The organism is Desulfuromonas carbonis, assembly GCF_054658035.1.
Genome location: NZ_BAAHXR010000002.1, coordinates 338,648 through 449,924 on the forward strand (window position 1 = coordinate 338,648; position 111,277 = coordinate 449,924).

Here is a 111,277-nt window from a genome sequence, read left to right on the forward strand (position 1 = left end):
GCCAAGTGTATGATACAAGGCGATTTTTAGGACCTCGTAACTGCGAAAACCGTACGCTTTTCTACAGGTCACTTTCGCTTTGTTGTTAAGACCCTCGACAGCTCCCAGGGCGATCTGCTCCCGGGCGCGAAACCAGTTGAGCAGCAATTCCCGATGAGACCGCAGCATCTTCGCCACCTGCTTCATCGGTTGAATGCGGGAACGCATGGTGCGCCGGCACCACTCGTCGAGGAATCGGGCGGCCCAAGCGGCCCGCTGGTACTGCCAGAACCGTTGGAAGTCCTCCTTGAGCAGGTAGGCCCGGATCGTCTTGAGGTTGCAGGCCAGCAGTTCCTTCAGCTTGACGCCCTGCTTGTCGGTCAAGTTCTCCGGGCGTTTGAGGATGCACCAGCGGCTGCGAGTGAGTACCGGCTGCTCTCCCTTGGCCCTCAGCTCCCGGGTCTCCTGGGCGCGAACTTTATCGAGAGCCTTGTTCATCTGGCTCATGATGTGAAAACGGTCCAGGATGTGAAGCGCTTTTCCGGCCGCCGCCGCCACGATTTGCAAATACGGCTTCCACATGTCGCTGCAGACGAACCGGAGCCGGGCGGTACGCTCAGCGCCGAATTCCTTGAAGAACTGCCGCAGGGTCCTCTGGGTCCGCTCTTTGCCGATCCACAGCAAGCGACGGCAGCCGGCGTCGATCTGGTAGACCACGGTCAGGTAGCTGTTGTGCCCCTTCTTGTAGGCGATCTCGTCGATGCCGATGGCGGTGACGTTCTCCAGGTCGCGGTGGGCCAAGCCCCAGGCGACGGCCATCTTGACCGAGCGAAAGACGTTGTCCCAGGAGGTTTGGAAGACGTCGCCGACCTCCTTCCAGGACAACCGTCGCGCCCAACGGGCCAGGAACCAGGCATAGGTGGTGGTGAGGTGATTCTTCCCTTCGGCCCAAGGGACCTTTTCCACCTTGACGCCACAGCGCGGGCAGTCAACCCGGCGCATGGAATAGACGAAGAAGACGGCGATGCCCCACAGCGGGACGAACTCAAAGCGCCGAACCGGCAACGTGTCGTAGCCTGGGGCGCTGCGCCCGCAGCCCGAGCAGATCGGACGGCTACCGTCTCGGGGACGGATATCGATATCAAGGACCGTGGCTTTTCCCTGTTCCCGCCAGCGAGAGGAGCCGTAGACAAAACCACTATGCTTCTGGACCCGATTCAGGATAGACTTGACCAGCATCCCGGTTTCCTCCGCCTGGTTATGGGGTAGTCTTGGTCGACGTCCATAATGCCAGACTTGGAATCGGGATGCGCTTTTTTCAGCAACCGGTAGGCTGCTCAGCCCCCATCCCGGGGTTGCTGTTTACCCACAAATTCTGCGGAAGAACCATAAATGTTTGCCGCCATAGATGTCGGGTCCAATACGGTGCGGATGCTGCTTGCATCGGTGACTGGCGATGGTTCCCTGCTTCCCCTGCATTATTTCCGGAAAGTGACCCGTCTCGGTGGCGGGATCACCAGCAATGAGGGTCTGGCTTCTGAAGCAATGGAGCGGACCCTACTTGCGTTACAACAGTGTGCCGCGGAACTTGCCACCGCCAGGGTTGACGGGGTGGCCGCCGTTGGAACTGCGGCTCTGCGTCGCGCTAAAAACGGCAAGGCGTTCGTCGCAAGAATCCAACGTGAGACCGGTCTGGTTGTTGACGTTGTCGACGGCGAAAAAGAAGCCTACCTGGCCGCGACCGGCGTTCTCGCTGCGCTGGATCCGAAACCTTCCCATGCGTTGATATTCGATATCGGCGGCGGCAGTACCGAATTCATCCTGGTCGCGGAGGGGAGACGCCTGTTTCATCGCAGCTATCCGCTTGGGGTCGTCTCGCTTTGTGAAGAAGGGGGCGACCCGTCAATGCAATATCGGCAAATCGAAACCTGCCTGGACACTTTGCAGCGGGACCTGCGAAGGGCTAATCTCCTGGACCTGATCCAGGACAAGCGCACGCTTTTGGTTGGCACGGCAGGAACCGTCACGACCCTCGCCGCCCTGCAGCTCGGCATGGAAAAATACGATTGGCGGCGGGTAAACAATCTGCTCCTGACGCAGCATGATCTCCAGAACTGGGCCAGGCGTCTTGGCGAACTCGACGTGGCTGAGAGGGAGCGCCTGCCGGGACTGGAAAAGGGGAGGGGTGACCTGATTCTTCCCGGGGTGATGATAGTTCTGCAGCTGCTTCGCCTTTTTTCCAGAGAGAGCCTGACAGTCAGTGATTTTGGCCTCCTTGAAGGGCTCCTGCTTGAACACGCCAGAATTACGCAGAGGCTTGATTAAATTGACTTCTTTTTGACACTAAACTATATTCACTATCTTTAGCCATTGCTCCGGTCGCGGACCATCCGGCAAGGCAATCCATCGAAGGACACTTAATTGTATGGAAAAAGCAATACTCTCAGGCAATGAAGCGATCGCTCGCGGAGCTTTCGAAGGCGGGGTGCGGGTCGCTTCGGCCTATCCCGGGACGCCAAGCACCGAAATCCTGGAGAATGTTGTCAATTACCCGACGATTGACGCCTCCTGGGCCCCGAATGAAAAGGTTGCCCTCGAAGTCGGCATTGGTGCCAGCTTCGGCGGCGCCCGCGCCCTGGTCACCATGAAGCATGTCGGGGTCAATGTGGCGGCTGACCCGCTCTTTACCTTCTCCTATACGGGGGTCCGCGGCGGCTTGGTGCTGGTCACAGCCGACGACCCGGAGATGCATTCCTCCCAGAACGAGCAGGACAATCGCAATTACGCCAAGTTCGCCAAGGTCCCGATGCTGGAACCGTCCGATTCCCAGGAATGCAAGGATTTCACGCGCCTCGGTCTGGAGCTTTCCGAACAGTACGATACCCCGGTCATGTTGCGGACCACCACCCGGATTTCCCACAGCAAATCGCTGGTGCTGCTCGATGAGCCGGTTTCCGGTCTGCCCGAACCGCGGCTTGAGCGCAACGCCGCCAAGCTGGTCATGCTGCCGGGCAATGCCCGCCGCCGCCACCCGTTTGTCGAAGAGCGGCTGGTCAAGCTGGCTGCGGCAAATCTCGCCTGTAACCGCATGGAAATGCGGGATACCCGTATTGGCGTCATCACCTCCGGGGTCTGTTACAACTACGTTCGCGAAGTCCTGCCGCAGGCCTCGACCCTCAAGCTGGGCCTGGTCCACCCGCTGGCAAAGGATGTGGTTCGCGAATTCGCGGCCAAAGTCGACCAGTTGCTGATCGTCGAAGAGCTCGATCCCTTCCTCGAGGAACAGATCAGGGCGATGGGGATTGCCTGCCGCGGCAAGGACCTGCTCCCCCTCTGTGGTGAGCTGACTCCGGGGATTCTGCGCGCTGCCTTGGCTCCCCTCGGGCTGATCCCGGCTCCTGTCGCTGCCGGGGCGACGGCGTTGCCCGAACTGCCGCCGCGGCCGCCCAACATGTGTCCGGGCTGCCCCCATCGCGGGGTCTTCTATGCTCTCAACCAGCTAAAGGCCTATGTCACCGGCGATATCGGCTGCTATACCCTTGGTTTCATGCCACCTCTTTCGGCGATGGACACCTGCGTCTGCATGGGCGCCAGCGTCGGTAATGCCACCGGGGTCGTCAAGGTGGTGCCGGACGCCGAGAAGCGACAGGTCGTCGCCGTTATCGGCGATTCGACCTTCCTCCACACCGGGATCAACGGCTTGATGGACATGGTCTATAACCAGGCGCCGACAACCCTGATTATCCTCGATAACCGCATCACGGCCATGACCGGTCGCCAGGACAACCCCGCATCCGGCTACACCCTGATGAACCAGGATGCTCCCCCGGTTGATCTTGCTGAACTTTGCCGCGTTCTGGGGGTGCGGCATATCCGCACTGTCAATCCCCTTGACCTTGCTGAAACCAAGGCGGCCATCGCCGAGGAGATGGCCCGCCCCGAACCGTCGGTGGTCATTACCAACAAGCCCTGTGTCCTGGTCAAGCGACCCGGCGTTTACGAAACCGGCCCACTGCTCGAGGTAGATGCTGCGCAATGCACCGGCTGCCGTGCCTGCCTGAGAATCGGGTGCCCCGCCATCATCTGGCAACCCGGAGAGGGAAAGAAGGGGGTTGCCCATATCGACCCGCTCCTCTGCAACGGCTGCGGTGTCTGCCGCCAACTCTGTCGTTTCGATGCCATCGGGAGGGCCAAATGACACGTGACATCACCAATGTCCTGCTGGTCGGTGTCGGTGGCCAGGGAATCTTGCTGGCCTCTGAAATCCTGGCGGAAACCTGCATGCTTGCCGGCTACGATGTCAAGAAGAGCGAAATCCACGGCATGTCCCAGCGTGGCGGCAGCGTCGTTTCTCATGTCCGTTTCGGTAGCGAGGTCTTCTCCCCGATCGTGCCGGAAGGGGAGGGGGACGTGCTGTTCGGTTTCGAACTGATGGAGACGTGCCGGGCCCTGCCGTTGTTGCATTCGGGGGCAAAGGTCATTGCCAACGACCTGCAGATCCCGCCGCCGGCAGTCCTCTCCGGGCAGCAAGCCTATCCCCAGGACCTGCCGCACATCATTCGTCAGCGCTTCCCCGATTTTCTGCTGGTCGACGGGCAGCACCTGGCGGAGCGGGCCGGGAATCCCCGCGCTGCCAATACCGTGCTGCTCGGCGCCGTCTCCCGGCAACTCGAAATCAAGGAGGAGTACTGGCAGCGGGCCTTGGAAAAAATGGTTCCCGCCCGGTTCCTGGCGGAGAACGTAAAAGCCTTCGAGCTCGGACGGACCTGTTAACGAAGAAAGGGGCGAGCGATGTTCTGGAATGACGAGTTCGAAACCCTCCCGCGGGAGGCGCTCGAACATCTGCAGGTCAAGAGGTTGCGACAGACCGTCGAGCGGGTCAGTGCCACGGTCCCTTTCTACCAGGAGAGCTTTCGCAGGGCCGGCGTCCGTCCCGACCAGATCCGCAGTCTTGACGATCTGCGGCGGCTCCCCTTTACGCTAAAACAGGACATGCGTGACAACTACCCGTATGGCCTGTTCGCCGTTCCTCTGGAACAGATTGTTCGCATCCATGCTTCGAGCGGTACCACCGGCAAACCGACCGTGGTCGGCTACACCCGGCGCGATATCGAGACCTGGGCCGAGCTGATGGCCCGTTCCTTCGTAGCGGCCGGTGCCCACCGCGGGGATGTGATCCATAACGCCTACGGTTACGGACTCTTTACCGGTGGCCTGGGGGCCCATTACGGCGCCGAGACCCTCGGTGCTTCGGTCATCCCCATGTCCGGGGGGAACACCAAAAAGCAAATCATGATCATGCAGGACTTCGGTTCCACGGTCCTGACCTGCACCCCTTCCTACAGCCTTTACCTGGCAGAAGCGGCGGCGGAAGAGGGGATCGATATCCGCAAACTCAAGCTGCGGGTCGGCATCTTCGGGGCCGAACCCTGGAGTGAGTCGATCCGCCAGGAGATCGAGAACAAGCTGAACATCAAGGCGATCGATATCTATGGTCTTTCCGAAATCCTCGGACCCGGGGTCGCGATTGAATGTATCGAGGCACAAAAAGGCCTGCATATCTGGGAAGATCATTTCATCCCCGAGATTATCGATCCTGACAGCGGCGAAGTTCTGCCGGTCGGAGATCGGGGGGAGCTGGTGATCACGACCATCACCAAGGAGGGGATCCCGATGCTCCGCTACCGGACCCGGGATATTACCCGCCTGATTCCCGAACCCTGCATCTGCGGTCGTACCCACCTGCGTCTGGAGCGCATGAGTGGCCGTAGCGACGACATGCTGATCATCCGCGGGGTCAATGTGTTTCCGTCCCAGATCGAGAGCGTGCTGATGACGATCGAAGGGATCGAGCCCCATTACCAGTTGATCGTCGATCGCGACGATAAGCTCGACACCCTCGAAGTCCAGGTCGAGGTCAATGAACAGACCTTTTCCGACGAGATCAAGGTGTTGCAGGATTTGAGTAGCAAAATTCGCAAGGAAATCAAAGACCTGCTTGGAGTTACCTGCAAGGTGCGGTTGGTTGAACCGAAGACCATCGCACGCAGCGAGGGGAAGGCCAGGCGCGTCGTCGACAACCGTCCCCCGCAGAGCTGAGTCGTTCCCTGTCCGGAAGGAGGCGCTTTATGAAGGTCGAGCAGATTTCCATATTTATTGAAAACAAGTCGGGTCGCCTGGCAGAAGTTACCCGGATTTTAGGAGCATCCGGTGTCAACATCCGGGCCCTCTCTCTTGCGGACACTTCGGATTTCGGGATCTTACGGTTGATCGTCGACCGTGTCGATCTCGCCAAGTCGGTCCTCAAGGCCGAAGGATTTACGGTCAGTAAGACCGAAGTGGTGGCGGTCGAAGTTCCCGATCGACCCAGCGGCCTGTTCAGCATTCTCGAAATCCTCGACCGGGGCGAAGTAAACGTCGAATACATGTATGCCTTTGTCGAGCGCTGTGGCGAGAACGCCGTCATCATTTTCCGGTTCGACAATCCGGAGGAGGCGATCCGGGTGCTGGTTGAGAATGGGGTCAATGTCCTGGAAGGTGAGCGGGTCTGCTTGATGTAGAGCCCGAATTTCTATGGCCGAATCAAAAGTTATCGATCCGGAGTTGGCGGGAGCTTTGCGCATCTGGGATCCCGTCCATGAGTGCATGAGCCGCGAGGAGCTCGAACTTCTCCAGTTCACCCGCCTGCGTGCCACCCTCGAACGGGTCTACCAGAACGTTCCCTGTTATCGGCAGAAGTTTGACGCCCTCGGTATCGTTCCTACCGATCTGTCTACTCTTTCCGACCTTGTCAAGTTCCCCTTCACCGACAAGGAAGACCTGCGGCAGAACTATCCCTACGGCATGTTTGCCGTGCCGCTGCGGGAAGTGGTTCGCATTCATTCTTCCTCGGGAACGACCGGTAAGCCGACGGTCGTCGGTTATACCCGCTCCGACTTGAACACCTGGACCGAACTGGCGGCGCGTTTCATGACCGCTGCCGGTGTTACCGAGGACGATATCGTCCATGTCGCCTTCGGTTACGGGCTTTTCACCGGGGCCTTTGGTCTTCATTACGGAGCCGAGCGCATCGGCGCCTCGGTCATCCCGATGTCGAGCGGCAACACCGACAAGCAGATCATGATCATGCAGGACTATCGATCTTCTGCGCTGGTCTGCACTCCTTCTTATGCGATGACCATCGCCGACCGCATGGAGAAGCTCGGTATCGATCCAGGAACCCTGAACCTGCGGGTGGGGCTGTTCGGGGCGGAACCCTGGAGCCAGGAAATGCGCCGAGAGTTGGAGGCGCGTCTCGGCATCATTGCCACTGACAACTATGGTCTCAGTGAAGTGATGGGGCCGGGGGTGGCCGGTGAATGTTTTTATCGATGTGGCATGCATATTTTCGAGGATCATTTCATTCCTGAAATCATTGATCCGGATAGCGGTGAACGCAAGGGGCCGGGGGAGGTGGGGGAACTGGTGCTGACCAGCATCACCAAGGAAGCCTTCCCGATGATCCGTTACCGGACCCGAGACATCACCCGCCTTGATTACGTTCCCTGTGAATGTGGCCGAACCCATGTCCGCATGGCCAAGACCATGGGACGTTCCGACGATATGCTGATCATTAAGGGGGTGAATGTCTTCCCGACCCAGATCGAAGAAGTCCTGTTCCAGGTTGAAGGGTGTGAGCCCCATTATCAGCTCGTCGTCGACAAGGTGGGTGCCATGGATGTCCTGGAGGTCCATGTCGAGGTCAACGAGGGGATTTTCTTCGATGAAATGAAACGCCAACGGGCGTTTGTCGACCTTGTCGAAAAGCGGCTGGCATCGACCCTGGGGGTTGGCGCCAAGGTTAAGCTGGTGGAACCTTCATCGATCACACGCCATGAAGGCAAGGCGCAAAGAGTGATCGACAAGCGTCCACGGTAATCTGTATCTTATTGAAAACTCTTGGAAAGTTTCCTTCGATTTTCATTTTGAACGGGTTAGTTTCTCCTTGACAAGCGCAAGCAAATTGTTGATAATCGCGACTCGTTGATTGACGGGGCGTAGCGCAGCCTGGTAGCGCACCTGCATGGGGTGCAGGGGGTCGGAAGTTCAAATCTTCTCGCCCCGACCAACGAACGAAAAAGGGATCGGCTTATGCCGGTCCCTTTTTCGTTGGATAAATTGCCGACTGCCAGATATGCCCTCAGGCGAGCGTTCTCCTGTCGGTTGAGGGTTGAGTATAGGTTCAGATGCCGGGGGTTTCGGAAAAATGCAGATTGCCGGTAATCATTTCCTTGCCGGGGAGAAACGGCCACCGCGGTCACACTCGACCAGGGTGATCCGCACCAGGTCAGCCGAGCGCCAGGGGTGCTGATCGGCGCGCAGCTCGGCGGCGATGCTCTGAATCGCTTCTTTGCGGATAAGTCCCTGGGAGGTGTAGCGGTCGAAGGCATCGACTACGCGGGAGCGGTAGGCGGCAAGGGTTTGCTGCGCCTGCTGATTCAGCGCATAGGACTTGGCGCGTTGTTCGGCCTGAGCGATGGTGGTCTTGTTCTGAACGGTGGTGAAGAAGCCGACGAGAGTTTGGAGGAAGCGGCAGTAGTCGCGGACCAGATCGGCGGGAAGGTGAATGGTGACGGCCACCAGACCGTCATCGAGAGGGGTTACTGAGAGGTGATCGAGCAGCTGGGGGCGAAGGAGGCTCACAGGGGGCCTCCTGCCGGGCTACCTAAAAACCCTAGGTAACATAATATATCTTATGCGACGTAAAATAATGACACTGCTGATCAGGAGAAGTGGCCGAGGGGCACCAGGACGGCACCCCTCCGTTGAGGTCAAAGGGCTTAAGCCACCGCTGTTGAGTGTCCGGAGAGACAATGGCCAACCTTGACCGCACCGATAGCGCATGGGGACAACCGGGGAGGCCGGTGGATGTGGAGTTTCGTCCGATCTGCTTCTGTCATGCGATCCGGTTGCCTATCACTAGGAAACCATTGGCGCTCCTGGCTAAGGTTCACCAAAAGCTAAAGTAAAATATTAAATAACTTAAAAACAAAGGAAAAACTTTTACATGAGAATGGTTTCCAGAAATGACTTGAAGTATTTTTTGGCGATCTAGCCAATGTTCGCCAGCTCGAGACGGCTTCCCCAACGTTTTACGAGTTCCTGCCGGAGCATGTCATAGGCAGGATTGGTGAGAAACCCCTTCTCACTGACAAGATCAAAGGCGTCTTCTCTTGCTTCTTCCAGCACTCGTCCATCTCGAAGCAGGTTAGCCACTCTGAAATCTGGAAGTCCTGCCTGTCTGGTACCGAGGAACTCTCCTGGGCCACGAATTTCGAGGTCTGCTTCAGCAATCCGAAACCCGTCACTCGACTCCTCCAACACCTGAAGGCGCAGCCGCCCCTCTTCACTGCAGCGGTTGGACCGAAGGAGGATACAGGAACTTCTTGCGGACCCCCGCCCTACCCGGCCCCGCAATTGATGTAACTGCGCCAGGCCAAAACGTTCAGCATGTTCGATCACCATCATCGTCGCATTGGGGACGTCAATACCCACCTCGATCACCGTTGTGGCGACCAGAACCTGAATCTCTCCCGCCTTGAACGCTTTCATTACGGCCTCCTTCTCTTCGGGTTTCATCCTGCCATGAAGGAGGCCGAGGGACTGTTCGGGAAAGACATCGCGATCGAGCATTGCTGCGGCTTCGGTGGCGGCCAACAGGTCGCTCTTTTCACTCTCTTCGACGAGTGGATAGACGATATACGCCTGATGCCCTGCGGATATTTCTTCTTTTAGGCGCTGATAGACCCTGGGCCGAGCCGCTTCACTGAGCACCTGGGTCCTGATCGGGGTGCGGCCTGGTGGCAGTTCGTCAATCACCGACAAGGCCAGATCGCCATACAGGGTTAAGGACAGAGTGCGGGGAATCGGTGTAGCAGTCATTACCAGAATGTGCGGATTTTCACCCTTCTTCCGCAGAATTCCCCGCTGGCGTACCCCGAAGCGGTGCTGTTCATCGACAATTCCGAGGCCGAGGCGTTTGAACTCGACTCCTTCCTGGAGGATGGCATGGGTTCCTACCAGCATGTGCAATGATCCGTCCGCAATATTCTGCAGAGTTTTACGTCGATCCCTGGCTGGCTTGGAGCCGGTAAGCAGGGCGACTCTCAGGCCGAGAGCTTCGAGCCAGGGATGGAATTGCAAAAAATGCTGCTCAGCAAGAATTTCGGTCGGAGCCACCACCGCCACCTGGGTGTCGTTTTCGAAAGCAAGCAGGGCCGCCATCAGGGCAACAATGGTCTTGCCGCTGCCGACATCCCCCTGGACCAGCCGGTTCATGGGGTGAGGCGCCATCAGGTCGTTCTTGATTTCGCCAAGCACCCGGCGCTGGGCATTGGTTAACCGGTAAGGCAAGGCCTGGGCAAGCTGTCGGGTGTAGCGGTGGGTGACCTTGAAGGGAATGCCCGGTTCAAGAACCACCCCCTGGCGTTTCAGGGCGAGGCCGAGTTCGAGGAAAAAAAATTCGTCGTAAACCAGAGTACGGCGAGCCCGGCCCCTCCCCTCTTCCAGTTCTTCAATGCGGGATTCAGTGTCTGGCCAATGGGCCAGTTGCACTGCTTCGGCCAGGGGAAGCAGCCGGCGTTTCTGGCATAAGCGGGTGGGGAGTCGCGATTCGACCCGCGGGGCATAGCGGTCGACGATCTCTTTCCAGAGCTTGCGTGCGACTTTCTGGGAAAGCCCCTCGGTCAGGGGATAGACCGGCAGGATGCGACCAAAATTGAGGGGATCGGCGGCCAGCAATCCCTCCACAGTCTGTCCCGGCGGAAAAAATTCGATCTCGGGGTGATGGATTTCGCGGGTCATTCCAAAGCGCTTGACCTCGCCGATGATCAATAGCCGGGTGCCGGGGGTGAATCGCTGCTTCATCCAGTCGCGGCGGTAATGAAACCATTTCAGAACCAGTTGCCCGGTGCCGTCGCCAACCACGACTTCATACAGCCGCTTGCGACTTCTGGCGGTCTGGGTCTCGGCGGCGGCGAGAATTTCAGCGGCGAACACCTGCTGAAACCCTGGTATTAACTGGGCGATTTTTTTTAATTCCCGGCGATCTTCGTAGCGGTGCGGAAGGGTGTAAAGCGCATCCTCAACTGTCTGGAGGCCTATTTTGGCAAGTTTTTTCTGCAGATTGAGACCGACTCCCCTGACTTCGGTCAGGGGAGTGGCAAGGGGATCAATACTATGGGGGGACGGAGGGTTCGGGGGCATCTCCCCTCCCCGTTCAGGCAAAGATGGCGTTCAGGTCGCGCAGGATATCCTGGACATCCAGGCCGTGGGCCATGGCGCCCTGCTCAAGGGTTTCGTTCATGGCCCCCATGCAGCCGACGCAGCCGAGATGATATTTGCCAAGAACCTTGGCAACCTCGGGGCTCATCTTCAGCACCTGGTGAAAGGTCATGTCCTTGGTGATCTGGTCTGCCATGGCAGTCACTCCTGTCGTTGGAAATCGGGAACAACCTCGATTCTCGGTCGCTCCCGGCGCTATTCGTACTTGATGTCGATCAATTCGTAAATCTTGATCCCCGAGGGGACCTTGATCCGGACCTCATCGTCGAGACGATGGCCGATCAGGGCCTTGCCAACCGGCGAGGTGACCGAGATCTTGCCACCCTTGATGTCGGCTTCGTCCTCACCGACGATCTGATAGGTTACCTCGTTGCCGGAATCGGCGTCACAGAGGGTGACGGTGGCCCCGAATACGACCTTGTCTGATTCGAGTTCGGCGGGATCGATAACCTGGGCCCGGGCAATCTTGTCGTTGAGTTCCTTGATGCGTCCCTCGATGAACCCTTGACGATCCTTGGCGGCATCGTACTCGGCGTTCTCGGACAGGTCACCGTGGCCACGGGCCTCGGCGATGGCCTGGACGACCGCCGGACGGTCGACGCGGATCAGGCGTTTCAGTTCTTCCTGAAGGCGCTGATAGCCTTCACGGGTCATGGGAATCGATTGCGACATGTCGTTTATTCTACCTTTAGACCGGAAAATCTACGGGCGGGTTACCCCGCCCGTTTGGCTCGTAGCAGCATGTATTTGTTCAACATAATCAAGCTTAACGGCTCGGATAATACTCTTGAAGCGGTTTTACGTCAAGCATTTCTCGACTCATGGCCAGAATTCCATCCACCGCTGCTTTCATGCCTGCTACGGTGGTGAAGTAGGCGACACTGTACATCAGCGCCGAACGGCGGATCGAATAGGAATCGGCGACCGACTGGGCACCAAAGGTCGTATTGAATACCATTGAAATTTCATGACTTTTAATGGCATCGACACAGTGAGGCCGCCCTTCCTTGACCTTGTTGATGGGCGTACTCGCAAGCCCCTTCTCGGCGAGGAAAGACGCGGTCCCATGGGTGGCGACGATTTCAAAACCCGCCCCGATCAGCTGGGCGCAGGGCTCGAGAATATATTTTTTGTCACTGTCTTTGACGCTGACGAAGACCTTGCCGGAGAGGGGCAGTTTCACCCCGGCGCCGAGCTGGGCCTTGGCGAAGGCCTTGCCGAACTCCATGTCGATCCCCATCACCTCCCCCGTCGACTTCATCTCCGGACCGAGCAGGGTATCGACCCCGGGGAACTTGGCGAAGGGGAAGACCGACTCCTTGACGGAAACGTGTTTCGGTACGATATCGCCATGAATCCCAAGCTCCTTCAGAGATTTACCTGACATCAGGCGGGCGGCGATCTTGGCCAGGGGCCGGCCGGTCGCCTTGGAGACAAAGGGGGCGGTACGGCTGGCGCGGGGGTTGACTTCGAGCAGGTAGATCGTGTCTCCCTTGACGGCGAACTGGATATTCATCAACCCGATGACCTGGAGTTCCAGGGCCAGGGCCACGGTCTGACGCCGGATCTCCGCGATCAGTTCCGGTTTCAGGGAGAAGGGTGGCAGGGCACAGGCCGAATCGCCGGAGTGGATGCCGGCCTCTTCGATATGCTGCATGATGCCGCCAATGACAACTTCCTCACCATCGGCGAGGGCATCGACGTCAACCTCGATCGCCTCTTCAAGGAACTTGTCGACCAGGATCGGGTGCTCCGGAGAAGCATCGACCGCATGTTTCATGTAGGAACGCAGCTGGTTGACATCATAGACGATCTCCATCGCCCGGCCACCAAGGACGTATGAAGGGCGTACCACCACCGGGTAACTGATACGATCGGCGACCTTTTCTGCCTCCTCGAAGGAACGGGCCAGGCCATTCTCCGGCTGGCGCAGGTCGAGCTTGTGCAGCAGGGCCTGGAACCGTTCCCGATCTTCGGCACGGTCGATGGCATCGGGACTGGTACCGATGATCGGGACGCCTGCTTTTTCGAGGGCAACGGCCAGCTTCAACGGCGTCTGGCCGCCAAACTGGACGATGACACCGAAGGGTTTTTCGATGGCGACGATTTCGAGGACATCTTCCAGCGTCAAGGGCTCGAAGTAGAGGCGGTCCGAGGTGTCGTAGTCGGTAGAAACAGTTTCGGGGTTGCAGTTGACCATGATGGTCTCAAAGCCGTCCTCAGCGAGGGCAAAGGCGCCATGGACGCAGCAGTAATCGAACTCGATCCCCTGCCCGATCCGGTTTGGCCCGCCGCCGAGGATCATGATTTTTTTGCGGTCGGTCGGCTGCGCCTCACACTCAGTCTCGTAGGTCGAGTAGAGGTACGGCGTAAAGGCCTCGAATTCGGCTCCGCAGGTATCGACGCGCTTGAAGACCGGGCGGACGCCAAGGTGGTGGCGCAGGCTGCGGACATCCTCCTCGGTAACGCCCCACAGCACCGCCAGGCGCCGATCGGAGAAGCCCAGCTGCTTGGCCTCCCGCAACAGCTCCGTGAAGTCGGCATCGGCCCTGGCCACCTCCCCTGCCCTTTCCACCAGGACCAGTTCGAAGTCGATAATCTGGCGGATATTGTGCAGGAACCAGGGATCGATCCAGGTCAGTTGATGGATTTCGGCATTGGAAAAGCCCGCCCGCATGGCGTCTGCCAGATACCAGAGCCGGTCCGCGTTAGGAATGCGCAGCTTGCTGCGCAGCAGGTCGAGTTCTTCTGCCGAGAGGGCGCGGCGGTAATCGTCCGGCGTGGCAAAAATCCGGCTCTCGAAGCCATGGGAACCGATCTCCAGGGAGCGCAGCGCTTTTTGCAGGCTCTCCTTGAAGGTGCGGCCGATCGCCATGACCTCGCCGACCGATTTCATCTGCGTCGTCAGGGTCGCGTCGGCCTGCGGAAATTTCTCAAAGGTAAAGCGCGGAATCTTGGTGACGACATAGTCGATGGTCGGCTCAAATGAGGCAAAGGTTTCCCGGGTGATGTCGTTGGGAATCTCGTCAAGGGTGTAGCCGACCGAAAGCTTGGCGGCGATCTTGGCGATGGGAAAGCCGGTCGCCTTGGAGGCGAGCGCCGAAGAGCGGGAGACGCGCGGGTTCATTTCGATGACCACCAGGCGGCCGTCCTGAGGGTTGATCCCGAACTGGATATTGGAACCGCCGGTTTCAACGCCGATTTCGCGGATGATCTTGATCGAGGCGTCACGCAGGATCTGGTATTCCTTGTCGGTGAGGGTCTGCGCCGGGGCGACGGTGATCGAGTCGCCTGTGTGGACCCCCATCGGGTCGAAGTTCTCGATGGAGCAGATGATGACGACGTTGTCGGCGAGGTCGCGCATCACCTCGAGTTCGAATTCCTTCCAGCCGATGACCGACTCCTCCACCAGGATTTCATTGGTCGGCGAAGCGTCGATGCCGGCAACAGCCATGGTTTCGTATTCTTCCCGGTTGTAGGCGATGCCGCCGCCGGTGCCGCCGAGGGTGAAGGAGGGGCGGATAATGGCCGGAAAGCCGACATGCTCGATGATGTCGATCGCTTCCTGGTAGTTGTGAGCGAGGCCGCTGCGCGGCACGGCGATGCCGATGCGCTCCATCGCCTGCTTGAAGAGGGTGCGGTCTTCCGCCATCTCGATGGCCGGCAGCTTGGCGCCAATCAGCTCGACCCCGTACTTTTCGAGGGTGCCGTTTTTGGCGACGGCTACCGCGGTATTGAGGGCGGTCTGGCCACCGAGGGTGGGGAGCAGGGCGTCGGGCCGTTCTTTTTCGATGATGCGGGCCAGGACCTCCGGGGTCACCGGCTCGATATAGGTCCGGTCGGCGAAGTCCGGGTCGGTCATGATCGTCGCCGGATTGGAGTTGAGGAGAATGACGAAGTAACCTTCTTCTTTCAGCGCCTTGCAGGCCTGGGTTCCGGAATAGTCGAATTCGCAGGCCTGGCCGATGACGATCGGCCCGGCACCGATGATCAAAATCTTTTTAATGTCTGTACGTTTAGGCATCGGATTACTTTCACAATTATAGGTGAGGGGTCGAAGGTGGCGATCCCGGGAGTTCCCTCCCCGGCTACTTTTCCCCTTTTGTCTGCTGCGCTTTTTCCATCATCGTGATAAAGCGGTCGAAGAGATAGTGGGCGTCGTGGGGACCGGGTGACGCTTCCGGATGGTACTGCACCGAGAAGGCCGGCAGGCTCTTGTGGCACAACCCTTCGACGGTGTTGTCATTGAGGTTGATGTGGGTGGTCACGGCGGCACTGTCGATAGAGGCGGCGTCGACGGCAAAGCCATGGTTCTGGGCAGTAATCTCCACATCGTGGCCGTCGCCGCGGCGCACCGGCTGGTTGCCGCCGCGGTGGCCGAATTTCAGCTTGTAGGTACTCCCCCCCAGGGCGATGGAGAGGAGCTGATGGCCGAGGCAGATGCCGAAAAGCGGGACCTGCCCGAGGAGCTTGCGGATATTCTCCTGGGCATAGACGATCGGCTCCGGGTCGCCCGGACCGTTGCTGAGAAAAACGCCGTCGGGCTTCATCGCCAGGACCTCCTCCGCCGGCGTGTCGGCGGGGACCACGGTCACCGCGCACCCTGCCGCGGCCAGGTTGCGCAGGATGTTGCGCTTGATCCCGAAGTCGTAGGCGACAACCTTGAAGCGCGGCTTCCCGGTCACCGCCCGGTAGCCGTCAACCAGATCCCAGGTCCCTTCCTCCCACTGATACGGTTTGGCGCAGGTAACCTCCCGGACCAGGTCGCGGCCGACAATGGAAGGGGCCTGCCGGGCCTTGGCGACCAGGCTCTGCGGGTCGAGGTCGGTGGTGGAGATGATCCCGGTCTGGGCTCCTTCGTCGCGGATGTGGCGCACCAGCGCCCGGGTATCGAGGCCCTGAATGCCGACAATGCCATTCTCCTTGAGATAGGCATCGAGGCTCATCTTGGAGCGCCAGTTGCTGGGGAAGTCGCTCGCTTCCTTGACGACAAAACCGGAAAGGTGTGGCCGCGCCGATTCGACATCCTCGAGATTGATGCCGTAGTTGCCGATCAGCGGATAGGTCATGGTGACAATTTCACCGGCATAGGAAGGATCGGTAAGGATCTCCTGGTAACCGGACATGCTGGTGTTGAAGACGACTTCGCCGGTCACTTCACCGGGGGCGCCGAGGGCCTTGCCGACGAAATATTTGCCATCGGCCAAGGCAAGGATTGCTTTCATGCTTCCGGATCTCCTTAAGGTAATATCTGGGGAATGTTCTTTAAGTATCTTGAAAGGCTAGCTATTCTGGTACGCAATCTTGCCATCGACAAGGGTAAATTTGGCACCACCGCGCATCGTCTCCCCCAAAAATGGGGAGTTTTTCGATTTGCTGGCCAGGTCCGCGGCTGTCACCTGCCACTGCCGCTGCGGGTCGATGATGGTGATATCGGCCCGTGCCCCGGGGGCCAGGGTCCCCCGGTCGATGCCAAGGATGCGGGCCGGGTTGACGGCCATGCGCGCCACCAGCTCCGGCAGGGTCAAGACCCCCTCTTCGACCAGACGCAGGCTGAGGGGGAGAGAGGTCTCAAGCCCGATGATTCCGTTCAGGGCGACATTGAATTCGAGGTCCTTCTCGTCGATGTGGTGGGGCGCGTGGTCGGTGGCAATGCAATCGATGGTGCCGTCCCTCAAGCCTTCCTTGATCGCGGCGACATCCTCCGCCTCCCGCAAGGGCGGGTTCATCTTGGCGTTGGTGTTGTAGCCGCGCACCGCATCGTCGGTGAGGGTGAAGTAGTGCGGCGCGGTTTCGCAGGTGACCCGGACGCCGCGCGCCTTGGCCTCGCGGATGAGGCGTACCGAGCCGCGGGTCGAGACATGGGCAATGTGCAGCGGTGAGCTGGTGTATTCCGCCAGCATCACGTCCCGGGCGGTGGCGATGTCCTCGGCGACCCGGGGAATCCCTTTCAGGCCGAGTTCGGTGGAGGTAAAGCCTTCGTTCATGACCCCCTCCCCCACCAGGCTCAACTCCTCGGCGTGGCTGATCACGAGAATGCCGATGCCGCGGGAGTATTCGAGGGCGCGACGCATCAGTTCGGCATCGACTACCGGGCGACCGTCATCGGAGACGGCGACACAGCCCGACTCCTTGAGTTCCCCCATCTCGGCGAGGCGCTCCCCCTTACCGCCGGTCGTGATCGAACCGACCGGGAAGACGTTGACAACCCCGACCTCCCGGGCCTTGTTGACGATGTAGCTGACAACGGCCTGGTTGTCGATCACCGGCTTGGTGTTGGGCATGCAGGCGATGGAGGTAAAGCCGCCGGCCGCCGCCGCGCGACAGCCGCTGGCAATGTCTTCCTTGTACTCCAGCCCCGGATCGCGCAGATGCACGTGCATGTCGACCAGCCCCGGGGTGACGTAGCAGCCGCTGGCGTCGATAACCTGGCAATCGGCCGGGGCCTTGAGCCCCTGGCCGATCTCTTTGACCTTGCCGTTCTGGACCCACAGGCCGAGGTTGGCGTCAAGATCCTGGGAAGGATCAATGATGCGGCCGTTCTTGATCAGAAGATTCATCTCGGGTACCTCGCAAGATGGTAAGAAATAAGAAGAGTCTATTCGCCGAGTTCGCCGCCGCAGACATGGTAAAGCATGGACATGCGCACTGCGACACCGTTTTCAACCTGACGCAGAATATGGGCCTGCGGACCATCGACGACATAGGAAGACATCTCGACGCCACGATTGATCGGTCCGGGGTGCATCACCATCGCATCGGGCTTGGCGAGCTTGAGGTTCTCATTGTTGAGACCGAAGTAGCGGGCGTATTCCCGGGCGTTGGGCATCAACGTCTTCCCCTGGCGCTCCTGCTGGATGCGCAGCATCATCACCACGTCGGCATCTTCGATCGCTTCCTTCATGCTGTTGCAGACGGTGACATTGCCGAGGCGTTCCGCCCCCGGTGGCATCATCGTCGGCGGACCGGCGAGAAAGACCTTGGAGCCGAGTTTGGTCAGTCCCTGGATATTGGAGCGGGCGACCCGGCTGTGGGTGATATCACCGACGATGGCCACCTTGAGGCCATCGAGACGACCAAAACGGTCCTTCATCGTCAGCATGTCGAGCAGACCCTGCGAGGGGTGCTCATGGGCGCCGTCGCCGGCGTTCACAATGGAGCAGGAGACTTTGCTCGCGAGATAATAATGGGACCCCGAGACCGCGTGGCGCATGACGATGATATCAGGTTTCATCGCCAGCAGGTTAAGGGCGGTATCGGCCAGGGTTTCCCCCTTGGTCGCCGAGCTGGTCGATGGCGAGATGTTGACGGTGTCGGCCGAAAGCCGCTTGGCGGCAATTTCGAAGGAGGTCCGGGTCCGGGTCGACGCTTCGTAAAAGAGGTTGATGATCGTCTTGCCGCGCAGGGTCGGAACCTTCTTGATATCGCGGTTGTTGATCTCCCGCATGTTCTCGGCGGTCGAGAGCAGCAACTCGATCTCCTCCTTGGTCAGGTCCCGGAGCGCAATGATATGTTTGTGGCGAAATTGCATGGGAAATCCTCCAACCGTTAGGGCTTGACCAGCCGCACCTCGACCGGGAGATGGGCGGCATCGAACTGCACGTGAATTTCCTCTTCCAGGGCGGTCGGCACATTGCGGCCGATAAAATCGGGTCGGATTGGCAATTCGCGGTGACCGCGGTCGATAAGGACCGCAAGCTGGATATTGCGTGGCCGGCCAAGGTCAATCAGGGCGTCCATGGCGGCGCGGATGGTGCGTCCGGTAAAGAGGACATCATCGACCAGAACCAGGCGCTTGTCGTCCAGGTTGAAGGGAATTTCGGTCTTGCCGAGAGGCAGGTTGCCCCGGGAACCGAGATCGTCCCGGTACATGGTGATATCGACGACGCCGAGGGGCAGTTCCTCTCCCTCAATCTCGGCGATACGCTGCTGCAGGTTCGCCGCGAGGTGATCGCCACCGCTGCGGATACCGACCAAGACCAGGTCGGCGGTCCCCTTGTTGCGTTCGAGGATTTCGTGGGCAATCCGGGTCAGCGCCCGGTTGATGCCATTACTGTCGAGGATCACGGTCTCGTTTTTGCTCATGCCGGAGCTCCCTGGGCAGGTTGGCGGGGACAAAAAAATACCTCTCCGCAGCAGGGCGGAAAGGTATTGTTGACGAAGATAAGAGTCTTGCTGCGCATTTTGCGGTCACCTTTGCCGGCCTCTCGGGACCGACTTAAAAGGGAGCTTGTTGCGAATTTCGGCGAATATAGCCTGCCGCGCCGGGGGAGTCAAGTGCAAAACCGACCTCCCGGATCCGGCCTAATGAATCGGTCGGCCAATGCGGTCCCAGCGCGGCCAGTTGCGCTGGCTGTCCCAGGACCAGTACTTGATGAAGGCGAGTCCCTTGATACTTGATTCGGGGACGAACCCCCAGAAGCGGCTGTCGTAGGAACGGTCCCGGTTGTCCCCCATGACGAAGAACATCCCCGCCGGGACCTTGATCGGTGGCATGAAATCGCGGCAATACTGGGGGCGCGGAAAGGTCGTGGTCTGCGCGCAGAGTTCAGCGTCGCCGATGACCTGGCCCGGCTCTTTGTGGACCTCCTGGGGGAGATCGTAGCGCTGGCCGTTGACGAAGAGATGCTTGTCACGAATTTCGACCGTATCCCCCGGGGTGCCGACCACCCGCTTGATGAAATCGCGGCGCGACCAGAAGTTGAGCGCCGGGTTCCTGGTATCTTCAGGGAATTCAAAGACGATAATGTCTCCCTGATGCGGGTGCCGCAGGGTGAAAAAACGCTGGTCGCTGAAGGGAAACTGGATGCCGTAAATGAATTTGTTGACCAGCAGGTGGTCGCCGATCAGCAGGGTGTCTTCCATCGAACCGGACGGAATTTTGAACGCCTGGACCACAAAGGTGCGGATGACCAGGGCGAGCAGCAGAGCGACGACCAGAGCTTCGAACGTTTCGCGGAATTTTGATTTTCCGGGCTTGGTCAGGAGCTTTTCCGTTCCTGGAGGAGCTTGTGAGGGCTTGGCCATTATTTCTGCTCTTTCACCTTGAGGATGGCTAGAAAGGCTTCCTGGGGGAGTTCGACACTTCCCACCTGCTTCATGCGCTTTTTGCCTTCCTTCTGTTTTTCCAGCAACTTGCGCTTGCGGGTAATGTCCCCGCCGTAGCACTTGGCGGTAACGTCCTTGCGCAGGGCCTTGACGCTCTCCCGGGCAATGACCTTGTTGCCGATTGCCGCCTGAATCGCCACTTCGTACTGCTGGCGAGGAATGAATTCCTTCATCTTGGAGACCAGCTCGCGGCCACGGTATTGTGCCTTGTCCCGGTGCACAATCAGCGACAGGGCATCGACCACCTCGCCATTGATCAGGACGTTAAGCCGGACCAGTTCGCTCCTGCGGTAATCGATCGGCTCGTAGTCGAGGGAGGCGTAGCCACGGGTGATCGATTTCAACCGGTCGAAGAAGTCGAGGACGATTTCATTGAAGGGGAGCTCGTAAATGACCATCACCCGGGTCGCGGTCAAATACTTGATCTCCCGCTGAATCCCGCGTTTTTCCTCACAGAGTGCCAGGACCGCGCCGACGAATTCGTTGGGGACATGAACCGAAGCCAGAATGAAGGGCTCCTCCATGTGGTCGATGTACTGCAGGTCGGGGAGCTTGTTGGCACTCTCCACCTGGATCTGTTCACCGCTGGTGGTGGTGACCTTGTAGACCACCGTTGGTGCGGTGGTGATCAGCTCGACGCCGAATTCCCGCTCCAGCCGCTCCTGGATGATCTCCATGTGCAGCAGGCCGAGAAAACCGCAACGGAAGCCGAACCCGAGGGCCATTGAATTCTCGGGCTCGAAGGAGAAGGAGGAGTCGTTGAGGCGCAGCTTCTCCAGCGCATCCCGGAGATCGTCATAGTCTGCGGTATCGATCGGGTAGAGGCCGGAAAAGACCATCGGCTTGACCTCCTTGTACCCGGGCAGGGCTTTGGGGGCCGGTCGATGGAGATGGGTGATGGTATCGCCGACCTTGGCATCGGCGACCACCTTGATTCCGGCGATGACAAAACCGACTTCGCCGGCGGCAAGCTGGGCGACCTCGACCGGGTGCGGCGAGAAGACCCCGAGCTTGAGGACCTCGAAGCTCTTGCGGTTCGACATCAGCTGGATCTTGTCCCCTTTTTTCAGGGTACCGTCGAAGATGCGGGCGAGAATGATAACGCCCTGGTAGGAGTCGTACCAGGAGTCGAAGAGGAGCGCGGTCAGTGGCCCGTCCGGGTCACCCTTCGGCGGCGGGACCTTGCGAACGATCGTTTCAAGGATCTCATGGATGCCGCGCCCCTCCTTGGCGCTCGCCTCGATGGCATCGCTGGTATCGAGACCGATGATCTCCTCGATCTCTTCCTTGACACGGGCCGGTTCGGCGCTCGGCAGGTCAATCTTGTTCAGAACCGGAAAGATCTCGAGGTCCTGGTCGAGAGCAAGGTAGACGTTGGCCAGAGTCTGGGCCTCGACCCCCTGGGAGGCATCGACGACCAGCAGGGCGCCCTCGCAGGCGGTCAGCGAGCGGCTGACTTCATAGGTGAAGTCGACATGGCCGGGGGTGTCGATGAGGTTGAGAATGTAATCCTGTCCGTCGTCGCCGTGGTATTTCAGGCGCACAGCCTGGGCCTTGATTGTAATCCCCCGTTCCCGTTCCAGATCCATCTTGTCGAGGAACTGGTCGCTCTTCTCCCGCTGCGAGAGGGTCCCTGTCTCTTCCAGAAGACGGTCGGCGAGGGTCGATTTGCCGTGGTCGATATGGGCAATGATGGAAAAATTACGAATATTGGAGTGTTTCATCGGTTGTCGTCGTCGCAAGGCAAGGCTGGGGTTGATAACCAAACAGGAAAGATACTGGCTTGGCGGGAATTTGTAAAGGCTTAATAACTTCCGGGCAGGACGGCGCCAGGCTCCAACCTAGGGCGCAACCTGGTGGGAGCGCAGGAAGGCGACCAGCTGGCTGATTTCGGCTTGCAGGGTGCGAAAAACCGGGTCCGCCGCCTCCAGCTCTCCGGATGACGCGAGCTGTTCAAGCTGGCGGCTGAGCTGATATGCGCTCTGCGCCTGAAACAGGCCGACCACCGCTTTCAGCCCATGGGCCTTTCGCTCCAGCAGTTGCGCATCACCGTTGTTGAGAGCCGTTTCCAGGGCTTCCATCTCGGTGTTGATGTCGCTGAGAAAGTCGCGGGCCAGTTCGCTGACCAGGGATTCGGGATCGGCGAGGCCCGATATCAGTGCCTGCTCGCCGCCCATCTCCGGTGCCTGGCTGCTTTGCAGCAGGCTTTCGATGGTCTGGTAGAAGGTCTTGGGGTCGACCGGCTTCGAAAGGTAGCCGTCCATGCCGGCCGCCAGGCAGTTCTCCCGGTCCTCCTCGCGGGCATGCGCCGTCAGGCCGAGGATCGGTATGTGTCCGCCGCTGGCCCCCTCCCGCTGACGGATACGACGGGTCGTTTCCAGCCCGTCGAGCTCTGGCATCTGCACATCCATCAGGACCAGGTCAAAAATCTCGCATTCGAGAAGGTCGAGGGCTTCCTGACCATTGACCACGGCGCTGATGCGCCAGCCACGGCGGCGGCCGAGGGCCTCAACAACCTTCCGGTTCATCCGGTTGTCTTCGGCAACCAGCACCCGCAACCCCGTCTTCCCGGAATTCGACAGCAGCTGGGCTGATAAACCGATAGCCGGGGATGATGGACTGGCACTCCCCGGGGCGGGCGCATCGATCCCCGGCCATACCCGGGCCAGAACCTGGCCCAGCTCGTTGCGGCGCACCGGTTTGGCGAGATACCCGGCCAGGTCGAGCTTGTTGCAACGGGCCGCGTCCTCATTGAGCAGATCGGCAGTAAGCAGCATGACCGTCGGCGGCAAAAGGGCACGACTATGCTGCAGACGCTTCACCAGGTCGAAGCCGCTGCCGGGGTCGATCCGGTTGTCGAGAAGGAGAAGCTGAAACGGTTGATCAGAGGAATCCTCGGCGCTGCCGAGCAGTCGCAGCAGCACCTCACCGCTTCGGACCGTCTCGGTGGCAAGGCCGAAGCTTTCGACGAGATCACAGAGGGCCTGGCTCGCGACCGGGTTGGAGCCTGCCACGAGGACCGTCCCCCGGGACGGGTCGCCAACCGCTGGCACCGGGGCCGGCACGAGGACCGGGAACGGAAGTTCGAAGGAAAAGCGGCTCCCCTGGTTCTCCCGACTGGTGAGGGTGATCTCGCCGCCCATCAGCTCGCAAAGTTGTTTGCAGATTGCCAGACCGAGCCCGGTTCCACCATAGTGGCGGGTGGTGGAAGAATCGACCTGGCTGAAACTCTGAAACAGTTGACTGATTTTATCGGCGGGGATGCCTATCCCCGAATCTTCGACACTGAAGGCAATGAGGAGGCCCCCCTCAAGGCTGGCGTGACCAGCAGGGGCTACGGTGATGACAATCTGTCCCCGGGGGGTGAACTTGATGGCGTTGCCGATCAGGTTGACCAGGATCTGCCGCAGTCGCATGGGGTCCCCCTCCACCCGCAACGGGACATCCTGTGCAATGCGGCAGATGATCTCCAGCCCTTTCTGGTGGGCACGTATGGCCAGCGCCTGGACCGTCTGCTCAATGGTCTCGCGAAGGTCGAAGGGAAGTCTTTCAAGGTCGAGTTTGCCTGCCTCGATCTTGGAAAAATCGAGAATGTCGTTGATGACGCGCAGCAAAGATCCGGCGGAGGTCTGCACCATCGACAGATACTCCCGCTGGTCCTTGGTGAGCCGGGTTTCCAGGGTCAGCTCGGTCATGCCGATAATAGCATTCATCGGCGTGCGGATTTCATGACTCATGTTGGCCAGAAATTCACTCTTGGCCCGGCTTGCGCTCTCGGCGCTCTCCTTGGCGACCTGGAGCTCCTTTTCGGTAGCTCGCCGGGCCTGATCGGAGCGCTGGTAATTGCGAAAGGCGTAATAAATCCCCATCATTCCCAGGGCCCAGATCAGGGCATAGGTAATGGCGTGAGTAAAGATTTCGTGCCCGGCCTGCCGATAGAGCGGCAGCAGGGGAACCTGAACGCTGAGCGCGCCGAGAATCGGGCCATCGGACGCCGGTCCGGAATGACAAAGACGGCAACCGGTTTCGTTGGCCAGGGGCACCATGTAGCGCAGGAAAGGGCGTTTGCCGATATCGACCACGCTGTGGATTTCCTGCTCGCCGCCGGTGATTTGGTGCAGAGCCTCTTTCTCCCAGGGGTCAGGGGTGTTCTGGGCGTTGATCGGATTGAAGTCGGTCACCCGGGTGATGACCTTGGTCGCCTTGTCCTGGAGCCCGTAAACCATCCGGCTCATGTATTCCGGGTTGACCAGGGTCAGCTGCACCCCTTCCCTGGTGGTCAGGTCCCGCAGGGGGTGATCGGCCAGAAACGGATTGGGAGCAACCCCCTTGTCGGTCAGGACATAGACACCGCCCAGCGAGGCGCTCCAGCGACGGTGCAGGATGTCCTTCTCGGCAATCGCCCGGGCCTGGATAACCGCCGCCTCGTTGACGTTGTTCCAGCTCAGGTGCATGTCCCAGGCATAGAACGCGACCAGCAGTAGGGTCCAGACGCCGAGAACGAGATAAAAAAATTTACTGAGGGGGCCACCCGGGAGTCTCTGGATAGCCTTTCGGAGTGCCTGGGACATGAACTTCGACCTGCCGTGCTGGGATTAGAGGCGGAGAAAAACGAGCCATTCCGGAGCTTAGCATGGATTCATTGGAGTTTGCTCTATTTATTTGCAAAAAAAGAGCCCGGCCTCCAAAAAGGCCGGGCTGCAAAAATGGCTGGTCGGCATTCAGCTACCGATCACCTCGATGAGATATCCATCGGGGTCACGCAGGAAGTAGAAATGGGCCTTGCCATCCTTCCCCAGCCCCTTCAGAGGACCAGGTTCGAGGCCAAGCTCCTGATGCTGGCGATGGGAACCTTCGAGGTCGTCGCAACGCACCGCGAAATGACTATAGCCGTCACCGATCTGGTAGGGTTCGCTGCGGCCATAATTGAAGGTCAGTTCAAGTTCGAAGGGATGTCCGGGAGCCCGCAGATAGAGAAGTTTGAAATCCCCGGGGAAATCCTTTTCCCGGGAAACCTCAAATCCAAAGGCCTTCTGGTAAAACGCGCGCGCCGCGTCCAGGTCGAAGACCCGGAAACAGATGTGGATCATCGGATAGTTCATGGTCTCTTCCTTTCCGGTTCGATATTGATGTTTTGGCTGAAGTTGCCATCCCCTCCGGCAGGAGGGAGTTCAGCCCGCTTCCAGGGGGTGGCTGTCAAAGCGGGCGACGAAATCGGCGATGATCGCGGCGGTGGTCGCAGGGATATTTTTGAATTCGACGCCAAACCCCTGGGGCTGCGCCAGGTTGGGGCGCGGGAAACCCTGGTTCACCCAGGCCACCCGGGCGGTAAGTTCAATTTTTCCCGGGCTGACCGCCGGCAGGAAAAAGGTGACGCGCACACGGTCGTCGTAGTGGACTTCATTGCGGAACCCGATGTACAGGCCGTGGGCACTGATATCGAGACCCATGCCCTGGTGGCTGACACCAGCGAGAGTGAAATCGACCGTCATCTGGCAGGGTATCCGTTTTTCCCGCCGGTCGATGGCAAACAGAAACCTGCGCCCGAGATCGAGAAATCGATTCCTGTCGACCGGTTTGTTTATCACCTCGTCGCAACCGGCGGCCCGGCAGGTCGATTCATCGACTTCCGGACTGGGGGCAAAGACCATCACCACCGGAATTTCACGCAAATGCGGGTCGCACTTGAGGAGCCTGCAGCAGGTCAGGCCATCCATCACCGGCATGTTGACATCCATGAAGATCAGGTCCGGCCGATGCTGCTGGGCGAGTTCGAGGGCGGCGCGGCCATTGCCGGCCAGGAATATTGTCGCCGGGGTCTGGCGCAGGTAGTCCTGCTCGATTTCGAGGAAAAAATCGACGTCATCGACCAGGAGAATTTTGGGTGGGGTCTTCGACACGGGACGCTCCTGTTTGGGATATCCATCAAAAATCAAATTGAAATCCGACATTGGCAAACATGACCTGGCCGGGAAAGAGCTGAACCAGTTCACCGCTGCGGACGAGGCCGGTACAGTGGGCAAGGCCAATCCTTTCAACCCCGCACTGGCGCAATTCAGCGACGGTTGCGGCAAATTGCTCATCTCCGGCCGGCGCAAGGTGGGTGCCCCCGACCACGGCAACAATGCGTTTGCTGGTCTGCGTGCGAAAATGGCGCAGAATGTTGACCAGTCCGGCATGAGCACAACCTACCAGCACCAGCAGACCGCGTGGGGTGTCGATGGCGAGGGAGAGATCGTCATCGAAGGGGTCGGGTTGCAACGCGCCCCCCTCCCCTGTTGTCACCAGGTTCGGGTCGCCGACTTCGAAGCTGTTCTGCCGCGGCACCTCGCCCGACAGGTAGAGGCCGGGGACAAGTTTCCTGAATTGACTGACCGCGGCCATCCGGCCACCGGCCTTTTCCACCTCGTCCCGGTTCCAGGGGCAGCCGTTGGCCCGCTGTTCGAAGCGGCCGCTCCAGTAGCGTTCCTTGAAAAGGTCCGGGTGGGCGTAGACAGGAACCTCCTGGCACCCCTCAAGGACCTGGAGCAGCCCCCCGCAGTGATCCGCGTGACCGTGGCTGAGGATGATGCCGTCGAGGGGCGAAAGCTCCTTGCCGAGGAGGCGGGCATTGCCGAGGATTCCGAGCCCCTGACCGGTGTCGAAAAGAAACCTTCCCTGGTCCGTCTCGAGCAGAGCGGCAAACCCATGTTCACCAATCAGCCCGCCGGGGCGGGTCACGGTATTTTCGCAGAGAATGGTCAGCTGGCCGCGCATCTTCGCCTCGCTTGAATGCATCCCGGCCGGGCCCTTCTGGCTGCTGGCTTTCCAGGCAGGACTCTGCTAGCATGTCGCCAAAATTTACTGCACCCGCCGATCTCTTGAAATCAACCTGGAAGGAATCTCACCATGCAGACGTTAACCGGTAAGCAGGTCCGTTTCCTGCGCGGCCTGGGCCACCACCTGCAACCCGTGGTCATGATCGGTCGCGAAGAACTGAACGAGCGCCTGCTCGCCTCGGTCGAAGTAGCCCTGGAAGACCACGAACTGATCAAGGTCAAGCTGCAGGAGGGGTGCAGCACCGACCGGCGGGAAATTGCCAGCCAGCTCGCGGAAAAGACCCGCTCCCAGGTGGCCCAGGTGCTCGGTCGCACCATTCTTCTTTACCGCCCGGCAACCGATCCGCAGATCAAGCTCCCCTGACCCCTCAGACCCGTTCGTAAGGCTCGAATAGTCGTTTGTATTCGTCCATCGCATAACGGTCGGTCATGCCTGCCAGGTAATCGCAGATCACCCGCTCCCGGCCATACTGCTCGAAACGACCCTGGTAGGCGCTTGGCAACAGGGTCGGATTGGCGAGGTAGCTTTCAAACAGCAGGGTCAGGAAGCGCTCGGCCTTGACCCGCATCCGTTCCACCTTGTAATGGCGGTAGAGACGCCGGTAGAGGAAGGCCTTCAGTGCCCGGTTCCGTTCCCGGGTTGCGGCGCTGAAACTGACCAGGCGACCGCCATGGCCGCGCACCGCGTCGAGGCTGTCGATGTTGCAGGATGCAAGCTGCCCGCTGGTGGTCGCGACGAGGTCGCCGATCAGGCTGCCGATCAGGTGACTGATGGTCTGGTGTACCCGGCGCTCCTGGTCCAAAAGCGGAAATTTTTCCGCCACCAGCGCCGAGGTCTCCCGCCACAGTTCCAGCTCTGCGAGCTCGTCCAGGGTGATATAGCCCGCTTTCAGGCCGTCGTCGATATCATGATTGTTGTAGGCGATTTCGTCGGCGAGGTCGATGATCTGGGCTTCCAGGGTCGGTGGCACGGTCGGTTCGAAATCGACGGCCGGCTCGCTGCCGGGGTGATCATAATCCGAAGAATGCTTGATGATCCCTTCCCGGGTTTCCCAGCTCAGGTTGAGACCGTTGAAGCCGGGATAACGTTCTTCCAGAAGGTCGACGATGCGCAGCGACTGGCGGTTGTGCTCAAATCCGCCGGCATCGCGCATCAGGCGGTTCAGGACATGCTCCCCGGTGTGGCCAAAGGGGGTGTGGCCGAGGTCGTGGGCGAGCGCCAGGGCCTCAACCAGGTCTTCGTTGAGGTGCAGGCGCCGAGCGATGCCCCGGGCGATCTGCGCGACTTCCAGGGAATGGGTCAGGCGGGTGCGGTAGTAGTCCCCTTCGTGGTTGACGAAGACCTGGGTCTTGTATTCGAGCCGGCGGAATGCGGCACAGTGGATGATCCGGTCCCGGTCCCGCTCAAAGGCCGGGCGGTCATCCTTGAAGGGTTCGGAAAACCGGCGGCCGCGGCTTTCGGCGCTGCGGGCGGCGTAAGGAGCTAGGTCGGGTCGTTCCATGGGCGGAAACCTTGTTGAAGGTGGCGGTGGTTGTGGCTGGTCGATTCTACCGGCATCCACCGGCGACTGCAACCGCCAAGGCGCACCTGCCCTTTCTTGACGGCGTCAAGGCCGGTGTGCTAGCTTTCTCAGCGGGTGGCCTGTCCAAAGGTCCCTGTTTATCAGCAGATGGCCCGTCCGGCAGGTTGCGGGTGAAAATTCCGGGGAGCGAGGGAAGGTCGTGCGAATCATTGCCGGAAGCGCCAGGGGCCGTCAACTGGAGGCCTTCACGGGAAGGGAAATTCGCCCCACGCCGGACCGGGTGCGCGAAGCCCTCTTCAGTTCCCTCTTCAGTCGTCTCGGTGGCTTTGGCGGTCTGCGGGTCCTTGACCTGTTCGCCGGAAGCGGCGCCCTCGCCCTGGAAGCACTCAGCCGCGGCGCCGGCTATGCCTTGCTGGTCGATCGCGGCGAGCAGGCGGCCCGGCTGCAACGGGGCAACATCGAGCGTTGCGGTTTTGCCGATCGGGCCGAACAACTCAGCGGCGAGGTCCTCTCCCTGCTCCCCCGGCTGGTTCCCCGCGGCCCATTCGACCTGGTCTTTCTCGACCCCCCCTACGGTCAGGGGTTGGTGCCCCGGGTGTTGGAGCACCTCGCCACTCCCGGTATGCTGGCAAACGGGGCCCTGGTCTGCGCCGAAACCGCCCGTAAGGACCCCCTCGCCGATGTCGTCGGTCCACTGGAGAAAATCGGCAGCCGCAATTACGGCATCACCGCACTCCACACCTTTGCCTACATCGACAAACAGGGGAACCAGCCATGAATCGCCATATTGCCGTTTACCCGGGTTCCTTCGACCCGATCACTTTCGGCCACCTCGATATCATTCAGCGCGGGCTCGAAGTCTTTGACGAGCTGATCATCGCGGTCGCCCGCAACTCCGAAAAGAAGGCGCTCTTCAGCACCGCCGAACGACTGGAGATGATTCGCGCCGTGGTCGGTGACAATCCGCGTCTGCGGGTCGATTCCTTTGAGGGGTTGCTGGTCGATTACGTGATGGCAAAGCAGGCGCGCGTCATCCTGCGCGGTTTGCGTGCGGTATCCGATTTCGAGTACGAGTTCCAGATCGCGCAGATGAACCACAGCGTGCAGCAGGAGGTGGAAACCCTCTTCATGATGACCTCGGTCCCCTACGGCTATCTGAGCTCCTCCATCGTCAAGGAGGTCGCCTCCCTGCAGGGGCCCGTCGATACCTTTGTCCCCGCCGCCGTCAAGGCCGCCCTGGAAAAGAAATTCGGGCCGGCCGCATCCGAGGAGAAGAGGAGCCGCGAATGATCACCCGCGAGATGACGATTGAGGAAATCGTGCAGCGCTACCCCGAAACGATCCCCGTCTTCAAACGCTTCGGTCTCGACTGCATGGACTGCCAGATCGCCGCCTTCGAGGCGGTGGAACATGGGGCCGGCGTACACCATGTCGATATCGATGACCTCCTTGCCCGCCTGAATGCGGTGATCCGCAACCGAGCTGAGGGCTAGGGTTCCACTCCTGCCTCCAGCTCGGCAACCAGCTCCTCCAGGGCCGCGACCACCACCTCTTCGAGACGCTTTCCCTTGTCGGCCGTCGCCTTCCCCGGGTTCCCCCAGACTCCGCTTCTCCAGAAGCGCTGCTTGTCCCGCACCAGAATTCCCTTCGGAAAGTTAGGATAATCCTCCGCGGCGCTCCCCTTGACCAGCTGGGGGTGGGAGTAAAGAATGCGCGAGGTCTCGATTTCGCCGGCATGGGCGTCGTTGCGGGTTTCGATAAGATGACGCCCCGTTTCCGCCGTCAGCTGATACTCGTTGAGGACCGCCACCCGCACCTCCGGATAGCGGGCAAGAAGCTCCTCGCCGGCATCGGTGAGGGTGGCGCAATGGGTCACGCCGGCATGTCCGGTCAGCAGGATGATGTTGCGCAGCCCTTGGGCATAGAGCGACGCTGCGATGTCGAGAACCAGCGCACGCAGGGTAGCGGTCGAGATGCTCAGGGTCCCCGGGTGCCTGCCGGTGGAGCGGCAGACACCGTAGTGGATTGGCGGGGCAATGAAGATCGGGCGACGCTCGGCGAGGCGCCGGGCGACACCGTAGGCCTGAATGGTGTCGGTGTCGAGAGGGAGATGCGGGCCGTGCTCCTCGGTAGAACCGAAGGGGATCAGGACGGTACGGGTTTTGGCGAGACCGGCTGTGAATTCATCCATGGTCAGGTCGGTGATAAGCATTGCGGGAGTCTCCTGGATGCCACCGGCGGCTGGGGAAAATCGAGAATCTGGTTGAGGGGTGCCAATAAAGGATTGGAAATTACTGGACTATCCAAGCTAGAGCAGACCGATAAAACGATGCGTCTGCGGGATGATGCGCACCCGGGGATGATGACGGGCGGCGGCGCCCTGCAGGTCGAGGAGCTGCCGGGGGGTGAGCATCGGCTTCCCCTCCCGGGTCACCGGTTGCAGGATCAGTTCGCATTGGGGGGCGACCCCGGCAACCAGTTGGGCCGCTTCCGTCACCTCCGCCAGCGGAGTCTCTTCCCCGACCACAGCCTTGACGAAACAGTCGCGGGTCGCCGCCAGGCGCAGAAACTCCCGATGGGTCGCCCAGGGCGTCGCCACGCCGCTGAGTGAAGCGAGCTTGATATCCATGGCGATCCAGTCGAGGTGCGGCAGCAGCGGTTCCAGCGCCTGCGGCAGGGTGCCATTGGTCTCGAGGTAGGTCGGCAACAGTTTGCGCAGGACCGGTAACCAGTCGGCGAGAAGCGCTGCCTGGGCCAGCGGTTCGCCGCCGGTCAGGCTGATGGAGTGGTGAACTCCGGACGGTTGCCGGCACCAGCTGTGGATAATTCCAATCAGGGTGTCAAGGGCAACCGGGTTGGGGAGGCTGATAAATTGCCCGCCCCCGGGACTCTCTTCGACCCGGCAGTTGGCGGTCGCGGCGAAGGGGGTGTCGCAGTAGGCGCAGTCGAGGTTGCAGCCGGCCAGGCGCAGGAAAATCTGGCGGCAGCCAACCAGCAGCCCTTCCCCCTGGATGGAACTGAAGAGTTCCAGGAGTTGGCCGTCAGTCGAGGCTGTAGCTGGCGCAGGCATATTCCGACTCCCAGACATTGACCTTCTCAACGGTGACGTTGCCGCTATTCAGGGCTTTGCCGAGTTCCCCGAAGAGAAAATAGGCGATGTTCTCCGAGGAGGGGCTGGTCTCCCGAAAATATTCGATTTCGTTTAGATATTTATGGTCGAGGAGGTCGAGGGTCCGGTTGGTCTCGCGCTTGAGAATCTTGAAGTCGATGCCAAGGCCGGCCTTGTCGAGTTCTTTTGCCGCCACCGTGACCTCGACCTTCCAGTTGTGACCGTGCAGGTTTTCACAGTCCCCCTGGTAGTTGATGAGGTTGTGGGCGGCGGCGAAGTGGGTATGGATCGTCAGTCGGTACATGCAAGCTCCGCTTTAGTGATTCTTGGGAAAGGGAATAAGGTTTTCCAGCATTTCGGGATCGACCTTGCTGCCGGCGACGCGGTAATTTTCGTCAGCCCAGGCACCGAGGTCGAGCAGGCGGCAGCGCTCGCTGCAGAACGGCCGCTGCGGATTGTCACTCCAGGGGGCCGGCTTGCGACAGACGGGACAGGGGACGGTTTTCGGTGGCGTGGACATGAAGCCTCCTCGTATTCGTTCTTGCAGCCAAACTTTAGCACAGGGCGCCCGGAGAGGCCAACCGGTGCTCGCTGCCGTAATTGGTTACCGCAGTTTCGGCACCACGGCCGTGTCGAGAATCTCTTCCATGCGCCGGGCATCCCCCGCCGTCATCGCCGCCATCGGGATAAAGAAAAACGCATTGCGGTCATGGTAGAGAAGAAAGCCAGGAGCAAGGCGGCGATAGCCGAAAAAATTCCCCCAGGGCTGGCGATACCCGGCATTGCCGCTGCGCACGGCGATCCCTTCGGGACCGACTGTTACTGTCAGCTCCTGGCCGAAGAAGGGGTGGCGAACAGCGGCGCGCAACGACCTGATGACCAGCAAGGGGCGCGACAGCACCGCGAAAAACCCGGTGGCCAGCAGCAAGCCGGCAATCACCTTCGAGGCATAGAGACCGCCGAAGCCGAAGCAGCCGATGATGATGCAGACCACGCCCCAGAGGTAACGCTGTTTGAGGGCACGATCACAGCTGTAGTGGGCCTCGAAGAAGTCGCGCCAGAGTTCGCGGGTAAGCCGGTATTGCAGCAGGAGGGTCTCGGGCATCGGCGTCCGCCTACAGCGAATCAAGGAGCCTGTAATACTCCTCGATGGTACGAAGGGATTCCAGGGTCGCCTGATAAAGGAACCAGCTGAGAACAAGAATGCCGACCGTCAGGCCGATTTTCCAGGCCGTTGACAGTTGTGGCCGCCACCAGATCAGGGGCAGGGCCAGGGGCCCGACACAAGAGAGGGCAATGACGATGAAGGTGGTCCTGAAGTACCAGGGCAGTTTTTCTTTCGCATTCAACCGCGAACGTGAATTGTCGAGAAACTCACCACAGTGACGGCATTTGATCGCAGCGTCCTGGATCTCTTCCGCACAAAAAGGACATATTTTCATGGTCTGTTGTCCTGAATATCTGAAAGTTAACCGGGGCCGTCGGCTCTTCCCTTTTGCTACAGCTGCTGAGGACAGGCAGCCTCTTTTTACACCACTTGACCCCATTTGGAAAGGCCGGCAGCGTTTCCGGCAGGAAAAGATTTTGCGCAGCGTTTAAGTCTGTGCGATGCTAACCCCTCGCAAGCGAAGCATTAGGCACCTGGAGGAAATGTGAAGCAAGCACCGCGACTTTGCCTGCTGGACGGGTCGAGTTTCATCTACCGCGCCTATTTCGGAGTTCGTGACCAGGCTACAGTTGCCGGCTTGCCGACCAATGCCGTGTTCGGTTTCACCCGCATGCTCCTTGGCCTGCTGCAGGAAGAGAATCCCGACCAGCTTGCCGTGGTCTTCGACCCGCCCCGGGAAACGACCTTTCGGCGGAAAATCTATCCGCCCTACAAGGCCAACCGCGAGAGGATGCCCGACGACCTCGCCTGCCAGGTGCCCTATATCCGCAGGATGCTAGATTCGTTGAAGATTGCAACGCTTGAAGAACCCGGCTTCGAAGCGGATGACGTCATCGCCACCCTCGCCCGGCGGGCGGCCGCCGCCGGAACGGAAGTCACGGTTGTCAGCAGCGACAAGGACCTGTTGCAGATTGTCGAGCCCGGCATTACCCTGCTCGATACCCTGCAGCAACGTCGCTCCGGAGTTGATCAGGTTCGCCAACGCTTCGGTGTTCCTCCCGAGCTGGTTCCCGATCTGCTCGGGCTCTCCGGGGACGCCGCGGACAACATTCCCGGGGTACCTGGGATCGGCGAGAAGACGGCCGCCGCATTGATCCAGACCTTTGGATCGCTGGAGGATGTCCTCAAATGGAGCAGCCTGGTCAACGGCCGGAAACGCCGCGAAAGCCTGCAGCTACACGCTGAGCAGGCACGCATTTCCAGACAGCTCGCCACGGTTCGCGATGACCTCCCCCTCTCTATTGAATTCGCGGACCTGGCGCGCCGCGCGCCGGATCTTGACAGCTTGATTCCCCTGCTGCGGGAACTGGAGTTCGAGGGGCTGGAGACGGCCTTTACCCCGCCCCCACCGGGACTGGTCGAGATTTACAGTGACGGTTCGGGACGGGAGAATGGCCCCGGCGGTTATGGCGTGATCCTGCGCTACGGTGAGTTTGAAAAGGAGCTGAGCGGGTTTGAGCCGCAGGCGACCTCCCAGCGCATGGAACTGCTGGCGGCGATTCGTGGACTGGAGGCCCTCAAGGGTCCACGCCGGGTGCGCCTCTTCAGCGATTCCCAGTACCTGGTGCGGGGAATGAGCGAATGGCTGGGTGGCTGGCAACGCAGCGGCCGCCTCGTGGAGCCCGGCGCCCTGGCCAACCAGGACCTCTGGCAGCAGCTGGCTGCCCTGGGTGATTTTCACAAGGTGACCTGGAGCTGGGTTCGCGGTCATGCCGGGCACCCCTTCAACGAACGCTGCGACAGGCTGGCGAAGCGGGCCTCGGAGGAGGGCGCGCGGGACCTTGTCGCGCCGGCTCCGGAACCGTCTTCCCTCCCCGCCTCGGCTACCGCGGTGGAGCTGCCACCGGTGCCGGCCCGGGAGCAGTCCGATTTTGATGAAGAGGATGGCCAGCTGCGCCTCTGTTGACCCGGGTCGAAAATCGGAACAGGAAGTATCACTCGACGCTGCTCCGGAACACTGCCCCAGGATTGTCTGCGATGAAAATTCAGAAAGTCACCCCGACCCACCACGCCAAGGTCTATGCCCTGCTGCGCACCGCCTTTCCCGGCAGCCATTACGAGGCAGAGCTGGTGCAAAGACTCCACGAGAACGGCCGGGTCCTGCAGGACTGGGTCTGTTTGCATGTCAACAAGGCGATTGCCTACATCGCCTTCAGCAACGCCTATGACGGCGGCACTCTCTGCGGCCTCCACCTGGCGCCGCTGGCGGTAGCTCCCGAATTTCAACGCCAGGGGGTCGGATCGGAACTGCTCCGCTTTGCCCTGCGCCAGGAATCGATCCGCAACCGGCCTCTCTTTGTCCTCGGTCCGCCGGCCTATTACCGGCGTTTCGGTTTCCTCCCCTGCAGCCAGCCGGTTTGCCCCTTCGACAAGGAGAACCGGCACTTTCTGAGCCTTGGCCACCACAGCGACCATCCCTTCAGGATCGGCTACGAACCCGAATTCACCCAGCCGGGGAGCGTCCCGCCGCGGCGCCGGAAACAACGGCGCTGAGGCGGACAAGTCTTCCTCCCGGGCAATATGCAACTGCTTTTCAAAAGGATTCCATCATGAGCGCAGCAAGAGGCCGCCTCGCCTATTCGATCTTCTGGAACTGCGGCCTGATCACCATCGGCACCCTGATCCAGGCTATCGCCCTGAAGGCGGTTGCCATTCCCCACCACTTCGTTCCCGGCGGTCTCTTTGGGGTCGCTTCGCTGCTCTATTACAAGACCGGCCTTCTCAACCCCGGGCTCCTCTACCTGGTCCTCAACGTGCCGATGTTCATCCTCGGCTACATCTATATTACCCGCCGTTTCCTCGGCTACAGCGCCCTGGCGATGGGCTTGATCACCCTCTTTTACCAGCTGATCGATTTCCAGATCACGATCAGCAGCCAGCTCTACGCCGCCCTCGTCTTCGGTGCCCTCCTCGGCGTCGGCGCCGGCATGGTATTGCGTTCCCTCGGTTCCAACGGCGGCCTCGACGTCGCCGCCGTGATCCTAAACCAGAAGTTCAATATCGGGGTCGGCAAAGTTTATTTCTCCTTCAACCTCCTCCTCTTCTCTCTCAGTTTCGTCGGCATCGACAACGACCTGGTCATCGCCTCGATCATTGCCGTCTTTGTCTGCTCGGCCGCGGTCGACTACGTCCTCTCCATGTTCAACCAGCGCAAGCTCGCTTTCATTGTTTCGGAGAAACCGGATGCGATCGCCGACCGGGTCATGACCCACCTGAAGATCGGTACCACTATGCTGCCCGCTGTCGGCACTTACCAGAAACGGGAGAAAAAGGTGCTGATGGTCGTCATCAACAACATCCAGCTCAAACGCCTGGAGGAGATCGTCTTTACCACCGACAGCTATGCCCTCTTCATCGTCGAGAATACCTTCAGCGTCCTCGGCTCGACCTTTTCGCGGCGCAAAATCTACTGATGACGAGGAACTGGCAGGTTTACATTCTGCTCTGTTCGGACGGCTCGTTCTACACCGGCATTACCACCGACATGGAACGCCGGCTGCTCGAACATGGTGCCGGACGCGGCGCCCGTTACTGTCGCGGCCGTACCCCGCTAAAGCTGGTTTTTCTGGAGACCGGCCACGATCGCAGCAGCGCCAGCCGTCGGGAAGCGCAGATCAAGGGACTGCACGCTGAAGCCAAGCGGCAGCTGATTGCCGGTGAAAAGCCGGTGCCAAACCTCGCACAACCAACCGTAAAGGAGTCCCCAGCATGAGCACCTGTCCCTGCGGCAGTGGACGCGACTACGCCGCCTGCTGCGAACCGATCATCGCCGGCCGCACACCGGCCGCTACTCCGGAACAGCTGATGCGGGCCCGCTACAGTGCCCACGTCAAGGTCGAGATCGATTTCCTCTATGCCAGCACCCATCCCGATCACCGCGAGGGATACGACCACGAAGGGACCCGGACCTGGGCGCAGGATTCCGAATGGCATGGCCTCCAGATTCTCGAAACGGTGGACGGTGGTACTGGCGCCAAGGAAGGCGAGGTCGAATTTGTCGCCCGGTTTCGCGACCAGAGCGGTCTGCGTAGCCACCACGAGCGCGCCCGGTTTCTGAAAAAATCGGGCAAATGGCTCTTTACCGAGGGGGTGATGGTCAAAGCAAAACCCCTCTCCGTCGAAAAGATCGGCCGCAACGATCCCTGCCCCTGCGGCAGCGGTGCCAAGTACAAGAAGTGCTGCGGGAAATAGGTCGCTGATGACCAAGGCATGTCTGCTGGAGATGATTGTCACAAGCCTGAGCGTCGACCTGACAACCCTCACCGAGGCCGCCCGGGCCGCCCACGCCGCCGCCACCCATGAGGAGTGCCAGCCCGACAACAAGTACGACACCACCGGGCTGGAGGCTTCCTACATCGCCCAGGGACAGGCCAACCGAGCAGCTGAGGTCCGCCGCGCCCTGGAACGCTACCGGGCTCTGGAGTTGCGTTCCTTCGATGCCGGATCGCCGGTGCGCCTGACGGCACTGGTAACCCTCGAAGCCGAGGATGGCAGCCGCCGTCAGGTATTTCTTGGGCCGGATGCCGGTGGTTTGAAGCTGGCAGGACCGACCGGGGAGATCATCATCGTTACCATCGAGTCCCCGTTAGGGCGGGCGCTGCTGGGAAGGGTTGTGGGTGAGGAGATCGAAACCGGCAATGGGGGAAGCCGCAAGAATTTCACGATAGTGACTGTCGCCTGACATGTCGTCACGATCGGCCATAGTCTCAGGCCGTCCGACATTATGACCTGAAAATACGTCGGCCCCGGGAAAAATCCCGGGGCCGACGACTATTTATGCATTATTTGAGAATCGGTCGAGGGGTGGTATCCGAGTTGGGGGGCAGCAGCGTTCTCAACGATAGGCAAAAAATGCCAAGGGACACTCTGTCATGAGTGTCCCTTGGCATTTCAATGATGGGAAGGATCGGTTCAGGTGGGCGAAAAGACCTTACACCTGAATCGAACGGTTCTCGGCTTCGATTTTATCAACGACGCAGTAAACCCCATCCCCTCTCATTCCGGGACGAAAGCAGCCGTTGCAGGAGATGCAGGTAGAGCGATAGCTCTCGTCAATCCGCAGGCGGTTTGGAAAATCCGGTTCGCGAATCAATGGCCGCGAGAAAGAGAAAAAATCGGCCTCATCTTCCTGCAAGAGCCGCTGCAAAACTGTGCCGGAGCGCAATCCGCCGACCACCATGATCGGAACTGGAACCGCCTCCTTGAGCCGGCGGGCATAGCGAGAGTTGTACGCTTCCTGCTCCGGCTCATTGATCTCCTGGCGTACCGGAGTACTCTTCCCCGATGCAGCGGTGCCGGAGCTGACCTCGATAGCGTCGATACCGAGTTCCCCGAGGCGTTGTGCGATCTGCATCGCCTCGCCAAATTCAAGCCCTTCCGGCAGGTGATCGGCAGCGGTCAGCTTGATGGTCAGGGGGAAATCGTGACCGACTTCCGCCCTCGCCGCGACGCAGACCTCTTCGAGGAAGCGCATGCGTCTTTCGAGAACACCACCGTAGCCATCGCTGCGCCGGTTCATCAACGGTGAGAGGAACTGGTTGATCAGGTAGCCGTGGGCGCCGTGCAATTGTACCCCGTCGAAACCGGCCTGCTGCGCCCGCCGCGCCCCGGCAGCGAAGGCCGCCACCAGCTCTCCAATTTCGGTAGCCGCCACTTCCCGCGGCATCTCCGGGTAGTTGGGGGCCTTCAGAGCGGTCGGCGCCAGCGGCGTCGTGCCGATCATCTTGGCCGTGCACTGAGCACCGGCGTGAACCAGCTGGCAAAAGATTTTTCCGCCTTCCTCGTGGACTGCAGCGGTCAACTGGCGCAGCGGCTCAATAAGGCTGTCGTTGTCGATCCCCATCTTGCCGGGGAGCTGCTTGCCATCGAAGCGGACATAGGTATAGCCGGAGATGATCAGCCCTATCCCGCCTCGTGCCAGCTGGCGGTAAAGCTCGACCAGCCGCGGTTTGGGCTGACCGTTCGCATCGCACAGTCCTTCCCAGGTGGCGCTGCGCACCAGGCGGTTGGGCAGCTTGAGGTTTCCGATTTGGATGTGGTCAAAGAGGGATTTGGCCATCTGGGGAACTCCTTTGGCTGGCAGGGGATCGATTCAGGGGAAGAATTATAGCGCCTCGGGGCCGAGGCTGCCAGCCCGGTTAGCAGCAACAGCCCGATTCGCAGTAAACCGGCAGCAGCACTTGAAGGCGTTCAAAGGTAGTTGCGGTCAATGAGTACCAAAAAAGCACCGAGAAGGACGCAGCCTGTGGCCAGTCCGAGCGGCAGGGTAAAGCCGTCACTGCGGTCGGCGAGGGTCCCGGCCAGAACCGGACCGAGGATCTGGCCGAGGCTGAAACAGACCGTTAAAATGGCGGTGGCGCGGCGGCCGTCCGCCGGCGAGCGCCGGTTCCCTTCGGCGAGGGTCAGGGCGACGATGCCGAGAAAGGTGCCGCCGAAGCTGACCGCGGCGAAGAGGACTGCACCGATGCTGGTCGCTCCGATGCTGACGAAAATACCGGCGGCCTGAAGCAGGTAAGCGCAGAGCAGCGCCTGCTTGGTGCCGATGCGGCGGGCGAGCCGGGGCCAGAGGATGGTTGACGGCAGTGCGGCGATGCCGGTGGCGACCCAGCTGTAGGGGGAGAAGGCGGCAAGACCCGGGGTGACAGCGATGATGGCGACGATGAAAGTGGCGGTGACGATATAGCCGAGCCCCTGGAAGAAGTAGGAGCCGGCAAGCAGCCAGAGGCTTTTAGGACCGCCCAGCGTCGGCGCGCTCCCCTGGGCCAGGACCTGGACCAGGTTTCCCTGGCGACCGAGGCGCAGCCCAACCGTTGCGCAGAGGGCGGCGAGCAGTCCCAGTCCCAGCCAGCTGCCGCTCCAGCCACCGAGCTGGTCGAGGAGGGGCACCGCCAGCCCACTCAGGGCAATGCCGATGCCGATCCCGCCGTAGAGCGCGCCGATCCAGTGGCCGAAGCCGCGCCGGGTCAGCGCCTCGACAACTTCCGCCGAGATAACGATGAAGAGGATAGCACTGGCGACCCCGCCGCCCAGACGCATCGCCCCCCACCACAGGGGCGATTTCCCCACGCCCATCAGCAGGGTGGTGGCGATGCTGGCGACGAGGGCGCCGCCGGTGATCAGCGGGATGCGCAGCAGGCGGGGATAAAGGGAGCAGCCGACCGCACCCGCGAGATAGCCGAGGTAGTTGAGCCCGGCGAGCCAGCCGGCGAGCGTGTTGCTGAGGGGGAGGTCGCGCTGCATCAGCGGCAGCACCGGGGTGAAGGCAAAGCGGCCGATCCCCATGGCGACCACCATGCCAAGCATGCCGCCGAGCAGGATCTTCAGCGCGTCGCGCTCAGCCGAACTACGGTTGGCCGGCAAGGTTGATCTCACCCTTCTCCTGGAGATGAATACGCGGCCGCAGGGCGCCAATATCGAGCTTGGCGTCGAGCTCGTAAGGGACGATGCCCTGTGGCTGGTTGACCAGAGAGGCGAGAAGGCGGATGCTGCGCAGCAGGTCGGTGGTGGCGGTCAGGGTCACCTCCCCTTCGCCGTAGACGGCGATCTCCGGAAGGTCGCTGGTCGCTCCGGTCAGCACCTTCTGGCCACCGAGGGTCACCGAGTAGACGATGCCGTCGAGCTTGAGTGGGGTGCGGTTGGGATTGACGATGTGCAGGCCGATCTCGAAGCGCGGCGCCATCCCTTCGGAGGGGAGGAACCTGAAGGAGGAGAGTCCCACAGTCGGCTCTTCGAAGCCCGGGCCGAGGCCGGCGCAGCCGAAGACCAGCAGGCAGGCGGCGAGGCAGAAAAACTTTTGGGCGAGCTTGACCATGCGATACCTCAATTCAATAAAAACTGCACCAAACAGAGGGCGATTCGCGCGGTTCAGTTCGGATCAAGTCTGATTGCGTTCGGATTCAGCCAAACTCCAAGCCGGCCTCATGCAACGAGGTGTGAGAGGGCTGTTCTTTGCTCTTTCCGAACTGGAATCCGAAGTGATCAGATTTTATCCACGAGAAACTGCCCGGGCCTTTGCTGCTCCGTTTCAGGGAGAAATCACCTCCCCCGACCGTCTTTCCTCGACGCTCAGCTGGTAGGCTTTGGCCACCTGGGCCGCCGGCATGCCGGGCAAAGGATCTTTGCCCATCTTCGCCAGCGTCTCCCGCACCCACGGCGGGCTGACGACGTTGACCCTGATTTTGCGGTCCATCTCCAGAGCCGCGGCCCGCGCAAACCCTTCCAACCCGGCGTTCACCAAGCTGATCGCCGCGCTTCCCAACATCGGCTTTTGCGCCAGGATGCCGCTGGTCAGGGTAAAGGAGCCGCCGTCGGCGATGAACTCTCTGCCGATGCGGACCAGGTTCACCTGGCCCATCAGCTTGTTGGCCAGGCAGAAGTCAAAGTCTTCGTCGCTCAACTCGGCCAACGCGTTGAAGCGCGCCTGCCCTGCCGCACTGACCACGGCGTCGAATTTTCCTGCACGGGTAAACATCTTCTTTATGGAGTCGGGGGAGGAAATGTCGACGGTCAGGTCGCTGTTCGATCGGGAAGCTTTAATGACTTCGTGGTTCAGGGAGAGAAGATCGTAGACGGCGCTGCCGATCGTTCCGTTGCCGCCGATGAGTATGATGCGCATGGAATACCTCCTAGGCTGGATAACGGGCTTGGTCTCCAGTTTATCACCCTTTGCCGGAGTCCGACCAAACGACCAATAAAAAAGGGCAGCCGATTTTCCCAAGTGGCCTGCCCCTGTTCCGAATCTTGCTCAAAAGCGTTGGGATCCCCATGGCTCAATCCTGCATATACCCCAGGGTGGCCGCCCAGAAGGAGAGATCGTTCCGGGTCTTTTCGTAAAGCCGGGCGTTCATGATAGCAATCCCGGCGATTTCGGCCAAGGCCGAGAGGAAGGTGATCTCCTCCTGGCTGTACTGGCGTTTTTCGGCGCTGTAGAGGCGCAGAACGCCGACCACGCGATGGCGGGCGACGATCGGCATCGAGAGGATCGATTCGATCCCTTCGGCGACGGTTTCGGCCGGATACTCGAGACGCGGGTCATTGGCGGTGTCGAGGATCAGCACCGGGCGACCGGCGAGGGTCTCGGCGATGCTCTGGTCGGTGTGGGGCTGCCCCTTGGCGAGAAACTTGGCGCTGAGGCCGGTGGTGGCGATCAGTTCCAGCTCGTGGGTCGTCTCATTGCGCAGACGCAGTGCGCTCGCCTTGACTTTCATGATGCTGACCACCTGCTCGACGATCAACTGCACCACCTGTTTCGATTCGCGGGTCGAGAGGACGGCGCGGGTGATTTCGTGCAGGGTGCGGAAATAGGCCAGGCTCCTGGCGGAATCGACCGGCATGAAACAGGCGGCGCCGAGGGTCGGCTCGCCGAAATCGACGCTGGTCGGCTGGTCGACGCCGATCTCGGTGAACAGGGCGGAGAGCTTGTCTCCTTCCGCCTGGCTGAGGCGGGCGTTGGAGATCGCCAGTCCGCCCATTTCAGCGAGGGCGGAGACGAATTCAAGATCCTCGGCGCTGTAATTGCGCGGTCGCGAGCTGTAAAGACGCAGCACGCCGATGACCTTGTCAGCGGCGATCACCGGCACCGAGAGGACGGTGTTGATCCCCTCGGAGCGCATCTCCTCCGGGTACTGGATACGCCGATCTTCGGGGGCGTTTTTGATGCAGACCGGCCGGCCGGCGAGGACTTCCGGGATGCTCTGATCGGCATTGAGCGCACCCTTGTTGAGGTAGGCGTCACTGAGGCCGAAGGAGGCGACCTGCTTGAGGCTGTTGCTCTCCTCGTCGATCAGTCGCAGGCTCCCCCCTTTGATATCGAGGGCGGCGACGGTGCGCTGCACCAGCGAGTCGAGAATCGCCTGCAGGTTGTCGGCAGAAAGGATCGCCTGCGCCGTTTCAAAAAAGAGCCGGAAGTACTCGTTGGGATTGGTCTGCGGCATGAATTTCCTCCCTCAGGGGTTTCCCTGGGACAAAGCCTTAACCAGCCTCGTCGATAATTTCTGCAAAAAGGCAAACGCCGCCCCTCAGCAGCGGGCTGAAAGGCGGCGATTATGTTCGCATGATGGAATCGGTTCTTGATCCCCCATTAGAACCTTCAAAGATGGAATTTCAAAGAGTTACAAATTTATAGCCGGTTAGCTGCGCTGTTGTCAATCGCGGAAAAGCCGGATCGGTCGCCGCGCATCCTTCCAGGCAGGGCGATGTCGTGGAGAAACGGCGACCTTGAGTTATGCCGAGAGAGTGCTTAACTCCATGAGGAGGTGCCACCATGCGGTTTATCCTCTACAACATTCGCTACGGGACTGGTCCCAGGGTCCACCAGTACGTCGGTTCTTCGCGCAAGAACCTGGTGCGGATAGCGACCTTTCTGCGCGACCTCGAACCGGACCTGGTCGGCTTGGTCGAGGTCGACCATGGCTCCTATCGCACCGGCGGTGCAAACCAGAGCCTGCTGCTGGCTGAGTCCCTCGGGCATTACCATTCCCACTCGGTCAAATACGGCCACGGATCGCTGTGGCGCCATGTGCCGTTGCTGAAAACCCAGGGGAACGCCTTCCTCGCCCGCAACCGGATTCGCAACGAAACCTTCCACTACTTTCAGCAGGGAATGAAGCGGCTGGTAATCGAACTCGACCTGGAACACCTGGTGGTCTTCCTGGTCCATCTCTCCCTTGGCGGGCGCGCCCGCCATCAACAGCTGAACGCCCTCTACGACCTGGTGCGCCAGACCACCAGGCCCTGTCTGGTGGCGGGAGATTTCAACATGCTCTGGGGAGAACGGGAGATCGACCTCTTCCTGGCCGCCACCGGGCTTCAGAATGCCAATACTGCCGGCCTGGCGACCTTCCCCAGTCATAGCCCCCAGCGTCACCTCGACTTCGTCCTCCATAGCAGGGAAATCAAGGTACAGGACTTTCAGGTGCCCCAGGTCCCCTACTCCGATCATCTCCCCCTGGTGGTTGATTTCGATGTCGAAGTTTCCCGGGAACGGCGTAAAGAGCCGCGGCCGTCTCATTGCTACTGTCCGCCCTGGCGCAGTCTTCCCACCCAGGGGGACCTGGAGTGAGAACGGATCAATCGGGGGATCGATAGGGAGCAGGACTCAGTTGCAGATGTAATCGCTTACCCGCCAGAATCCATTCGCATCCGCCGTAACGGCAACGATCTCGGTGGTTTGCCGCTTGTGGGCAAAAGATGACTGGAAAACGATCACCAGATAAACACCATCGGGGTTTTTAGGGTAAGAGTTCTTGGAGACAGCCTTGCTCGCCACCCGGTTAACCAGGGGACCGTAAAAGGATCTTTGCGTGGCGATGCTCGCCACCCACCTCTCCCGCTGCTGGAAGCTGCGGTGAAAGGAACTGGTCGCATCAAAGGCCGCCGCGATATCGCCTTGATCGAGCAGGGCGAGGAAGGCCGTGGCAGACTCGAGCGCCGCGGTCTCGTTACCGTCTGATGCTGCGACTCGGGGCAGCCAGGCGCAGAGCAGAAGACTGCAAAAGAGAATCAGGATCTTTTTTTTCACTGGCTCCACCTGTCGTGCATGCCGCTGGTTATACCTCTAATCGAACCACGCGGTCATCATACCGACCGGTCCTGACGATTTTCTCACAAATTGCCACTACTGGTATGTCAGACCAATTTTTCAACCCAAAAAGCGACGGCCCGAAGGGACCGTCGCTTTTTGGGTTGCAGGGAGTCATGGATTGGCAGGGAGGGCAGCCACCGGGTTGCCGCAGGTGAATCAGTCCACGATCGGAATCGAATCGTCGGGCAGAGGTGAATCGAGTTTTTTCCCACGGGGCAGAAGCAGGTTGAGCAGAACGGCAAGCAGGCCGGCAAGGCCGATCCCCTGCAGCGCGAGACGGCCTATTTCAATCTTCATACCGCCGATACCGGCGACGATGGTCAGTGCCACGATGGTGAGGTTGCGCGGGGTCATCAAGTCTTCGCCGGAACGGACCAGGGTATTGAGCCCGACCACGGCGATGGCGCCGAAGAGGAGGATCATGATGCCACCCATGACCGGGGCCGGAACCGTCTGCAGCAAAGCGCCGACCTTGCCGACAAAAGAGAGGATGATCGCCGTCAGCGCCGCCCAGGTCATCACCCTGGGGTTAAACATGCGCGTCAGGGCGACGGCACCGGTCACTTCGCTGTAAGTGGTGTTGGGGGGGCCGCCGAGGCAGGCCGCCAGGGAGGTCGCCAGGCCGTCGCCGAGCAGGGTGCGGTGAACGCCAGGGTCCTTGATATAGTTCTTGCCGGTGACCGAACTGATCGCGAGCACGTCACCAAAATGCTCGATCGCCGGGGCGATCGCCACCGGCAGCATGAAGAAGATCGCCTCCAGGTTCCAGCTTGGCAGGACAAAGGCGGGCATCGCCAGCCAGGGAGCCGCGTTGACCGGGGTAAAGTCGACCACCCCGAGCACCAGGGCGGTCAGGTAGCCGGCAGCAAGGCCACAGAGAATCGGAATCAGGCGCAGGAAGCCGCGCCCGAGCAGCGAGGTCAGGATCGTGACCAGCAGCGAGATGCCGGAGAGGAGCATGGCGGTCTGCTCGGGAAAGAGTTGTGCCGAGCCGTCACCGGTGCGACCCATCGCCATGTGGACCGCCACCGGAGCGAGGATAAGGCCGATCACCATGATGACCGGTCCGGTCACCACCGGCGGAAAGATGTGACCCACCACACCGCTTCCCCGCACCTTCACCAGCAGGCTGAGAAGGAGATAGAATAGCCCGGCGGCGGCCAGGCCGCAGAGGGTGCCGGGAATCCCCCAGGTCTGCACGCCGTAAATCATCGGCGCGATGAACGCAAAGGAGGAAGCCAGGAAAACCGGCACCTTGCGCCCGGTGACCAGCTGAAAAACGAGGGTGCCGGCGCCAGCCGTGAAGAGAGCGACGTTGGGGTTGAAACCGGTCAGCAGCGGTACCAGTACCAGGGCGCCGAAGGCGACGAAGAGCATCTGCGCGCCGACAATCATCTCTTTCGGGTTGAAGGTGAGCAAAGCGTTATCCTGCGGCGCTTCCATCATTTCGTCTCCTGTGGGCCGGGGCCGGTATTATTTCGTGCCGAAAATCTTGTCCCCGGCATCGCCGAGGCCAGGAAGAATATAGCCTTTTTCGTTGAGGCACTGGTCGATGGCCGCGACATAGATTTCCACGTCCGGATGACTCTCCTGCAAGCGGCGGATCCCTTCCGGCGCTGCCACCAGGAAGAGCCCCTTGATCGACGTGCAGCCAGCCTCCTTGAGCAGATCGATGGTGGCGACCAGACTGCCACCGGTGGCCAGCATTGGGTCAACGATGAGGGCGGTGCGCTCTTTCATGCCGCGGGCCAGTTTTTTGTAGTAGCAGACCGGTTCTAGGGTCTCCTCGTTGCGGTAAAGGCCGACGACGCTGACTTTGGCACTGGGAATCAGGTCGAGGACCCCGTCCATCATACCGAGCCCGGCGCGCAGGATCGGCACTACGGTGATCTTTTTTCCCTTAATCTGGTCGACCGTCACCGGCCCGGCCCAGCCTTCAATTTTTCGTGGTTCGGTTTCGAGCCCCTTGGTCGCCTCGTAGGTCAAAAGTCGGGCGACTTCGGCGGCCAGGGCACGAAAGTCCTTGGTGGAGATATTTTTCTTGCGCATCAGTCCGAGCTTGTGCCGAACCAGCGGATGGCCGATTTCAAAGACGGGCATGGGAGCTCCTCGACAGGGATGGGATGACAAGGGGTAATTAGCAGATCGTGGTGCGAAGGGCAAGCAGATAGATGTCCCGGCAAACAGAAACCGACGTGGAAGGACCAGCTGGGATAGTGTCTCCACTCAGGAGTGGGTACTGTAGACCAGCCAGGCGCTGCCGGCCATGGATGGTCAAAAGATCGAGAGGGTAAATAATGGCGGCTGCCACCCGGTTATTTCCCCAGGCCCCCACATCTCCCCACATGCGACCCGCGGCGGCCGTAGTAACGTCGATCGCGGCGATGGCGAGCAGGATGCCGATGATGAAGAGGCTGGAGATGACGCAGGCGCGTCGGATGGGCATCTGCCCCTGACCATTGATAAATCCGACAATCAGCGGAATGCTCGCCAGGTGGCGGGGTGAGAGCCGCACGCAAAAAATGACCAGGGTATCGCCCCGGTCCTTGTTCCGGACATAAATGGGCCAGGAATAGCGTCTATTCCTGGCCCATTTCTTCGCATGCCGTTGGTTATAGCGGCCACGGGTTTTGCGTAGGATTCAAATTACGGCCCGACACTCTCACGAAGAAGTTCCGTGAGAGTCCTGCCGCAACAGGACATCATCTTGTTTTTCGCATCTTTCTCAGAATACTTCGTGTCACAGGTGTGGCAGATAAAAGCATTCTTTTCGGGGAGCTCTTCAACCGCTTTTGAAAACCTGTCATGGTATTGTTTGGTCATTTTATGGCCCTTTCTCCCTCCAGGTACAACACCTGATTCAAAACAGAAGGTCAATTATTGGGAAGGCGAAATTTTCACCTACCACGGTAATCGATGACCATTTCAACTGAGTTCAGCATAACATTATTAGGAAAATTAAACAACCCGCGGGGGGATCCTGGAGGAAGTCTGCACTCTTGCACAGGCCGTCGGACCCCGGACCGGTGCGCCATGCCCTCAATGGTCGGCAGAGGTTTTCTGGGTCTGGCGAATGTGACCGTAATTAAGCAGGGCGACAAAGATGCTGCCGCCAACCAGGTTGCCGAGAATGGTCATGCCGAGGAAACCAGCGACCTGGGACAACAGGAACTGGTCACTGATCAGGTAGGCGGTAAAAATTTCGACGCTACCGGCGATGGAGTGGTGCAGGCCACCGATTCCGATAATGAAGGTGACGATATATATCGATACCATCTGGCTCAGCGTAGGAGGCGTCGCCATGACCAGCCAGCCACCAAGGGCCATCAGCCAGCCAGCGAGCAGGGCACTGATGAAAAGAGCGCCGCCCCTGTACATGACCAGGTGATGGCCGATTTCGACATAGCCTGCTTCAGCAGCGATTACCGTGTCAGCAGCAACCAAAAAACCTGCGCTTATCAGGGCTCCGGACAGGTTGCCCGCGAGGACGATCCCCCACAAGCGCAGCAGCATCGCCGGGGTGCCACGGCGGTCGAGCACCGGGTATACGGCCGTGGCCGTATGCTCTGTGAAGAGCTGGGTGCCGCTCATGATGCAGAGCACAAAGCCCAAGGGGTAGACCAGGGCCGTCGCCAGCCGGGCCGGTACGTCCAGGTCGAGCAACAGCAGCTGCCCCTGAACACTCGCCACCGACATGGCGGTAAACCCGAGAATGAGACCTGCTGCCATGGCCGAGAGGAAGAGGGATAGCACTGGCCGCTGCAGCTGTTCCAGTCCCTCGGCGATGGCATTTTCCAAAATGTCATCCGGATGCCTTAACGACTCATCGGAACGTTTCAGAATGACAGGAACATAGTCCTGGTCCTCGGCTTCCCGCTCGACTTCCCGCTCCGTCTTGGTTTGGGGTTCAGCTTCGTGTTCATCGGAGCGTCCACCGGGCTCTGGAACGTTTTCTTTTCCATGCTGGTCTGCCAATTGGATCACTCTCCTTTCCATTGCTGCTCTAAATGATACCAGACCGGTCCGCGCAGTTTTTCATCGATGGGAAGGGTCGGGAACCTTTCCCTTCTCAATGGGTATGAAAGGTTCCCGGTCAGAAATCCTGGCGATTCATGGAATCCTGTATAATTGACGGGTACGATAACCACCTTTGCAGATTTAGCCCGACGGCTTTCCCCTCCCCTTCCCGCATCAGCAGCCCCATGCCGGCAGGAAGCTCGGGCGTTGACGCGTGGTTTAAGGGGCCTGAAAACGAGGAAACCAGGGACAGAGCTCGAATATGTATTTTCATGAAGGGAAAAATTGTTATCGGTTGTCGAGAGCGCAGCGCATTGCTTTCCTTGTCGACGGTGAGGACTACTATCGCGCCGTCGCCGATGCTTGCGAATCTGCCCGGCAGGCCATTTATATTCTCGGCTGGGATGTCGACAGCCGGACCCGGCTGCGACGGGGAAAGAAGGGGACTGCCGAAACTTTGGGCGAGTTTGTTGATCGCCTGGTGAAAGAACATCCCGACCTCCACATCTATATCCTCGAGTGGGACTTCGCCATGTTTTACTCCCTGGAACGGGAGACCCTGTCTTGGCTGAGTCTGGGCTGGATGAGTCATGAACGGGTACATTTCGAGTTCGATGACAACCACCCGGTCGGCGCCTGTCATCACCAGAAGATTGTCGTCATCGACGATCTGGTGGCCTTTGTCGGTGGCTTCGACCTCGCCAGTTTCCGCTGGGATACTTCCGAACATCTGCCGAACCATCCCGAGCGGACCGAGCGCGGAACCAGCTATGGGCCGGTCCACGATGTCCAGATGCTGGTCGATGGCGAAGCGGCCAGGGAGCTCGGGTGTATCGCCCGACGCCGCTGGGACCGTGCGACCGGGGAGCAACTTCCCGAACCGACAGAGTATGGCCACGATCCCTGGCCGCAGAGCATCAGCCCTGATCACCGGGAGGTCCGCCTCGCCATCCTCAGGACCGAACCGGCCTACGATGGTCAGGCCGAAGTTCGTGAGATCGAAACCTTCTACCGCGACGCCGTCACCCGGGCAGAGTCTTTCATCTACATGGAAAATCAGTACCTGAGCTCCCATGCCATCTGCGCGGCCCTGGAAGAATCTCTGCAGCAGGCGGAAGGGCCGGAGGTTGTGCTGGTCCTCCCTCGCAAATGTCCTGGCTGGCTGGAAGAAGAAACCATGGGCGCCCTGCGGCAGGGGATTCAGAAGCGCCTGCTTGCCGCCGACCGGAATGGCCGGCTCAGGGTCTATTATCCGGAGCGGGCCGGCCTGACCACGGATGTCATCATAGTCCACAGCAAGCTCCTGATCGCCGACGATACCCTCCTGACCGTCGGCTCCGCAAACCTGAGCAACCGCTCGATGGGCTTTGACACTGAGTGCAATCTGGCGTTGTCGGCCGATGGACAAAAGGGGATCGCCAAGACGATCGCTCGCTTCCGCAACCGGCTCCTCGCCGAACACTTGGGGACCGAGATCCAGGTAGTTGCCGATCACCTCGCCAGAAGCGGCTCTCTCCTTGCGACCATCGATGCCCTGGACAATGACCAGCGCGCGCTGAAAATTTTGCCGACTTCCGACGACGAAACCCCATTGGAATATTTTCCCGCTGAAATCATGTTCGATCCGGAACGCCCCGGCAGCGTCGATCGGTTGTTCGATCTCTTCGGGACCGGGACCCCTCAGAAATCGGACGCGGAAGCTGGTGACATCAGAACCAAGGCCTGGGGATTTTTCGCCGTTATCGTCAGCGCTATTCTTCTGGCCATCCTCTGGCGCTGGTCGCCGCTGAAAGAGTGGCTGAATCTCGCCAACCTGCTCGCGGCAGCGGACGCCGTTCGCGAAAGCTCGATGACCATTCCGATCGTGCTTGCCATTTACGTGGTCGGCAGTTGCCTGATGTTTCCGGTCAATCTTCTCATTCTTGCCACCGCCCTCAGTTTCGGTTCCATTACCGGTTTTGTGCTGGCGATTTCCGGCAGTATCCTGGGAGGACTGGCGAGCTACCTGATGGGGCACTGGCTGGGCCGGGACGTGGTGAGCAAACTGGGCGGAGAAAGAGTGAACCGCCTCAGCCGCAAGCTCGCCCGACGGGGCTGGCTGGCCGTCGCTCTGGTTCGGGTCGTGCCGATCGCGCCCTTCACCATCGTCAACATGGTTGCCGGCGCATCACATATCTCCGCCCGCTCCTTTCTGATCGGGACCGCCATTGGCATGTGTCCCGGAATCCTGGCAATCATGGTGTTCGAAGAAGGGCTGGAGCGGGCGTTGCGCAACCCGCACGGCGGCACCCTAGCCCTGGCCATCGTAGCCCTGTGCGGCGCAGCTTTGATTCTGTGGGGGGGAAAACGCTGGCTGGCACGAAAAAACGAGCGGCAGAATGGATGAAAAACAGCTGCGACTGGCAACCTGGAACATCCACATGGGGATCGGACAGGACGGTCAAAGAAACCTGCCGCGGACGGCAGAGGTCCTCCGGCAGCTGCGGGCCGACTTGATCGGACTGCAGGAGGTCGACAACCACATCCACCCGGCCGGAAATGACCTTCAGATCCTGCATGCCCTGACCGGTTTGGAAGTAATCGCCGGGCCGACCATGCAGCGGACAACCGGGGATTACGGCAATGCATTGTTGACCCGGCTGCCGGTTCTCAAGGTGGAGCGTTACGATATCAGCATCACCGGGGGGCGTGAACCGCGGGGGCTGCTGATTGTTCACGTCGATTGGCACGGTGAAAGGCTACAGGTCGCGGTGACCCACCTTGGCCTGCGTGCCAGCGAGCGCCGTGGGCAGGTACTTCAATTGATTGATTGTTTGTCAGCCGTCGACCGGGTGCCACTGATTCTGATGGGGGATTTCAACGAATGGTTTATCTGGGGGCGGCCGCGGCGTTGGCTGCAGCGCCATTTTCAGCAGATTCACTCTCCCGCAACCTTTCCGTCGCGCTGGCCGCTGTTCAGCCTCGACCATATCTTTGCCGACCCGCCGGTCCGTTTACTTGAAAAACAGGTTGTCAAAACTCCCCTGGCCCGGCAGGCTTCCGATCATCTCCCTCTGACCGCCATTTTTATCCGTCCAACCAGATTTGCAAAAGGAAGCCGGGCCTACCGAGAGTTGAATATCAGGGATCGGGTAGGAGGCGGGGTCGCCCCCGCCGTCCTCCCACACCACCGTGCGTACGGTTCCGTACACGGCGGTTCACAAGGCGCTCTGAAAGCGGCGGTGCTGATCGGTCAAGCGGATCAGCCCCAAGTAGCGAAAGAAGGATGTCGGATACGCTTCATTCATGTGCGAGGCCCCTGAGTTCCACCAGGGGCCTCGCCCGTTCGTGGCCGATTTCCACGCCCGGGCTTCCGGCAATCCCCGCTGCATCAACCTCTTGGCCCGGGTATAGGGGCGCTTCCACTGTCGCCATAGAATGCAGCGCAGCTTCCGCCGCAGCCATTTGTCCAGATCTTCGAAAATGCCTTTGACCTCCGCCAGGCGGAAATAAGAGGCCCACCCCCGTAGCTTCGGGGTGATTTCTTTGATGACCTGAGCGAGACTGCGTCCCCTCCCCCGGCGGCAGACCTTCCTGATTTTGGCCTTGAACCGCTTCACTCTCGACTCCGCCACTTTGAGGCGGGGTTTCTTGTGAAAGGTCATGCTGTAGCCCAGAAAGACTCGCCTCCATGGGCGGTCGACGGCGCTCTTGGCGCCGTTGACCTTGAGTGCCAGCCGCTCTTCCAGGAAGCGGGTGAGACTGGCCATGACCCTTTGGCCGCTACGCCTGGTCTGCACGTAGATATTGCAGTCGTCGGCGTAGCGGCAGAAGGCGTGACCGCGCCTCTCCAGTTCCTTGTCGAACTCGTCGAGCAGGATGTTCGACAGTAGGGGGGATAAGGGGCCGCCCTGCGGCGTCCCTTCCACCCGCTGCGACACAAGCCCGCCTTCGAGCACTCCGGCTTGCAGGTACCGCCGGATGAGCAGCAATACCCGCTTGTCTTCGACCTTACGGGCCACCCGCGACATGAGTATGTCGTGGTTCACCCGGTCGAAGAACTTCTCCAGGTCGATATCGACCACCCAGCGCTTGCCGTCGGCGACATGCCGACGGGCGGCTCTAACCGCCTGCCAGGCGCTCCGTCCGGGACGATACCCGTAGGAGCTGTCGGAGAAGTCCGGATCGAATAGCGGCGTCAGCACCTGATGCAGCGCCTGCTGAATGAGCCGATCGCACACCGTGGGGATTCCCAGGGTGCGCACTCCCCCGTCGGGCTTCTCGATTTCCACCTTCCGCACCGGCTGGGGACGATACGTTCCATTCAGCAACTCTTCCCTGATGGTCGGCCACTTCTCCTTAAGAAAACCGCGAAGCTCGCCCGTCGTCATCTCGTCGATGCCGGGGGCGCCCTTGTTGGCTTCCACCCGCTCTAAGGCCGCCATCATGTTCGGGCGGCTTCCGGCCGCTGCCCTCCGGGACGGCTCCCGGTATCTCGACCGGGACTTCTGCTGCTCTTGTCGTCATCGAAACGCGAGTCTCCTGAAACGACGCCTCGTGTTCGGCCCTTTGCCGGGTGGTTACTCCGGCTACTACGGCCTCTGCTGACTTCTGCCGGCCCGTCCCGACACCTTACGGTGACGGTAGCACGAGGCAGACCGACAGATCTCCCAGGGTAATGCGCGTGACCTTCCTCCCATCTACCCGCCGCATCTACAGCCCCACCCTCCCGGATGGCTATCGGGCTTTGAAGATATTGGCCTTCTCGCCCGGATGAGACTGCCTCATGCGGTTTCTGTTCGTCGGACCGGGATTTTGCCTGCGGCTTCCTTCAGATTCCACCTCGCGATGGACACCCTTGCCGTCCGGCTAGCGGTTCCCGCCATCAGGGTCCGCAGGGGACTTGCACCCCCAAGTCACTGATTCACCACCACAGTGAATCAGACAGCGCCAGTCAAGGCGCTACGCGCCATGCCTGGCGCACAAAAGAAAAACGGAACCCAAAATTAGGGTTCCGTCGTCATTTTCTGGAGCGGGAAACGGGATTCGAACCCGCGACCTTCAGCTTGGGAAGCTGATTTTCTGACTTTTAGTAATTTTTACGTAGTTTCGCAATGTATTGTTTTGTTTGGTTTTTTGCTTTATAATCTTTTTGGGTGTTTTATGAAATTTCAGGGTTTCTGTTACCTATATGTTACCTGGAGCGACCTTCAGCTCGTGGATCAGCCCTATCTTTCGTTGAGGGATTTATGGCTCAAAATAAGCTCAAACTGACCTTAAGTGTTGTCGACAAGCTACCCCTTGCCGAGCACGGCAAGCAGGTTGACTATTGGGATACGGAGCTGAAGGGCTTTGGTTGTAGGGTTTCATCGAGGACCAAGACCTATTTCGTCATGAAACGAGTCAACGGGAAACTGACACGGGTCTCTATTGGCCGGCATGGGATTATGCGATTGGACAAGGCACGCACCGAGGCCATCTTGACGTTAGGGCAGCTGTCCTCTGGTATGGATGTAAATCGAGAGAAGAGCAAGTCCCGTATTCGGGGTAATTCTCTCCAGGAGATATACGAACTCTACCTCGCAACGCGTCCTTCCATGAAAGCCCATACCATTCGTGTTGACCGCAGCTTGTTAAACTGCCATCTCTCCGACTGGGCCAATAAGCCACTTGAGGAAATCAGCCGGGACATGGTCGCGGCCAGACATATCAAGATTGCACAAGGTATCAGGGGAAGCAACGGCCAATAATGCGCTGCGACTGGTCCGGCGCCTTTATAACTTTGCGCTTTCTGTCACAGACGGCAACCTGCCGCCAAACCCTGTGCAGCGTCTTTCTGATTCCCGTCAATGGTTTCGAGTTGGTCGGCGTCAGACAGTTCTTAAAGAGCACGAGTTGCCTCGCTGGTATTCGGCTGTGTTGAGCCTTGAAAACCCTGCGGCCAGCGACTATCTGCTACTCCTCCTCTTTACCGGCCTTCGCAAGAACGAAGCCCTTTCTCTTGCATGGCGGGATGTGGATCTCAAGGACAAGACATTTACGATTCGGGAAACCAAAGATGGCAAACCGCACACCCTGCCGATGAGCACGTTTATTGTGGAAATCTTCAAACGGAGACTCGCCCTTAGGGAAAATGACTTTGTCTTCCCGGGTGGCAGTAGCCAGACTGGCCACCTGGTAGAACCGAAGCGGCAGGTGCAAGCCGTGGAAGAGGCGACCGGAATAAGCTTTTGTCTGCACGATCTCAGAAGAACTTTTGCCAGTCTTGCGGAGGGTGTTGTCTCTTATTCAATCCTCAAGCGGCTGATGAATCACTCTGACAAGGACGTTACCCAGGGATATATTGTTCTTGGTGTGGAAAAACTTCGAGGACCTATGCAGCTGGTGACTGACACGATCCTTGCTCTTGCAACTCCTCAAATTAAGGATGCCCAGGAAGCTTAGTCAGGCGATAATCTCCATCCTCAGGCCTTGCCGATCAAATTCGGCCTGTTCGGGGAGTGTCCGAGAAGTTCCACCCGCAATTCTTTCGGCACTCCAAAGGGCAGCCAAAGCGTCCAGCAAGTCATCGGCCCCACAACCTAAATCATTCTTGGTTTTCATCGCCAGCCGGATTCCAACTTCCTCGCCGAATACATTTTCCAGGAGTGCAAGCCTCTCTGATCGCCCTTCTCGGTTCCTCTTCGGGAATGCCATTGGCCGATGTCCGGCCATCATAAAAAAACTGACTTCGGGATGAACTTCGCGCACTCTGGACTGTATCCCGGGATGATTTCTCAGATATTCATCGACCTCTCGAATCTTTGGCGTAATGGCCCATGCCTGCTTGGAGATCCCCTTATTCTCCACCTCTCTCTGAATGAGGCAAGCCTCCCCCCAGCTCTTGGCAGCAAACACCGGCCTGATGGGTGCCGGGAAGACACTGCTTCCCCTCCCCTGTCCTAATAATTTTCGAGCTGATAAGTCACAGCCTCTTGATCCCTTGTCCGGCAAGCCGATTGGAATATCAATGGCAAGGACCTCTGGACTCTGGGTTCCATCGAAAAACTCAGAAAAGCAATCCACCCGGCGGAAAGAAATCGTTTCCTTTGCAGAAGTTCTGAAGGCAGCGATCCATCCCCCCTTGCACCCATCGACACCATATAACCGAGACATGGTTACACCCACTCGCCTTGGCTTGAGGCGACTTTATCGATGTCCCTTAAAGAGAGTCGGCTGCTTTCACGAAGGCTGAGACAAATGGATTTTATCGATTCCTCAGAAAAACCAACGGCCCTTAGCTCCTCACACAATTTTTTCTGGTTCACCTGACCAATGATCTCAACAGAACCTCGGATAGCGTCAACGGCTCTGCCCCAATCACCAAAAGGAGCGGTTGCCAGCACCTCGAAGGACCCACTCGCCCGATACCTCAGCAGGATATTGGGCCCCTCCTGATCTATGGTCGTTCTTTGCATCTGGTCTGACACGACATCCTCCTGAAAAGATTTAAACCTACTCGGTTCGCCCGGAAACGTTCAGGATCGGGTTGAGCGCCTGAATAAGGAATTCCTCGATTGCTGGCGCTTCAAATCCGCGGCCTTCGGGAAGGCCAATGGATTTCACAAATTTTACATTCGTCAGCCATTCCAGACGCGGAGAGCCATCACAGGAAAAATGGGCACCAATCCGTCTGCCGATATTGGAGTTACAAGAGGTCTTGCCGATGTAAAGTAGCTCTTTATTCTCATCAAAGAGGAAGTAAACGCCTGCCTGACCACAGTTGGGCCAGGAAACACTTTGATCCCTTACCCAGACAAATTCACTCAGGGCAAGAGGAGGCATGTTTGGCCGTGGATATTTCTGGTTCAGTTCCTCGACCTTTGCTTCAAGATCCGTCAATTTGATGCTCATCTTTCCCTCCTTACTCTCGATTGTCTGATTGGTTCTGTGCTAATGGCTGCAATAACACGTCTCAATAGTTCGGATATTACGGCATAGAGGCGCCCAGCTATCTTTTTTTCAGGGGTGTTTTTGCTTTCTGTTGAAGGACTTCCAGCAACCTGACCATCGCGAGCGTATCCTGCTCACAATAATCCAGAAGATTTCGGCGTAAAGTCTCAAGTTCACTGCCCGGTTGTGCTGCACACATCAGGTGCCAGGCCTCCATCGCCATGCTACCGTCTGAGATCTCAAGGGAGTCATAGGACATTTCAGGTACAAACGCCGGCAGAACTTTCTTGATGGAATACGACCCCTGCATTTGCCAATGGTAGGCATCTCGTTGGCGAAACGGCACCATCAGATCATGGATATTGTCAATCAGCCCCATTATCCGTTTGCGCTTACGCGGATACTGCACAGCCAGGGCTTTCAGGACGCCGATCTCGAAGGTCTTGTTAAACGTTAGTACACAGGCGTTTTCTGGAATGTCATTCAGCAATTGCTCCAAGAGCTCTTTTCGAGGGTCCTGGTTTGGAGCGCCAAGAAAATGGGAGTGATGGAGCTTGCCACCTTTTCGCTTGAGGGTATGGAGCGAGTATTGAAATGGTATCTGGTTATAGGGCCGGGTGCCGTCAAACGGAGGGATGGCACTCATAAAGGTTTCAAAATCAAGGAAGCAGAGGGGGTACCACAACTCATCCAGAAATTTCTTGAGCTCTCTTGCCTTGAATTCGATGCCCTTATTCAGAAACATTTCGACCTGATAACGTTGATTGGTATTCAACCTGTCCAGAGGGATGTCCTTGAGATTTACGATCCCCTCTCCATAGAGCCCGAATTTGTCGATACCCTTGCCCGCCAGGTCGAAGACAGAGTCCTTGGGGATGTGTGACCAGCAGTGATCCCAGAAATCGCACTCATACGGGTTACTGCAGTAGGGGCCGATATCAATGGCTGGAACCTTTGTCTTGTTGAGCATGATACGAATGCTGGCCAGATTGGCCACCACCATTTTCTGCATTGCCCGAACGTCCTTGGTCAAATCCAATTTGGTGAAGAGTTGTTGCGGGTCAATTTCGCCGTCCCTGACGTAGCCTGAATTAATGACCACCAGATAAGCCTTGCAGATCTGGAGGCCAGCTTCTGTGAGGATGTGATACTGGAGGGCAATATCATCCCGGTTGATATCTTTTAAAGAAGCGGCGGACTTCACCTCGTAAAGCTCCCAACCGCGACTTACCTTGCGGAGGATGTCTGCCTTCACGAAAATACCGTCATGATTGAAGGAAGCCTCGTAAATCACCTTCTTCCCAGAATCAATTGCCTGCTTCGTCATCTCGATCTGGTCGCTAATCGACACCCCATCGTAAGGGACCTCCACGCCGCCAGGAAAGAGGCTCTGGGCCAGGATTCCGACCGCCGTGCCGGTGTCGAAGACTGCCTGCTTGGAGGCACTCGCTTCCTCGCGCAGCTCCGGGTGATATTTATACAGATAGAGTGACTTGTGGCACTGCATAGCACGCAGGTATTGAGATTTGCTTAGTCCTAATTTCCGGTTGTTGCCCTTGGTCATGTCTACCCTCCACTACAGCTGGTCTGCTCAATAGGTTGCAAATGAATCTCCCCGCAGCAAGCTACGGGGTATCAAAAGTTTAGATTGATCGCTTTCATCGAAGCAAGCTTCGGGGAATTCGACCCACCTGAGATTAAATCAAGTGTCTATAGCCAAGTTTTGTTCCTCACCTAGATACAGTTGCCACCAACCTTTTTTTCCTTTGTGCAGCGTTATCTGCAACCAACTACTCCTTCTTAATAATCACCGTAACTGTCCAGCATGTTGCGAGCGGTCTCGGCGAACTCCCTGCGTAGCGATTTGGGCGCGACAATTTCCACCTGATCACCGAAACCGAGCAGCCACCAGCGCAGCTGATGGGTATCCAGCACGGTCGCTTCCAGCATTACTTCGTCATCATCACACTCCGTTATTTTCTGATCGGCACTCAGGGGGCTTTCGAGAAGATGGGCGGCGGCCTCTCTTTCGAAGAGCACCTTCAACCGGATTGTTCTGCGCCCCGGCATGGGGAAATTAAGCTCTCCCTGTTCCAGGTACTTGTCGAGCTGAAACCCTTTGGGTTTTAGAACCGGTTCTGTGATCAGTTCCACCGAACCGAACCGATGCAGGGGAAGCAGCTTGATGTCGTCGTAGTTCCAGAGGGTCGCAACCAGATAGACCAGCGGTTCAGCGAACACCAGTCCGAGGGGATTGACAACATAATCTTCAAACTTGCTGGCTCCCTTTTTGCGGTATTGGCCCTTGAATCGCAGGTCGTCGAGCAACGCTTCATAGATCACCTCCAGGACTCCCGAGGCAATCTCCGGCGGCTGCAGCGGTTGGGTCCTGGTTACCACCCTTACCTTCTCCGGCCATGAGCCAAACCCTCTGTTTCCCAGATCCCCCAAAACCCTATCGGCTCGTCGCAGGTTGGGTGCAAGAGACTCCAGGCAACTTTTGGGCAGCAACCGGGCCATAAACTCATTGACCATCTTCAGGGTCAGGGCCGCCGTCCGATCCATCCCCGGAATATCAAAGGACATGGCATGACGATCCCAGCGCCAGGCAATCGGCTTGCTGTTGTCGAAAGTAATAGGAAAGAGTTCACACAACTCCCGCAGGTCCCTCTGTACTGTTCTCAGATCGACCTTGAACCCCTCTGCCTCCAGCCGTTCGCGGATCAGTGCCGCATCCTTGGGCTGACGGGTCTCCAGAAGTTGCAGCATCTTCCAATGCCTCAGCAATGTATTGAATTTTTTGTTCATGGCTCACCTATATCCCAGGGTAACGACAAAATATGTCGCATTAGAATCTTATAGTCTTTACTTGTGGTCGAGGCAATAACAATTCGATACGACACGCCCTGTCGCCACCCTGAGGTATCTATAAGCCACTGAAATAAAAACCCGGGAGGCAACTATGGCTGAACTATACGAACAACTGGTTATTATCCATTACCTGGAGGCGCTGTTGAAAAGCAACACCCTCACCGCCCCTTCCTTAAAGGAAGTCTGTGATTATCTGGAGACCGCCTTGCCTTTTCTCGGCATGGATACCAACAACGACCACCTTCTGGACAAAATGGGTGAGCTGCAGGGTGCCGTTCTTAGGAATGAAGGAGGCCGGAAGCTTTTCCAGCCAACAATAAAAGAAATCGGCAAGGCCGTTGCCGCTCGCAAAAAGGCAATTCGCAATGCCGAGCCAGGCCCTCTTGCCAAAAACATTTCAGTGATCGCCCGTGAACTGGAGTTGGACCCGCTGGAAACTGAAATCTTTGGTCTGATTATCCGATATCGAATTCACGATCAACTCAGCAGTCTCTTCAATGACCTCACCCGTGCGCACATGAGTGTTTATGAGCTGCTGGGCATCTGTTTGGGTGTCGAAAGAAAAGAGCTTGGAGAGCGGCTGAGCCCCTCGGGCAGACTGCTCTCCTCAGGAGTAATCTTTCAACCGCCGCACCTCGGCAAGGATATCGATGACTGTTTCAATGTTCCAGACGTTATCTTCGCTGCTATGCAAAAGACCTTGGCAAGCCTCACGGATGTTCGCACCCACATCCTTGGAGAGCCTGCCAGGGCCAGTCTGGCATGGGAGGACTTTGACCATCTTGAACCGGCACGGGAGAAGCTGGCGACCTTTCTGAAGCGTGTCGTCGAAAACAATATGTCCGGCGTAAATATCCTGCTCTGGGGTTCACCCGGCACAGGTAAGACCGAATTCTGCAAAACCCTGGCGCACCAGCTGCAGCTGAATCTCTATGCCCTCTGCGAAACAGACGAAATGGGCGAGGAGCCAAGTCGCAAGGAGCGCACCAGTGCCCTGAAACTGGCGCAGAGCCTGTTGCGTTACCAGAAGGACAGCCTGCTGCTGTTTGACGAGATGGATGACCTGTTTGAGAACAAGGGGTTGGCCATGTTTTTTGGTGGCAAGCTCAGCATGGGCTCAAAAGTTTTCACCAACCGCCTGTTCGAGAGCAACCCGGTACCGACCCTCTGGACCATCAACGATGCCGCGCTTCTCGACGAAAGTGTCATTCGCCGCATGGCCCTGGCCATCGAGATCAAGGTCCCCCCTGCCCGATCGCGGGCCAATGTTTGGCGCCGGCTGCTGGACAAGCATCAGGTCTCGCTGCCGGAAGATGAAATCAACCAGCTTTCGATGATCGAAATTGCCCCGGCAGTTGCAGACAACGCCGTTCGCTTTGCGGGTCTCGTCGGTCACAACCTGGAGGACTTCCAGTTCGCCACCCAAGGCATTATCAAAGCGACCACCGGACGCAATCCTATGAGGCAGAACAAGAAACAGCAGCTCTACCTCCCGGAACTGATCAATGCCGACACGGATCTCGGACGGCTCGCCGACAACCTGGCCAGTTCAAACGATCGAAACTTCTCCCTGTGTCTCTATGGCCCCCCAGGAACTGGCAAGACCGCCTATGTCCGCTACCTGGCCGAGCGTCTTGGTATGCCGGTTCTTTTGAAACGGGCATCGGACCTGATTTCAAAGTATCTGGGGGAGAGCGAACAGAATATTGCGCTGGCCTTTGAGGAGGCCGTTGAAAAGGAGAGTTTTCTTGTCTTTGATGAGGCTGATTCGTTGTTGGGTGACCGACGCTATGCCCAACGGTCATGGGAAATCTCCCAGGTCAACGAGATGCTGACCTGGATGGAAAACCATGCCCTCCCCTTCGCCTGTACCACCAACCTGATGGATCGACTGGATCAGGCATCACTGCGCCGGTTTACTTTTAAGTGTCACTTCGATTTTCTCCGGGAGGATCAGGTGATACTGGCCTTTTCCCATTTCTTTGGCATTGATGAGCCTCTTCCTGCAATCACCGATGTCCACCACTTAACCCCGGGTGACTTTGCCACCGTCCGCCAGAAACGGAAATTTCTGGCGCCAGACCAGAATATTCACGAGATAATAAAGCTGCTGAGAATTGAAGGGGATCTGAAGGATCTCCCGACCCGGAAAACTTTGGGATTTTCAATTGGCTGACAAATCGTTTTACAGCTCCAAAAACGTAATCTAAGATCGAGCGGAAATTATAAAGATGAAGGAGTTGTGATGGCTGGAAATGACTTCGCGAGAACTTTGAAATCCGAGCAGATTGCCGACCTCAAAAGACAGGAGCTATTCCTAAAGAAACTGCTTCCTGACATATTGTCCGGGGAAGTATTTCCTTCCATCAGAAGGAATCGCATCGATTTCTATTATGGCGGCGGAAAATTATTCAGCTTCACGGACTCCTTTTCTACGCACATCAAATACGCCTCCGCACTGACCTACAGGAGACCGTACATAACTGAAAACGACCTGCAGAATGCTATCCCCATCCAAAATTTTCTGGCTGGGTATGAAACCATCAAAGCCAATTGCCGACTGTACTCAGGGATTGAGGCTGAAGCGGTGTCACGTCTGTATGCCAATTCCTCCCCTTTCGGGAAAGAGGCAAATGTTGTCATTCTTGACATTGAGGTCTCACTGAGAAGACAGGACGAGACCGATAGTGAGCAGGATTCCTGGGAGTCCCCTGACAGGACCACCAGGCGGGCAAGGCAGGACCGGATTGATCTATTGTTTTTTGACAAAAACTCAAAAACATTGAAGTTCTTTGAGGCAAAGCACTTTTCCAACAAGGAGCTCTGGTCGGAGAAGGGTACCGTTCCCGACATCAGAAGGCAGATTGGGCGCTACAAAAATCAGATCCGCGACAATGGCGAATTGATGCTCAAGCAATACCGGAATTTTGTCGAAATAATGTGGAATGTCTTTGACCTCGACGGGTCTACCCTCCCCCTGCCTGAACATCTCTCAAAGGATGTCGTTTTGTTGTTATTCGGGTTTGATGACAGTCAGAAAAAAAGAATAAAGGAGCTCCTGATCTCCGATGGCAGCCTGTCAGGTATAAGCCTGCGAGCGAGAGGCAATTATAAGGATAAAAAATTCACAGCGGCGGTGTAAATCAGTTTGTGTAAATGGCTTGGGTTTTTGTCGTCAGTAAACCGGCAACCTGCCTTCGAACAAGATAGAGAACTGGTTGAGGGCGGCCTTCCAGTCCCGAATCGGCAGGGTCCATTTCTTGGCGATATTGTTCAGCGCCAGGTAGAGCAGTTTGAACATGGCTGCGTCGTTGGGGAATGAGCCCCGGTTCTTGGTGACCTTGCGCAGCGACATGTTTAGCGATTCGATCGCATTGGTGGTGTAGATCACCTTGCGAATCTCCGCCGGGTAGGCGAAAAAAGGGGTGATTCTCTCCCAGTTGCGCCGCCAGGACTGGCCGATGGAGGGGTGGGTTTTATCCCACTTCGCTTCGAACTCCGTCAGGTTCATTTCGGCCTGCTCGGCCGTCGCGGCCTGGTAAATGGACTTCAGATCGGCCGCCACTTCCTTGCGCTGTTTCCAGGAGACGTAGCGGAGAGAATGGCGCACCATGTGAACGAGGCAGAGCTGGACCTGGGTGCGAGGAAAGACTGCTTCGATGGCCTCGGGGAAACCTTTGAGCCCGTCCACGCAGGCGATGAAGATGTCTTCGACACCCCGGTTTTTCAACTCGGTCACCACCTGTAGCCAGAACTTGGCGCCCTCGTTCTCGGCCACCCACATGCCCAGGACCTCCTTGATGCCGTCCAGGGTGACGCCCAGGGCCAGGTAGACCGCTTTATTGCTGACGTGGCCGTTGTCTCGCACCTTGACCCGGACCGCGTCCATATAGACGATGGGATAGAGGGCGTCGAGCGGTCGGTTCTGCCAGATCTTGACCTCGTCCGCGACGGCATCGGTCACGCTGGAAATGAGGGCGGGAGAGACCTCGACGCCATAAATCTCTTCCAGATGCCCCTGGATCTCCCGGGTCGTCATCCCCCGGGCGTAGAGGGAGATGATCTTGCCGTCGAAGCCGGCGAAGCGGGTCTGGCCCTTGGGAATGATGAGCGGCTCGAAGCTGCTGTCCCGGTCACGCGGAACCTCGATCGGCAGTTTGCCGAATTCGCCCTTGATGGTTTTGGCCGACTTGCCATTGCGGGCATTGCCGCCTTTCGTGGCCACGGGAGCATGCTTCTCGTGCCCCAGGTGTTGGGTCAATTCCGCTTCCAAAGCTCGTTCCAGAAGGGCCTTGGTGAGCTGTTTAAGCAAGCCGGTTTCGCCGATCAGGTCTTCGGGCTTCTTGTAGTCGGCAAGCAGACGGTCCAGCAGATCTTTTTCGATGGCCATGGGGGCTCCTTAGAGGGTGGGGTCCCGGTGTACCCCTGAATGGCCATTTACACAATCTTTTTTACACCCTCTTCACAGCTGAGACTTTATCGAAAAACATCATCACATGTCAGGAGAAATAGGGCGCATTTAAATGATTTTTGCCAGCATAATCACCCCGGGAATGACCATTCTTCTGGTCTGTTTCTTATTCTCAAAAACATATTGCATATCCGCTGGCAATGACCAAATCCCCATCCAATCAAGGTCAAGATTTTTCGTATCCAGAATTCTGTCAGCAAGGCTACAAAGATCTTCTTCAGGAGTAGGAAAATTTTTATAAAGCTTGCCTTCTTCAGCTTTTTTCAGAGTTCTCCAGATCGGTAGAACCATGAAGGCAACCCGATGACCAGCCATCCCATCAAATAGAAGATCTCTTTGATTTTTCTTTATTTTTTTCAATTGGGCTATGGCTTCATTCCAACTTTTCATATTACGGTCACTAAGTAATTGGCTCCCCAAAAAAAGCCAGCCATGCTTCACCTCCATCAGAAATACATGCTTATCCCCTCTCTGAACCCAATAATCCAGCCAACCGTGGGAATCATCCTCACCATGCGGCTTTCTTCGCGTAGGTATTTCCTGAAGGGCTCCATAGCCAAGATTGTAGAAACATGGAAGCAGAACTGAGGATAGTTGTCTTTCTTTATACCAAAATGGCATTTCACCAGTTATGTTGAAAAGTTCTGTAGAAACCTTCGCAAACTCCTGGAGAAGATCATTAAGAAATTGACCGGTTACAATCTTGGAACTAATGTCCCCCAACTGTTTCCGGTACTCCTGGATCTTTCCACACCCACGAATTGATTTAAATTCCATATTCCCTGGCGGTGTAAATCAGTTTGTGTAAATGGCTTGGGTTTTTGTCGTCAGTAAACCGGCAACCTGCCTTCGAACAAGATAGAGAACTGGTTGAGGGCGGCCTTCCAGTCCCGAATCGGCAGGGTCCATTTCTTGGCGATATTGTTCAGCGCCAGGTAGAGCAGTTTGAACATGGCTGCGTCGTTGGGGAATGAGCCCCGGTTCTTGGTGACCTTGCGCAGCGACATGTTCAGCGATTCGATCGCATTGGTGGTGTAGATCACCTTGCGAATCTCCGCCGGGTAGGCGAAAAAAGGGGTGATTCTCTCCCAGTTGCGCCGCCAGGACTGGCCGATGGAGGGGTGGGTTTTATCCCACTTCGCTTCGAACTCCGTCAGGTTCATTTCGGCCTGCTCGGCCGTCGCGGCCTGGTAAATGGACTTCAGATCGGCCGCCACTTCCTTGCGCTGTTTCCAGGAGACGTAGCGGAGAGAATGGCGCACCATGTGAACGAGGCAGAGCTGGACCTGGGTGCGAGGAAAGACTGCTTCGATGGCCTCGGGGAAACCTTTGAGCCCGTCCACGCAGGCGATGAAGATGTCTTCGACACCCCGGTTTTTCAACTCGGTCACCACCTGTAGCCAGAACTTGGCGCCCTCGTTCTCGGCCACCCACATGCCCAGGACCTCCTTGATGCCGTCCAGGGTGACGCCCAGGGCCAGGTAGACCGCTTTATTGCTGACGTGGCCGTTGTCTCGCACCTTGACCCGGACCGCGTCCATATAGACGATGGGATAGAGGGCGTCGAGCGGTCGGTTCTGCCAGATCTTGACCTCGTCCGCGACGGCATCGGTCACGCTGGAAATGAGGGCGGGAGAGACCTCGACGCCATAAATCTCTTCCAGATGCCCCTGGATCTCCCGGGTCGTCATCCCCCGGGCGTAGAGGGAGATGATCTTGCCGTCGAAGCCGGCGAAGCGGGTCTGGCCCTTGGGAATGATGAGCGGCTCGAAGCTGCTGTCCCGGTCACGCGGAACCTCGATCGGCAGTTTGCCGAATTCGCCCTTGATGGTTTTGGCCGACTTGCCATTGCGGGCATTGCCGCCTTTCGTGGCCACGGGAGCATGCTTCTCGTGCCCCAGGTGTTGGGTCAATTCCGCTTCCAAAGCTCGTTCCAGAAGGGCCTTGGTGAGCTGTTTAAGCAAGCCGGTTTCGCCGATCAGGTCTTCGGGCTTCTTGTAGTCGGCAAGCAGACGGTCCAGCAGATCTTTTTCGATGGCCATGGGGGCTCCTTAGAGGGTGGGGTCCCGGTGTACCCCTGAATGGCCATTTACACAATCTTTTTTACACCCTCTATTCCCTACGTTGAACGTTTACCAAACAAAATCTCATAAAGGATCCCTCCAGCTGGCCGACCAAGAGGTTACGACCTAAGCCAGTCCATACTCCTGGATAATTAGCTCTCCTCTTTCGAAAGCCATGTCAAGCTCGCCGTTCAGTTCATTGAGCACCTGCTCATGTCTTTCGATAGCATTTACACCAAACAAGTCAAGTTTGTCTAAGGCATAGACTATAAAGACTGTTGCCAAGCCAGTCGCCATCCCAACTACGACTGAAGTTAGTACGTCAGCAAACTGATCGAGAAAGGGTATTTTTCCAATTAAATTGTCAATTGCTTGCTCTATCAAAACGCCGCCAGCTATCGTAAGGCCAGCTGCTATCAGCTTTGTTGCCTCATGTGCGGCCTGGGCCGAGGACATGCCTTCAGGAGGATTGACCAACATCTTGATGGCTTTGAGTAGCGAGAAAAAACCTTCCCTGATAATTCGCACTGCGCGCTTCCCTGTACGAACAAACATATTGATCACGACCGTAACCAGATTTGAAAAGAAGCCACTTATAGCTCCTTCTCCAAATGATTTCACGACATCCTTCCACCGAGCCAGTACCCGATTGACTATGCGCATCAACCGATCCTTCAATGTGCGGAAAAAGGTGTCATCGGGCCGTCCACCGCTGTAGCCGTTTCTGTATATATCTTGAATTTCAGAAAATATTGCTGAGACCACCTCGTGCAATAAGAGTCCTAAGGACTGCTGAAACCCCATTTTCAGACCTTCATGTACGCCGGTCTCTGCAATGTTTTTTGTGTAGTACTTACCCTTGTCAGTTAAGGTTGGAGCATGCTTCTGGGCTACCTCTTTTCCTTGAGCGTATTTTTCTTCGACTCTCTCGCGATCAACATCAAAATGCTCGGCATTGGTTTTATCTCTGCCTCCTGCCTTGTTGTCCATCCACTCCTTTTTGTCGTGGTCGTTCATCGACTGATTGATGTCTCTTCGGGTCGATACTAAATTACCCTTGTCAGTAGCAAAATCCGCCTTCCGTTCATCGGAGAGCATAAAGCCCCCGTTCTTATGGAACTCTGAACACGAGACTACATGGTCTGGGCTTGTGTCCTTGCCTAGCTCTGTTTTCCCAGTGTAACCATCCGTCAGAGAGCCCTGACCGTCGAGTTGCTCTCTTGTGAACTCAGCACCCACCGAACTCTTTCCGGCTCCGGCGAACTTTCCTCCTTCACTATTGGTGCCTTTGTCATACTTTGCCCTTGAATACTTGTCCTCCTCTTTCGCATAAACACCTTGTTTCGCATTGTGAATGGTAGTGACATTGCCGCCGTTCACGTCCTGGAAGAGAACTCTCGCAAGGCCAAAGGGTTTTATGATGTTTGACAAAACCGTGTGTTTGCAAGAGGAGACCAAGCCATCAAATTTCTCTTGATCAAACCTGCCTTCAATTGCACCAAGTGTTTCTTTCACTTCAGCGCTAGTAACCTCGACATCGAACTTGAAGTCATAGTGCCGATTTTGCAGGCTTTCAATTGCATTGATTGATTCGATATCAATCTTCGACAAGAGCATTTGCCTTAGGAGTGCCTCATCAACTGCAAATATAGTTTGAGGAGACTCTTTGAGTTCAGACAATATATTTTTGCGCGTTTTATAGCGATCAACCCTGTCAGTCATGTCATCGTCCTCGTATTTATGCAGCGATATGTACCTGCCAAGCCTGCTTAAATGCAACTTCCTCTTTACAGACAGTACCGTCTGCTCTGGAGATAAGGTCAATCACATCACCGAACAACCCCCATGAGTCACGGTCTACTTTTTCAACATGCTTCATTGCGGTGTTGAAATTAGGAGGATTGTTCTTGAGCTTGGTTATCATGCCTTTAACGTGAGGGGGGAGATTTGCGTGTCCAATACCTGCAACAAATTCTTCAATCTCTTCCATTTCCTCAGGATCGATACATTCATCGCAACTAGCAACGGCAATTCCAACCGCAAATAAGGCAATCAGCAGGTTGAAATAATCCCGATCTGCCTTCAATCTCTTTTCAGCTTCCTCAAGAGCGGCGACAAGCTTCTTAACCTTGATACTTTCCTCAGCCGTATGGGTTCGTTCCGTTTCGCGACGGATTTCTTTCTTTTCCTCTTCGTCCACTGCCGAGGCAATAGCACCTCCAATGCCGCCAATACTTCCACCGACAAGAGCGCCTACTGCGGTCACAGCACCTATCGGCCCTGCAACAGGCAAGGCGACTATTGCTCCAACTCCAGCGGCTACGCCACCTAGCACTTTCCAAAAACCCATGGTTTACCCTCCTGCAGTTTTGTTAACAATCGCATATCATTCCTGTATGACAGAATATGTCCCTTGACCGCTGCGTATCGTATCTTCCAAGGCTAGCCTATTTTCTATAACATCATCAAAACATCACACAGCTTGCGCCCACTCGTCCTCACCTCTTCCCACATGATTTCTACCAGTAGATCTATGTCTTCACAAACTGCTTCTACCTCCTTCGTTGTCCCTTCGGGTACTGACATATTTACGTAGGGGATACTATCAAGAAGGCTCTGTTAGCGAATTAAGTTGATTTGCCAATTATGCGGCTTATGTTTGGCTCGATTTTTTTTCTTGATAAAAAGCCACACTGGGGCTACAATATTACTACAAATAGACCACAGTGGAGCTATAAATATCATGAAAGAAACAACAATCCGTTCAAGAATCGACCCTGAAACCAAGCAGGAGGCTCAAATTCTCTTGAAGAGGTTCGGCCTTTCTATGAGTGACGCCATTCGCCTTTTCCTCCACCAGGTTGTTCTTGAGAGAGGACTCCCATTCGAGGTCAAACTTCCTGAGAACGAAGCCGCCGAGTACGATAAGTGGTTCAGAGAACAGGTAGTGGCTGAACTAGAGGAGGCTGACAAACCTGGTGCAGAGTTTATTTCTCACGAGGAAGTCGGTAGTCGCTGGGCCAAAAAACGCGAAGCCCTGTTGAAAATGGGCGGCCAAAAGGCCTCGCAGTGAAAATAGAGTGGCGGCCAAAGGCTGAGCGCGACCTAGACTCTATCGTCGACTACATCGCCCAGGATGACCCACGGGCCGCAGTGAAACAGGTCGATGAAGTATATAACCAAGTCATGGCACTCAAAGATTTCCCCGAGAGAGGAAGGCGTGGCCGTGTGCAGGGAACCTTTGAATTGGTTATTCTCAGGACATCATTCATTGCGGTATACCGAATAAAAGGAAAAAGAGTCCATGTGTTGAGAATTATGCACAGCTCTCTACCGTGGCCGAACTCTTTTTGACATAGAAATCACTACTTAATTACACGCCCCCATCTGCATGCTAGCAAATGGGGGCGTATTTGTTTAAGGAAGTTTGACTATGGCAGCACTAGCAGTGTGTTCTTGATATCAACATACCGATCAGGTGAGATGGGCAAGCAAGCGGTGAGAAGCAATTCAAGCTTCTTTGCCGTCATGGCTTCTTTGGCGTGTGCATCAATAAACCGGAACCAGGTGAGGTAGTTGTCCAGGTACTTCGTTGCAACCCCCTTGAACCGGTCCATCCAGTCTTTCAGGCGACTATGGAAGGCGTTGGCGTTTTGAATGTGATAGATCCCCTTAATCACTCGGCGGTTGCGCTTCATGTTCAGTTCCATGTGGCCAACGCCGATTTCACCGGATACGATGCGCCAGGTGCCATTGGCGTCGCTACAGACGGTTGAAACAGAGCCTGTATAGGGCGATAGCAGAGCTTTCGCCTTGACCTTATTGACCGGACCGAGGCAAGCAACCCTGGCGTGGGTTTGCTTCGTGCGATCCCTGGCGACAACAACGCAGACCTGCTCCTTACTAATCCCGCGCTTCTTTGCTGTGCCGCCTCGTTTGCGAGGATCGCGACCGACGATGTGTTTGTTGCCCTTCTCAGAGTAGAGGAAGTAGGTTTCATCGACCTCCAGCATACCCTCGAAATCACCCAATTCCATGCGCTTCAGGGCGGCGAGCAGCTTGTGCCTCCAGGTGAATATTGTCGAAATGGCTACGCCTAGGATCTTGGCTGATTTCCGGATTGAGTAGCCATTGACCATGTGCTCCATGTACGTCAGCCACTTTTCTGGGTAGTGCGTGCCACGAAAGGGCGTGTGGGTATGATCGGAGAAGGTCTTGCCGCAGCCGCCCGCGTCGCTGCATTTATAGCGCTGGCGACCATTCTGGGTGCCGTTGCGCACGACTTTCTCGCAATGGCAGTGTGGACAGGCGAAGCCCTTTCGGAATCGCTTGTCGCGCAGATCCTTGATGAAGCTCTCGACCGTATGCGGATCGCTGCCAACGCGTGTCTTCAGCTTGGCGAGAATCTTGCGTTGCTCAGCCAGGCTAAGCGATAGAACCGCCGCAAGTACGGTGGCAAAGCCTGTTTTCGGCGACGCAGATGGACTCAAGCCCCTTCCTCCTTTCGCAGACCATATAGGCACGAAAGTTTACCAAAAAACAAGGGGCTTTCAAGAAATCAACTTATTACGCGAACAGAGCCATCAAGAATGGGGTCTATGTAATCTCTGGCAGTCCAAAGTAATTGCTCGTTCAGACCGTCGAACCCCAACTTCCATTCACCTTGAGCCACTTGAGTCAGAAACTTTGAAGTGGCGCCGAAAATTGAGACAGGTGTATAAGCAATGAACCGACCATTTTCAGAGGAGAGGTTCATGACCAAGCATCGCACCCGTCACAGTGCCGAGTTCAAGGCCAAGGTCGCCATGGCGGCCCTGTCCGAAGCCAAGACACTGGCCGAGCTGTCCAGCGAGTATGGGATTCATCAAACCCAGATCACCCGCTGGAAACAGGAACTGATCACCAACGCCCCCGATCTGTTCGGCAAGGGCAAGAAGAAGGACGACAACCACGAGGCCGAAGTGGCCGAGCTACACCGCCAGATCGGCAAACTCAAAGTTGAAAACGATTTTTTGTCCAATCTGCCCGGTCTGAGCTTGACCGGGCGCAGAAACAAAAGATGATCGCCGCCGGTCATCCCGAGGTTTCTGTTGAACGTCGCTGCGAGCTCCTAGGCGTTCCCCGTGCCAACTACTACCGAGGCCTGCCCTCAGGACTGCGCGAGGGGGATCGGGAGCTGATGCTTCGGATCGACAAGCTCTACTTGGAGCACCCTTGGATGGGGAGCCGTTCCCTGGCCGACCAGTTGAACACGCCGGAAGCTCCCGTCGGCCGCGGCCGGGTGCGGCGACTGATGCGTATCATGGGGATCGAGTCGCTGGCCCCAAAGCCGGGAACCAGCAGACGACAACCCCGGCATCCGGTCTATCCCTATCTGCTGCGGGGAATGACCATCGATCGCCCCAACCAGGTCTGGGCGACGGACATCACCTACATCCCCATGGCACGCGGCCACCTGTACCTGGTTGCCATCATGGACTGGGCGACCCGCAAGGTGCTGTCCTGGCGGCTGTCCAACACCCTCGACACCCATTTTTGTGTCGAGGCGCTCAAAGAAGCACTGCTCAAATACGGCGCCCCTGAAATCTTCAATTCTGACCAGGGCTGCCAATTCACCAGCGAGGCCTTCACCTCGGTCCTGAAGGTCTGGAACATCAGGATCAGCATGGACGGCAAGGGCCGGTTCAAGGACAACATCTTTATCGAGCGCCTCTGGCGCACCCTGAAGTACGAAAGGATCTACCTCAAAGCTTACGAAACCGGCGCCGAACTCTCCCGGGATCTGGCGGTCTGGTTCACCTTCTACAATGAGAAGCGCAAGCATTCCGCGCTTGACAAGCAGACCCCCAATGAGGCTTATGAACAGGGACTGCAACACCTCAACCCGGCCGCATGAGGCTGGAAATTCCACAGCTTTCGGGGCATTGCTTATTTCACCCCTCAGGCTGTCTCACAATTCAGGACCACTTCATACTTCCTTATTTCGATCCGTTCCATGCTCGTAGGTTATTTCCCCCAGGATATCGTGAGGACATCTGCAGCCCAGGAGCAGAACCGCTTCCATCCATTTGATGGAATCTTCCAAAACCGGTAAACGGTTGACCCACTTGTCCCGTACGCCCTTAGCCAGCTTATCCTCTACCTCTTCCTTCCGGGCCTTTGGCGCTCGCTCCCGGATTTGCTGTTTCCTTCTTATTTCCTGAGCCTCCTCATCCGAAACCTCCTCCGGAGCAAGGCTCCGGCTGGAAACATCTGCTACGGGAGCAGGGACATGAGAAACACCTGCTTCAAAGGGTACCCCGGAAAGATACTCGGTCAGCTTCGAAATATTCACCCTGAACCGAGGATTGTCAGTCAGGTGCTTTAGCAAGGTTGCCTGACGAATATAACCGCTATGAAAATCGATATCCTCATGGCCATTTTCGTCAAAGAAATAGCAAGGTTTGGATGGCTCGGAAACAGCGGAAATCTTACGTTGAAGCAGGTCGTCGCGTAATGCGGTCTCGTAAAGAGACCAAACCTTGCGATAAACAGCCAGGGAGTTCGACTTTTCCTCCTGGGCACGTGTGGCCATCTCGAGGTGAGCCAGCAGAGTGACGGCGTCCCACAGTCGCATGGGATCATTGGCGATGAGTCGACGAAAATCAAATTCGTCCAAAGGGATGTAATTTTCCACCTTCACCATTTCTTTTCAATGGGTTACCGCAATTTAGCCCAATTGCCTAGCGGAACGAACAGATCCCAAAAAGTGTTACCTATATGTTACCTATGAAAAAAAACGGGTCAAGCCATTTGGTCTAACCCGTTGAATTTCTTGGAGCGGGAAACGGGATTCGAACCCGCGACCTTCAGCTTGGGAAGCTGACACTCTACCACTGAGTTATTCCCGCTCAATGTGGGGGCGATTATAGGGCTCCCCCCTTTTTTTTGTCAACGGTTTTTTCCTTTAATAAAATCAGAAACTTCCTCGCTTCATCCGGGTTGCGGACGCGCCCTTCCAGCTCTTCCTGGCTCAACCTGGCCAGCAGTTCACCAAGTTGCGGCCCGGGCTGCAGGCCAAAGCAGGAGGCGATCCAGTGGCCGTCGACAAGATCGGGAATCCGATCTGAAGATCGCAGTTCGAGGTAGGCATCAAGAGCGTCGAGGATCGCTTTCCTGTCCGTCAAGGTCGGCGCCAAAGCAGACGCAAGCAGCAGTTGATCGGCAGGGAAAGGATACTGGTCGGCCCAGCGCGCGAGGGCACGCTGGCCAAGACCTGTGGGTGGAGGTGCTAAAGGCCCTGACTCTGAGAGCGGACAGAGAATTTGCAGGGCGCGAAGGTTTTCCTGGCCAAGGGCGAGCTGGGCCTCGGCTGAAACGGGATCATGATTACCCGCCGCGAGAACAAGGGCAAGGCGCAGACGACCAAGGCGCAGCAGCGAACGACTGACAGGTTGAAACAGCACCGCAGAAACCTGGGGGGAATGACTGCCGAGCCAGCCGATAAAGGTATCGAGGCGCCGCAGCCCGTCGACGGCCTTGGCGAAAAAGCTGCTAGAATCCCGGCGTCCTGGCCCAAAGAGAAAGGGAATGGCGCCGATCTCGCCGAGGAGTTCCAACCCTTTGGAGACGCTGGTATCGTTCACCAGGCGTACCAGTTCGTCCCCCCTTCGTTCTGCTGCCACCCCGGCAAGCAGACCTGCCTCGGCTACCGCCCGCTGCCAGGTCCTCGTTTCCACGCTAAAGTCGAGGGTCGTCGCCAACCGCACCAGTCGCAGGAGGCGCAGGGGATCGGCGCGAAAGGCATGGTCGGCGCAAAGTTGCAGTTCCCGCCGGGCAATCGATTCCTCCCCCTGCAGGGGGTCGTAGCAACGATGATCAGCAAGGCTGATGGCGATGGCGTTGACGGTAAAGTCGCGGTCGCGCAGGTCGCCATCGAGGTCGGCGGCGCGAAAAGGGGCAAAATCAAAAGTGAGAACCGCTCCGTCCGGTCCGGTCCAGCTCACCCGGGACTGGTTGCGTTCCCTGTCGAGGAGAAACCAGCGACCGCCGCACCTCCTGGCGAAGGACCGGGCGAGTTCGGTAGGATCGAAGGGAGTGGCAAAATCAAAATCGGTCACCGGTCGGCCGAGGCGGGCATTGCGCAGGGCACCGCCGACCAGGAAGGCGCCGGACGCCGCCGGGATTGAAAGCAGGGCTTCGGGAAGGGGCGGCGTGGTAAGGAGGCGGTCAAAATCATCCATAGGATAAATCTAGCACAGCCCATGGCGACTGTCGGCGCGGTGAAGGATTAATTTGATGGGTATCCCTGGGCGTGGAGTCTTCCCGGCCGGAACTGAAAGTTAAGGCGGAATGTCACGTTTTAGGTGCAAATTTTTGAATTGGAAAGTTTTTTTATTCTTTCTTTTGTTAGCTTATGATTCCTGACCGGGCCCAAAAAAAGCGACCCGCCGTTAAGGGCGGGTCGCTTGGACGCACTACCTGTGGCTGGTTCAGGCGAGATCATTGGCCGCCTGGAAGATGATATCGAAAAGTTCCTGGATATCGTTTTCGGCGATACAGGAGAAGGCGATGCGCAGGTCGGTCTTGCCGATGGAGATCGTGCCGACCCCGTACTTGTCGAGCAGGTGAACGCGCAGCTTCTCGGCATCGACGCCTTTCAGCTTCAGACACATGAAGTAGCCGGAGTTGAAGGGGTAGTAACTCCAGGCGCTGTCGTACTTGCCACTGTCGAGGACCTGCTTGGTCTTCAGGGCACGCCCCTTCATGACCTGGAATTTTTCTTCCTTCTGGGCCAGGAATTCGGAAGAGCGCAGCGCCTCGATGACAAAGGTCTGCGAGGGGTGCGGACAGTTCGAGATCTTGGCGCGGATGATCCCCATAGTCTTTTTCTCGAGGGCGGCGAGCACCTGCGCGCTCTCCCCCTGGTTGCCGTCGGCGAAAGTGATGAAGCCGGTACGGAAACCCCAGACGAACTCCTCCTTGGTGGCTCCGTCCAGTTTGACAGCGAGAATCCGCGGATGGAGATTGGCGAGCTTGCCGAAGAGCGATTCCTTCATGCAGTCTTCGTAGAAGAGGCCGAAGTAGGCATCGTCGGTCACCGCGACAATATTACAGCCGCTTTGCGCAACTTCGAGGATTGCTGCCACCAGGGCATCCCCTTCGGCGACGGTCGGCGTGTAACCGCTCGGGTTGTTTGGGAAGTTGAGCAGCACCACCGCCTTCCCCTTCTCGGCAGCACTGTTTTTCAGCACCGCCTTGAAGGCTTCGACGTCGTAGCCGCCGGCGACGGTGAAGGTCGGATGCTTCTTGATGATGCCGCCGTTGCAGGTACCGAAAGTGAGGTTGTAATTCCCCCACAGCATGTCGGGGAGAACGACATGGTCACCGGTGCCGACAAACATGTCGCCGACGATCGAAAGACCATGAGTCAGGGCGTTGGTCACCACCGGGTTGGAGAAGTGCTTGCCGGCCATGCTCGGGTTCTCGCGGAGCATCTTCTCCCGCCAGAGGCTGCGCAGTTCCGGTTTCCCGGCCGGCGGCGCGTAGGGGTAGATATCCTTGGGGTCGAAGGCGGAGAGTTTTTCGTGGATGCACTGCAGGTACATCGGGCCGCCCTTTTCGGTGGCGATGCCGATGGTGGCGTTGAACTTGTGGGCCTTGTCCTTGGCCTCGGCCGACTGGGTCAGAATCCCCTTGGGGAAGAAGAGGTTCTTGCCGAGGTCCGAAAGCATCTCCAGGACGTAAGGGTTCTGTTTGGCAATCTGTTCGTTGAGCTCTTGAGCCAGCGGATTCATGCGCTCCTCCCTGGGCGGTTGATAATTGCGAACCGGCAGTGCCGCTCGCCGGGAGGCTATTAAATCAGGCCAATCCACGGCTGTCAACGGGAATCACGCCCGGCCTTTCGCCGCCTCCGGTCCGGCCCCCTGGCCTGTGCCCAAGGATAGCTGGCTCCAGCTCATGACAATGACCCATTGCTGTCCTATGCCGGCCGTGATAGATTTTCGCCAATTCGATTTATTGGGGGAGAGATGCTCTTCGTTCAGGTCATTCTGCCGGTTTTCCTCATCATCCTTGCCGGCTTCACTCTCGAAAAGTTCGCCCGGCCGGACTTTAAGACTCTCACCGACTGCTCTCTCTATCTCTTCACCCCGGCCCTGGTTTTTTCATCCCTGATGCACCAGGAACTCCACCTGGAACTGGCCGGAAATCTCTTCCTCTTCATGCTTATCTACACTGGGGCGCTGCTGGTCATGAGCACGTTCGTCTCCCGCCTGCTCCATTTTGACGGCGACACCCGCAGTGCCTTGACCCTGACTACCGTCGTCATGAATGTCGGCAACTACGGCCTCCCCCTCGCCTACTTCGCTTTCGGCGACCAGGGACTGAGCGTGTCAGTCCTTACCTTTGTGATGTTCAACATTCCCCTCGGCACTCTCGCCATCGTTATCGCCCAGGGAAACAAGGCTCCCATCGGCGCGGCCCTGGCCAATACCCTGCGTATCCCGATCTTTCACGGTGTGCTGCTGGCGCTAATCATAAAAGCTCTTGGCTGGCACCTCCCCGCTACCCTGTTGCGCCCGTTTGAACTCCTCGGCCAGGCCGCCATCCCCCTGATGCTGGTGCTTCTCGGCATGCAACTGGCCCGCACCAGGACCCTGGTCCAGCCTCTCTTTTTGACCCTTTCCTCCTGCCTGCGCCTGGTTGTCGCGCCACTTCTCGCCTGGGTTATCACCTCTCTGCTCGGCATCCACGGCCTGCCGCGAGCTGTCGTGATCCTGCAGACCAGTACCTCTTCCGCGGTCCTCCCCCTCCTTTACGCCGTCCGCTTCGGTACCCGGCCCGACCTGGTGGCGAGCGCCATTTTCGTCTCCACGCTCCTCAGTGCAGCAACGCTTACCGTTCTTCTCTACCTCCTGCGCTAAAATAAAAAGGACGAGGCCAGGGCCTCGTCCGAGAAAAGAACATAAAAGCGGCGCCATGGCCGCCTCAACAGAAGCTTATTTGACCACCCGCGTTGCTACGCTCAGGGCCTGGAACGGGACGGTGAGATTCAGTTCCTTGGCGACCTTCATGTTGATCACCAGTGCAACCTTCTTCGGGGTACGCACCGGCAGGGCAAGGGCTTTCTGCATCCCGGTCAGAATCTGCAGTGCATGTACCCCGACCAGCTGTCCCTGTTCCGTCGGGTCGGCTTCGAGGGTGATCAGGCCCCCCAGGTCGCTGAGCCCTGGTATCTGGGAAAGAACCGGCAGCTTGTTTTTGGCGGCGATAGCGAGAATCTCGGGGAGTTGCATCTGCAACAAGGCGCTATCGGCGACGAAGAGCGCGTCGACCCGAGAACAGAGATCCTCACAGCTTTTCCCCAACGTGTTTGCCTTGCCAACCCCCTGGCGCTCGACTTTCAGCCCCAGATGCGTCGCGGCATTTTCGAGATCATCGACCTGCAGAACCGCACCGGGATCGTCGGGACTGAAGAGGGCACCGATCCGTTTCCCCTTGGAAATATCGACGTAGGTTCGCAACAGGGTTTCAACGGGAGTTTTACTGCTGACTCCGCTGATATCACCGCCCGGAACAGCAAGATCCTTGACGAGACCAAGACGCACCGGATCGTAGACATCCGCGAAAAGAACCGGTAGCCGGCGCGCTTCGCGCTTGGCAACCAGGGAGGCCGGGGCGCCATAGGTGATAATCAGATCGGCATTGACACCAACGGCCTTGCGGATACTGTTGGCCCAGGAAATCGGGTCGGGGTTGGGAGTTTGGGTGTAAACTTCGACCTTGCTTTCATCCAGGCCGCCAGCCCGCAGGATTTTCATGAAGGCTTCCTGGGCTTGCTGATAGCGTGGAAGGTCTCCGGTAATAATGACCGCGACAAACTTGCCCCCGGCTGCGGCCGGTCTCGGGATGACCGGCAACAGCAACAGCGCAAGGAGCAGAAGCAGAAGCTTTTTAGAATATTTCATAACATTTCACCTGTTGACCCGTTCGCCACTGAATTTACCAGGCTTTGGCTACAGACAGGGTCACCGTCTGCGCCGACCCATCGAATTCGTCTCCCAGCTGATCCTGATATTTGTCATAGCTGTAACGCGCCGAGCAGGTCCAGGTATCGACGGGCTCCCAATCGAGGCCGGCGAGAATACCCATCTGGCGCGTGTCAAGAGCTGATAGTTCCCGCAGACCGTCGCTGTTGACCGTAAAGGCGGTCGTGTTCACGGCTGCCGGATTGAAACCGGTCATCTGCAGATCGAATTGGGGGTTGAAACGGGCTTTTGACCAGGAAATGTGACCTTCACTGAGGAACGCCAGGCGTTGGGCGATTTGCCAATTGGCGGCAAAGACAGCACTGTGAACGTGCTGGGTATATTCCACACTGTCGTCGGGCACAACCAGGTTGTTGGCCGAATCCATACCGAAAACCAGGTCCTGGACAATCCGGTTCCGGATATAGCCGTAGCTCAGGGTGCAATGGATGCGATCTTTGGGGGTAAACCAAATGCCGGCGCCGATATTGTCGTCTTCACTGCGCCGATGAATCGGATATTCGGTTTCAATTCCAGGGGTGGCCGAAGGTTGGAAGATGCTGTGCTCGTCGTTGCGCGCCCGGGCGACCTGGCCGTTGAGAGAGAGCCCCCAGGAGCCGGTGGACGGCATCCAGGTCAGGCCGGCAAACCCTTCATGCCCCCGGGCTACGGTGGTGGCATAGGCAGGATCGTCAGAGATCCGATACTGGTACCAGGTGTTGAGTTTCAAACCCCTGACGGCAGTGGGGTGGACGTAGGCGCTGAGGCGCAACCGGTTCCGCGTCTCCTTCTCAGGCAACAGCCAGATCCCGGTTTCACCTGCGGCCCCGGTATTGCTGCGATCGATATCTTCACGCCGGAGGTCGGCCTTGAGGGCGATCTGCCGGTTCGGGCGCCAGGTACCGGTGGCATTGTAGACCGCGGTCGTCAGGTCGATACTGTCGCGCACCGCGATGGACGGCAGGGCATTGGCACCGGCCGTATTGGGCGGCGTGGTGAGATCGGTCAAAACCTGAACGTCCGTATTGCCGGCATTCATGTCGAGGAGCCGGTACCGCAGGTTGAAGGTCAGGTTGGGAGCGGGAATGTAGGTGACATCCCCGCTGGTCTTGATGAAGTCGGTCTCCGCCTCCACCGGCCCGAGGGTATTGATCCGGGACTGGTTGGTCCGGGTGCCGAAGGTAACTGCCGCGGCGCCGCTCAGTCCGCCGGAGAGCGAGGTGTGGGCCTTGACGGTCGAGGCGACCAGCCGGGAGTCGGGGTTTTCATCATGCACCAGCAGGGCGTCGTCGTTGCTGGTCCGGTAGCGGTGCTGGTCAAAGGCATCGACCAGGAGCGGTTCCTTGTCCCGGAAGATACGGACCAGCTGTTCGAAGATCAGGTCGATGGGGCCGAGGTGGGCATCGACGGAGCCGGTAAATTCCTCGGTCACCCGGTTGACGTCCTGGCTCCGGCTCTGCAGGTGACAGCCGTTGCAGCTCTCGTCGAGGAATCGCAGCTGCTTTTTCCCACGGCGGTCAAGCCGCCAATAGTTGAGGTTGATGTGAGCGGGAAAAGAGGGCAGTTTCCCCCTGACATGGGCGGAAGATTGATGCACGTCGAGATGATAATCGTCCCCGGGGTTGAGATCTTCGCGAAACAGGGGGGTGCCGCCGGTCGGGCTGTTGACGGTTTCCAGAGGTGCCGGGTACGGGATGTGATCGAGGTTGTGGTAAACGCTTTCGCCGAACAGATTGATACGCAGCAAACCTGCCTGGTCAAAGTGGAGTTCACCGCTGTAGTCCTCTTCGTTCAGGTAAGTCCCTTCAAAAAAGAAGTGACGGCGGCCGGAAAGATCGGAAATTTTGGCGGCGCCAACCAGGGAGTCTTTGAGCTTGTAGTATTCAGCGGCCCGGTTGGGTTGATCCTGGGAATCTGTAACCCGGTAGCCGAGGGAGAACTTGGCGGTAGTCGTGGCTGCGACCGGTCCAACCGGCAGGAGCAGCGCAGTGGCGAGCAGGGGAACGATAAGTTTAGCCTTCACAGAAACGCCTCCCAAACAGTTCAAAGATTATCACCGGCAGCGAAGATCAGCGGGCGATGAAACTCCCCTTCCCTTTTCCGGAAGGAATGTCCGTACCGTGAATGGCTGAATGGCAATCGGTGCAGCGGCTGTAGAAAGCCGGCTTGAAACTGCTCCCGGCCGGAGCATCAACCAGCGTCGGGTGGTTTTTCTCCTGATGACCGGCGTGGCATTGCATGCAAAGGAAGGGCTGCGCGACCCGCAACAGGTTATTGTTCGGAGTTCCGTGCGGATTGTGGCAGTTGGTACAATCCTCCGTCACGTCCGCATGTTCGTAAACGAAAGGGCCCTGATATTCCATATGGCATCGCGTGCACATCTCGCGGATGGTCGCCCCAAGCAGATTATGCTCACCTGCTGTACCGTGCGGATTATGGCAGTCGGTACAACCTATTTTATGCTCGGGAACCGGATGGTGAGAGACATTGCTGAACTGACTCCGCACCGCCTGATGGCAGTTGTAACAGAGTTCGGCGACGTCATGACGGCTGACCTTTTGTTGCGGTCCCTGGTGCAGTTTGTGACAGGCAAAACAGGAAACATCGCTGTTGGCATGGTTGCCGGCGTTCCAGTAGTGCAAAACCGGGGTGGATGAGGCCGAGTGGCATTTAAGGCAGATCAGCGACTGCGCCTGGGCAGGTAATTCCTTGATTTTCAGCAGGGTGTCAAAATCGCACTTTTGCTTCTCATCGATATGAGCGACGGCAAGACTACCCGGGCCGTGGCAGGACTCACAGTTGACCAGGGGGAGGCCGGACCCGGCCTCGATCTGCTCGCCGTGAATGGAGGCCTGGAAATTTTTGGCGATGGTGTCGTGTTTGTGGCATTTCACCAGACACTGGTCGTTGCCGATATAGTCGGCATCAAGGCGCCCGACGATCATGCGCTCGTAGTCGCGGACCGGGAGCAACGGTTGATCGCTGCGCAGGGTGGCGAGATCACTGCAGGCTGAAGCCGTCAGTAGAAGAAGGATACCGCACAATAGAGGGAGGGAGCGCAAGGGATAACCTCCTGATTAAAATGCCGGGTCTGGAACCAGCCACAAATTCTTGCCAAGATATCCTTCCCTTATGCAAGAATTATGAAAATTCAACAACTATCTTTTTTCTTCTGCTATTTCAATTGGTTATACCAGAGCGCAAAGAAGACAAGGACGAAGATGGGAATCCTCCAGGGATTGCTGTCGGCCTAGGGACGGGGCAATCCGTCATTTCGCAGGGCCCAAATGGCTTAGAAGAGGGTGCCAATCACGGTCCCCAGGGCTGAAACGGTTCCGGAATCACTGAGACCGTCTGCAGCTTTTTCGACTTTATGCAAGGTCGTCTTGGCGTCCCGGTAGAGATCGTCATCGTTGACGAGATGACCGAGGGTGCCACTCCCCTCATCGATCTTGGCGGCAATACTGGCGATGCGGGCAATCGCCTCCCGGGTATCCCGATAGACATCTTCTTCGTTAACCAGTTTGCCAAGAGTCCCCTCGCCACGACTGATCTTGCCGCTGATATCCCGAATGCTGGCGAAGGCATCACTGGCGTCGTTGTAGAACCGATCCTCGACCAGGAGTTTGCCAAGACTCCCCTCCCCGGCTCTGAGCCGGCTGGAAACTTCCTGAAGATTGGCAGCCACCTGGCTCACCTGATCATAAAGGGTCGGGTCGTTAAGCAATCGGCCGAGACTCCCCTCGCCTTTTTCCAGCCGCTCCACCACCTGCTTGACGTTAGAAACCGCCAGCGTCAGCTCGTCATAGAGGGTCGGATCATTGACCAGGCGGCCCAGGCTTCCGGCGCCGCTGTCGATCTTCTCCGCAATGCTTTCGAGCCGGGCGACCGCATTGACAAAGGAGGTGCGGCTCTCCTCGATTAGGTGCCCCAGGGTTCCGAAGACGCGCTCCTGGTTCTGGTCAAGATGGGTGATAAGCTGGTCGATATTCGCCCCTTCCACGGAGGGAATTTCAGCGTCACCGGCGAGTTGCGGACTCGCGGGGGATCCGAACTCGAGGCCGAGAAACTGCCCCCCCAAAAGATTCATCTGGCGAATCGATGCCAGGGAGTCCTGGCGGATATCGGTGCCGGAAACCACGTAGAAATCGACCCTGACCCGCGGACCTTCGAGGCGGATGGAGCGGATCCGGCCGACTTCGACGCCAGCCAGGCGAACCGGGTCACCGACCTTGATCCCGACCGCGGAACGGAAAAAGGTATGGTAATTGACCTGGGTCTCGAAGGGTCTCCAGTCTTCAACCAATTCGATCATGACAGCCAGAACGACCAGCGCCGCCAGAAAAAAGAGCCCGACCTTCTGTTCGGTAGTCAGGGTCATGTCAATCCTCCCCCTTGATCCCCTTGGTGGTGGTGTAGATAAAGTTGCGAATCACCGGATTCTGGCTCGCCTTGATTTCAGCGGGCGTGCCGACCTCGATGATTTCACCGCCGCTGATCATGGCGATGCGGTCCGAGAGATACATGGCAAAGTTCAGATCGTGGGTGACGATAATGGTGGTCAGGTTGACTTCCTGCTTCAGGTTTTGAATCACCCGCGCCAGTTCGTCGGAGGTGACAGGGTCGAGTTCGGCCGTCGGCTCATCGTAGAGAATCAGGTCCGGGTTCATCGCCAGGGAGCGGGCGATCGCTACCCGCTTCTTCATGCCGCCGGAGAGTTCCGAAGTCGGCACCTCTTCCTTCCCGGCCAGGCCGACCAGCCGCAGCTTTTCGCGAATGATCCGTCGCACCCGGGCCTCGCTGCAGACCTGCTTTTCCCGTAGCCAGAGGCCGACATTCTCCCCCACTGTCAGCGAGTTGAAGAGAGCCGAGGACTGGAAAACCATGCTGTAGCGATATCCGGCAACCCCCTCAGGCGGCAGACCGGAGAGGATGTCGACCCCGCTGATCCGAATCGCCCCCTGATCGGGTCGTAGCAGCCGGGCAAGATGCTTGAGCAGTACGCTCTTGCCGGTTCCGGACGGGCCAATGATGGAGAAAGTCTCGCCGGCCTGGATGTCGAGGTTGATATCGCGCAGTACCGGCATCCCGGAAAAGGACTTGAACAGATGTTCGACCCTGACCGCAACCCCGGTCGAGGCCTCGTAGGGGCTGTCGAGAGGACGCTCGACAAAAGTTGCCCCGGAGAAACTGTGCACCAGGCGGCTGAACAGCCGACCTTTGCCGCTGACTCCTCTCTTTCCTTCCGGGTTCCTGGACATCATCGACCTAAAGCATGAAACGGGTGAGGAAATAGTTGGCGACGAAGATCATCAGGAAGGCCACGACCACGGCCCGGGTGGTCGATTCGCCAATCCCGCGCGCGCCACCGCTGGTGCGAAAGCCGACATAACAGCCAACCTGGGCGATGATGCCGCCAAAGACGGTGGCTTTGAGCAATCCCTTGAGAATGTCCTGGTAGCCAAGAGCCCGCACCATGTTGTCGTAATAGACACTGAAGGGGACATTGATCACCGGGTTAACGCTGCTGACCAGACCGCCGCCGGCGATGCCGATGCCGATGGTGAATATGACCAGCATCGGCACCCCAACCAGGCAGGCGATCAGCCTCGGCATGGCGAGGAAGCGCACCGGGTTGATTTCCAGAGTCTTTAGCGCATCGATTTCCTCGTAAACCTCCATCGCCCCGACCTCGGCGGCCATCGCGGAACCGACCCGGCCGGCCACCAGCAGGCTGGTCATGACCGGACCAAGTTCCTTGACCATTGACAGACCGACAATCGCACCGATCGCTTCCTGGCTGCCGTACATGGCGAGCTCGGCGCCGGTCTGCAGGGCCAGCACCATGCCGATAAAGAGAGCCATCAACGCCGCGATCGGCAGGGTACCGAGGCCAACACTGCTGATCTGCCGGGCGATGGTCGGCCAGTTGCGCGGGGCATCCTTGAAGAAATAGAGGGTCTCCAGCAGCAGGGCGAGCATCTCCCCGGTGGCGTGGGCGGTTCGGAGCAGTTTTCGACCGATCGCTTGGAGCATGAAAATTGGCTTATCCTCGGCCGGCATCCGCGGACGGAGCCTGACCCCAGGAGATTCCCCAGGGGAGAAAGAAAAAGGTCACTTTTTTGGCGGCATGATCGCGACGATAGCGGATCAGGCCTTTCAGTAAAGAAATGTCGGTCTCATTTCCCGCAGCGGAGCGAAACGCAAAGAGGGGAAAAACCTCCATGGCCACACTTTCCGCGCGCCGTTCCTGCCAGATGAGGTTCCAGAGCAAGGTATCGACGCGGTTGCCGTGAGGATCCCACTTGCACTGGTAGACGCGCCAGAGTGGCGCCCAGTTGCGTTCAATTCCGTCGCTGTTGGGAAAAAACGGCTCCATCAGGGCAAGCAGACTGAAGTGCGAAACCCCATGGACGCGCTGATAACGAAACAGCGGCCAGAAGGTGACCCGGCGCAAGCGTATTCCCACTTCGCCGGGATCGGACTCCTGAAAATCGCGATAGAGAAAAAAGAGGACCCGGTGCTGACGTCGTTGCAGGACCGGGGAATCAACACGATCGTAGCGGTAGATTGGCCAGGGAAGCCAGAGTTTTTCCTTCTCGCCGTGCCTGTCATAGGCGAACAGGGGGAAGAACCGGTTGCCGTAATCTCTCTGCCCCCGCGTTACTCCCAGAATCGGCCAGGGGAAATCCCACTTCTTATACCCTTTTTCGTGGTCTTCCCGAAAGGAAAAAAAGGGCCAAAGGAAGACCCTGCTCCTTTGCCGTGAGCTCTGGTCGCTGCCATAGAAGGGCCAGAAAGTCCGAATCCGGCGTGGATGATCGGTCTCCAGGTCGAGGTCATAATGAAAGATAAGCGGCCAGAGATAGAACTGCTTGCGATAGCTTTCCGCTTTCCTGCTGACACCGAACAGCGGCCAGGCCTTGAAGCCGGCCTCGTTTTCCCCATCCACTAGGGCGAAAAAGGGCCAGAGGATGTTGGTAACCGTGGTCGTCCCCTTGCGGGTCTGGCCATAGAGGGGAAAGAGGGCAAAACGGATAACATCGCGATTGAAGCGGTTGACGATCCGGCCACCGAGGGGAAAGAGGGCGAAACTGGTCTCCTGGCCGGGGGAATTTTTGTAAAACAGCAGCGGAAAGAGGGTAAAGGAATGTTCACGCTGGGGGGATCCGGTATTGATCTGGTCTTCGTTGAGGAGGTTGAGGAGGCTGAAAGAAAAGGTCCCCTCCCCGCCCTGGCTCCGAACCAGCGGGAAAATGAGATCGGTTGAAAATTGTTGGGAGCTCGCGGCATGGTAGAAGAGGGGACGCAGGGCCACTTCCCGTTCCTCCCCCTTGGTCTCCCATTTGAAGATCGGGCCGAGTATATGCAGGGCCGCATAGTCGGTGGAAGGTGAGCTGCGCCAATCGAGAAGGGGCCAGAGAGTTACGACCGAGCCGGTGTCTGCCTCGGAGCCGGCAGGAGCCGGAACCGGCATCAGGAGCCACAGCAGGCAGAAAATGGTGAGAAGGCGGGGCATCGTCTCTCCAGCGCTCGAAGCAGGCAGGACCAAAACCGATGAGACCGGTTCAGTGGCGATCGTCTTTCCTGGCGACCGGTGGCAAATCGGCCGGCGGCGGTTGTTGACTGCCGGCCCCTCCCCGGGCGCGGCTTACCAGCCGGAGGATGCCCCAGATCAAGAGGGCAATCAATAGAATGAAGAGGACGTCTGCGCCGCGCGGATCGTGCATCATGCCTTGTCCCCTTTCTCGCCCTGGATCCGTTCGATTCCGTCCCGGGCCGGCTGGTAATCCGAGTCGAGCTCCAGCGCCTTGCTGAAGGCGTCAAAGGCGCCAGCCGGCTCACCGGTCCGTTCCCGGCAGACGCCGAGAAGATAATAAAATTCGGCCGCCGGCAATTCCCGGGGGAGTTCTCCCTGCTCTTCCAGCTGATCGAGAAGGAGACGGGCCTCGGCAAAGCGCTCCTCGCCGCATAATTCAAGGGCATGACCGACTGCTTCCAGTTCTTCGACCAGGGGGTGATCCGGCATGCCGGCCCGGGTGATCCGCTCCAGCCTGGCGGCCAGCGCCTCCCGCGCCGGGGAAGGGGCGAGGTGGTCGTGGAGCTGGCGCCAGGAACGAGCCGCGGCCGGATAATCGCCGAGCAAAAAATCGGTCTGTCCGAGGAGATTGAGGCTGGCGGGATCGCCCGGCCGGTGTTCCAGTGCCAGGTGGAGGTGCTTGAGGGCCTGCTGCAAATGCTGGCGGCTGGAGCTCATCTCCTGATTATTCAGGGCAAGATGGAAACAGGCCATGCCGATCTGCTGGTGCAGTCCGGCGTTTTCCGGTTCCAGGAGAGCGAGAATCTTCAGCGCATTGATCTTGCGCTTGACATAGGGCGGGTCGACTTCCTTGTGGTCGAGCATCAACGCCATCGCCCCCAGGTCAGCGAGATAGTGCGGCCAGGCATCCCTGAGCAATTCAGCATACTGCCGGTTGTTGGCACCATCCGGGAATTGACGCAGATAATCGTAGAGGCTGCTACCGATGGCATCGGCCGCGGGAGCCTCGCCGGTCTGAAGCTGGCGTTTAAGCGGCAGCGGGAGGTCGGGGAGGACGACAGGGCGTTCTTCCGGCCCGACCTTGACGGTGAATCCGGCCGGCGGGGTCCAGAAGCGAAAATCGCCCCGGCCCATGGGTGCGCCTTCCTGGATATCTGGCATAAACTGTTCCTTTTTGGTTAGTACCGGCGACCGGGAAAGGTGTCGATTCGACTGTCGACTCCCGGCACCTTGTAGATTTTAACCCCGTCCCAGGGCTTGCCGAGAATACCATCGTGAATGGCCCAGCTCCGGCCGCGCACGCTCTGTTCCATGCCCGGCTGGCGAAACGGGCTCGATCCGTCGAGCCGCTGGAAAAGGATCCCTCCAGGGCGAAATTCACGATCGATCCAGAGCATCAGCTGTTTGCCGGTGGTGTAGTCAAAGCCATACCCCTCGTAGCGGATGGCGTTGCTGTAGGACAAGGGCTCGGCAACGATCATGCCGCAGCCAAGCGCGGCAACAAAACGCTCGAACTGGTGAAAAAATGGTTTGAAGAGCTGCAGTCCGCGGCGGACCTGGTGCGGCGAAAGACCGGCCTTCATGGCAGCGAGTTCGGCACCGAGGTTTCTGCGCAGGGTGCCGAAGGAATTGTCCCGCCCGGTCTCGTCGCGGTCAATATCGAATCGGGGTGCCGAAGGATCGTTGATCAGGCAAAAGGAAAGTTCAATTTGCCCGAAGGGGGTATCGGCCACTTCGACAAAAAAAAGGCAATCGGCATCATCGGGGTGAAGCCGCACCTCGATCCGCAACAGGCCAAGTCCCTCCGGGCAGATAAAGCGGACCTGACGCTGCCTGTCGGCAAAATCAAAACGTTCCAGCAACGGCACCGGGATCAGCTGGCAGTAAATCTTCTCTTTTTCCACCCGATCGAGCCGGTTGATGTCCCGCAGGGAAAAGAGCGGCAGTCCGGCCTCATCCAGCAGTTGTGATCCGGCCGGAAGCGTCATGCCCCTCTCCTGCGCGAAATACCATGCACCGGTTCCAGCCGCCGCTCGAGAAAACCAAGGACTCGCTCAAGGTCGCGCTGGGCACGGGCAAAATCCCCCGGTTGGGCCAGATGCGGGGCATCCCGCAACGATTCACCCTGCCAGCCAAGGCTCCTGGCGCGGGCCCGAAAACCGGGAGGGAGGCAATCGGACAGTTCAATGCCGCAGGCTGCGGCCCAAAAGAGAGCCCAGCAGCGGGCCACGTTGCACTTGTCGTAGCCGCCGCCACCGAGAATCACCCAGGGAATTCCCAGACTGGCCAGGGACCGGGCGGCAAACTCGTAGGAACGCGTGGTGAGCTCGAGCCTGGCCAGGGGATCGGTTCGCATCCCGTCAACCCCGGCCTGAGTCACCAGAAGATCAGGGTGGTAGCTGCGCAGCAACGGCAGGACCATGCGCGTCAGGGCCTGTTCGAAGATAAGATCATCGGCATGGCGCAGCAGCGGAATATTGACCGCATAACCATAACCGGCCCCCTCGCCGAGTTCGTCGGCAAAACCGGTGTGCGGGTAAAAATCCTTGCCATTTTCGTGAACCGAGATCGTCAATACCCGGTCGGTATCGTAAAAGGCCTGCTGTACGCCGTCACCATGATGGGCATCGAGGTCGAGATACGCGATGCGCAATCCGCGGTCCAGGTAGCTGCGGATGGCAATTGCCGCATCATTAAGATAGCTGAAGCCGGAAGCGCGCGCGGGCTGGGCATGATGATAGCCACCGGCCGGATTGAACGCGGCCCGAAAGCGATCCTCCACCACCAGCCGCATCGCTTCCAGGGTGGCGCCGCAGCAAAGCCGCGACCAGTCGTACATCTCCGGGAAGACCGGGTTTTCCACATCGCCAAGACCAAAGCGGAAATCAGCACGCGGCGTGATGGAGAGGCTGAACTCCCGCAGTCGCTGCAGATAGTCCTGGCGGTGGAAATTGCCAAGGATCTCCTCAGTCGCCAGCGGCGCTTCAACACAGGAGACGGTGGGCCCCCTCCCGAGTCCGAGTTCCTCGATCAGGTCGTAAGCGAGCCGATAGCGCTGCACCTTGAAGGGGTGCTCTTCGCCGAAGGAGACCGCAGAAAAGTGCTTCGAGGTGAGCAGGCAAAACTGCGGAGAGGCATGTAAATTCAGCGCCATGGCACGTTTGTACACTCCGTCACGGCAAAGGTCAACCGACAAATTTCACCGCCGGGCCAGCTCACGGATCGGGTAGGAGGCGGGGTCGCCCCCGCCGTCCTCCCACACCACCGTGCGTACGGTTCCGTACACGGCGGTTCACAAGGCGCTCTGAAAGCGGCGGTGCTGATCGGTCAAGCGGATCAGCCCCAAGTAGCGAAAGAAGGATGTCGGATACGCTTCATTCATGTGCGAGGCCCCTGAGTTCCACCAGGGGCCTCGCCCGTTCGTGGCCGATTTCCACGCCCGGGCTTCCGGCAATCCCCGCTGCATCAACCTCTTGGCCCGGGTATAGGGGCGCTTCCACTGTCGCCATAGAATGCAGCGCAGCTTCCGCCGCAGCCATTTGTCCAGTTCTTCGAAGATGCCTTTGACCTCCGCCAGGCGGAAGTAAGAGGCCCACCCCCGTAGCTTCGGGGTGATTTCTTTGATGACCTGAGCGAGACTGCGTCCCCTCCCCCGTCGGCAGACCTTCCTGAGTCCGGCCTTGAACCGCTTCACTCTCGACTCCGCCACTTTGAGGCGGGGTTTCTTGTGAAAGGTCATGCTGTAACCCAGAAAGACCCTTTTCCAAGGACGGTCGACGGCGCTTTTGGCGACGTTGACCTTGAGTGCCAGCCGCTCCTCCAGGAACCGGGTGAGACTGGCCATGACCCTTTGGCCGCTGCGCCTGGTCTGCACGTAAATGTTGCAGTCGTCGGCGTAGCGGCAGAAGGCGTGACCGCGCCTCTCCAGTTCCTTGTCGAACGCGTCGAGCAGGATGTTCGACAGAAGAGGTGAGAGGGGACCACCCTGCGGCGTCCCTTCCACCCTCTGCGACACAAGCCCGCCTTCGAGCACTCCGGCTTGCAGGTACCGCCGGATGAGCAGCAATACCCGCTTGTCTTCGACCTTACGGGCGACCCGCGACATGAGGATGTCGTGGTTCACCCGGTCGAAGAACTTCTCCAGGTCGATATCGACCACCCAGCGCTTGCCGTCGGCCACATGCCGACGGGCGGCTCTAACCGCCTGCCAGGCACTCCGTCCGGGACGATACCCGTAGGAGCTCTCGGAGAAGTCCGGATCGAATAGCGGCGTCAGCACCTGATGCAGCGCCTGCTGAATGAGCCGATCGCACACCGTGGGGATTCCCAGGGTGCGCACTCCCCCGTCGGGCTTCTCGATTTCCACCTTCCGCACCGGCTGGGGGCGATACGTCCCATTCAGCAACTCTTCCCTGATGGTCGGCCACTTCTCCTTGAGAAAACCGCGAAGCTCGCCCGTCGTCATCTCGTCGATGCCGGGGGCGCCCTTGTTGGCTTCCACCCGCTCTAAGGCCGCCATCATGTTCGGGCGGCTGACGACGTCTTCCATCAGCCCCCTTTCCGCTTTCGTCCAGGAAGGGTCTCTCGTTGCCGTGACGTTTGACGCACCGCTCCCATGCTCTGGCGGCTTCCGGCCGCTGCCCTCCGGGACGGCTCCCGGTATCTCGACCGGGACTTCTGCTGCTCTTGTCGTCATCGAAACGCGAGTCTCCTGAAACGACGCCTCGTGTTCGGCCCTTTGCCGGGTGGTTACTCCGGCTACTACGGCCTCTGCTGACTTCTGCCGGCCCGTCCCGACACCTTACGGTGACGGTAGCACGAGGCAGACCGACAGATCTCCCAGGGTAATGCGCGTGACCTTCCTCCCATCTACCCGCCGCATCTACAGCCCCACCCTCCCGGATGGCTATCGGGCTTTGAAGATATTGGCCTTCTCGCCCGGATGAGACTGCCTCATGCGGTTTCTGTTCGTCGGACCGGGATTTTGCCTGCGGCTTCCTTCAGATTCCACCTCGCGATGGACACCCTTGCCGTCCGGCTAGCGGTTCCCGCCATCAGGGTCCGCAGGGGACTTGCACCCCCAAGTCACTGATTCACCACCACAGTGAATCAGACAGCGCCAGTCAAGGCGCTACGCGCCATGCCTGGCGCACCAAAAAAAAAAGGTGGAGCTAAGCTCCACCTTAGTGCCTCCCCTCGGGAAGGCGTTGATTGGTGACCCCTACGGGAATCGAACCCGTGTTACCGACGTGAAAGGCCGGTGTCCTAGACCGCTAGACGAAGGGGCCGTGTCTATTCATTATCGCGATACGCGTCGCGGATGACTCTGGCTGGGGTGCTAGGATTCGAACCTAGGGATGACGGAGTCAGAGTCCGTTGCCTTACCGCTTGGCGACACCCCAAAACGAGATGGAGTATGTAACAATAATCCCCGAACGAGTCAAGGGAAAACTTTCACCCTTTAGCCCTGAAGCATTCCCCGGGCCTGGCGCAGCCGCCGCAGGGAAATTTCAGGGCCGAGAACTTCGAGAACGTCGAAAAGGCTTGGGCTGGTAGTCCCCCCGACCAGCGCAACGCGCACCGCGGGACCGAACTTGCCGAGCTTGAGGCCCGTTGCTGCCATGACCCGGCCAAAGGCCGCCTCGATGCCAGCGTGATCCCAGCTCTCGGTGGCCTCCAGCTCTGCAATCAGTGCATCAAATACCACCTGTTTGTCCGCGGTCAGAAATTTGGTCACCGCCTCGGCATCGAACTCAACTTCGCGGCGATAGTAAAAGAGCGCACCCTCAGCCATTTCGACCAGGGTATGGGAACGCTCCTGCAGGGTTTTGACCACCGCCGCCAGTGGCGGGCCGGAACCGGGATCGACCCCGCGCGCCGCCAGCTGTTCAGCCAGCAGAGTGCCGAGTCGCTCCGGGTCACCCTGCTTGATGTAATGGGCGTTAAGCCAAAGGAGCTTGTCGGGGTTGAAGACCCCGGCGGCGCGGCCGACGCTGTCGAGGCTGAATTTTTCAATCAGCTCTTCGCGGCTGAAGATTTCCTGGTCGCCATGGGACCAGCCGAGGCGCACCAGGTAATTGACCATCGCCTCGGGGAGGAAGCCCATCTCCCGGTAAGCCATGACCGAGGTGGCGCCGTGGCGTTTGGAAAGCCGGGCCTTGTCGGCGCCGAGAATCATCGGCACATGGGCGAACTCGGGAACCGGGTAGCCGAGGGCCTGATACATCTGGATCTGCCGCGGGGTGTTGTTGATGTGGTCGTCACCGCGGATCACCAGAGTCAGTCCCATCTCGGCGTCATCGACGACGACCACGAAGTTGTAGGTCGGGGTCCCATCGCTGCGCTGGATGATGAGGTCGTCTAGCTCATCGTTGGCGAAGGTAATCGGCCCCTTGATACGATCGACAAAGGTCGTCTCCCCTTCCTGCGGCGCCCGGAAACGAACGACGTAAGGGGCGTCCGGCTGATCCTGCCGATGGCGGCAGGTGCCGTCATACTTGGGCTTGCCGCCGCACTTCAGGGCCGCTTCGCGCCTAGCATCAAGTTCCTCGGCACTGCAATAACAGCGGTAGGCACTTCCATTGGCCAGCAGCTCGTCGACCTTGGCGCGGTAAAGCTCGAAACGCTGGGACTGGTAATAAGGACCCTCATCGTAATCGAGCCCAAGCCACTCCATTGCCTGGAGAATGGCATCGACCGATTCCTGGGTGGAGCGGGCCACGTCGGTATCCTCGATGCGCAGGATAAAGGTACCCCCCTCCTTGCGGGCGAGCAGCCAGTTGAAGAGAGCGGTGCGGGCACCACCAATATGTAGATAGCCGGTCGGGCTGGGGGCAAAACGGACACGCAGCTTGGACATGGAATGACTCCGGGAGCGGGTAATGGAAAGCGGCGGGATGAAGCTCGCAACGCTCGGCGACCCGCAGTATATACCGGATGGCGGCAGGGCTGACAAGGCTTTTCTGGGCAGGTCACGAAGTAGCGGCAGGCCAGATCGCGAGGCCGGCGTAGCCGACCACTTCCTGCTGGTCGCCAGTGACATCGCCGGAATTGCCATAGCGGATCAGTTCCGCCCCGGTGGCACCCAGAACCCGGGCGGCAGCAAGCAGGACGACGGTCGGCAGAACCCCGCACATGCTGATGCGGCGCTCCCGAACGGTGCGGTAGAGCCCCTCGGGGTCGAGCGCCAGGACACAGTCGATGGCGAGCTGATCCTTGCCGCGGGCAATCTCTCCCGCTTCATAATGGGTCATGTCGCTGCTGACGACAATCAGGGTCGGGTGCAGATCTTCAGCGATCAAGGTGGCGAGCCCTTCGCCAATCTCGAGGAGTTCCGTCAGCGGAAGATGACCGAGGCAGAGCGGCACAATCCGCGCGCCGGGATTTCGCACCTGGAGAAAGGGGACCTGGACCTCGAGGGAATGCTCAAAACGATGGGCGGCCGAGTCGGCCCCGGTTTGCGGGCAGCGCTGCAGCAGGCGGCCGGCAAAATCAGCGTCAACATGGACTTTGCCGAGGGGTGTCTCCCAGCTGCCGTCGGCATAGATAGCCGCAGGGTGGCCGAACCCGTGGTGATTGGGGCCGATAATGACAACCCGGTCCGGTATCGCGACCCGGGCGAAGGTTTCAGCGGCAATAGCCCCCGAATAAATATAACCGGCATGAGGCGAGACGATTCCCAGGGCCTGGCGCGTCGTGGCCTCAGGTGTCAGTTCGAGAATCTGGCGCCGCAGGAGAAGAGGATCCGAATTGTAGAACTGGCCGGCAACGGCAGCCTGTCGCAGCATTTCAGAATCCTTTCGGGGTCAGAAGAATCCTTGGTAAATCATGCGCAGCCCGATCAGGACCAGCAGCAGGGAGAAGATCGAGACGAGTTTAGCATGGGCGGTACGGGAAGCAACCCGCACCCCGAGGCGGGCGCAAAGGATACTGAACGGGGCCACAATTGCGGCGACCAGCAGATTCACGTAGCCAAGGGAGAAGGCCGGCAGATCGGGGATCTCCCAACCGTGCGCGATATAGGAGAGCGCCCCGGTGAGGGAGGAGATGACGATCAGCGCACTCGAGTTGCCAACCGCCAGTTGAATCGGCAGCTGCAGGGCGATAACCATCAGCGGTACCGCAACGACGCCGCCACCGACCCCGAAAAAGGCCGAGAAAGCACCACCCAAAAGGCCAACCGCCAGAAGCGGCAGTGCGGAGACTCGCTCATCACGGATCGGCGGGAGATGGGGTTTGAAGAGAAACATTTTCACACCGACAAGGATCTGCATCATCCCGAACAGGCCCTTGAGCCAGTCGCCGGAGAGCCGGGCGGCCAGGGCTGCGCCGATCAGCGCCCCAACGATGCCGCCGAGGGCGAGAAAGCCGACCTGGTGCCAGTCGACGTTGCCGCGTTTGCGATGACCGAGGGTGCTGCTGACCGAGGTCGGGATGATGATTGCCAGGCTGGTGCCAAAGGCGGCATGGACGATAATGTCTGGTGAAAACCCGGCAAGACCGAAAATCACCAGGAAGAGCGGCACGAGGATGACACCGCCACCGATGCCGAGGAGCCCGGCCAGGAAGCCGGCGCTCGAACCAAGCACGGCAAAGAGGAACAGAATCGGGAGCGAGAGGATATGCATAGGCGCCACAACGAAAAAGCCAGCCCGTAAGAGGCTGGCTTCAGGTTCGATTGGAGGCCCCGACCAGATTCGAACTGGTGATGGAGGTTTTGCAGACCTCTGCCTTACCACTTGGCGACGGGGCCGTACGCTGCGCTGGCAGCGCCGAGAGCCCGACATTGATACCAGATCACTCCCGGGGTGTCAAGGGGAAATGGCTGTCAAACGGTCACTCGCCCCTCCCCTTTCCGGGACCATGGAGATAGTCGCCAAGCAGGCTGCGGCTATGCTCGTCGTCGTGACACTCGACGCAGAGGTTTTCCCAGTTGCTGCCATCCGGTGGGTTATTGGCGTGGTTGCCATCCTTGTGATGAACCGTCAGCAGGTGAAGGTTCCCGGCATCGAACTCCCGTCCGCACTTGGCACAAATCCAGTCATGCAGTTTCAGGGATTTCTCCCGGTAGTTGCTGTTCTTCTCCTGCTCGGCCCGCATCCGCCGCACCCGCTCATCGATTTCGGCCTGGGAGAGGGCGGGTACCGGCCGGCGTGGTCGTCTTCCCCCGCCGCGATTCATGAGCGCAAGGCTCCCATGTCTGCCACGCTCCCGCATAATGTCGGGGTAGCGCTGCGGTTCTCGATCTGAATCATCACTGTTGCCTCCTCATTCCTTGAAGGTAATACGGTAGATGGCTCCGCTGCGATCATCACTGAGATAGAGGGCTCCATCGGGGCCAATCGCTGGCGCCACCGGTCGTCCCCAGGCCGTCCCCTCTTGAAGCCAGCCACGGATCACGTCCCGGGGTGCTCCCGCAGGACGAGCATCCCGAAAGGGGATGCCGATCAGCTTGTACCCGGTAGGAACGCTGCGGTTCCAGGAACCGTGAAGGGCGACGTAAAGCATCTCCCGAAAAGGCTGCGGGGCAGCGAACCCGGTTCCGAAGGTGATACCGAGGGGCGCCGAATGGGCCGGAATTGCAACGGCCGGCGCCAGAGTCTCGCGACAGCGCCGGGCGGATCCCAGTTCAGGGTCGGGGACCTGTTCGCCGTAGCAGTAAGGCCAGCCATAATCGCCACCGGCAACGATCTGGTTGATCTCATCGGGTGGCAGGTCGTCACCGAGCATATCCCGGCCGTTGTCGCTCCCCCACAATTCGCCCCGCAGCGGATCGATGGCGAGCCCAACGCTGTTGCGCAGCCCCCTGCCAAAGAGAACCGCGGCGCCCCCGCTAGCGGGGATTGCGAGAACGGCGGCGCGCCGGGAGTCTTTTTCGATGCAGGCGTTACAACTCGACCCGGCAGAGACCAGGAAGTCTCCCTTTTCCCCGCGCACTACGCTGCGGGTCCAATGGCCACCGCCACCGGGCAGGTCACTGGTGAGCACCTTGATTCCATCGGCCTGCAGGTCACCATCGCTGTCCCGCAATCGCAGCAGGCGACTGTTCTCTGCCACCACCAGATCGACACCCGCAAAGGTCAGGCCGTGAGGGCGATCGAGGCCGGTAGCAAAATCGATTCGACGGTCGGCCAGCCCATCCCGGTTGCGATCGGGCAGCACTGCCACCATACCGTCCCGCGGCAGGGAGACATAGAGATCCCCGGCGGGACTGAAGGCGAGCATGCGCGGCGCCCCCAGGCCCGTGGCGAAGAGGGAGACCTGGAAGCCGGGGAGGACCTGGAGAGTGCGGCGGGTTGCAAACGTTCCCTGGCGCAGGTCGTCGGTAACCTGCACTTCGACTTCCGACAAAAGCTCCCCGGTGCGGACCCGCGAGTCGCCCAGGCAGCCATGGGGCCAAAGGGGCCACAGCAGGCTGACGGCAATGGCCAGAGAGCTGCCGAGGGTGGCCCAGCGCCAGCCATGGCTGCGTCCGATGGCAAACGCGCCCAGCACGAGCAGTCCCCCGGCCGCCAGCCAGTACCAGAAGGACGGCGGCGGGATGTAACGAAACAGCAGACCAAGGGCCAATCCGCAGAAAAGCGAAAATGGCCCGAACAGGGCTGACAGCAGGCGTAGCATGGCGTCCCCCCAAAATCGCGGTGGATATCCCAACTATACCATGCGGGAATGCGGCCAGGAGTCTTGGCCGGAGGTTAGCGCGGAACCCGGCCGGGAAGGGGTTTCCGGGGACGAAGGGTCTATCGCCGGCGCTGGTTCTACCCGAACAGGGTACTGACCAGGTAGGCTGTATAACCGAGGTAACAGGCGACCAACACCGCGCCCTCGATGCGATTGATGCGGCCCGGGCCCCGGAACCCGTAGCCGATCACGAAGAGCGACAGGGTCAGTACGGCCATCACCAGCATGTCGCGATTGAAAACCTCTGGCCCTACCGCCATCGGGTGAATCGCACCGGCGATACCGACCACCGCCAGGGTATTGAAAAGGTTGGAGCCGAGGACGTTGCCGAGGGCGATATCGTGCTCCCCCTTGCGGGTGGCGATGATCGACGAGGCGAGTTCCGGCAGCGAGGTACCGACCGCAACGATAGTCAGGCCGATGATCAGGTCGCTGACGCCGAAGCCGTGGGCGATCTTCACCGCGCCCCAGACCAGAATGCGGGAGCTGGCGATGAGCAATACCAGCCCCACCACCAGCCAGAAGACCGCACGGCGCATCGGCATGGCACGGACATCGAGCTCCTGCTCCATTTCGCTGCCGAGGGTATCGGTCTTTGTCCGCATCCCCTGCCAGACGGTCCAGGCCATCAGGCCGCCGAACAGGGCCAGTAGCACCACGGCATCGAGCCGGGTGATCCCGCCATCCCAGATCTGCCATGCCGCCAGGGCGGTTACCAGGGTGAGGATCGGCAGCTCCTTGCGCAGCACCTGCGAATGAACGGCGATGGGGCTGATCAAGGCCGTCACCCCGAGGATCAGGGCGATGTTGGTGATATTCGAGCCGTAAGCGTTCCCCAGGGCGATCCCCGGGTTCCCCTGCGACGCGGCCAGCGCCGACACCACCATCTCCGGCGCTGAGGTGCCAAAACCGACGATCACCATGCCGATCAAGAGCGGCGGCATGCCGAAATGGCGGGCGGTGGCGGCCGAGCCCTCGACAAAGCGGTCGGCGCTCCAGACGAGGAGCGCCAAGCCAAAGATTACGGCGATAAAGGCCAGGGTCATACAGCTCCTGTTTTTATAGCGATGCCCCAAGGAATTTTTCAAACCTGCGGCACATGCGCGCGAGGGCATTTAATCAAAAGTTGGGTTCAATTCCCCGCAGCTTGCTGCGCGATTTTTACTAAGGGTGTAGGCTGTTGATACCCCGTAGCTTGCTGCGGGGTAGTTCATTTCGGCGTGGGTCATCTGGTCATAATCGTCGGGCAAAATGCCGTCATCGGCCACCGATTCGCGCAGCTTCTCCAGCGGATCAACCTGATACTCCTCGTACAGGGAAACCTGGCTGATAATGGACCCGCCAAGCAGCCAGAGGTGGTCGCGATACTGGGCGAAGGTCTTTCGGGACAATCCCTCGTCATAAAGCGCCTGCAGAAAACCGGCAAACCAGGGCAACAGCTTCTTGCCGTAGGCGAGATCTTCCGCAACGCCCATCCAACTCTTCGGCCACCTGTCGAAATCTGGTGCCCAGGCGCGAAAACTTTCCGTTTCACTGCTCCAGATCAAATTCACATCACCCCCAGAATCCACCCCTCTACCTGGGCCACGGGGTATTCGCCGGGCAGCATGTCGGGCTTCAGGAAATTTCCGATGGTGCCATCCGTATCAGACTTTTTCAGCCAGGCGGCAGCAACGTAGGCATCGTGCTGGTCGGGCGTGCGGCCCTCCCGTGGAGTGCTCTTGCTCCACAACGACGGGTAGACCTCCACCAGCGCGGATTTGCCCGCAGGAATTTCCCAGCCATCGAAGGGCCAGAAGTGGATGCGGTCTCCAAGTTGATTGCGCAGATACCGAAGCCAGGGCAGCCCGGCGTGGGTCGATTTGGCCACCGAGCCGGGCACTTCGAAATGAAAGACCGACTTGGCCCCGGCCCGCTCCTCGGTGATGCGCCGCCAGCGGGCGCTACCGGAACGGGCCTCGCCTTTGCCCCGTGAACCGTGGCGAATGAAATCGACGTAAATGTGTTCGGCGTCGGTCGGCCAATGCTTCTGAAAATCGTCGAGGAAAGTGGGCCAGTCCGGCTCGAGCCAATGAACTTCAAAATAACGCAGGGGAAAGGAAAAGCCATGGTCGATACCAACGATGGTCGGCACATCCCCGGATAACTGCTCCGCCAGCCATTCCGCCAAGCCGCGCCGGGTCCAGTATTTGCGCGGACTGGGCGGCGGTTCGATTTCAACCGGCATAGATTCGTGGCTGGCCTCGTAGACCCGGAGCCCCTTTAAGCTGGCGTCCGGGGTTTCCGCGCCGGAGTAGTCGATGCCGAAATAGCGTTGAAAGGCGGGATACATCATAAACTCTCTTTCTGACATTTACCTGGTCGGTCACTTGGTCGGTACTTGATCGCTGAGCCAGGGCATGTCACAAGCCATGTCGTGAGTTTGTCACAAGTTATCCACCGCCGGGCCGGGCCACCACCTGACGGCCCTTGTCGGTCAGGCGGTATTTCTGTTTGCTGCTGCGCGGCTTGTCGGGGAGGGTCATTTCAACCAACCCAGCCTCCAGAGCCGGGAACAGATATGCCTTGCGGAAATGTTCATCATCTTTCAGCCCGAGCGCCTCTTTGAGTTGCTGCCGGGTCATCTCTCCAGAAAGGACAGAGAGCAGCCGGACTTCCGGGGTGACTTCCGGTGCGACTTCCGGGGTCGAGATGCTCAAAGTATCCAAAATCATCCGCAGCATGAAGGTGATGAAGGGAGCGGAATCGGTCTTGTGGGTGCTTTCCTGAATAGCCTGTTAGTACTCGGCCTGGTGCTCGAAAATCAGGCTTTCCACCGGGATGTCGGCGAACAGGGGATTCCAGCGGGCCAGAATCAGGCTTTGCCATACCCTTCCTAAACGGCCATTGCCGTCGGCGAAGTGGTGAATGAATTTATTCCAGCCTTGCAGCTTCAGCAGCAATATGCCCAGCAAGGGACGTTACAAAAGTTTTGAGACTGGTCATTGAGGACAGTGAGGAAAATTCACCATTGCCAGCGGCGGTTCTCGGTGAGGCGATAAGCGAAGCAGTTGTATAGAGCTGTTCCTGTGTCAGTTTCTGGCACAACAGATCGTACCGCTGAAGATATGAAGCGCCCTTGAATTCCTCGAACACTGGGAAATGGGGGGAGTTGTCCTTGATCGAAGAACTGGATTCCAGGGCCTCCTCAACCAGCATCAGCCAGCCAACAAACGGTCGAGGCTGTTTGCCGAAAGCACCCTCGCGATAGGCCGTCCATAAGTCATGGGCCGTTCCAATGGCCTCTTCTGTCCTGTTGTTGAAATTATTTCCGAAAGAAGGTCCGACCTGACTTTTCAGCTCTATGGCCGCGATCAACTCGCCTTTGTGGATGACAAGCAGATCCCAGAGTTTGGTTGGCCGAAAGAAACCGGGCAACGTCAGAACTGCGCGTTTTTGGTGGATATCGGCATTTGCAAGACCGTTAGCGCGGATCACATCCAATATCAATGCGATGAAGCCGTCCATGTTTTTTCCGGCAGTAACGCCAGCTCGTTCGCCTTGGTCGGACTTGCCCGATTCAATCTGCTTCTGCCTGGCGGCTTCCCGGTTTCCCCAAAACGCCTGCACCGCTTCACGAGCCTTGCGCTCGTAATCCACGAGGTCAATTGCCATCTTCATTCTCCATTGCCGCCAAAAGCGGATCGTTCTTCTTGATTCAGGTTGTAGAGCTTAAAAACCGCTCTGTTACAGGCATCAAGATCACGGGTGGTCGCGGCATGGATCAACTCCCGCCGAAGATTCTCAGATACGTCCTGCCAGAAGGGGATGCGGATGCGCCGCAGGTACTGCGCCTGAAAACGCAGGTAACCTCCGCGCATTTTTGTTGAATAGGTCGCCACAAATAGCTTGGCGATGCCGGAAAGCAATACGGCCTGTAAGGCCCGCAAATCCCAAGTGTCTGAGACGACATAGTAAAGGTTGTGGTGCGGATAGAGTTTGCCGGGCTCAAAAACAATATGAGCCTCGCCCTTAATATCAGGTATCAGCAATTTCGGCTGCCTGGTCAGCTCCGGCCATATCCGGTCAATCGTCCGGTACCAATTTGACGGTGCTTTCTGTGCACAGTGGCGCTTTGCAATGACCGACTTTCGTTCTTCAAGGTAGCTGGCCAACTTGGGGTAATCCCGCAAATCGACAAGGCCGCCGTCATCTGCGAACGGATTGATAACGCCTTGACCTTGCCAGACGACTTCACCGGATTGAATGTCACGGGTCGCCACAAGTGGAAGTTTTCGGTCGGTCTCGACGTCAAGAGAATCGAATTTCCCGATAAACGCCTTATCAGCGCCAGTGGCCACACCAATCCCGACCTTACAACCTGCTTGTTCTAGTGTGGAAAATTGGCTCTCGATACGTCGAATCAGCGACATTTGATCCGACGATTCCAAAAGCCAAGGTTCAGAACCACTTACCACTCCAACTATTTCTCGAACTGATGAATCTTTTGGCAGGAAATTCGAGTTGATATCCACAGCAACGCAAGCGAGCGTCTTTTTGTCGATCTCAGGTCTATGGGCGATACGGGTAGCACTTGTTTTCGATTTGGTAATAACGGTGATTGCCGGATAAGCACTGACTTCGGAATGAAAGGCATTTGTATCCACCATATCGACATAGGCTTTGAGATGGAAACCTCTTGCTATGAACTCCCGCAATGGACCGCCATAGCGGTTTTTCATCCAGCGGTCGGCGCAGATAAAACCAAGAGCTCCGCCTTTGTCGAGAAGAGACAGCGAATGTTCGATGAAGGGAATGTAGAGGTCGGCACGGTCATACATCGTCTGATAGCGACGACGGTATTCAGACAACAACGGAGCTGGTATCAGTTCTTGCCGGACATATGGCGGATTACCGACGACGAAATCAAAGCTGGTGTTTTGTCGCTCAAGAAGGAAATCCCCCTGAATCAGCCATTGGTCGGCGAGAGCTGAAGCAACGAATGTCGAAATCCCCTCATTTACAAGTCGATTGACGACGGTCTTGTGTGTGGAGAAAAATGTTGCCTTATGTAACTCCACACCACGAACGGCCCCTCCTAATTCAACGTCAGCGGCAGAAACATTCCCGCCATGCTCTCGCCACGCAGCAAGTAGTCGTTCAACAATGGGAAGAAGGAAATCGCCCTCTCCAAAAGAAGGCTCCAAAATACGACGGTGGTGCAATGGCTCACTGGCGACGTAGCCAACCAGGTCGAGAATAAAATCAACGACCTCAATGCGCGTAAAGATTGCCCCCCGGGCTTCAATGCTACTGTTCGAAGCCAGCGTTTCAATCGCGTCAGTAACCGCCGCCGGTCTCGGGAAGGCTGAAACATCCAACAGGTCGAAGAGTGTTGGCTGTATCAGGCTCGGCATGACGATCCCTCTTTAATGTGGCTATCCATTGTTGACCGATGCCTTTTGTGTTGTTGTTTGTCGCAGGCTCTTCATCCAGTCATCGATCTCATCCCGGTCGAACCGCCACTGAGTTCCAATCTTTGAGCCTGGCGACTCGCCTTTCTGGGCCAGCTGATAGAACTTGCTGCGGCTCATCTTCAGATAGCCGGAAAGCTCCTCGATGGTCAGCCATTTGTCTTTTGGTTCCATGTCGGTCACCGCGTTTCTGGGATCAGAAATAGTGTATGATAACAAAAAACAACGAATACCAGGAAGATTTTCAAGACAAAACCCTTATCAGGCCCCCGGCCGTCAAGGGTAAAAAAGTCCGATAACGAAAAAGGTTTTCCCTCCCGTTCTTTGACATGCGACTGATCACTTAAGAGCCAACCGGGTTCCGGCTTGGGATTCTCTTCTGGCTGCAGACGAATTCTGCTCCAAACACTTATCGAGGCTCTTGATGCAGGGGCCGGTCTTTGTCGACCTGGTTCTCCCTGCCGCCTGGAATCACGCTCGTGCCCTCATGCCGTCCCAATCAAAATAGCGAGGTCCATCTTGGTGCCGATGGCCGCAGTTAGGTGCGGGATCGGGGAAGGGGCAGAATCCGGCGCGGGCCCTTTGGACCATCGCGCAAGCTGTTGGAGCGGGGCGGACCTCCAATCAAAACAAACCGGCTGGCGGAAGTTGGCGGATGATGCGGCCCAAGTCGGGCTGTTGGCCCAGAAGTCTGCGCTTGCTTATGGCCGCCGAGCTTATCTCGCCGCTGTGGTTGCCTCCAGTTAGACGGTCTGGCTGATCCGCCCCCTCCGCGTCAGGCGGCCTTGCGCAGGAACCTGTCCTGGTCGAAGGGCACCTGATTTTTGAGCATGTAATAGACGGCACGACCGAGACGATGGGCCAGGATGGCCAGGGCTTTCCCCTTGCCGTGCTTGCTGGCCAGGCGTTGCAGCATGGTTTGAGCCGGCTTGTTCCCTTTGAGCATCAGCACCACGGCCTCGCCAAAAGCCCAGCGCAGATGGGCGTTGCCGATCTTCTTGCCCGAATGGCCATAATGCTTGCCGTTCGATTCCTTGCCCGGCTTGACCAGCCGGCAATAGGAGGCAAAGTCCTGCTCGCGGGGGAAGCGGGCGATGTCCTCGATCTCGTAGAGCATCACCATGCCGAGGATCTTGCCGACCCCGGGAATCGATTTGAGCAGCGCCAGGTTGATCGGATCATGACCGGTGGCGATGCGCTCCAGTTCCCGCTCCAGTCGATCCAGCAGCTGTTCGTAATGTTCGATGGTGAGCAGGTCGACCTCGACCATGCGACGTACCACCGAATCGGGAAACTTTTTGAGCAGATCACCGCGCTCGCTCGGTTTGGCGATACGTCCCAGCGGCTCGGGGAGGTTGTACTGGGTGGCGGTGTTCTGGATGTGGGCGAAGAGTTCGCCCCGTTTGCGGGCGAGATGATTGCGGCGGCGCAGCAAGTCCCTCGTCGCCCGCATCGGCTTGGGGTAGGTATAGGCCAGCGGAAAAGAACCGCCGCGCAGCAGTACGGCGATCTTGTGGGAATCGATGCGATCGTTCTTGGCCTTGCCGCCGTGAATTGCCTTCATGTAGAGGGCATGACCGAGGACGAAGTCAATCTCCTGCTCGGTGCACAGATCGGCCAGCCAGTACCAGGTAAACATGCACTCGCAGCCGACCACGATGCCGGAGCGGTAGGGTTTGATCAGTCGCAGGAAGTTTTTCGGTTTGGTCGGGATGTTCTGATGAACCACCACCTCGCCGGTCGCATCAAGGATGCAGACGTACATGGCGTCTGCATGCAGATCGACGCCGCAATAGAATTGGTGCTGTTTCGTGTAGAATTTCATGGTGCAGGCTCCTTTCTTTGAGAGGGTTTCTTGTTTCTCAAAGGATACCGGATGGTCCGGTATCTATGGAGGGGGCCTGCACTAGTATCAAGGAATCTACGCGGACAATCATCAATGCACGTTTGCCGAATTTCGCTCTCATCCCCGACACATCCCAGCACCTCCCGGTAAGTAACCCCTCAGAAGGCCAGCACACAAGAATTTCACCCGTTGCCCGACACTTTCTCCGTCTCTCCGGTAAGTAAGGGCATAAACCAAAATGAGGAGCCACCGACCATGGACATCAACGACCTGTTTGACGGAATCATGAAAAGTATCAATCAGTTTGCCGACGAGATCGCCGAACAGCGGTTGCAGGAAAAAATGCAGGAAACCGGACGAGGTCCGGAGAATGGGGGTGAGAATGCGGAGAGTTTTGAGGGGAAAGAGAAGCGGGGTATGACGGATTTCCCGAAAAGGGAGTGATCAAGGCGATAGCGCCGACACCCTAAGAGCGGCGTAAGTCGCTGACAATACGCATAAAAAGAAAACCCGTCCACCAACCGGACGCGGTTAGTGGACGGGTCTGTCTTTTCTAAATGGTGGAGGGAACGACAACCTACCGCAAAACAGTCTCAAAGCCCGCGCTCCTGAGCCTGTAAATTGAACTGTGTATCTGCTCCATGAGAGAGTGGGGCAATTCCCCCACCGAGGAGCAGAAACGATGGCGAATGAACTACCCCGCAGCAAGCTACGGGGTATCAACAGCCTACACCCTTAGTAAAAATCGCGCAGCAAGCTGCGGGGAATTGAACCCAACTTTTGATTAAGGGAATACAAAAATCAAGCGTTTTGTGCCGACTGCCAACAAACGGCCTGATTGTCGTTGGTGATACGTTCGCCGTTCTGAGGCGCATGCATGGTGTAAGTCCATACGGCACAGGCGATTGAGCCCCTGGCTGCCGCCACCATCACCCGCTGGTACATGCTGTGCCCCCCGGGCCGAAATCCTTCCAGCCGGTCGATGGGTGACAGGTCGCGCTGCGGGTCGGTGAAGGTCACCAGTTCCCCATGGATCAGATCCCAGTCGCCGGTCGGGCGGCCGAAGCGTGGCGTGCCAACATCCTGTTGCCTGCGGGCATCGGCCAGTGGGTCGGCGGTGCCTCTGGCCAGGATCAGACCTTCCGGCACCTCAAGAGCCGGAAACCCGGCGTGGAGGTGGTAGAGCCTGCCCCAGACCACGGCCGGTTCGATGCTGCGGGCCTGGGCGCAGAAACGTTGATGGTTCCAGTAGCCCCGTTTCAGGGTGCCGTAGACGAAGAGCCGCAACAATTGCTGATTGGGGATTTCGGATTGAGGATTGATTGAAAATGTCATATGTTGCCTCCATGGATGCTGATGAGTTCAAAAACAGAACCAGAACTTTCGCGATCAGGGTGATCCGGTTGGAGGAAGCGTTGCCGAAAAACCAGACCGCGAAAGTGATTGGAAACCAGTTGCTCCGCTGTGGCACCTCGGTTGGCGCGAACTATCGGGCCTCCTGCCGCGCCAAATCCCCTGCCGACTTCATCGCTAAAATGGCCATCGTCGAGGAAGAATGCGATGAATCCATCTACTGGATGGAGCTGATCGCCGAAGCCGGTTTAATGAACGAGAAGCGCTTGACCGATCTGAAAAACGAAGCAAATGAAATTCTTTCCATGGTCGTTGCCTCCATAAAAACCGCCCGCTCACGCAAGTAATCCGCAGTCCGCAGTCCGCAGTCCGCAATCCGAAATCATCAATCAGCTCGTCCCTTTGCGCTCCTGGATGATGAAGCGGAATTCGCTGTTTTCGATGGCTCGCACATCCTCGTGGCGGATGGTGAGCATGGTCATGGGCGGCACTTCCAGCACGCGCCAGCCCTTCTCGTTGTCCACGGCAAAGTCGATGAAAGCGTCGTCCGAGGCGTAGAGCACCACCCGGTGCTGGCGGTGGATGCGCAGGCAGAGCGGCTTGTTGCCTTTGAGCACGGTGATGATGCCGGGGTCACCCACGTCCCGGCCGTCGAGGTGGATGATGTTCTTGGCCGGGCAGCGCAGGTCCTCCACCTGATGCGGCCAATAGTCGCGGCCTGAGCCATCCCGGTTGTAGAGGTAGGCTTGCCCCCACAACACGGGATCGCTCAGGGTCGCCGCGAGTTTGCGCTCCTTGTCGGTTACCGCCATCAGTGCATTCCAGTCCTCAAGGCGCTGCCGAGGATGGTTCCCACCAGTTCCGTCAGGATCTGCTGCACGGCCAGGGTGTTCTTCCGGTCGTGGACAGCCTCCTGAATGTCGATGATGGCCTGGTCCAACTCCGCCCAGGATTGGTACTGCTGCTGGGCCGCTTCCAGACGGCCGAGGGCGTTGTCGATCCGTCCCGCCGCCAGCTCGGTGCCGATTTCGACCAGGGCCTCACCGGCCTGGCGGACGGCATCGCTGTTTTCCTGAAGGATCTCTTTCATTGGCCTGCCTCCTGGTTCGCGCCGTTGGCCCACTGGTCAAGGGCGTCCACGGCGGTCTGCAGGCGCAGGCCGACTCCGGTCAGGCGCTCGGCGTCCGGGTGGCCGACCTCGCGCAGCGCCTTGTTGGCCTCGGTCACGTACTCGGGCGTGTGGCGGTTGACGGTGGCCACCGCCGACTGGATCTGGGCCGGAGGTCGGTAGGTTGCACAGCCGATCATGATCACGGCCAGGGCCAACGGGATGGTCCATTCGAGGGTCTTCTTCAACATGTTGATCTCCTTTGGGTTATGGGTTTGGGGCACATGCAGAAAGATCTCTGCAAACACTTGATTTCCAACGAAATAGAAGCGTCATTGGATGTGACGCGGGATGGTCCCGCATCCACGAAAAACGGAACCGGAGACAGGCCATGACCTACGACAGAAACCGCCAGCAGGCACTCAAGGCGTACCGAGAAAAGCAGGAGAACATCACCCGACTGATCGAGGGCATTCGCGGCAAGCTCGAAACGGACGCGAAGCAGCCGGACATCACCTGGGCGAGCGTCGGCTCCCTCGGCCACGTCGAGGAACTGCTGCGGGAGCTGGACGAGTTCCTGTCCTGAACACACCGGGCCACCGACAAAGGAGACATCGACATGACCGAATGCACCGTGCATCAAGCCGCCGAGGCTTTCATCGGCCACCTGCGGGAATCCGGAAAGAAAGAGCGGACCCTCTACACCTACCGGAAGGACCTCGATGTGGTGGAGGCCTTCTTCGGGGCGGATCGCCAGCTCGCAGAGATCCGGCTTCCCCAGGTCGGAAAGTTCTACAAGTCCGACCTGCTGCTCAAACTCCCCGACGGCAAGGAGCGGGCTGAACGCACCGTCGCCAAGACCGTCCGGGTGTTCCGCATGATGATGGTCTGGGCCAGAGAATCGGGGCGCATCGAGGAGCTGCCGCTGCCCAAGAGCACACCCATGGGCCACAGCCGGGTGAAGGAGGCCAGCGATGAGCAACCGAACGGCTGACCTCGACCTGACGGGCGCGATAGAGGCGTTCTGTGCCCGCCTGTCGGCCGAAGGCCGCTCCCCGGCGACCATAGCCGCATACCGCCGGGACCTCGCCATGGTGGCCCGCGTGGCCGGGGAGCTGGCCCCGGGTATCGTCTGTCGGGCGGTCACGGCAGGACTCCTCGACCAGGTGTTCTTCGCCGGGGCGGTCACCGAGAGTGAGCGCGGCCCACGCTCGGCGGCCTCGCTCCATCGGATGAAGGCGGCAGTGCGGGCCTTTTTCGCCTGGGCCTCCGAGGCTGGCGTGGTCGATGACAATCCGGCCCGGTCCATCCGCATGCATCGGCTGCCGAGAAAGCTGCCGGTGTTCCTGACCACCACCGAAAAGAAACGCCTGCTCAAGGAACTCAAGGGACGGAGCGACTTCTCCGCGCTGCGCGACCGCGCCATGATCGAGGTGCTGCTGGGCACCGGGATCAGGCTTGGCGAGCTGGCCGCGCTCGACATGGATGACATCGACCTCGACGCCAAGCATCTGCGGGTGCGGGCCAAGGGGAATGTGCCGCAGGTCAAGTTCATCAAGACCGACCTCCGCACATTGCTGCGCCGTTACCTGGCCGAGCGCCGTCGACACGGTCGCCCGGAAATGGAAGCCCTGTTCCTGTCGAACCGGGACGGCAGGCTCTGCCAGCGGCAGATTGCCAACCGGCTCGCCCACTGGCTGCGGAAGGCCGGGATCGAAAAGGAACTGACGCCGCACGGGCTGCGGCATACCTTCGCCACCCACCTCTACGGCGCGACCAATGACCTGCTCGTGGTGCAGCGGGCCTTGGGGCACCGGGACGTGTCCACCACCCAGATCTACACTCACCTCGTGGACGGTCAGCTCGAGGAAGCCCTCGAACGCCTCTGATCTTTCCGGACCCGACGATGGGAGCGGCCTCGGCTGCTCCTGTTTTCGTTGGGGAAGACAGTATCGAAGACAGTGAATGACAGTGCCCGCAGAAGAACACATCCGCCGATGATGAATGATCATGACGATGGTTCTCGGCCTCCCGGGCGGAGCGGGAAATATCGATTGACCGGAATTTCTCATTCGCTGTCTGTCGGCCGCACATCGCTATAACTGCTTGGCTTGTGCGCTCCGGGCGCGGAACACACATGGCAATATCTGCTTGGCATGTGCGAGGGCCGCTGCCGAAGGAATGGCTGTTTGCGGGGCTTGGCCGGTTCTGCCTGGGGCTCGACATGCCCATATTTACTTGGGTTGCGTGAGAGAGCCCCGGCGTGAACATGCCAATATCTACTTGGCTTATGCGGTTCGGATCTTGACAAAATTGCCCTTCGGTTATATCATCGTATTGACATTGTAATAACATAATACAAGGGAGACCATCATGATTAAAACCCTGACCAAACACGGAAACAGCCTGGCGCTGGTCATCGAGAAGCCCGTTCTGGAACTGCTCGGGGCCGATGCGGAAACACCCTTCGACGTCACCACCGACGGCCAGGTGCTGATTCTTTCCCCTGTAAAGGACGCCGGTCGGCGCGAGGAGTTCAGGACCGCCCTCGGCAAGGTCAACGCCCGTTATCCCAAGGCCCTGAAGAAGCTGGCGGAATAAGTCATGGAACCGAAGTTTCTCAGCCTGACCGAGGTGCTTGAAATTCACCAGGATCAGTTGGCGCGTTACGGCGGCGGTTCGGGCATCCGGGATATCGAGCTGCTCAAGTCCGCTCTCGGCATGCCAGCGGCCACCTACGGCGGTGAGTTCCTGCACACCGATGTGTACGAGATGGCAGCCGCCTATCTCTTTCACCTGGTCAAGAACCATCCCTTCGTGGACGGCAACAAGCGGGTCGGCGCGGTGGCTGCATTGGTGTTCCTGCTCTTGAACGGCCATGACTTCGATGCGCCGGAAGACGATTTCGCCGAGATGGTGCTGTCTGTCACCCGGGGAGAAATCGACAAGGCCGAGGTCGCCGTTTTCATCCGTCGCTGGAGCCGGGCGCTGTAATCCGGTCATACCCGTACTCACGAGTGGCTCCCGGGAGAAAAGCTGTCAGCGAATAATTTCCCCGCGATCCGCTCGATAGAAAGCGCGAGATCCGCGACAGCTTCGGCAAGCGGGGATTTCTTTCGCAAACAGTCTCCATCAACCCTGACGACCCGTCAGCCCGCTTTTTTCAGAGAGATGTCCTTTCGTGTATCCCGATCACGAACTTCCATGGATGAATGGGTGTACGCGCTGTCCACCTCGATGGCGATCCGGCACGCCCTCCCCGTCCCTCGGTCGATGAGGACCACCGGAATATCGATCTCGAAGCGCTCGTGAATGTGCTGAAGGTTGTCACCGATCACCACATCCCATTTGACGTCCAGTGCCATCAAAGCCTCTCGGAGCAGATAGCGAATTTTTTGTTCCGCCCGCGAGCCGAGAAGGTATGCCAGCTTGCGGCTCTGGCGTGAGCGAGCCATGGACCCGGCCATCTTCCCCTGCTTCCAGGCGAGTGATTTCGTTTCAGCTCGGTCCCGGATTTTCACTCCGGAGTTTTTGATGACAGTGGAGATGGTCCGCTCGCTGACCTCAAATCCAAAGGCATTCGAAAACGCCTTGTGAATATCCAGGGAGCTCATTTGGTTCTCGATGTAAAAGGCGTAAACAATCTCTGCCAGAGGTCTGTTGAATACCGCTTCCAGAAAGAGTTGAAAGTTTCCGAAAACTTCTCCGTCAAGCGTGTATCGCTGTCTCCTGCCGGTGCATCTGTGCTCGATACCCTTGATTGCGGATTGAATAGAACACGTCTTATCCGCAATTCCTGGTGAAGCTGTCTGCCGCAAGTCGCCGTGTGCCGGGGTCATCGGAAAAGCCCTCCATGGTGTTATCCGCAATTCTTTCCGCGTTTTTTACGGCTGGAGGTCTTACCGGCCGGAGCAGCGGCGGCCTCGGCCACCTTCTCGAGCAGCGCCGCCGCCCATTCCGCCGGAGAGGTCTGCGGGTCTTGCGGCTCCTCACCCTCGCGGGCGATCTTGGTGGTCTTGAGATCCTTCATGTGGCAGCGGATCATGCGGTCGAGGCTTTCAGCCGCCTGGGTATTCCCTTCGATCTGGGCGCGGACCAGCTTGACGGAGTAGACGCCCACCAGTTCGACCTGAAGGAAGTCACTGGACTTGTTGAACACGAAGTCCTGGTTGAGACGCTCGATGATCACGTCGAACATGACCTTCTCTTCCGGGGTCAGACAGCGGTCGGCGAAGATGCCGTGCGTAAGCCGATACTGGTTGCCCTCGGGTGCTCCGGCCCCACGCTTGGGCGGTTCGGTCTTGCCCTCGTTGCGGTGCCAGCGGTCCAGCGTTTCTTTGTCCGGTTTGTTCAGTGCCACGTGGAAATCCTGCCGAATATTGTTTTCCCAAGCCGGGATGCGGGGCGGGAGGCCGATTTAGCCTCCAAGCGCGCTCCCGCCGGTTCAGGGGTTACTTACCGGAAGCGGCGCTCAACTGTCGGTCCCGATCCTGCTTTCGTTCGGCGGCGATGATCTGGTTGACCCGGCGGGTGGTCACTCCGGCGAGGTTGGAGATCTCCTGGCTGCTGATCCCCTGCAGATGAAGGGCAAGCACCAGGTCGCGGCGCTCCTGGTAAAACCTGCTCGGTGCCGGGACCCAGAGAATTCCAGTGTAGTGCTTCTGGATTTGCTCGAAGAGTTCCTCGGGCAGGACATCCTTGGCGTTGGCGTAGCGTTTCTTTTTCTTCACGGCTCAATCCTCCACTTTCTTCATCCACGGCTGCGGCACCTCCGGGTTGTAGAACCGCAGCGTGCTGGGACGCCCTGACTTCGGCCCATGGATAATTTCGATAGAACGCTCGGTGACCTCGCCAATCTCCTGATCGCCATCGACGAAACAGACCAGGCCGTAGTCCTCGCCGCAGGGAAACCGAAACCGGCCCTGGTTCTGATAGAGGCGTGCCTCGGACCAACCCTTGGCCATGGCCTCCTCACGGATGGCGTCGACCTTGGCGACAGCCTGGGAAGTCACCGGCTGCTTACATTTCCAAGCTTGGTTCCCGGGATAAATCCAGTCCTTTCTGGGAACTTCGACGGGTTTCTCCTGGGGCTCGGAACGAAGCGCGGGTGGCCGGTAGTTCTTTGGGGAAAAGGACTGCAGGACCTCCTGCAGGCTTTCCTTGCCGAATTCCCGGATGGCCAGCTCCTGCAGGGCGTTGAATCGCTGCCGCAGCGTGTTCCAGGCATCCTCGGGGAGTTTTCCAGCCTTGTGCGCGGCTTGGGCGGTAACCATGCGGGAACGCAGCCATGCGAAGTATTCAGGCGATAGCAGACGAAAAACCTTGCCGTTCTGCTCGATGTCGATCTC

114 protein-coding genes, 5 tRNA genes and 1 pseudogene (2 of these 120 cut by a window edge) are annotated in these 111,277 nt (G+C 58.4%); 35 read left to right on the forward strand and 85 right to left on the reverse strand.

Annotation, left to right across the window (positions count from 1 at the left end):
- Positions 1-1,218, reverse strand: partial view of an ISL3 family transposase gene (locus ACYQ8E_RS03845; RefSeq protein ID WP_066726437.1) — the 5' portion only. It extends 39 nt beyond the left edge of the window; 1,218 of the gene's 1,257 nt are visible here — the first part of the coding sequence; the start codon lies at positions 1,216-1,218; its stop codon lies beyond the left edge, outside the window.
- 153 nt (positions 1,219-1,371) lie between these two features.
- Here ACYQ8E_RS03845 and ACYQ8E_RS03850 point away from each other — a divergent pair, with 153 nt between their 5' ends.
- From ACYQ8E_RS03850 to ACYQ8E_RS03880, 7 genes are all read left to right on the forward strand, one after another.
- The gene (locus tag ACYQ8E_RS03850; protein WP_459860138.1) at positions 1,372-2,304 is read left to right on the forward strand and encodes a Ppx/GppA phosphatase family protein; all 933 of its coding nucleotides are present in this window, start codon (positions 1,372-1,374) and stop codon (positions 2,302-2,304) included.
- A gap of 100 nt (positions 2,305-2,404) precedes the next feature.
- Complete coding sequence (gene iorA, locus ACYQ8E_RS03855; RefSeq protein WP_459860139.1) at positions 2,405-4,177, forward strand: indolepyruvate ferredoxin oxidoreductase subunit alpha; 1,773 nt, start codon at positions 2,405-2,407, stop codon at positions 4,175-4,177.
- Positions 4,174-4,752 carry an indolepyruvate oxidoreductase subunit beta gene (locus ACYQ8E_RS03860; protein ID WP_459860141.1) on the forward strand — a complete coding sequence of 193 codons (579 nt, stop codon included), beginning with the start codon at positions 4,174-4,176 and terminating at the stop codon, positions 4,750-4,752. The genes iorA and ACYQ8E_RS03860 overlap by 4 nt, the downstream gene beginning before the upstream one ends.
- An 18-nt stretch (positions 4,753-4,770) precedes the next feature.
- Complete coding sequence (locus tag ACYQ8E_RS03865; RefSeq protein ID WP_459860143.1) at positions 4,771-6,078, forward strand: phenylacetate--CoA ligase family protein; 1,308 nt, start codon at positions 4,771-4,773, stop codon at positions 6,076-6,078.
- A 29-nt stretch (positions 6,079-6,107) separates the two neighbouring features.
- Positions 6,108-6,539, forward strand: coding sequence for an ACT domain-containing protein (locus tag ACYQ8E_RS03870; protein ID WP_066727199.1), 432 nt, complete (start codon positions 6,108-6,110; stop codon positions 6,537-6,539).
- 55 nt (positions 6,540-6,594) lie between these two features.
- Positions 6,595-7,896, forward strand: coding sequence for a phenylacetate--CoA ligase family protein (locus ACYQ8E_RS03875; RefSeq protein ID WP_066729771.1), 1,302 nt, complete (start codon positions 6,595-6,597; stop codon positions 7,894-7,896).
- A 113-nt stretch (positions 7,897-8,009) separates the two neighbouring features.
- A tRNA-Pro gene (locus ACYQ8E_RS03880) sits at positions 8,010-8,086 on the forward strand.
- 155 nt (positions 8,087-8,241) lie between these two features.
- Here ACYQ8E_RS03880 and ACYQ8E_RS03885 read toward each other — a convergent pair.
- The 15 genes from ACYQ8E_RS03885 to ACYQ8E_RS03955 all read right to left on the reverse strand — a co-directional run bounded on the left by ACYQ8E_RS03885 (position 8,242) and on the right by ACYQ8E_RS03955 (position 27,186).
- On the reverse strand, positions 8,242-8,661 hold the full coding sequence (locus tag ACYQ8E_RS03885) for a hypothetical protein (protein ID WP_066727200.1): 420 nt from the start codon (positions 8,659-8,661) through the stop codon (positions 8,242-8,244).
- A gap of 408 nt (positions 8,662-9,069) precedes the next feature.
- The gene (gene recG / locus ACYQ8E_RS03890) at positions 9,070-11,223 is read right to left on the reverse strand and encodes an ATP-dependent DNA helicase RecG (RefSeq protein ID WP_066727202.1); all 2,154 of its coding nucleotides are present in this window, start codon (positions 11,221-11,223) and stop codon (positions 9,070-9,072) included.
- Between the two features lie 13 nt (positions 11,224-11,236).
- Complete coding sequence (locus ACYQ8E_RS03895) at positions 11,237-11,437, reverse strand: DUF1858 domain-containing protein (protein ID WP_066727204.1); 201 nt, start codon at positions 11,435-11,437, stop codon at positions 11,237-11,239.
- A gap of 59 nt (positions 11,438-11,496) precedes the next feature.
- A complete protein-coding gene (gene greA / locus ACYQ8E_RS03900; protein WP_066727206.1) occupies positions 11,497-11,973 on the reverse strand; it encodes a transcription elongation factor GreA in 477 nt (158 codons plus the stop codon).
- A 94-nt stretch (positions 11,974-12,067) separates the two neighbouring features.
- Positions 12,068-15,325: a carbamoyl-phosphate synthase large subunit gene (gene carB, locus ACYQ8E_RS03905; protein WP_066727208.1), complete on the reverse strand. Its 3,258-nt coding sequence runs from the start codon at positions 15,323-15,325 to the stop codon at positions 12,068-12,070.
- 64 nt (positions 15,326-15,389) lie between these two features.
- The gene (gene carA / locus ACYQ8E_RS03910; RefSeq protein ID WP_066727210.1) at positions 15,390-16,526 is read right to left on the reverse strand and encodes a glutamine-hydrolyzing carbamoyl-phosphate synthase small subunit; all 1,137 of its coding nucleotides are present in this window, start codon (positions 16,524-16,526) and stop codon (positions 15,390-15,392) included.
- A gap of 57 nt (positions 16,527-16,583) precedes the next feature.
- The gene (locus tag ACYQ8E_RS03915; protein ID WP_066727212.1) at positions 16,584-17,861 is read right to left on the reverse strand and encodes a dihydroorotase; all 1,278 of its coding nucleotides are present in this window, start codon (positions 17,859-17,861) and stop codon (positions 16,584-16,586) included.
- A gap of 38 nt (positions 17,862-17,899) precedes the next feature.
- Positions 17,900-18,832, reverse strand: coding sequence for an aspartate carbamoyltransferase catalytic subunit (locus ACYQ8E_RS03920; protein WP_066727214.1), 933 nt, complete (start codon positions 18,830-18,832; stop codon positions 17,900-17,902).
- A 17-nt stretch (positions 18,833-18,849) separates the two neighbouring features.
- The gene (gene pyrR, locus ACYQ8E_RS03925; protein WP_066727215.1) at positions 18,850-19,386 is read right to left on the reverse strand and encodes a bifunctional pyr operon transcriptional regulator/uracil phosphoribosyltransferase PyrR; all 537 of its coding nucleotides are present in this window, start codon (positions 19,384-19,386) and stop codon (positions 18,850-18,852) included.
- Between the two features lie 219 nt (positions 19,387-19,605).
- Positions 19,606-20,328, reverse strand: coding sequence for a signal peptidase I (lepB, locus tag ACYQ8E_RS03930; protein ID WP_066727216.1), 723 nt, complete (start codon positions 20,326-20,328; stop codon positions 19,606-19,608).
- Positions 20,328-22,133 (reverse strand): translation elongation factor 4, encoded by a 1,806-nt coding sequence (gene lepA / locus ACYQ8E_RS03935; RefSeq protein WP_066727218.1) that lies wholly within the window; start codon positions 22,131-22,133, stop codon positions 20,328-20,330. The genes lepB and lepA overlap by 1 nt, the downstream gene beginning before the upstream one ends.
- Before the next feature lie 117 nt (positions 22,134-22,250).
- Entirely contained in the window at positions 22,251-24,980 is a 2,730-nt protein-coding gene (locus ACYQ8E_RS03940; protein WP_459860148.1) for a response regulator, read from the reverse strand.
- A 150-nt stretch (positions 24,981-25,130) separates the two neighbouring features.
- Complete coding sequence (locus ACYQ8E_RS03945) at positions 25,131-25,511, reverse strand: VOC family protein (RefSeq protein ID WP_066727222.1); 381 nt, start codon at positions 25,509-25,511, stop codon at positions 25,131-25,133.
- 69 nt (positions 25,512-25,580) lie between these two features.
- Complete coding sequence (locus ACYQ8E_RS03950; RefSeq protein ID WP_459860150.1) at positions 25,581-26,309, reverse strand: response regulator; 729 nt, start codon at positions 26,307-26,309, stop codon at positions 25,581-25,583.
- Between the two features lie 25 nt (positions 26,310-26,334).
- Entirely contained in the window at positions 26,335-27,186 is an 852-nt protein-coding gene (locus ACYQ8E_RS03955) for an MBL fold metallo-hydrolase (protein ID WP_459860151.1), read from the reverse strand.
- A 111-nt stretch (positions 27,187-27,297) separates the two neighbouring features.
- On the opposite strand from ACYQ8E_RS03955, the gene yhbY reads away from it, so the two are divergent.
- The gene (gene yhbY / locus ACYQ8E_RS03960; protein WP_459860152.1) at positions 27,298-27,591 is read left to right on the forward strand and encodes a ribosome assembly RNA-binding protein YhbY; all 294 of its coding nucleotides are present in this window, start codon (positions 27,298-27,300) and stop codon (positions 27,589-27,591) included.
- 4 nt (positions 27,592-27,595) lie between these two features.
- On the opposite strand, the gene ACYQ8E_RS03965 is transcribed toward yhbY, so the two are convergent.
- The gene (locus ACYQ8E_RS03965; RefSeq protein WP_066727228.1) at positions 27,596-28,729 is read right to left on the reverse strand and encodes a deoxyguanosinetriphosphate triphosphohydrolase; all 1,134 of its coding nucleotides are present in this window, start codon (positions 28,727-28,729) and stop codon (positions 27,596-27,598) included.
- A gap of 220 nt (positions 28,730-28,949) precedes the next feature.
- Between ACYQ8E_RS03965 and rsmD the strand changes: the two genes are divergently transcribed.
- From rsmD to ACYQ8E_RS03980, 3 genes are read left to right on the forward strand one after another with little or no spacing between them, the layout of a single operon-like run.
- Entirely contained in the window at positions 28,950-29,528 is a 579-nt protein-coding gene (rsmD, locus tag ACYQ8E_RS03970; RefSeq protein WP_459860154.1) for a 16S rRNA (guanine(966)-N(2))-methyltransferase RsmD, read from the forward strand.
- Positions 29,525-30,040, forward strand: a complete 516-nt coding sequence (gene coaD / locus ACYQ8E_RS03975) for a pantetheine-phosphate adenylyltransferase (RefSeq protein ID WP_066727232.1) — start codon at positions 29,525-29,527, stop codon at positions 30,038-30,040. Before rsmD ends, coaD begins: the two co-directional genes overlap by 4 nt.
- Positions 30,037-30,243, forward strand: coding sequence for a DUF1858 domain-containing protein (locus ACYQ8E_RS03980; protein WP_066727234.1), 207 nt, complete (start codon positions 30,037-30,039; stop codon positions 30,241-30,243). The genes coaD and ACYQ8E_RS03980 overlap by 4 nt, the downstream gene beginning before the upstream one ends.
- Here the strand turns inward: ACYQ8E_RS03980 and ACYQ8E_RS03985 are convergent.
- From ACYQ8E_RS03985 to ACYQ8E_RS04010, 6 genes are all read right to left on the reverse strand, one after another.
- Positions 30,240-30,962, reverse strand: a complete 723-nt coding sequence (locus tag ACYQ8E_RS03985) for a creatininase family protein (RefSeq protein WP_459860155.1) — start codon at positions 30,960-30,962, stop codon at positions 30,240-30,242. The two genes, ACYQ8E_RS03980 and ACYQ8E_RS03985, sit on opposite strands and share 4 nt — an antisense overlap.
- A gap of 96 nt (positions 30,963-31,058) precedes the next feature.
- The gene (locus ACYQ8E_RS03990) at positions 31,059-31,820 is read right to left on the reverse strand and encodes a 7-carboxy-7-deazaguanine synthase QueE (RefSeq protein ID WP_459860156.1); all 762 of its coding nucleotides are present in this window, start codon (positions 31,818-31,820) and stop codon (positions 31,059-31,061) included.
- Positions 31,792-32,163, reverse strand: coding sequence for a 6-carboxytetrahydropterin synthase QueD (gene queD / locus ACYQ8E_RS03995; protein WP_066727240.1), 372 nt, complete (start codon positions 32,161-32,163; stop codon positions 31,792-31,794). The genes ACYQ8E_RS03990 and queD overlap by 29 nt, the downstream gene beginning before the upstream one ends.
- Positions 32,164-32,175: 12 nt before the next feature.
- A complete protein-coding gene (locus ACYQ8E_RS04000; RefSeq protein ID WP_066727242.1) occupies positions 32,176-32,379 on the reverse strand; it encodes a DNA gyrase inhibitor YacG in 204 nt (67 codons plus the stop codon).
- 84 nt (positions 32,380-32,463) lie between these two features.
- Positions 32,464-32,964: a YcxB family protein gene (locus ACYQ8E_RS04005; RefSeq protein ID WP_459860158.1), complete on the reverse strand. Its 501-nt coding sequence runs from the start codon at positions 32,962-32,964 to the stop codon at positions 32,464-32,466.
- Between the two features lie 10 nt (positions 32,965-32,974).
- Positions 32,975-33,301: a zinc ribbon domain-containing protein gene (locus tag ACYQ8E_RS04010; RefSeq protein WP_066727244.1), complete on the reverse strand. Its 327-nt coding sequence runs from the start codon at positions 33,299-33,301 to the stop codon at positions 32,975-32,977.
- 210 nt (positions 33,302-33,511) lie between these two features.
- On the opposite strand from ACYQ8E_RS04010, the gene ACYQ8E_RS04015 reads away from it, so the two are divergent.
- The 6 genes from ACYQ8E_RS04015 (at position 33,512) to ACYQ8E_RS04040 (ending at position 37,708) form a co-directional block, all read left to right on the forward strand.
- Positions 33,512-34,933, forward strand: a complete 1,422-nt coding sequence (locus ACYQ8E_RS04015) for an RNase H family protein (RefSeq protein ID WP_459860160.1) — start codon at positions 33,512-33,514, stop codon at positions 34,931-34,933.
- A gap of 71 nt (positions 34,934-35,004) precedes the next feature.
- Positions 35,005-35,520 (forward strand): GNAT family N-acetyltransferase, encoded by a 516-nt coding sequence (locus ACYQ8E_RS04020; protein ID WP_459860162.1) that lies wholly within the window; start codon positions 35,005-35,007, stop codon positions 35,518-35,520.
- A 56-nt stretch (positions 35,521-35,576) separates the two neighbouring features.
- The gene (locus tag ACYQ8E_RS04025; RefSeq protein ID WP_066727248.1) at positions 35,577-36,440 is read left to right on the forward strand and encodes a YitT family protein; all 864 of its coding nucleotides are present in this window, start codon (positions 35,577-35,579) and stop codon (positions 36,438-36,440) included.
- Entirely contained in the window at positions 36,440-36,739 is a 300-nt protein-coding gene (locus tag ACYQ8E_RS04030; RefSeq protein ID WP_459860163.1) for a GIY-YIG nuclease family protein, read from the forward strand. Before ACYQ8E_RS04025 ends, ACYQ8E_RS04030 begins: the two co-directional genes overlap by 1 nt.
- On the forward strand, positions 36,736-37,218 hold the full coding sequence (locus tag ACYQ8E_RS04035; RefSeq protein WP_066727254.1) for a YchJ family protein: 483 nt from the start codon (positions 36,736-36,738) through the stop codon (positions 37,216-37,218). The genes ACYQ8E_RS04030 and ACYQ8E_RS04035 overlap by 4 nt, the downstream gene beginning before the upstream one ends.
- A gap of 7 nt (positions 37,219-37,225) precedes the next feature.
- Positions 37,226-37,708, forward strand: coding sequence for a GreA/GreB family elongation factor (locus ACYQ8E_RS04040; RefSeq protein WP_066727256.1), 483 nt, complete (start codon positions 37,226-37,228; stop codon positions 37,706-37,708).
- 249 nt (positions 37,709-37,957) lie between these two features.
- Here the strand turns inward: ACYQ8E_RS04040 and ACYQ8E_RS04045 are convergent, their stop codons facing one another.
- The 5 genes from ACYQ8E_RS04045 to ACYQ8E_RS04065 form a co-directional block, all read right to left on the reverse strand.
- On the reverse strand, positions 37,958-39,085 hold the full coding sequence (locus ACYQ8E_RS04045) for an NADH:flavin oxidoreductase (protein ID WP_459860165.1): 1,128 nt from the start codon (positions 39,083-39,085) through the stop codon (positions 37,958-37,960).
- Between the two features lie 131 nt (positions 39,086-39,216).
- Positions 39,217-40,398, reverse strand: a complete 1,182-nt coding sequence (locus tag ACYQ8E_RS04050) for a YbfB/YjiJ family MFS transporter (RefSeq protein ID WP_459860167.1) — start codon at positions 40,396-40,398, stop codon at positions 39,217-39,219.
- Positions 40,370-40,837, reverse strand: coding sequence for an LEA/WHy family protein (locus ACYQ8E_RS04055; protein ID WP_459860169.1), 468 nt, complete (start codon positions 40,835-40,837; stop codon positions 40,370-40,372). The genes ACYQ8E_RS04050 and ACYQ8E_RS04055 overlap by 29 nt, the downstream gene beginning before the upstream one ends.
- A gap of 213 nt (positions 40,838-41,050) precedes the next feature.
- Positions 41,051-41,641: a short chain dehydrogenase gene (locus ACYQ8E_RS04060; protein ID WP_459860170.1), complete on the reverse strand. Its 591-nt coding sequence runs from the start codon at positions 41,639-41,641 to the stop codon at positions 41,051-41,053.
- 154 nt (positions 41,642-41,795) lie between these two features.
- Entirely contained in the window at positions 41,796-42,959 is a 1,164-nt protein-coding gene (locus ACYQ8E_RS04065; RefSeq protein WP_459860172.1) for a GAF domain-containing protein, read from the reverse strand.
- Between the two features lie 329 nt (positions 42,960-43,288).
- Here ACYQ8E_RS04065 and ACYQ8E_RS04070 point away from each other — a divergent pair, with 329 nt between their 5' ends.
- Positions 43,289-44,086, forward strand: a complete 798-nt coding sequence (locus tag ACYQ8E_RS04070; RefSeq protein ID WP_459860173.1) for an endonuclease/exonuclease/phosphatase family protein — start codon at positions 43,289-43,291, stop codon at positions 44,084-44,086.
- 36 nt (positions 44,087-44,122) lie between these two features.
- Here the strand turns inward: ACYQ8E_RS04070 and ACYQ8E_RS04075 are convergent, their stop codons facing one another.
- The 5 genes from ACYQ8E_RS04075 to ACYQ8E_RS04095 all read right to left on the reverse strand — a co-directional run bounded on the left by ACYQ8E_RS04075 (position 44,123) and on the right by ACYQ8E_RS04095 (position 48,406).
- A complete protein-coding gene (locus ACYQ8E_RS04075; RefSeq protein WP_459860175.1) occupies positions 44,123-44,545 on the reverse strand; it encodes a DUF4019 domain-containing protein in 423 nt (140 codons plus the stop codon).
- A gap of 219 nt (positions 44,546-44,764) precedes the next feature.
- Entirely contained in the window at positions 44,765-46,051 is a 1,287-nt protein-coding gene (locus ACYQ8E_RS04080; protein ID WP_459860485.1) for a uracil-xanthine permease family protein, read from the reverse strand.
- A gap of 30 nt (positions 46,052-46,081) precedes the next feature.
- Complete coding sequence (gene upp / locus ACYQ8E_RS04085) at positions 46,082-46,708, reverse strand: uracil phosphoribosyltransferase (RefSeq protein WP_459860177.1); 627 nt, start codon at positions 46,706-46,708, stop codon at positions 46,082-46,084.
- 37 nt (positions 46,709-46,745) lie between these two features.
- A complete protein-coding gene (locus ACYQ8E_RS04090) occupies positions 46,746-47,123 on the reverse strand; it encodes a hypothetical protein (protein WP_459860179.1) in 378 nt (125 codons plus the stop codon).
- Between the two features lie 524 nt (positions 47,124-47,647).
- Complete coding sequence (locus tag ACYQ8E_RS04095) at positions 47,648-48,406, reverse strand: formate/nitrite transporter family protein (protein WP_459860181.1); 759 nt, start codon at positions 48,404-48,406, stop codon at positions 47,648-47,650.
- Between the two features lie 514 nt (positions 48,407-48,920).
- Between ACYQ8E_RS04095 and ACYQ8E_RS04100 the strand changes: the two genes are divergently transcribed.
- Both ACYQ8E_RS04100 and ACYQ8E_RS04105 read left to right on the forward strand, forming a co-directional pair.
- Positions 48,921-51,011 (forward strand): VTT domain-containing protein, encoded by a 2,091-nt coding sequence (locus tag ACYQ8E_RS04100; RefSeq protein WP_459860182.1) that lies wholly within the window; start codon positions 48,921-48,923, stop codon positions 51,009-51,011.
- The gene (locus ACYQ8E_RS04105; protein ID WP_459860184.1) at positions 51,004-51,927 is read left to right on the forward strand and encodes an endonuclease/exonuclease/phosphatase family protein; all 924 of its coding nucleotides are present in this window, start codon (positions 51,004-51,006) and stop codon (positions 51,925-51,927) included. The genes ACYQ8E_RS04100 and ACYQ8E_RS04105 overlap by 8 nt, the downstream gene beginning before the upstream one ends.
- On the opposite strand, the gene ltrA (ACYQ8E_RS04110) is transcribed toward ACYQ8E_RS04105, so the two are convergent.
- Positions 51,823-53,052 (reverse strand): group II intron reverse transcriptase/maturase, encoded by a 1,230-nt coding sequence (gene ltrA, locus ACYQ8E_RS04110; protein WP_459860185.1) that lies wholly within the window; start codon positions 53,050-53,052, stop codon positions 51,823-51,825. The genes ACYQ8E_RS04105 and ltrA (ACYQ8E_RS04110) overlap by 105 nt on opposite strands.
- Before the next feature lie 801 nt (positions 53,053-53,853).
- On the opposite strand from ltrA (ACYQ8E_RS04110), the gene ACYQ8E_RS04115 reads away from it, so the two are divergent.
- Together ACYQ8E_RS04115 and ACYQ8E_RS04120 are read left to right on the forward strand one after the other, a co-directional pair.
- Positions 53,854-54,354 (forward strand): Arm DNA-binding domain-containing protein, encoded by a 501-nt coding sequence (locus ACYQ8E_RS04115; protein WP_459860187.1) that lies wholly within the window; start codon positions 53,854-53,856, stop codon positions 54,352-54,354.
- Positions 54,320-55,048, forward strand: coding sequence for a tyrosine-type recombinase/integrase (locus ACYQ8E_RS04120; RefSeq protein ID WP_459860189.1), 729 nt, complete (start codon positions 54,320-54,322; stop codon positions 55,046-55,048). The genes ACYQ8E_RS04115 and ACYQ8E_RS04120 overlap by 35 nt, the downstream gene beginning before the upstream one ends.
- Here the strand turns inward: ACYQ8E_RS04120 and ACYQ8E_RS04125 are convergent, their stop codons facing one another.
- The 5 genes from ACYQ8E_RS04125 to ACYQ8E_RS04145 form a co-directional block, all read right to left on the reverse strand.
- Positions 55,049-55,759, reverse strand: coding sequence for a DUF429 domain-containing protein (locus ACYQ8E_RS04125; RefSeq protein WP_459860190.1), 711 nt, complete (start codon positions 55,757-55,759; stop codon positions 55,049-55,051).
- 2 nt (positions 55,760-55,761) lie between these two features.
- Complete coding sequence (locus ACYQ8E_RS04130; RefSeq protein ID WP_459860192.1) at positions 55,762-56,073, reverse strand: hypothetical protein; 312 nt, start codon at positions 56,071-56,073, stop codon at positions 55,762-55,764.
- A 25-nt stretch (positions 56,074-56,098) separates the two neighbouring features.
- Positions 56,099-56,497: a GIY-YIG nuclease family protein gene (locus tag ACYQ8E_RS04135; RefSeq protein WP_459860194.1), complete on the reverse strand. Its 399-nt coding sequence runs from the start codon at positions 56,495-56,497 to the stop codon at positions 56,099-56,101.
- A gap of 97 nt (positions 56,498-56,594) precedes the next feature.
- Complete coding sequence (locus ACYQ8E_RS04140) at positions 56,595-58,100, reverse strand: DUF2779 domain-containing protein (RefSeq protein WP_459860196.1); 1,506 nt, start codon at positions 58,098-58,100, stop codon at positions 56,595-56,597.
- 236 nt (positions 58,101-58,336) lie between these two features.
- The gene (locus tag ACYQ8E_RS04145) at positions 58,337-59,344 is read right to left on the reverse strand and encodes a helix-turn-helix transcriptional regulator (RefSeq protein ID WP_459860198.1); all 1,008 of its coding nucleotides are present in this window, start codon (positions 59,342-59,344) and stop codon (positions 58,337-58,339) included.
- Positions 59,345-59,498: 154 nt separating this feature from the next.
- On the opposite strand from ACYQ8E_RS04145, the gene ACYQ8E_RS04150 reads away from it, so the two are divergent.
- Entirely contained in the window at positions 59,499-61,583 is a 2,085-nt protein-coding gene (locus tag ACYQ8E_RS04150) for an AAA family ATPase (RefSeq protein ID WP_459860200.1), read from the forward strand.
- Positions 61,584-61,652: 69 nt separating this feature from the next.
- The gene (locus ACYQ8E_RS04155; protein ID WP_459860202.1) at positions 61,653-62,549 is read left to right on the forward strand and encodes a hypothetical protein; all 897 of its coding nucleotides are present in this window, start codon (positions 61,653-61,655) and stop codon (positions 62,547-62,549) included.
- A 33-nt stretch (positions 62,550-62,582) separates the two neighbouring features.
- Here ACYQ8E_RS04155 and ACYQ8E_RS04160 read toward each other — a convergent pair whose 3' ends face one another.
- From ACYQ8E_RS04160 to ACYQ8E_RS04180, 5 genes are all read right to left on the reverse strand, one after another.
- The gene (locus ACYQ8E_RS04160; RefSeq protein WP_066722594.1) at positions 62,583-63,797 is read right to left on the reverse strand and encodes an IS256 family transposase; all 1,215 of its coding nucleotides are present in this window, start codon (positions 63,795-63,797) and stop codon (positions 62,583-62,585) included.
- A gap of 129 nt (positions 63,798-63,926) precedes the next feature.
- Complete coding sequence (locus ACYQ8E_RS04165; RefSeq protein WP_459860203.1) at positions 63,927-64,655, reverse strand: hypothetical protein; 729 nt, start codon at positions 64,653-64,655, stop codon at positions 63,927-63,929.
- Positions 64,656-64,705: 50 nt separating this feature from the next.
- On the reverse strand, positions 64,706-65,920 hold the full coding sequence (locus tag ACYQ8E_RS04170; protein ID WP_066722594.1) for an IS256 family transposase: 1,215 nt from the start codon (positions 65,918-65,920) through the stop codon (positions 64,706-64,708).
- A gap of 147 nt (positions 65,921-66,067) precedes the next feature.
- Positions 66,068-67,663: a hypothetical protein gene (locus tag ACYQ8E_RS04175; RefSeq protein WP_459860204.1), complete on the reverse strand. Its 1,596-nt coding sequence runs from the start codon at positions 67,661-67,663 to the stop codon at positions 66,068-66,070.
- Positions 67,664-67,679: 16 nt separating this feature from the next.
- Positions 67,680-68,291 (reverse strand): hypothetical protein, encoded by a 612-nt coding sequence (locus tag ACYQ8E_RS04180; protein WP_459860206.1) that lies wholly within the window; start codon positions 68,289-68,291, stop codon positions 67,680-67,682.
- A gap of 393 nt (positions 68,292-68,684) precedes the next feature.
- Between ACYQ8E_RS04180 and ACYQ8E_RS04185 the strand changes: the two genes are divergently transcribed.
- Positions 68,685-69,014 carry a type II toxin-antitoxin system RelB/DinJ family antitoxin gene (locus tag ACYQ8E_RS04185; RefSeq protein WP_459860207.1) on the forward strand — a complete coding sequence of 110 codons (330 nt, stop codon included), beginning with the start codon at positions 68,685-68,687 and terminating at the stop codon, positions 69,012-69,014.
- Entirely contained in the window at positions 69,011-69,295 is a 285-nt protein-coding gene (locus tag ACYQ8E_RS04190; protein ID WP_459860209.1) for a type II toxin-antitoxin system RelE/ParE family toxin, read from the forward strand. Before ACYQ8E_RS04185 ends, ACYQ8E_RS04190 begins: the two co-directional genes overlap by 4 nt.
- A 77-nt stretch (positions 69,296-69,372) precedes the next feature.
- Here the strand turns inward: ACYQ8E_RS04190 and ACYQ8E_RS04195 are convergent, their stop codons facing one another.
- Positions 69,373-70,431 carry an IS1595 family transposase gene (locus tag ACYQ8E_RS04195; RefSeq protein ID WP_459860210.1) on the reverse strand — a complete coding sequence of 353 codons (1,059 nt, stop codon included), beginning with the start codon at positions 70,429-70,431 and terminating at the stop codon, positions 69,373-69,375.
- Positions 70,432-70,695: 264 nt separating this feature from the next.
- Here ACYQ8E_RS04195 and ACYQ8E_RS04200 point away from each other — a divergent pair.
- A protein-coding gene (locus ACYQ8E_RS04200; RefSeq protein ID WP_459860212.1) for an IS3 family transposase occupies positions 70,696-71,837 on the forward strand; the annotation gives its coding sequence in 2 pieces (ribosomal slippage) (positions 70,696-70,948 and positions 70,948-71,837; 1,143 coding nt in all).
- Positions 71,838-71,909: 72 nt separating this feature from the next.
- On the opposite strand, the gene ACYQ8E_RS04205 is transcribed toward ACYQ8E_RS04200, so the two are convergent.
- The 4 genes from ACYQ8E_RS04205 to ACYQ8E_RS04220 all read right to left on the reverse strand — a co-directional run bounded on the left by ACYQ8E_RS04205 (position 71,910) and on the right by ACYQ8E_RS04220 (position 75,717).
- The gene (locus ACYQ8E_RS04205) at positions 71,910-72,617 is read right to left on the reverse strand and encodes a hypothetical protein (RefSeq protein WP_459860213.1); all 708 of its coding nucleotides are present in this window, start codon (positions 72,615-72,617) and stop codon (positions 71,910-71,912) included.
- A 139-nt stretch (positions 72,618-72,756) separates the two neighbouring features.
- Positions 72,757-72,831, reverse strand: a tRNA-Gly gene (locus ACYQ8E_RS04210).
- A gap of 15 nt (positions 72,832-72,846) precedes the next feature.
- The gene (locus tag ACYQ8E_RS04215; RefSeq protein WP_459860214.1) at positions 72,847-74,163 is read right to left on the reverse strand and encodes a tRNA nucleotidyltransferase/poly(A) polymerase-related protein; all 1,317 of its coding nucleotides are present in this window, start codon (positions 74,161-74,163) and stop codon (positions 72,847-72,849) included.
- A 249-nt stretch (positions 74,164-74,412) separates the two neighbouring features.
- Positions 74,413-75,717: an aminotransferase class I/II-fold pyridoxal phosphate-dependent enzyme gene (locus ACYQ8E_RS04220; RefSeq protein ID WP_459860216.1), complete on the reverse strand. Its 1,305-nt coding sequence runs from the start codon at positions 75,715-75,717 to the stop codon at positions 74,413-74,415.
- A 234-nt stretch (positions 75,718-75,951) separates the two neighbouring features.
- Here ACYQ8E_RS04220 and ACYQ8E_RS04225 point away from each other — a divergent pair, with 234 nt between their 5' ends.
- The gene (locus ACYQ8E_RS04225; protein ID WP_459860218.1) at positions 75,952-76,845 is read left to right on the forward strand and encodes an AEC family transporter; all 894 of its coding nucleotides are present in this window, start codon (positions 75,952-75,954) and stop codon (positions 76,843-76,845) included.
- 75 nt (positions 76,846-76,920) lie between these two features.
- Here the strand turns inward: ACYQ8E_RS04225 and ACYQ8E_RS04230 are convergent, their stop codons facing one another.
- The 28 genes and pseudogenes from ACYQ8E_RS04230 to ACYQ8E_RS04365 all read right to left on the reverse strand — a co-directional run bounded on the left by ACYQ8E_RS04230 (position 76,921) and on the right by ACYQ8E_RS04365 (position 103,447).
- Positions 76,921-77,889, reverse strand: coding sequence for an ABC transporter substrate-binding protein (locus ACYQ8E_RS04230; RefSeq protein ID WP_066727283.1), 969 nt, complete (start codon positions 77,887-77,889; stop codon positions 76,921-76,923).
- Positions 77,890-77,923: 34 nt separating this feature from the next.
- The gene (locus ACYQ8E_RS04235) at positions 77,924-79,972 is read right to left on the reverse strand and encodes a porin family protein (RefSeq protein WP_066727285.1); all 2,049 of its coding nucleotides are present in this window, start codon (positions 79,970-79,972) and stop codon (positions 77,924-77,926) included.
- Positions 79,973-80,018: 46 nt separating this feature from the next.
- Entirely contained in the window at positions 80,019-81,011 is a 993-nt protein-coding gene (locus ACYQ8E_RS04240) for a DmsE family decaheme c-type cytochrome (protein WP_066727286.1), read from the reverse strand.
- Between the two features lie 230 nt (positions 81,012-81,241).
- Positions 81,242-82,330, reverse strand: a complete 1,089-nt coding sequence (locus tag ACYQ8E_RS04245) for an MlaD family protein (RefSeq protein ID WP_066727288.1) — start codon at positions 82,328-82,330, stop codon at positions 81,242-81,244.
- A 1-nt stretch (position 82,331) separates the two neighbouring features.
- Positions 82,332-83,210 (reverse strand): ABC transporter ATP-binding protein, encoded by an 879-nt coding sequence (locus ACYQ8E_RS04250; protein WP_066727289.1) that lies wholly within the window; start codon positions 83,208-83,210, stop codon positions 82,332-82,334.
- 7 nt (positions 83,211-83,217) lie between these two features.
- Positions 83,218-83,985: an MlaE family ABC transporter permease gene (locus ACYQ8E_RS04255; RefSeq protein ID WP_459860221.1), complete on the reverse strand. Its 768-nt coding sequence runs from the start codon at positions 83,983-83,985 to the stop codon at positions 83,218-83,220.
- Between the two features lie 10 nt (positions 83,986-83,995).
- A complete protein-coding gene (locus ACYQ8E_RS04260; protein ID WP_459860223.1) occupies positions 83,996-85,468 on the reverse strand; it encodes a hypothetical protein in 1,473 nt (490 codons plus the stop codon).
- A gap of 49 nt (positions 85,469-85,517) precedes the next feature.
- Positions 85,518-85,682 carry a hypothetical protein gene (locus ACYQ8E_RS04265; protein WP_157471859.1) on the reverse strand — a complete coding sequence of 55 codons (165 nt, stop codon included), beginning with the start codon at positions 85,680-85,682 and terminating at the stop codon, positions 85,518-85,520.
- Entirely contained in the window at positions 85,679-86,650 is a 972-nt protein-coding gene (locus ACYQ8E_RS04270; RefSeq protein WP_459860224.1) for a tetratricopeptide repeat protein, read from the reverse strand. Before ACYQ8E_RS04270 ends, ACYQ8E_RS04265 begins: the two co-directional genes overlap by 4 nt.
- A gap of 17 nt (positions 86,651-86,667) precedes the next feature.
- Entirely contained in the window at positions 86,668-87,477 is an 810-nt protein-coding gene (locus ACYQ8E_RS04275) for a hypothetical protein (protein ID WP_066727293.1), read from the reverse strand.
- Positions 87,474-88,643, reverse strand: a complete 1,170-nt coding sequence (locus ACYQ8E_RS04280; protein WP_066727294.1) for an acetoin utilization protein AcuC — start codon at positions 88,641-88,643, stop codon at positions 87,474-87,476. The genes ACYQ8E_RS04275 and ACYQ8E_RS04280 overlap by 4 nt, the downstream gene beginning before the upstream one ends.
- Positions 88,644-88,781: 138 nt before the next feature.
- Positions 88,782-90,185 carry a group II intron reverse transcriptase/maturase gene (gene ltrA / locus ACYQ8E_RS04285; protein ID WP_066724184.1) on the reverse strand — a complete coding sequence of 468 codons (1,404 nt, stop codon included), beginning with the start codon at positions 90,183-90,185 and terminating at the stop codon, positions 88,782-88,784.
- Between the two features lie 516 nt (positions 90,186-90,701).
- Positions 90,702-90,777, reverse strand: a tRNA-Glu gene (locus ACYQ8E_RS04290).
- A gap of 39 nt (positions 90,778-90,816) precedes the next feature.
- A tRNA-Gln gene (locus tag ACYQ8E_RS04295) sits at positions 90,817-90,891 on the reverse strand.
- Between the two features lie 59 nt (positions 90,892-90,950).
- Positions 90,951-92,348 (reverse strand): glutamate--tRNA ligase, encoded by a 1,398-nt coding sequence (gene gltX / locus ACYQ8E_RS04300; protein WP_459860225.1) that lies wholly within the window; start codon positions 92,346-92,348, stop codon positions 90,951-90,953.
- 112 nt (positions 92,349-92,460) lie between these two features.
- Entirely contained in the window at positions 92,461-93,276 is an 816-nt protein-coding gene (amrB, locus tag ACYQ8E_RS04305; RefSeq protein ID WP_066727296.1) for an AmmeMemoRadiSam system protein B, read from the reverse strand.
- 18 nt (positions 93,277-93,294) lie between these two features.
- A complete protein-coding gene (locus ACYQ8E_RS04310; RefSeq protein ID WP_066727297.1) occupies positions 93,295-94,116 on the reverse strand; it encodes a sulfite exporter TauE/SafE family protein in 822 nt (273 codons plus the stop codon).
- A gap of 51 nt (positions 94,117-94,167) precedes the next feature.
- Positions 94,168-94,241 (reverse strand) — tRNA-Cys (locus ACYQ8E_RS04315).
- A gap of 83 nt (positions 94,242-94,324) precedes the next feature.
- Positions 94,325-94,669 (reverse strand): YajD family HNH nuclease, encoded by a 345-nt coding sequence (locus tag ACYQ8E_RS04320; RefSeq protein ID WP_066727299.1) that lies wholly within the window; start codon positions 94,667-94,669, stop codon positions 94,325-94,327.
- An 87-nt stretch (positions 94,670-94,756) separates the two neighbouring features.
- Entirely contained in the window at positions 94,757-96,109 is a 1,353-nt protein-coding gene (locus ACYQ8E_RS04325) for a PQQ-dependent sugar dehydrogenase (protein ID WP_459860227.1), read from the reverse strand.
- A 137-nt stretch (positions 96,110-96,246) separates the two neighbouring features.
- Positions 96,247-97,215: a calcium/sodium antiporter gene (locus ACYQ8E_RS04330; RefSeq protein WP_459860229.1), complete on the reverse strand. Its 969-nt coding sequence runs from the start codon at positions 97,213-97,215 to the stop codon at positions 96,247-96,249.
- Positions 97,216-97,284: 69 nt separating this feature from the next.
- On the reverse strand, positions 97,285-97,722 hold the full coding sequence (locus ACYQ8E_RS04335; protein WP_459860231.1) for a ParB N-terminal domain-containing protein: 438 nt from the start codon (positions 97,720-97,722) through the stop codon (positions 97,285-97,287).
- Positions 97,719-98,504: a hypothetical protein gene (locus tag ACYQ8E_RS04340; protein ID WP_459860232.1), complete on the reverse strand. Its 786-nt coding sequence runs from the start codon at positions 98,502-98,504 to the stop codon at positions 97,719-97,721. Before ACYQ8E_RS04340 ends, ACYQ8E_RS04335 begins: the two co-directional genes overlap by 4 nt.
- 97 nt (positions 98,505-98,601) lie before the next feature.
- Positions 98,602-99,084, reverse strand: a pseudogene (locus tag ACYQ8E_RS04345) (Fic family protein); the annotation flags it as partial.
- Positions 99,083-99,823 carry a PaeR7I family type II restriction endonuclease gene (locus tag ACYQ8E_RS04350; protein ID WP_066727312.1) on the reverse strand — a complete coding sequence of 247 codons (741 nt, stop codon included), beginning with the start codon at positions 99,821-99,823 and terminating at the stop codon, positions 99,083-99,085. The gene ACYQ8E_RS04350 and the pseudogene ACYQ8E_RS04345, both read right to left, overlap by 2 nt.
- Before the next feature lie 2 nt (positions 99,824-99,825).
- Complete coding sequence (locus tag ACYQ8E_RS04355; RefSeq protein ID WP_197463624.1) at positions 99,826-101,565, reverse strand: Eco57I restriction-modification methylase domain-containing protein; 1,740 nt, start codon at positions 101,563-101,565, stop codon at positions 99,826-99,828.
- A 21-nt stretch (positions 101,566-101,586) separates the two neighbouring features.
- On the reverse strand, positions 101,587-101,796 hold the full coding sequence (locus tag ACYQ8E_RS04360) for a helix-turn-helix domain-containing protein (RefSeq protein WP_066727313.1): 210 nt from the start codon (positions 101,794-101,796) through the stop codon (positions 101,587-101,589).
- A gap of 601 nt (positions 101,797-102,397) precedes the next feature.
- Complete coding sequence (locus ACYQ8E_RS04365) at positions 102,398-103,447, reverse strand: IS110 family RNA-guided transposase (protein ID WP_066723639.1); 1,050 nt, start codon at positions 103,445-103,447, stop codon at positions 102,398-102,400.
- A 276-nt stretch (positions 103,448-103,723) separates the two neighbouring features.
- On the opposite strand from ACYQ8E_RS04365, the gene ACYQ8E_RS04370 reads away from it, so the two are divergent.
- The gene (locus tag ACYQ8E_RS04370; RefSeq protein ID WP_066727315.1) at positions 103,724-103,912 is read left to right on the forward strand and encodes a hypothetical protein; all 189 of its coding nucleotides are present in this window, start codon (positions 103,724-103,726) and stop codon (positions 103,910-103,912) included.
- A 357-nt stretch (positions 103,913-104,269) separates the two neighbouring features.
- Here the strand turns inward: ACYQ8E_RS04370 and ACYQ8E_RS04375 are convergent, their stop codons facing one another.
- Positions 104,270-104,803 carry a gamma-glutamylcyclotransferase family protein gene (locus ACYQ8E_RS04375; RefSeq protein WP_066727317.1) on the reverse strand — a complete coding sequence of 178 codons (534 nt, stop codon included), beginning with the start codon at positions 104,801-104,803 and terminating at the stop codon, positions 104,270-104,272.
- On the opposite strand from ACYQ8E_RS04375, the gene ACYQ8E_RS04380 reads away from it, so the two are divergent.
- Positions 104,797-105,168 (forward strand): four helix bundle protein, encoded by a 372-nt coding sequence (locus ACYQ8E_RS04380; RefSeq protein ID WP_197463626.1) that lies wholly within the window; start codon positions 104,797-104,799, stop codon positions 105,166-105,168. The two genes, ACYQ8E_RS04375 and ACYQ8E_RS04380, sit on opposite strands and share 7 nt — an antisense overlap.
- 42 nt (positions 105,169-105,210) lie before the next feature.
- Here the strand turns inward: ACYQ8E_RS04380 and ACYQ8E_RS04385 are convergent, their stop codons facing one another.
- Genes ACYQ8E_RS04385 through ACYQ8E_RS04395 form a run of 3 tightly spaced genes read right to left on the reverse strand, consistent with a single transcriptional unit; the run spans position 105,211 to position 106,180 of the window.
- Positions 105,211-105,633, reverse strand: coding sequence for a hypothetical protein (locus ACYQ8E_RS04385; RefSeq protein WP_459860234.1), 423 nt, complete (start codon positions 105,631-105,633; stop codon positions 105,211-105,213).
- The gene (locus tag ACYQ8E_RS04390) at positions 105,633-105,911 is read right to left on the reverse strand and encodes a hypothetical protein (protein WP_066727325.1); all 279 of its coding nucleotides are present in this window, start codon (positions 105,909-105,911) and stop codon (positions 105,633-105,635) included. The genes ACYQ8E_RS04385 and ACYQ8E_RS04390 overlap by 1 nt, the downstream gene beginning before the upstream one ends.
- Positions 105,908-106,180: a hypothetical protein gene (locus ACYQ8E_RS04395; RefSeq protein ID WP_066727328.1), complete on the reverse strand. Its 273-nt coding sequence runs from the start codon at positions 106,178-106,180 to the stop codon at positions 105,908-105,910. The genes ACYQ8E_RS04390 and ACYQ8E_RS04395 overlap by 4 nt, the downstream gene beginning before the upstream one ends.
- Positions 106,181-106,320: 140 nt before the next feature.
- Here ACYQ8E_RS04395 and ACYQ8E_RS04400 point away from each other — a divergent pair, with 140 nt between their 5' ends.
- The 5 genes from ACYQ8E_RS04400 (at position 106,321) to ACYQ8E_RS04420 (ending at position 108,923) form a co-directional block, all read left to right on the forward strand.
- A complete protein-coding gene (locus ACYQ8E_RS04400; protein WP_066727330.1) occupies positions 106,321-106,515 on the forward strand; it encodes a hypothetical protein in 195 nt (64 codons plus the stop codon).
- 33 nt (positions 106,516-106,548) lie between these two features.
- Positions 106,549-106,923 (forward strand): hypothetical protein, encoded by a 375-nt coding sequence (locus tag ACYQ8E_RS04405; RefSeq protein ID WP_066727332.1) that lies wholly within the window; start codon positions 106,549-106,551, stop codon positions 106,921-106,923.
- The gene (locus ACYQ8E_RS04410; protein WP_066727335.1) at positions 106,904-107,818 is read left to right on the forward strand and encodes a tyrosine-type recombinase/integrase; all 915 of its coding nucleotides are present in this window, start codon (positions 106,904-106,906) and stop codon (positions 107,816-107,818) included. Before ACYQ8E_RS04405 ends, ACYQ8E_RS04410 begins: the two co-directional genes overlap by 20 nt.
- Before the next feature lie 484 nt (positions 107,819-108,302).
- Positions 108,303-108,530, forward strand: a complete 228-nt coding sequence (locus ACYQ8E_RS04415) for an AbrB/MazE/SpoVT family DNA-binding domain-containing protein (RefSeq protein WP_066727337.1) — start codon at positions 108,303-108,305, stop codon at positions 108,528-108,530.
- A 3-nt stretch (positions 108,531-108,533) separates the two neighbouring features.
- Complete coding sequence (locus ACYQ8E_RS04420; RefSeq protein WP_066727339.1) at positions 108,534-108,923, forward strand: type II toxin-antitoxin system death-on-curing family toxin; 390 nt, start codon at positions 108,534-108,536, stop codon at positions 108,921-108,923.
- Between the two features lie 155 nt (positions 108,924-109,078).
- Here the strand turns inward: ACYQ8E_RS04420 and ACYQ8E_RS04425 are convergent, their stop codons facing one another.
- From ACYQ8E_RS04425 to ACYQ8E_RS04440, 4 genes are all read right to left on the reverse strand, one after another.
- Entirely contained in the window at positions 109,079-109,768 is a 690-nt protein-coding gene (locus ACYQ8E_RS04425; RefSeq protein ID WP_066727341.1) for a hypothetical protein, read from the reverse strand.
- A 20-nt stretch (positions 109,769-109,788) separates the two neighbouring features.
- Positions 109,789-110,289 (reverse strand): hypothetical protein, encoded by a 501-nt coding sequence (locus ACYQ8E_RS04430; protein ID WP_066727343.1) that lies wholly within the window; start codon positions 110,287-110,289, stop codon positions 109,789-109,791.
- 91 nt (positions 110,290-110,380) lie between these two features.
- The gene (locus ACYQ8E_RS04435) at positions 110,381-110,659 is read right to left on the reverse strand and encodes a hypothetical protein (protein WP_027182217.1); all 279 of its coding nucleotides are present in this window, start codon (positions 110,657-110,659) and stop codon (positions 110,381-110,383) included.
- Between the two features lie 3 nt (positions 110,660-110,662).
- On the reverse strand, positions 110,663-111,277 hold the 3' portion of the coding sequence (locus ACYQ8E_RS04440) for a hypothetical protein (RefSeq protein ID WP_066727344.1). Its footprint extends 159 nt past the window's final position; the window shows 615 of its 774 coding nt (coding positions 160-774); its start codon lies off the right edge, out of view; its stop codon occupies positions 110,663-110,665.

Bases quoted from the DNA above. Each gene is read 5' to 3' on its own strand.
- ACYQ8E_RS04340 (WP_459860232.1), bottom strand. From the start codon at position 98,504: ATGATGTATCCCGCCTTTCAACGCTATTTCGGCATCGACTACTCCGGC.
- ACYQ8E_RS04115 (WP_459860187.1), top strand. From the start codon at position 53,854: ATGGCTCAAAATAAGCTCAAACTGACCTTAAGTGTTGTCGACAAGCTA.
- ACYQ8E_RS04395 (WP_066727328.1), bottom strand. From the start codon at position 106,180: ATGTTGAAGAAGACCCTCGAATGGACCATCCCGTTGGCCCTGGCCGTG.
- ltrA (WP_066724184.1), bottom strand. From the start codon at position 90,185: ATGACGACAAGAGCAGCAGAAGTCCCGGTCGAGATACCGGGAGCCGTC.
- upp (WP_459860177.1), bottom strand. From the start codon at position 46,708: ATGCCCGTCTTTGAAATCGGCCATCCGCTGGTTCGGCACAAGCTCGGA.
- ACYQ8E_RS04360 (WP_066727313.1), bottom strand. From the start codon at position 101,796: ATGGAACCAAAAGACAAATGGCTGACCATCGAGGAGCTTTCCGGCTAT.
- pyrR (WP_066727215.1), bottom strand. From the start codon at position 19,386: ATGAGCAAAAACGAGACCGTGATCCTCGACAGTAATGGCATCAACCGG.
- ACYQ8E_RS04270 (WP_459860224.1), bottom strand. From the start codon at position 86,650: ATGCCAGATATCCAGGAAGGCGCACCCATGGGCCGGGGCGATTTTCGC.
- ACYQ8E_RS04150 (WP_459860200.1), top strand. From the start codon at position 59,499: ATGGCTGAACTATACGAACAACTGGTTATTATCCATTACCTGGAGGCG.
- ACYQ8E_RS04005 (WP_459860158.1), bottom strand. From the start codon at position 32,964: ATGCCCGAGACCCTCCTGCTGCAATACCGGCTTACCCGCGAACTCTGG.
- ACYQ8E_RS04020 (WP_459860162.1), top strand. From the start codon at position 35,005: ATGAAAATTCAGAAAGTCACCCCGACCCACCACGCCAAGGTCTATGCC.
- ACYQ8E_RS03965 (WP_066727228.1), bottom strand. From the start codon at position 28,729: ATGGAACGACCCGACCTAGCTCCTTACGCCGCCCGCAGCGCCGAAAGC.
- ACYQ8E_RS04175 (WP_459860204.1), bottom strand. From the start codon at position 67,663: ATGACTGACAGGGTTGATCGCTATAAAACGCGCAAAAATATATTGTCT.
- amrB (WP_066727296.1), bottom strand. From the start codon at position 93,276: ATGCTGCGACAGGCTGCCGTTGCCGGCCAGTTCTACAATTCGGATCCT.
- ACYQ8E_RS04250 (WP_066727289.1), bottom strand. From the start codon at position 83,210: ATGTCCAGGAACCCGGAAGGAAAGAGAGGAGTCAGCGGCAAAGGTCGG.
- greA (WP_066727206.1), bottom strand. From the start codon at position 11,973: ATGTCGCAATCGATTCCCATGACCCGTGAAGGCTATCAGCGCCTTCAG.
- ACYQ8E_RS04055 (WP_459860169.1), bottom strand. From the start codon at position 40,837: ATGGTCAAGCTCGCCCAAAAGTTTTTCTGCCTCGCCGCCTGCCTGCTG.
- ACYQ8E_RS03860 (WP_459860141.1), top strand. From the start codon at position 4,174: ATGACACGTGACATCACCAATGTCCTGCTGGTCGGTGTCGGTGGCCAG.
- ACYQ8E_RS04265 (WP_157471859.1), bottom strand. From the start codon at position 85,682: ATGATGCACGATCCGCGCGGCGCAGACGTCCTCTTCATTCTATTGATT.
- ACYQ8E_RS03940 (WP_459860148.1), bottom strand. From the start codon at position 24,980: ATGTCCCAGGCACTCCGAAAGGCTATCCAGAGACTCCCGGGTGGCCCC.
- ACYQ8E_RS04125 (WP_459860190.1), bottom strand. From the start codon at position 55,759: ATGTCTCGGTTATATGGTGTCGATGGGTGCAAGGGGGGATGGATCGCT.
- ACYQ8E_RS04140 (WP_459860196.1), bottom strand. From the start codon at position 58,100: ATGACCAAGGGCAACAACCGGAAATTAGGACTAAGCAAATCTCAATAC.
- lepA (WP_066727218.1), bottom strand. From the start codon at position 22,133: ATGAAACACTCCAATATTCGTAATTTTTCCATCATTGCCCATATCGAC.
- ACYQ8E_RS04170 (WP_066722594.1), bottom strand. From the start codon at position 65,920: ATGGCCATCGAAAAAGATCTGCTGGACCGTCTGCTTGCCGACTACAAG.
- ACYQ8E_RS04040 (WP_066727256.1), top strand. From the start codon at position 37,226: ATGACCAAGGCATGTCTGCTGGAGATGATTGTCACAAGCCTGAGCGTC.
- lepB (WP_066727216.1), bottom strand. From the start codon at position 20,328: ATGGCCAAGCCCTCACAAGCTCCTCCAGGAACGGAAAAGCTCCTGACC.
- ACYQ8E_RS04350 (WP_066727312.1), bottom strand. From the start codon at position 99,823: ATGGCAATTGACCTCGTGGATTACGAGCGCAAGGCTCGTGAAGCGGTG.
- ACYQ8E_RS04280 (WP_066727294.1), bottom strand. From the start codon at position 88,643: ATGGCGCTGAATTTACATGCCTCTCCGCAGTTTTGCCTGCTCACCTCG.
- ACYQ8E_RS04330 (WP_459860229.1), bottom strand. From the start codon at position 97,215: ATGACCCTGGCCTTTATCGCCGTAATCTTTGGCTTGGCGCTCCTCGTC.
- carA (WP_066727210.1), bottom strand. From the start codon at position 16,526: ATGAAAGCAATCCTTGCCTTGGCCGATGGCAAATATTTCGTCGGCAAG.
- ACYQ8E_RS03990 (WP_459860156.1), bottom strand. From the start codon at position 31,820: ATGCCTGCGCCAGCTACAGCCTCGACTGACGGCCAACTCCTGGAACTC.
- ACYQ8E_RS04135 (WP_459860194.1), bottom strand. From the start codon at position 56,497: ATGAGCATCAAATTGACGGATCTTGAAGCAAAGGTCGAGGAACTGAAC.
- ACYQ8E_RS04025 (WP_066727248.1), top strand. From the start codon at position 35,577: ATGAGCGCAGCAAGAGGCCGCCTCGCCTATTCGATCTTCTGGAACTGC.
- ACYQ8E_RS04370 (WP_066727315.1), top strand. From the start codon at position 103,724: ATGGACATCAACGACCTGTTTGACGGAATCATGAAAAGTATCAATCAG.
- ACYQ8E_RS04060 (WP_459860170.1), bottom strand. From the start codon at position 41,641: ATGCGCATCATACTCATCGGCGGCAACGGAACGATCGGCAGCGCCGTC.
- ACYQ8E_RS04255 (WP_459860221.1), bottom strand. From the start codon at position 83,985: ATGCTCCAAGCGATCGGTCGAAAACTGCTCCGAACCGCCCACGCCACC.
- queD (WP_066727240.1), bottom strand. From the start codon at position 32,163: ATGTACCGACTGACGATCCATACCCACTTCGCCGCCGCCCACAACCTC.
- ACYQ8E_RS04375 (WP_066727317.1), bottom strand. From the start codon at position 104,803: ATGACATTTTCAATCAATCCTCAATCCGAAATCCCCAATCAGCAATTG.
- ACYQ8E_RS04160 (WP_066722594.1), bottom strand. From the start codon at position 63,797: ATGGCCATCGAAAAAGATCTGCTGGACCGTCTGCTTGCCGACTACAAG.
- ACYQ8E_RS04105 (WP_459860184.1), top strand. From the start codon at position 51,004: ATGGATGAAAAACAGCTGCGACTGGCAACCTGGAACATCCACATGGGG.
- ACYQ8E_RS03980 (WP_066727234.1), top strand. From the start codon at position 30,037: ATGATCACCCGCGAGATGACGATTGAGGAAATCGTGCAGCGCTACCCC.
- ACYQ8E_RS04380 (WP_197463626.1), top strand. From the start codon at position 104,797: ATGTCATATGTTGCCTCCATGGATGCTGATGAGTTCAAAAACAGAACC.
- coaD (WP_066727232.1), top strand. From the start codon at position 29,525: ATGAATCGCCATATTGCCGTTTACCCGGGTTCCTTCGACCCGATCACT.
- ACYQ8E_RS04420 (WP_066727339.1), top strand. From the start codon at position 108,534: ATGGAACCGAAGTTTCTCAGCCTGACCGAGGTGCTTGAAATTCACCAG.
- ACYQ8E_RS03865 (WP_459860143.1), top strand. From the start codon at position 4,771: ATGTTCTGGAATGACGAGTTCGAAACCCTCCCGCGGGAGGCGCTCGAA.
- ACYQ8E_RS04155 (WP_459860202.1), top strand. From the start codon at position 61,653: ATGGCTGGAAATGACTTCGCGAGAACTTTGAAATCCGAGCAGATTGCC.
- ACYQ8E_RS04185 (WP_459860207.1), top strand. From the start codon at position 68,685: ATGAAAGAAACAACAATCCGTTCAAGAATCGACCCTGAAACCAAGCAG.
- ACYQ8E_RS04225 (WP_459860218.1), top strand. From the start codon at position 75,952: ATGCTCTTCGTTCAGGTCATTCTGCCGGTTTTCCTCATCATCCTTGCC.
- ACYQ8E_RS03870 (WP_066727199.1), top strand. From the start codon at position 6,108: ATGAAGGTCGAGCAGATTTCCATATTTATTGAAAACAAGTCGGGTCGC.
- iorA (WP_459860139.1), top strand. From the start codon at position 2,405: ATGGAAAAAGCAATACTCTCAGGCAATGAAGCGATCGCTCGCGGAGCT.
- gltX (WP_459860225.1), bottom strand. From the start codon at position 92,348: ATGTCCAAGCTGCGTGTCCGTTTTGCCCCCAGCCCGACCGGCTATCTA.
- ACYQ8E_RS04045 (WP_459860165.1), bottom strand. From the start codon at position 39,085: ATGGCCAAATCCCTCTTTGACCACATCCAAATCGGAAACCTCAAGCTG.
- ACYQ8E_RS04260 (WP_459860223.1), bottom strand. From the start codon at position 85,468: ATGCCCCGCCTTCTCACCATTTTCTGCCTGCTGTGGCTCCTGATGCCG.
- ACYQ8E_RS04080 (WP_459860485.1), bottom strand. From the start codon at position 46,051: ATGGAAGCGCCGCAGGATAACGCTTTGCTCACCTTCAACCCGAAAGAG.
- ACYQ8E_RS04425 (WP_066727341.1), bottom strand. From the start codon at position 109,768: ATGACCCCGGCACACGGCGACTTGCGGCAGACAGCTTCACCAGGAATT.
- ACYQ8E_RS04220 (WP_459860216.1), bottom strand. From the start codon at position 75,717: ATGAATCCGCTGGCTCAAGAGCTCAACGAACAGATTGCCAAACAGAAC.
- yhbY (WP_459860152.1), top strand. From the start codon at position 27,298: ATGCAGACGTTAACCGGTAAGCAGGTCCGTTTCCTGCGCGGCCTGGGC.
- recG (WP_066727202.1), bottom strand. From the start codon at position 11,223: ATGCCCCCGAACCCTCCGTCCCCCCATAGTATTGATCCCCTTGCCACT.
- ACYQ8E_RS04320 (WP_066727299.1), bottom strand. From the start codon at position 94,669: ATGAATCGCGGCGGGGGAAGACGACCACGCCGGCCGGTACCCGCCCTC.
- ACYQ8E_RS04355 (WP_197463624.1), bottom strand. From the start codon at position 101,565: ATGCCGAGCCTGATACAGCCAACACTCTTCGACCTGTTGGATGTTTCA.
- ACYQ8E_RS04275 (WP_066727293.1), bottom strand. From the start codon at position 87,477: ATGACGCTTCCGGCCGGATCACAACTGCTGGATGAGGCCGGACTGCCG.
- ACYQ8E_RS04035 (WP_066727254.1), top strand. From the start codon at position 36,736: ATGAGCACCTGTCCCTGCGGCAGTGGACGCGACTACGCCGCCTGCTGC.
- ACYQ8E_RS04245 (WP_066727288.1), bottom strand. From the start codon at position 82,330: ATGACCCTGACTACCGAACAGAAGGTCGGGCTCTTTTTTCTGGCGGCG.
- ACYQ8E_RS03850 (WP_459860138.1), top strand. From the start codon at position 1,372: ATGTTTGCCGCCATAGATGTCGGGTCCAATACGGTGCGGATGCTGCTT.
- ltrA (WP_459860185.1), bottom strand. From the start codon at position 53,052: ATGATGGCGGCCTTAGAGCGGGTGGAAGCCAACAAGGGCGCCCCCGGC.
- ACYQ8E_RS04310 (WP_066727297.1), bottom strand. From the start codon at position 94,116: ATGCATATCCTCTCGCTCCCGATTCTGTTCCTCTTTGCCGTGCTTGGT.
- ACYQ8E_RS04145 (WP_459860198.1), bottom strand. From the start codon at position 59,344: ATGAACAAAAAATTCAATACATTGCTGAGGCATTGGAAGATGCTGCAA.
- ACYQ8E_RS04010 (WP_066727244.1), bottom strand. From the start codon at position 33,301: ATGAAAATATGTCCTTTTTGTGCGGAAGAGATCCAGGACGCTGCGATC.
- ACYQ8E_RS03945 (WP_066727222.1), bottom strand. From the start codon at position 25,511: ATGAACTATCCGATGATCCACATCTGTTTCCGGGTCTTCGACCTGGAC.
- ACYQ8E_RS04385 (WP_459860234.1), bottom strand. From the start codon at position 105,633: ATGGCGGTAACCGACAAGGAGCGCAAACTCGCGGCGACCCTGAGCGAT.
- ACYQ8E_RS04405 (WP_066727332.1), top strand. From the start codon at position 106,549: ATGACCGAATGCACCGTGCATCAAGCCGCCGAGGCTTTCATCGGCCAC.
- ACYQ8E_RS04410 (WP_066727335.1), top strand. From the start codon at position 106,904: ATGAGCAACCGAACGGCTGACCTCGACCTGACGGGCGCGATAGAGGCG.
- ACYQ8E_RS04415 (WP_066727337.1), top strand. From the start codon at position 108,303: ATGATTAAAACCCTGACCAAACACGGAAACAGCCTGGCGCTGGTCATC.
- ACYQ8E_RS04325 (WP_459860227.1), bottom strand. From the start codon at position 96,109: ATGCTACGCCTGCTGTCAGCCCTGTTCGGGCCATTTTCGCTTTTCTGC.
- ACYQ8E_RS03955 (WP_459860151.1), bottom strand. From the start codon at position 27,186: ATGCATTCAAGCGAGGCGAAGATGCGCGGCCAGCTGACCATTCTCTGC.
- ACYQ8E_RS04365 (WP_066723639.1), bottom strand. From the start codon at position 103,447: ATGAAATTCTACACGAAACAGCACCAATTCTATTGCGGCGTCGATCTG.
- ACYQ8E_RS03920 (WP_066727214.1), bottom strand. From the start codon at position 18,832: ATGCAATTTCGCCACAAACATATCATTGCGCTCCGGGACCTGACCAAG.
- ACYQ8E_RS04030 (WP_459860163.1), top strand. From the start codon at position 36,440: ATGACGAGGAACTGGCAGGTTTACATTCTGCTCTGTTCGGACGGCTCG.
- ACYQ8E_RS03915 (WP_066727212.1), bottom strand. From the start codon at position 17,861: ATGAATCTTCTGATCAAGAACGGCCGCATCATTGATCCTTCCCAGGAT.
- ACYQ8E_RS04000 (WP_066727242.1), bottom strand. From the start codon at position 32,379: ATGTCCACGCCACCGAAAACCGTCCCCTGTCCCGTCTGTCGCAAGCCG.
- ACYQ8E_RS04215 (WP_459860214.1), bottom strand. From the start codon at position 74,163: ATGGATGATTTTGACCGCCTCCTTACCACGCCGCCCCTTCCCGAAGCC.
- ACYQ8E_RS04390 (WP_066727325.1), bottom strand. From the start codon at position 105,911: ATGAAAGAGATCCTTCAGGAAAACAGCGATGCCGTCCGCCAGGCCGGT.
- ACYQ8E_RS04065 (WP_459860172.1), bottom strand. From the start codon at position 42,959: ATGCCGCAGACCAATCCCAACGAGTACTTCCGGCTCTTTTTTGAAACG.
- ACYQ8E_RS04400 (WP_066727330.1), top strand. From the start codon at position 106,321: ATGACCTACGACAGAAACCGCCAGCAGGCACTCAAGGCGTACCGAGAA.
- ACYQ8E_RS04070 (WP_459860173.1), top strand. From the start codon at position 43,289: ATGCGGTTTATCCTCTACAACATTCGCTACGGGACTGGTCCCAGGGTC.
- ACYQ8E_RS03985 (WP_459860155.1), bottom strand. From the start codon at position 30,962: ATGCTTATCACCGACCTGACCATGGATGAATTCACAGCCGGTCTCGCC.
- ACYQ8E_RS04180 (WP_459860206.1), bottom strand. From the start codon at position 68,291: ATGGGTTTTTGGAAAGTGCTAGGTGGCGTAGCCGCTGGAGTTGGAGCA.
- ACYQ8E_RS04165 (WP_459860203.1), bottom strand. From the start codon at position 64,655: ATGGAATTTAAATCAATTCGTGGGTGTGGAAAGATCCAGGAGTACCGG.
- carB (WP_066727208.1), bottom strand. From the start codon at position 15,325: ATGCCTAAACGTACAGACATTAAAAAGATTTTGATCATCGGTGCCGGG.
- ACYQ8E_RS03895 (WP_066727204.1), bottom strand. From the start codon at position 11,437: ATGGCAGACCAGATCACCAAGGACATGACCTTTCACCAGGTGCTGAAG.
- ACYQ8E_RS04230 (WP_066727283.1), bottom strand. From the start codon at position 77,889: ATGAAATATTCTAAAAAGCTTCTGCTTCTGCTCCTTGCGCTGTTGCTG.